Annotated in this window: 112 protein-coding genes, 2 tRNA genes and 1 riboswitch (2 of these 115 running past the window's edge); of the genes, 58 read left to right on the plus strand and 56 right to left on the minus strand. The window is 36.1% G+C overall.

The window, feature by feature from the left end:
* Positions 1-1,045, minus strand: the 5' portion of a protein-coding gene (locus ACM46_RS17660; protein ID WP_048508015.1) for an esterase-like activity of phytase family protein. It extends 218 nt beyond the left edge of the window; only the first 1,045 of its 1,263 coding nucleotides appear in the window; the start codon lies at positions 1,043-1,045; its stop codon lies off the left edge, out of view.
* A 247-nt stretch (positions 1,046-1,292) separates the two neighbouring features.
* Positions 1,293-1,484, plus strand: a riboswitch (cobalamin riboswitch).
* A gap of 81 nt (positions 1,485-1,565) precedes the next feature.
* Here ACM46_RS17660 and ACM46_RS17665 point away from each other — a divergent pair.
* Positions 1,566-2,690 (plus strand): T9SS type A sorting domain-containing protein, encoded by a 1,125-nt coding sequence (locus ACM46_RS17665; protein ID WP_048508016.1) that lies wholly within the window; start codon positions 1,566-1,568, stop codon positions 2,688-2,690.
* A 98-nt stretch (positions 2,691-2,788) separates the two neighbouring features.
* On the opposite strand, the gene clpP is transcribed toward ACM46_RS17665, so the two are convergent.
* Complete coding sequence (gene clpP / locus ACM46_RS17670) at positions 2,789-3,475, minus strand: ATP-dependent Clp endopeptidase proteolytic subunit ClpP (protein WP_048508017.1); 687 nt, start codon at positions 3,473-3,475, stop codon at positions 2,789-2,791.
* Between the two features lie 104 nt (positions 3,476-3,579).
* Entirely contained in the window at positions 3,580-5,562 is a 1,983-nt protein-coding gene (gene dnaG / locus ACM46_RS17675; protein WP_048508018.1) for a DNA primase, read from the minus strand.
* A gap of 208 nt (positions 5,563-5,770) precedes the next feature.
* Between dnaG and tsaE the strand changes: the two genes are divergently transcribed.
* From tsaE to ACM46_RS17705, 6 genes are all read left to right on the plus strand, one after another.
* Positions 5,771-6,172, plus strand: coding sequence for a tRNA (adenosine(37)-N6)-threonylcarbamoyltransferase complex ATPase subunit type 1 TsaE (gene tsaE, locus ACM46_RS17680; protein WP_048508019.1), 402 nt, complete (start codon positions 5,771-5,773; stop codon positions 6,170-6,172).
* 69 nt (positions 6,173-6,241) lie between these two features.
* Positions 6,242-7,435 carry an alanine dehydrogenase gene (locus ACM46_RS17685; protein WP_048508020.1) on the plus strand — a complete coding sequence of 398 codons (1,194 nt, stop codon included), beginning with the start codon at positions 6,242-6,244 and terminating at the stop codon, positions 7,433-7,435.
* Complete coding sequence (locus ACM46_RS17690) at positions 7,435-7,806, plus strand: DUF4258 domain-containing protein (protein WP_048508021.1); 372 nt, start codon at positions 7,435-7,437, stop codon at positions 7,804-7,806. The genes ACM46_RS17685 and ACM46_RS17690 overlap by 1 nt, the downstream gene beginning before the upstream one ends.
* Before the next feature lie 235 nt (positions 7,807-8,041).
* Positions 8,042-8,812 carry a sensor histidine kinase gene (locus tag ACM46_RS17695; RefSeq protein ID WP_083997449.1) on the plus strand — a complete coding sequence of 257 codons (771 nt, stop codon included), beginning with the start codon at positions 8,042-8,044 and terminating at the stop codon, positions 8,810-8,812.
* Positions 8,790-9,500 (plus strand): LytR/AlgR family response regulator transcription factor, encoded by a 711-nt coding sequence (locus ACM46_RS17700; RefSeq protein WP_048508022.1) that lies wholly within the window; start codon positions 8,790-8,792, stop codon positions 9,498-9,500. The genes ACM46_RS17695 and ACM46_RS17700 overlap by 23 nt, the downstream gene beginning before the upstream one ends.
* Positions 9,501-9,803: 303 nt before the next feature.
* Positions 9,804-12,086, plus strand: coding sequence for a cation:proton antiporter (locus tag ACM46_RS17705; protein ID WP_048508023.1), 2,283 nt, complete (start codon positions 9,804-9,806; stop codon positions 12,084-12,086).
* Positions 12,087-12,371: 285 nt separating this feature from the next.
* Here the strand turns inward: ACM46_RS17705 and ACM46_RS17710 are convergent, their stop codons facing one another.
* Positions 12,372-13,043 carry a hypothetical protein gene (locus ACM46_RS17710; protein ID WP_083997462.1) on the minus strand — a complete coding sequence of 224 codons (672 nt, stop codon included), beginning with the start codon at positions 13,041-13,043 and terminating at the stop codon, positions 12,372-12,374.
* 192 nt (positions 13,044-13,235) lie between these two features.
* Between ACM46_RS17710 and ACM46_RS17715 the strand changes: the two genes are divergently transcribed.
* From ACM46_RS17715 to ACM46_RS17765, 11 genes are all read left to right on the plus strand, one after another.
* Complete coding sequence (locus ACM46_RS17715; RefSeq protein ID WP_048508025.1) at positions 13,236-14,258, plus strand: LysM peptidoglycan-binding domain-containing protein; 1,023 nt, start codon at positions 13,236-13,238, stop codon at positions 14,256-14,258.
* Between the two features lie 4 nt (positions 14,259-14,262).
* A complete protein-coding gene (locus ACM46_RS23020) occupies positions 14,263-15,078 on the plus strand; it encodes a DUF4280 and LysM peptidoglycan-binding domain-containing protein (protein ID WP_083997450.1) in 816 nt (271 codons plus the stop codon).
* 3 nt (positions 15,079-15,081) lie between these two features.
* Positions 15,082-17,787: a hypothetical protein gene (locus ACM46_RS23560; RefSeq protein ID WP_048508026.1), complete on the plus strand. Its 2,706-nt coding sequence runs from the start codon at positions 15,082-15,084 to the stop codon at positions 17,785-17,787.
* Positions 17,784-18,734: a hypothetical protein gene (locus tag ACM46_RS17730; RefSeq protein WP_048508027.1), complete on the plus strand. Its 951-nt coding sequence runs from the start codon at positions 17,784-17,786 to the stop codon at positions 18,732-18,734. The genes ACM46_RS23560 and ACM46_RS17730 overlap by 4 nt, the downstream gene beginning before the upstream one ends.
* A gap of 116 nt (positions 18,735-18,850) precedes the next feature.
* On the plus strand, positions 18,851-19,294 hold the full coding sequence (locus ACM46_RS17735) for a hypothetical protein (protein ID WP_048508028.1): 444 nt from the start codon (positions 18,851-18,853) through the stop codon (positions 19,292-19,294).
* A 37-nt stretch (positions 19,295-19,331) separates the two neighbouring features.
* Complete coding sequence (locus tag ACM46_RS17740) at positions 19,332-19,847, plus strand: hypothetical protein (protein WP_048508029.1); 516 nt, start codon at positions 19,332-19,334, stop codon at positions 19,845-19,847.
* A 95-nt stretch (positions 19,848-19,942) separates the two neighbouring features.
* Complete coding sequence (locus ACM46_RS17745; RefSeq protein ID WP_048508030.1) at positions 19,943-20,425, plus strand: hypothetical protein; 483 nt, start codon at positions 19,943-19,945, stop codon at positions 20,423-20,425.
* Between the two features lie 176 nt (positions 20,426-20,601).
* A complete protein-coding gene (locus ACM46_RS17750; protein ID WP_048508031.1) occupies positions 20,602-21,444 on the plus strand; it encodes a prephenate dehydrogenase in 843 nt (280 codons plus the stop codon).
* 349 nt (positions 21,445-21,793) lie between these two features.
* Positions 21,794-22,066: a DUF2089 family protein gene (locus ACM46_RS17755; protein ID WP_048508032.1), complete on the plus strand. Its 273-nt coding sequence runs from the start codon at positions 21,794-21,796 to the stop codon at positions 22,064-22,066.
* Positions 22,067-22,073: 7 nt separating this feature from the next.
* Complete coding sequence (locus ACM46_RS17760) at positions 22,074-22,658, plus strand: YIP1 family protein (protein ID WP_048508033.1); 585 nt, start codon at positions 22,074-22,076, stop codon at positions 22,656-22,658.
* A 5-nt stretch (positions 22,659-22,663) separates the two neighbouring features.
* On the plus strand, positions 22,664-24,298 hold the full coding sequence (locus ACM46_RS17765; RefSeq protein ID WP_048508034.1) for a serine hydrolase domain-containing protein: 1,635 nt from the start codon (positions 22,664-22,666) through the stop codon (positions 24,296-24,298).
* Between the two features lie 158 nt (positions 24,299-24,456).
* Here the strand turns inward: ACM46_RS17765 and ACM46_RS17770 are convergent, their stop codons facing one another.
* Complete coding sequence (locus tag ACM46_RS17770; RefSeq protein ID WP_048508035.1) at positions 24,457-25,875, minus strand: L-serine ammonia-lyase; 1,419 nt, start codon at positions 25,873-25,875, stop codon at positions 24,457-24,459.
* Between the two features lie 195 nt (positions 25,876-26,070).
* Between ACM46_RS17770 and ACM46_RS17775 the strand changes: the two genes are divergently transcribed.
* A complete protein-coding gene (locus ACM46_RS17775; protein WP_048508036.1) occupies positions 26,071-26,649 on the plus strand; it encodes a Crp/Fnr family transcriptional regulator in 579 nt (192 codons plus the stop codon).
* A 60-nt stretch (positions 26,650-26,709) separates the two neighbouring features.
* Positions 26,710-27,333: an FMN-dependent NADH-azoreductase gene (locus ACM46_RS17780; RefSeq protein ID WP_206541013.1), complete on the plus strand. Its 624-nt coding sequence runs from the start codon at positions 26,710-26,712 to the stop codon at positions 27,331-27,333.
* An 87-nt stretch (positions 27,334-27,420) separates the two neighbouring features.
* On the opposite strand, the gene ACM46_RS17785 is transcribed toward ACM46_RS17780, so the two are convergent.
* The 6 genes from ACM46_RS17785 to ACM46_RS17810 form a co-directional block, all read right to left on the minus strand.
* Entirely contained in the window at positions 27,421-28,764 is a 1,344-nt protein-coding gene (locus tag ACM46_RS17785) for an ammonium transporter (protein WP_048508038.1), read from the minus strand.
* Positions 28,765-28,874: 110 nt separating this feature from the next.
* On the minus strand, positions 28,875-29,516 hold the full coding sequence (locus ACM46_RS17790) for a hypothetical protein (RefSeq protein ID WP_048508039.1): 642 nt from the start codon (positions 29,514-29,516) through the stop codon (positions 28,875-28,877).
* A 326-nt stretch (positions 29,517-29,842) separates the two neighbouring features.
* Positions 29,843-30,472: a YceI family protein gene (locus ACM46_RS17795; RefSeq protein ID WP_048508040.1), complete on the minus strand. Its 630-nt coding sequence runs from the start codon at positions 30,470-30,472 to the stop codon at positions 29,843-29,845.
* Positions 30,473-30,550: 78 nt separating this feature from the next.
* Entirely contained in the window at positions 30,551-31,117 is a 567-nt protein-coding gene (locus ACM46_RS17800) for a YceI family protein (protein ID WP_048508041.1), read from the minus strand.
* 145 nt (positions 31,118-31,262) lie between these two features.
* Positions 31,263-32,312, minus strand: a complete 1,050-nt coding sequence (locus ACM46_RS17805) for a glucokinase (RefSeq protein WP_048508042.1) — start codon at positions 32,310-32,312, stop codon at positions 31,263-31,265.
* A gap of 114 nt (positions 32,313-32,426) precedes the next feature.
* The gene (locus tag ACM46_RS17810) at positions 32,427-32,990 is read right to left on the minus strand and encodes a membrane protein (protein WP_048508043.1); all 564 of its coding nucleotides are present in this window, start codon (positions 32,988-32,990) and stop codon (positions 32,427-32,429) included.
* 243 nt (positions 32,991-33,233) lie between these two features.
* Here ACM46_RS17810 and ACM46_RS17815 point away from each other — a divergent pair, with 243 nt between their 5' ends.
* Positions 33,234-34,613, plus strand: a complete 1,380-nt coding sequence (locus tag ACM46_RS17815) for a DUF1800 domain-containing protein (RefSeq protein ID WP_048508044.1) — start codon at positions 33,234-33,236, stop codon at positions 34,611-34,613.
* 190 nt (positions 34,614-34,803) lie between these two features.
* Positions 34,804-35,988: a DUF1501 domain-containing protein gene (locus ACM46_RS17820; RefSeq protein ID WP_048508045.1), complete on the plus strand. Its 1,185-nt coding sequence runs from the start codon at positions 34,804-34,806 to the stop codon at positions 35,986-35,988.
* A 364-nt stretch (positions 35,989-36,352) separates the two neighbouring features.
* Here the strand turns inward: ACM46_RS17820 and ACM46_RS17825 are convergent, their stop codons facing one another.
* The gene (locus ACM46_RS17825) at positions 36,353-37,735 is read right to left on the minus strand and encodes an RtcB family protein (protein ID WP_048508046.1); all 1,383 of its coding nucleotides are present in this window, start codon (positions 37,733-37,735) and stop codon (positions 36,353-36,355) included.
* A 168-nt stretch (positions 37,736-37,903) separates the two neighbouring features.
* On the opposite strand from ACM46_RS17825, the gene ACM46_RS17830 reads away from it, so the two are divergent.
* From ACM46_RS17830 to ACM46_RS23525, 3 genes are all read left to right on the plus strand, one after another.
* Positions 37,904-38,236 (plus strand): HopJ type III effector protein, encoded by a 333-nt coding sequence (locus ACM46_RS17830; protein ID WP_048508047.1) that lies wholly within the window; start codon positions 37,904-37,906, stop codon positions 38,234-38,236.
* A 145-nt stretch (positions 38,237-38,381) separates the two neighbouring features.
* Positions 38,382-39,401, plus strand: coding sequence for a helix-turn-helix transcriptional regulator (locus ACM46_RS17835; RefSeq protein ID WP_048508048.1), 1,020 nt, complete (start codon positions 38,382-38,384; stop codon positions 39,399-39,401).
* A 163-nt stretch (positions 39,402-39,564) separates the two neighbouring features.
* Positions 39,565-39,702, plus strand: a complete 138-nt coding sequence (locus tag ACM46_RS23525; RefSeq protein WP_173426497.1) for a hypothetical protein — start codon at positions 39,565-39,567, stop codon at positions 39,700-39,702.
* Positions 39,703-39,821: 119 nt separating this feature from the next.
* Here ACM46_RS23525 and cobC read toward each other — a convergent pair whose 3' ends face one another.
* The 4 genes from cobC to cobT all read right to left on the minus strand — a co-directional run bounded on the left by cobC (position 39,822) and on the right by cobT (position 43,721).
* Positions 39,822-40,376: an alpha-ribazole phosphatase gene (gene cobC, locus ACM46_RS17840; RefSeq protein ID WP_048508049.1), complete on the minus strand. Its 555-nt coding sequence runs from the start codon at positions 40,374-40,376 to the stop codon at positions 39,822-39,824.
* Positions 40,361-41,143, minus strand: coding sequence for an adenosylcobinamide-GDP ribazoletransferase (locus ACM46_RS17845; protein WP_048508050.1), 783 nt, complete (start codon positions 41,141-41,143; stop codon positions 40,361-40,363). The genes cobC and ACM46_RS17845 overlap by 16 nt, the downstream gene beginning before the upstream one ends.
* Before the next feature lie 112 nt (positions 41,144-41,255).
* The gene (locus tag ACM46_RS17850) at positions 41,256-42,191 is read right to left on the minus strand and encodes an NADP-dependent oxidoreductase (RefSeq protein ID WP_048508051.1); all 936 of its coding nucleotides are present in this window, start codon (positions 42,189-42,191) and stop codon (positions 41,256-41,258) included.
* Positions 42,192-42,713: 522 nt separating this feature from the next.
* Positions 42,714-43,721, minus strand: coding sequence for a nicotinate-nucleotide--dimethylbenzimidazole phosphoribosyltransferase (gene cobT, locus ACM46_RS17855; protein WP_048508052.1), 1,008 nt, complete (start codon positions 43,719-43,721; stop codon positions 42,714-42,716).
* A gap of 331 nt (positions 43,722-44,052) precedes the next feature.
* Between cobT and ACM46_RS17860 the strand changes: the two genes are divergently transcribed.
* The 6 genes from ACM46_RS17860 to ACM46_RS17880 all read left to right on the plus strand — a co-directional run bounded on the left by ACM46_RS17860 (position 44,053) and on the right by ACM46_RS17880 (position 49,290).
* On the plus strand, positions 44,053-44,802 hold the full coding sequence (locus ACM46_RS17860; protein ID WP_048508053.1) for a nucleotidyltransferase domain-containing protein: 750 nt from the start codon (positions 44,053-44,055) through the stop codon (positions 44,800-44,802).
* 4 nt (positions 44,803-44,806) lie between these two features.
* Positions 44,807-45,439: a hypothetical protein gene (locus ACM46_RS17865; RefSeq protein WP_048508054.1), complete on the plus strand. Its 633-nt coding sequence runs from the start codon at positions 44,807-44,809 to the stop codon at positions 45,437-45,439.
* Positions 45,440-45,497: 58 nt separating this feature from the next.
* Positions 45,498-46,148 carry a hypothetical protein gene (locus ACM46_RS17870; protein WP_048508055.1) on the plus strand — a complete coding sequence of 217 codons (651 nt, stop codon included), beginning with the start codon at positions 45,498-45,500 and terminating at the stop codon, positions 46,146-46,148.
* Between the two features lie 222 nt (positions 46,149-46,370).
* Positions 46,371-46,499: transfer RNA gene (locus ACM46_RS23410), tRNA-OTHER, on the plus strand.
* 98 nt (positions 46,500-46,597) lie between these two features.
* The gene (locus tag ACM46_RS17875) at positions 46,598-47,974 is read left to right on the plus strand and encodes a TROVE domain-containing protein (RefSeq protein ID WP_048508056.1); all 1,377 of its coding nucleotides are present in this window, start codon (positions 46,598-46,600) and stop codon (positions 47,972-47,974) included.
* A gap of 257 nt (positions 47,975-48,231) precedes the next feature.
* Entirely contained in the window at positions 48,232-49,290 is a 1,059-nt protein-coding gene (locus ACM46_RS17880; RefSeq protein WP_048508057.1) for a nucleotidyltransferase domain-containing protein, read from the plus strand.
* 63 nt (positions 49,291-49,353) lie between these two features.
* Here ACM46_RS17880 and ACM46_RS17885 read toward each other — a convergent pair whose 3' ends face one another.
* Positions 49,354-49,704 carry a TfoX/Sxy family protein gene (locus ACM46_RS17885; protein ID WP_048508267.1) on the minus strand — a complete coding sequence of 117 codons (351 nt, stop codon included), beginning with the start codon at positions 49,702-49,704 and terminating at the stop codon, positions 49,354-49,356.
* A gap of 165 nt (positions 49,705-49,869) precedes the next feature.
* On the opposite strand from ACM46_RS17885, the gene ACM46_RS17890 reads away from it, so the two are divergent.
* The 6 genes from ACM46_RS17890 to ACM46_RS17915 all read left to right on the plus strand — a co-directional run bounded on the left by ACM46_RS17890 (position 49,870) and on the right by ACM46_RS17915 (position 58,246).
* Positions 49,870-50,385: a DUF2975 domain-containing protein gene (locus tag ACM46_RS17890; RefSeq protein WP_048508058.1), complete on the plus strand. Its 516-nt coding sequence runs from the start codon at positions 49,870-49,872 to the stop codon at positions 50,383-50,385.
* 1 nt (position 50,386) lies between these two features.
* Positions 50,387-50,590, plus strand: coding sequence for a helix-turn-helix domain-containing protein (locus tag ACM46_RS17895; RefSeq protein WP_034726695.1), 204 nt, complete (start codon positions 50,387-50,389; stop codon positions 50,588-50,590).
* A gap of 213 nt (positions 50,591-50,803) precedes the next feature.
* Complete coding sequence (locus tag ACM46_RS17900; RefSeq protein WP_048508268.1) at positions 50,804-51,676, plus strand: ABC transporter ATP-binding protein; 873 nt, start codon at positions 50,804-50,806, stop codon at positions 51,674-51,676.
* Between the two features lie 2 nt (positions 51,677-51,678).
* Positions 51,679-54,846, plus strand: a complete 3,168-nt coding sequence (locus ACM46_RS17905; RefSeq protein ID WP_048508059.1) for a M1 family aminopeptidase — start codon at positions 51,679-51,681, stop codon at positions 54,844-54,846.
* Between the two features lie 539 nt (positions 54,847-55,385).
* Positions 55,386-55,826, plus strand: coding sequence for a MarR family winged helix-turn-helix transcriptional regulator (locus ACM46_RS17910; protein WP_048508060.1), 441 nt, complete (start codon positions 55,386-55,388; stop codon positions 55,824-55,826).
* 5 nt (positions 55,827-55,831) lie between these two features.
* Positions 55,832-58,246: a TonB-dependent receptor gene (locus ACM46_RS17915; RefSeq protein WP_048508061.1), complete on the plus strand. Its 2,415-nt coding sequence runs from the start codon at positions 55,832-55,834 to the stop codon at positions 58,244-58,246.
* A 167-nt stretch (positions 58,247-58,413) separates the two neighbouring features.
* On the opposite strand, the gene ACM46_RS17920 is transcribed toward ACM46_RS17915, so the two are convergent.
* Together ACM46_RS17920 and ACM46_RS17925 are read right to left on the minus strand one after the other, a co-directional pair.
* Complete coding sequence (locus ACM46_RS17920; RefSeq protein WP_048508062.1) at positions 58,414-59,061, minus strand: hypothetical protein; 648 nt, start codon at positions 59,059-59,061, stop codon at positions 58,414-58,416.
* Positions 59,062-59,547: 486 nt separating this feature from the next.
* Positions 59,548-61,791, minus strand: coding sequence for a polyribonucleotide nucleotidyltransferase (locus ACM46_RS17925; RefSeq protein ID WP_048508063.1), 2,244 nt, complete (start codon positions 61,789-61,791; stop codon positions 59,548-59,550).
* A gap of 446 nt (positions 61,792-62,237) precedes the next feature.
* Between ACM46_RS17925 and ACM46_RS17930 the strand changes: the two genes are divergently transcribed.
* Together ACM46_RS17930 and ACM46_RS17935 are read left to right on the plus strand one after the other, a co-directional pair.
* Complete coding sequence (locus ACM46_RS17930) at positions 62,238-63,659, plus strand: sugar MFS transporter (protein ID WP_048508269.1); 1,422 nt, start codon at positions 62,238-62,240, stop codon at positions 63,657-63,659.
* Positions 63,660-63,909: 250 nt separating this feature from the next.
* Positions 63,910-64,269, plus strand: a complete 360-nt coding sequence (locus ACM46_RS17935; RefSeq protein WP_048508064.1) for a DUF4260 domain-containing protein — start codon at positions 63,910-63,912, stop codon at positions 64,267-64,269.
* A 316-nt stretch (positions 64,270-64,585) separates the two neighbouring features.
* On the opposite strand, the gene rpsO is transcribed toward ACM46_RS17935, so the two are convergent.
* Positions 64,586-64,855, minus strand: a complete 270-nt coding sequence (gene rpsO, locus ACM46_RS17945; protein WP_034726714.1) for a 30S ribosomal protein S15 — start codon at positions 64,853-64,855, stop codon at positions 64,586-64,588.
* A gap of 173 nt (positions 64,856-65,028) precedes the next feature.
* On the opposite strand from rpsO, the gene ACM46_RS17950 reads away from it, so the two are divergent.
* The 6 genes from ACM46_RS17950 (at position 65,029) to ACM46_RS17960 (ending at position 69,116) form a co-directional block, all read left to right on the plus strand.
* Positions 65,029-65,580 carry a hypothetical protein gene (locus ACM46_RS17950; protein WP_048508066.1) on the plus strand — a complete coding sequence of 184 codons (552 nt, stop codon included), beginning with the start codon at positions 65,029-65,031 and terminating at the stop codon, positions 65,578-65,580.
* Positions 65,581-66,341: 761 nt separating this feature from the next.
* Positions 66,342-66,491, plus strand: a complete 150-nt coding sequence (locus tag ACM46_RS23895) for a bacteriocin-like protein (RefSeq protein WP_420911841.1) — start codon at positions 66,342-66,344, stop codon at positions 66,489-66,491.
* A gap of 33 nt (positions 66,492-66,524) precedes the next feature.
* Complete coding sequence (locus ACM46_RS23415) at positions 66,525-66,665, plus strand: bacteriocin-like protein (protein ID WP_157859462.1); 141 nt, start codon at positions 66,525-66,527, stop codon at positions 66,663-66,665.
* A gap of 33 nt (positions 66,666-66,698) precedes the next feature.
* Entirely contained in the window at positions 66,699-66,863 is a 165-nt protein-coding gene (locus ACM46_RS23420) for a hypothetical protein (protein ID WP_157859463.1), read from the plus strand.
* Positions 66,864-67,033: 170 nt separating this feature from the next.
* Positions 67,034-68,356, plus strand: a complete 1,323-nt coding sequence (gene mgtE, locus ACM46_RS17955; protein ID WP_048508067.1) for a magnesium transporter — start codon at positions 67,034-67,036, stop codon at positions 68,354-68,356.
* Between the two features lie 22 nt (positions 68,357-68,378).
* Positions 68,379-69,116, plus strand: a complete 738-nt coding sequence (locus ACM46_RS17960) for an ABC transporter substrate-binding protein (RefSeq protein ID WP_048508068.1) — start codon at positions 68,379-68,381, stop codon at positions 69,114-69,116.
* A gap of 319 nt (positions 69,117-69,435) precedes the next feature.
* On the opposite strand, the gene ACM46_RS17965 is transcribed toward ACM46_RS17960, so the two are convergent.
* The gene (locus ACM46_RS17965; RefSeq protein WP_048508069.1) at positions 69,436-69,885 is read right to left on the minus strand and encodes a GAF domain-containing protein; all 450 of its coding nucleotides are present in this window, start codon (positions 69,883-69,885) and stop codon (positions 69,436-69,438) included.
* 13 nt (positions 69,886-69,898) lie between these two features.
* Positions 69,899-71,326, minus strand: coding sequence for a nicotinate-nucleotide adenylyltransferase (locus ACM46_RS17970; RefSeq protein WP_048508070.1), 1,428 nt, complete (start codon positions 71,324-71,326; stop codon positions 69,899-69,901).
* Between the two features lie 54 nt (positions 71,327-71,380).
* On the opposite strand from ACM46_RS17970, the gene ACM46_RS17975 reads away from it, so the two are divergent.
* The 7 genes from ACM46_RS17975 to traM all read left to right on the plus strand — a co-directional run bounded on the left by ACM46_RS17975 (position 71,381) and on the right by traM (position 76,513).
* Positions 71,381-72,148 (plus strand): MBL fold metallo-hydrolase, encoded by a 768-nt coding sequence (locus tag ACM46_RS17975; RefSeq protein WP_048508071.1) that lies wholly within the window; start codon positions 71,381-71,383, stop codon positions 72,146-72,148.
* A 67-nt stretch (positions 72,149-72,215) separates the two neighbouring features.
* Positions 72,216-72,295, plus strand: a tRNA-Leu gene (locus ACM46_RS17980).
* Positions 72,296-72,417: 122 nt separating this feature from the next.
* A complete protein-coding gene (locus tag ACM46_RS17985) occupies positions 72,418-73,605 on the plus strand; it encodes a hypothetical protein (protein ID WP_048508072.1) in 1,188 nt (395 codons plus the stop codon).
* Position 73,606: 1 nt separating this feature from the next.
* Positions 73,607-74,413 carry a hypothetical protein gene (locus ACM46_RS17990; protein WP_048508073.1) on the plus strand — a complete coding sequence of 269 codons (807 nt, stop codon included), beginning with the start codon at positions 73,607-73,609 and terminating at the stop codon, positions 74,411-74,413.
* Positions 74,410-75,702 carry a DNA cytosine methyltransferase gene (locus ACM46_RS17995; RefSeq protein ID WP_048508074.1) on the plus strand — a complete coding sequence of 431 codons (1,293 nt, stop codon included), beginning with the start codon at positions 74,410-74,412 and terminating at the stop codon, positions 75,700-75,702. The genes ACM46_RS17990 and ACM46_RS17995 overlap by 4 nt, the downstream gene beginning before the upstream one ends.
* 100 nt (positions 75,703-75,802) lie before the next feature.
* Complete coding sequence (locus tag ACM46_RS18000; RefSeq protein WP_048508075.1) at positions 75,803-75,982, plus strand: hypothetical protein; 180 nt, start codon at positions 75,803-75,805, stop codon at positions 75,980-75,982.
* Positions 75,983-76,075: 93 nt separating this feature from the next.
* Positions 76,076-76,513, plus strand: coding sequence for a conjugative transposon protein TraM (traM, locus tag ACM46_RS18005; RefSeq protein ID WP_048508076.1), 438 nt, complete (start codon positions 76,076-76,078; stop codon positions 76,511-76,513).
* A 127-nt stretch (positions 76,514-76,640) separates the two neighbouring features.
* Here traM and ACM46_RS18010 read toward each other — a convergent pair whose 3' ends face one another.
* The 13 genes from ACM46_RS18010 to ACM46_RS18075 all read right to left on the minus strand — a co-directional run bounded on the left by ACM46_RS18010 (position 76,641) and on the right by ACM46_RS18075 (position 89,993).
* Positions 76,641-78,017: a GIY-YIG nuclease family protein gene (locus ACM46_RS18010; protein ID WP_048508077.1), complete on the minus strand. Its 1,377-nt coding sequence runs from the start codon at positions 78,015-78,017 to the stop codon at positions 76,641-76,643.
* Between the two features lie 234 nt (positions 78,018-78,251).
* Entirely contained in the window at positions 78,252-80,069 is a 1,818-nt protein-coding gene (locus ACM46_RS18020; RefSeq protein WP_048508079.1) for a type IV secretion system DNA-binding domain-containing protein, read from the minus strand.
* Between the two features lie 4 nt (positions 80,070-80,073).
* The gene (locus tag ACM46_RS18025; protein WP_048508080.1) at positions 80,074-80,916 is read right to left on the minus strand and encodes a relaxase/mobilization nuclease domain-containing protein; all 843 of its coding nucleotides are present in this window, start codon (positions 80,914-80,916) and stop codon (positions 80,074-80,076) included.
* Positions 80,913-81,215 carry a plasmid mobilization protein gene (locus ACM46_RS18030; RefSeq protein ID WP_048508081.1) on the minus strand — a complete coding sequence of 101 codons (303 nt, stop codon included), beginning with the start codon at positions 81,213-81,215 and terminating at the stop codon, positions 80,913-80,915. The genes ACM46_RS18025 and ACM46_RS18030 overlap by 4 nt, the downstream gene beginning before the upstream one ends.
* Positions 81,216-81,339: 124 nt before the next feature.
* Positions 81,340-82,170, minus strand: a complete 831-nt coding sequence (locus ACM46_RS18035) for a toprim domain-containing protein (protein ID WP_048508082.1) — start codon at positions 82,168-82,170, stop codon at positions 81,340-81,342.
* A gap of 214 nt (positions 82,171-82,384) precedes the next feature.
* Positions 82,385-83,614, minus strand: a complete 1,230-nt coding sequence (locus ACM46_RS18040; protein ID WP_173426498.1) for a primase-helicase family protein — start codon at positions 83,612-83,614, stop codon at positions 82,385-82,387.
* Positions 83,615-83,702: 88 nt separating this feature from the next.
* A complete protein-coding gene (locus ACM46_RS18045; RefSeq protein ID WP_048508083.1) occupies positions 83,703-83,990 on the minus strand; it encodes a helix-turn-helix domain-containing protein in 288 nt (95 codons plus the stop codon).
* 117 nt (positions 83,991-84,107) lie between these two features.
* Positions 84,108-85,331 carry a hypothetical protein gene (locus tag ACM46_RS18050; protein WP_048508084.1) on the minus strand — a complete coding sequence of 408 codons (1,224 nt, stop codon included), beginning with the start codon at positions 85,329-85,331 and terminating at the stop codon, positions 84,108-84,110.
* Entirely contained in the window at positions 85,322-86,542 is a 1,221-nt protein-coding gene (locus tag ACM46_RS18055) for a site-specific integrase (RefSeq protein ID WP_048508085.1), read from the minus strand. Before ACM46_RS18055 ends, ACM46_RS18050 begins: the two co-directional genes overlap by 10 nt.
* 284 nt (positions 86,543-86,826) lie before the next feature.
* A complete protein-coding gene (locus tag ACM46_RS18060; protein ID WP_083997451.1) occupies positions 86,827-87,486 on the minus strand; it encodes a DNA-3-methyladenine glycosylase family protein in 660 nt (219 codons plus the stop codon).
* A gap of 18 nt (positions 87,487-87,504) precedes the next feature.
* Positions 87,505-88,017, minus strand: coding sequence for a methylated-DNA--[protein]-cysteine S-methyltransferase (locus tag ACM46_RS18065; RefSeq protein ID WP_048508086.1), 513 nt, complete (start codon positions 88,015-88,017; stop codon positions 87,505-87,507).
* Entirely contained in the window at positions 87,989-89,428 is a 1,440-nt protein-coding gene (locus ACM46_RS18070) for an MFS transporter (protein WP_048508087.1), read from the minus strand. Before ACM46_RS18070 ends, ACM46_RS18065 begins: the two co-directional genes overlap by 29 nt.
* Position 89,429: 1 nt before the next feature.
* A complete protein-coding gene (locus ACM46_RS18075) occupies positions 89,430-89,993 on the minus strand; it encodes a TetR/AcrR family transcriptional regulator (protein WP_048508088.1) in 564 nt (187 codons plus the stop codon).
* Positions 89,994-90,296: 303 nt separating this feature from the next.
* Between ACM46_RS18075 and ACM46_RS18080 the strand changes: the two genes are divergently transcribed.
* Positions 90,297-91,658, plus strand: a complete 1,362-nt coding sequence (locus tag ACM46_RS18080) for a hypothetical protein (RefSeq protein WP_048508089.1) — start codon at positions 90,297-90,299, stop codon at positions 91,656-91,658.
* An 11-nt stretch (positions 91,659-91,669) separates the two neighbouring features.
* Positions 91,670-91,864, plus strand: coding sequence for a hypothetical protein (locus tag ACM46_RS18085; protein ID WP_048508090.1), 195 nt, complete (start codon positions 91,670-91,672; stop codon positions 91,862-91,864).
* A 142-nt stretch (positions 91,865-92,006) separates the two neighbouring features.
* Here ACM46_RS18085 and ACM46_RS18090 read toward each other — a convergent pair whose 3' ends face one another.
* The 13 genes from ACM46_RS18090 to ACM46_RS18155 form a co-directional block, all read right to left on the minus strand.
* On the minus strand, positions 92,007-92,477 hold the full coding sequence (locus ACM46_RS18090) for a hypothetical protein (RefSeq protein ID WP_048508091.1): 471 nt from the start codon (positions 92,475-92,477) through the stop codon (positions 92,007-92,009).
* 53 nt (positions 92,478-92,530) lie between these two features.
* Positions 92,531-92,851, minus strand: coding sequence for a hypothetical protein (locus ACM46_RS18095; RefSeq protein WP_048508092.1), 321 nt, complete (start codon positions 92,849-92,851; stop codon positions 92,531-92,533).
* An 81-nt stretch (positions 92,852-92,932) separates the two neighbouring features.
* Positions 92,933-93,367, minus strand: coding sequence for a transposase (locus ACM46_RS18100; protein WP_048508093.1), 435 nt, complete (start codon positions 93,365-93,367; stop codon positions 92,933-92,935).
* A gap of 39 nt (positions 93,368-93,406) precedes the next feature.
* The gene (locus ACM46_RS18105) at positions 93,407-94,036 is read right to left on the minus strand and encodes a hypothetical protein (RefSeq protein WP_048508094.1); all 630 of its coding nucleotides are present in this window, start codon (positions 94,034-94,036) and stop codon (positions 93,407-93,409) included.
* 527 nt (positions 94,037-94,563) lie between these two features.
* A complete protein-coding gene (locus ACM46_RS18110; protein WP_048508095.1) occupies positions 94,564-95,352 on the minus strand; it encodes a helix-turn-helix transcriptional regulator in 789 nt (262 codons plus the stop codon).
* 858 nt (positions 95,353-96,210) lie between these two features.
* The gene (locus ACM46_RS18115) at positions 96,211-97,134 is read right to left on the minus strand and encodes a hypothetical protein (protein WP_131707620.1); all 924 of its coding nucleotides are present in this window, start codon (positions 97,132-97,134) and stop codon (positions 96,211-96,213) included.
* 11 nt (positions 97,135-97,145) lie between these two features.
* Positions 97,146-98,006: a hypothetical protein gene (locus ACM46_RS18120; protein WP_048508097.1), complete on the minus strand. Its 861-nt coding sequence runs from the start codon at positions 98,004-98,006 to the stop codon at positions 97,146-97,148.
* 96 nt (positions 98,007-98,102) lie between these two features.
* Positions 98,103-98,960 (minus strand): hypothetical protein, encoded by an 858-nt coding sequence (locus tag ACM46_RS18125; protein ID WP_048508098.1) that lies wholly within the window; start codon positions 98,958-98,960, stop codon positions 98,103-98,105.
* 198 nt (positions 98,961-99,158) lie between these two features.
* Positions 99,159-100,238: a hypothetical protein gene (locus ACM46_RS18130; protein WP_048508099.1), complete on the minus strand. Its 1,080-nt coding sequence runs from the start codon at positions 100,236-100,238 to the stop codon at positions 99,159-99,161.
* Between the two features lie 724 nt (positions 100,239-100,962).
* A complete protein-coding gene (locus ACM46_RS18140; protein ID WP_048508101.1) occupies positions 100,963-101,886 on the minus strand; it encodes a carbohydrate kinase family protein in 924 nt (307 codons plus the stop codon).
* 91 nt (positions 101,887-101,977) lie between these two features.
* Positions 101,978-102,712, minus strand: coding sequence for a hypothetical protein (locus ACM46_RS18145; protein ID WP_048508102.1), 735 nt, complete (start codon positions 102,710-102,712; stop codon positions 101,978-101,980).
* A 25-nt stretch (positions 102,713-102,737) separates the two neighbouring features.
* Positions 102,738-104,084: an MFS transporter gene (locus ACM46_RS18150; RefSeq protein WP_048508103.1), complete on the minus strand. Its 1,347-nt coding sequence runs from the start codon at positions 104,082-104,084 to the stop codon at positions 102,738-102,740.
* Positions 104,085-104,090: 6 nt separating this feature from the next.
* Complete coding sequence (locus tag ACM46_RS18155; protein ID WP_048508104.1) at positions 104,091-105,527, minus strand: mannitol dehydrogenase family protein; 1,437 nt, start codon at positions 105,525-105,527, stop codon at positions 104,091-104,093.
* Between the two features lie 163 nt (positions 105,528-105,690).
* Here ACM46_RS18155 and ACM46_RS18160 point away from each other — a divergent pair, with 163 nt between their 5' ends.
* A complete protein-coding gene (locus ACM46_RS18160) occupies positions 105,691-106,698 on the plus strand; it encodes a LacI family DNA-binding transcriptional regulator (protein WP_048508105.1) in 1,008 nt (335 codons plus the stop codon).
* Between the two features lie 175 nt (positions 106,699-106,873).
* Here the strand turns inward: ACM46_RS18160 and ACM46_RS18165 are convergent, their stop codons facing one another.
* From ACM46_RS18165 to msrB, 4 genes are all read right to left on the minus strand, one after another.
* Entirely contained in the window at positions 106,874-107,689 is an 816-nt protein-coding gene (locus ACM46_RS18165; protein WP_048508106.1) for a ferritin-like domain-containing protein, read from the minus strand.
* A 25-nt stretch (positions 107,690-107,714) separates the two neighbouring features.
* Positions 107,715-108,428: a ferritin-like domain-containing protein gene (locus ACM46_RS18170; RefSeq protein ID WP_048508107.1), complete on the minus strand. Its 714-nt coding sequence runs from the start codon at positions 108,426-108,428 to the stop codon at positions 107,715-107,717.
* An 85-nt stretch (positions 108,429-108,513) separates the two neighbouring features.
* Positions 108,514-109,083, minus strand: a complete 570-nt coding sequence (locus ACM46_RS18175; RefSeq protein WP_048508108.1) for a fasciclin domain-containing protein — start codon at positions 109,081-109,083, stop codon at positions 108,514-108,516.
* A gap of 115 nt (positions 109,084-109,198) precedes the next feature.
* The gene (gene msrB / locus ACM46_RS18180; RefSeq protein ID WP_048508109.1) at positions 109,199-109,720 is read right to left on the minus strand and encodes a peptide-methionine (R)-S-oxide reductase MsrB; all 522 of its coding nucleotides are present in this window, start codon (positions 109,718-109,720) and stop codon (positions 109,199-109,201) included.
* A 140-nt stretch (positions 109,721-109,860) separates the two neighbouring features.
* Here msrB and ACM46_RS18185 point away from each other — a divergent pair, with 140 nt between their 5' ends.
* The 3 genes from ACM46_RS18185 to lgt all read left to right on the plus strand — a co-directional run bounded on the left by ACM46_RS18185 (position 109,861) and on the right by lgt (position 112,286).
* Complete coding sequence (locus ACM46_RS18185; RefSeq protein ID WP_048508110.1) at positions 109,861-110,379, plus strand: RNA polymerase sigma factor; 519 nt, start codon at positions 109,861-109,863, stop codon at positions 110,377-110,379.
* Position 110,380: 1 nt separating this feature from the next.
* Positions 110,381-111,190: an anti-sigma factor gene (locus tag ACM46_RS18190; protein ID WP_048508111.1), complete on the plus strand. Its 810-nt coding sequence runs from the start codon at positions 110,381-110,383 to the stop codon at positions 111,188-111,190.
* A 259-nt stretch (positions 111,191-111,449) separates the two neighbouring features.
* Positions 111,450-112,286: a prolipoprotein diacylglyceryl transferase gene (lgt, locus tag ACM46_RS18195; protein ID WP_048508112.1), complete on the plus strand. Its 837-nt coding sequence runs from the start codon at positions 111,450-111,452 to the stop codon at positions 112,284-112,286.
* A gap of 297 nt (positions 112,287-112,583) precedes the next feature.
* On the opposite strand, the gene ACM46_RS18200 is transcribed toward lgt, so the two are convergent.
* From ACM46_RS18200 to ACM46_RS18215, 4 genes are all read right to left on the minus strand, one after another.
* Positions 112,584-113,285, minus strand: a complete 702-nt coding sequence (locus ACM46_RS18200; protein WP_048508113.1) for a LytR/AlgR family response regulator transcription factor — start codon at positions 113,283-113,285, stop codon at positions 112,584-112,586.
* The gene (locus ACM46_RS18205) at positions 113,266-114,339 is read right to left on the minus strand and encodes a sensor histidine kinase (protein ID WP_048508114.1); all 1,074 of its coding nucleotides are present in this window, start codon (positions 114,337-114,339) and stop codon (positions 113,266-113,268) included. The genes ACM46_RS18200 and ACM46_RS18205 overlap by 20 nt, the downstream gene beginning before the upstream one ends.
* Before the next feature lie 82 nt (positions 114,340-114,421).
* Positions 114,422-114,814, minus strand: coding sequence for a DoxX family protein (locus ACM46_RS18210; RefSeq protein WP_048508115.1), 393 nt, complete (start codon positions 114,812-114,814; stop codon positions 114,422-114,424).
* Between the two features lie 176 nt (positions 114,815-114,990).
* Positions 114,991-115,343 carry the final stretch of an SDR family oxidoreductase gene (locus ACM46_RS18215; protein WP_048508116.1) on the minus strand. 403 nt of this gene lie beyond the right edge of the window, so only the last 353 of its 756 coding nucleotides appear in the window; its start codon lies off the right edge, out of view — the gene reads right to left on this strand; the stop codon is at positions 114,991-114,993.

Genomic DNA, 115,343 nt, shown 5'->3' on the forward strand with positions numbered 1-115,343 from the left:
GCTGTATTCCGGCATTGGTAATTTCATCCCATGTAGACTGTTCTAAAGCTTTATTATTGATCTTCATTCCGTCCACCGCCGTAAGATCGGTTCCGTTTACGTCTGAAGCACCAGCTATACTGATTCTGTATACTTTTTTGGTTCCGCCCTGCGATCCGAAGTTGCCGTCTCTTTCAATCACCAGAAATTCTGTATTGCTGATCGCTGTAATATCACATACCGAGTCTGAAGCCCCTCCATTCTGCCTGTACAGAAACTGCTTGGTTTGCCCTGTTGCAATATCAAAAGTGACAATTCTGGTTAAAGTAGTGTTGGTTGCCAGAGCTTTTGTAGGGACATACATGGTAGACTGTATGGTTCCTACCAATGTTTTTCCATCGGGGGTGATGCACAGACCTTCCATTCCTCTGTTGGCTCTTCTTTTAGCCAGAACAGCAGGTAGTTTTCTAGATCCGGTATTAACGCCTACAGGACTTATTCTTTCCAGTTCTACTCCTTCTGCATTGTAGTGAACAATATGCGGTCCGTATTCGTCAGAAACCCAGAATGTTCCATCCGGAGCAGCCACAATACTTTCACTGTCCAGACCGTAATTATCCGTTCCCAGAACATTTCCTGACGAGTCATAAGCTGTTTCTCCGGTGCTTCCCATTCCTGCAGGGTTTGGAAGTCCGGTGATAGGCTGGCCTGAAGGATTTTTAAGTTTAATATATTTAATCACCTCGATGTTTCCTTCCGCATTAATCTTAAAATGCATGATCGTAGGAGTGAAATTCGGAGCAGGGAATTTTTTTCCGTTAAGGTAATCCGTATTCGGGCCACGGTCGGTAATCACATAAAATTCTCCTTTTCTGGTAGGATGTGCTGCGGCACCGGAACCGAAGCCACCGTTGATGACATCTACCCCATTTACCGTCACTAGTTTTGAGAAAGGGAATTCCTGAGGAAGTTTACTGTAATTAATATCCTGGTTATTTATCTTGTCATCATCTTTACACGATGTGAGAGCTGTGAATACTATAGCCGATAACAGCAGTTTTTTCATATATACCTTTTATGCCGCGAAAGTATAGATTGATTGTAAACTGATTTTAAATTTAATAATAAATATACTTTAACAATAAGACTTTTACATGAATTAATTTTAAACATGGAAATTAATCCGAATATGATGATGCTTCTTTTCAATCTTTAGCAAATCAAAAAATCAGGCTCCTGAAATTGATCCGGTATTTAAACAAAAGAAGAAGATGAGATCATAATTCACAAAACGACATCAAAAATTTATGTAATATATTTGCAGCTGCTAAGGCTGAACATCTGTTCAATAATAGGGAATCAAGTGAGAAGAAATTCAATGCTTGGGCTGTACCCGCAACTGTAAGCTTTATTAAACTCTCTGTACTTTATGCCACTGGACCTACATCCGGGAAGGCGTACTTTGAGAAGCAAGCCAGGAGACCTGCCTTATCTGTATTCGCATCAGGAAGAGAGACATCTGAAAAGGATTTCATCATTTGTCCTGTGAGAAAGTTTCGGGAATAAAACTTTAATTTAATTATATTATGAAAAAGATCTATCTTTTTTTTCTGCTGCTCACTCTGCAGCTATTCTCCGCCCAGTTTACAGAGAATGACATCAAATTCTGGGTAGGAACAGGCTCCAAAAAAGCTTTTTTCATTGCTGATTTTAACGACAGCGATAATCCTACCTCGTATGCCTGGGGTTTTCGTTACGATGCGAATAATCTCACGATGGAAGACCTCATCAATGCCATTGATGCAGCGGAACCAAAAATGGAAGCAGAAGTCCCTTCAGGATTTCTTTACAGCCTGAATTACAATCATCATATTCCCAGTCTGGATGATTACTGGTCTACATGGTCGGGAACTGCAGCTGAAAATATGGCTTTGAATAATGGGGTGAACAATGACCCATTGGTGGACGGAAAATGGTACGGAATTTCTTTCGGTTATGGATTCGGGCCCAATACACCTCCTCTTTCTCATCCTTCTGCTCCTGTAGCTGCTTACAACTCTGCCTGGTACAGTCCTTCGCAAATCACTCAATGGATAGGATCCGGAAGCAATACAAGCCTTGTTGTCATTGATTTTGGAACCAACAATTCAAATGGTGAGGCTCATTCTTTTGTTTTCGGGATTAAATATAATGGAAATCTCACTGCAGAACAGGCTCTTCAGCTGATTCATGCTCAGGCTCCTTATTTTAATTTTACATCACTGAACAATCAAATCAGTACGCTGTCTTTAAATAATTTTACAGGAAATGCTTCCGGGGCCGGTACATGGAAACTTTTTAAAGGAAAAGATCTTTCAAGCTGGAGAGGACAATCCGATCTTTCTCAGGTTCAATTGAGCAATAACGACTGGCTGGGGCTTAGTTTCGGACAAAGAATGCCTTTCACGCCAAGAGAAGCATCCAGCTCAACTTTGGCTGTTTCGGATATCGGTAAAAAACATTTCGGTATTTATCCAAATCCGGCAAGTGATTTTATCCGGATAGATACTGGGGAAGATATTAAAGAAGTGAATATTTATATGGTTTCAGGGCAGAAAGTACTGACCGGAAATACAGCAAAGATTGATATTCACACATTGAAAGCAGGCGTTTATTTCGTGGAAATTAAAACCTCTCAGAATACGGTGGTTCATAAGATGATTAAGAAGTAATAAAGTAGGTAAAACCCGTTATTATTTTTTGGTTAAAAAATCTAAAGCAATAAAAAACGCACCGAAGCCGGTGCGTTTTCTATATTCCATAAAAGGAATTATTTTTTCTCTGTATTTCTCTGCAGAACTTCGTCTACCATTCCGTAGCCTTTTGCTTCTTCAGAAGTCATCCAGTAGTCTCTGTCTGAAGACTTTTCAACCCATTCGTAAGTTTGTCCTGAGTGATGACCGATAATTTCATACAGCTCCTGCTTTAATTTCAGCATTTCTCTAAGGTTGATCTCCATATCTGAAGCTACACCCTGAGCACCTCCTGACGGCTGGTGAATCATTACTCTTGAATGTTTCAGTGCTGAACGTTTTCCTTTTTCTCCTGCTACAAGCAATACGGCACCCATTGAAGCTGCCATACCAGTACAGATGGTTGCTACGTCCGGCTTGATGATCTGCATCGTGTCATAGATTCCTAAACCTGCATATACACTTCCTCCAGGGGAATTGATGTAGATCTGGATATCTTTTGACGGATCTGCACTTTCTAAGAATAAAAGCTGTGCCGTTACGATATTGGCTACCTGATCGTCAATTCCGGTTCCTAAGAAGATGATTCTGTCCATCATCAGACGTGAAAATACGTCCATTTGTGCAACGTTTAATCTTCTTTCTTCCATGATATACGGCGTAAGATTTGTCGGGCCGTACATTCCCATATACTGATCGGTAACCAGACCGTTATTTCCTAAATGTTTTACAGAGAAATCTCTGAAGTCTTTTTTAATGTCCATATTTCTATTATGTATTATTAACTATTTCGAAGTTTAAATTACAACTTTTATTCCTAAAATTTTATAGGACTTTTTGTCACAGATTATCCGCCTGCTCTTTATCCTTACCTTTTTCTGTCTACATAGATTCCTTTGATGGGAGAATATTCTATAATTTCGCTCAGCCTCATGGAAGCCTGCTTCAACAGGGTGATTTTTTTTATCAGCTCGTAGTATTTTACTTCATCTGTTCCGTTGTACTGATCCAGCTGCTTGGCTGTTTCTTTGATCAGATAATCAATATACCTGTATTTATGCAGCAGGACATCGCCCTGTACCTGTTCTGCAATTTTGTCTCCATAATTGGGCGGATAAATATTTCTGGAGCCCCAGTTTTCCAATTCATCCAAAGGCATGAGTGCATCTACTACTTTGGAAGTAATTTCTTCATCCATGAGAGATACAAAAAAGGTTCCGCTTCTCAGCTCATCATTCTGAATTCCTTCTTTTACCTGATTGATGATAATTTCATTCCCTTTTACTAAGAAAATGTACTGCTCTTCTTCAAAATGCAGCAGAATTTCTTCAATCACCGTAATCTGATATTCCTCGTTTTTTTCATTGGTCCTTTTCAGAACAATATCCCCAAACATCAGCATATGGTCTACAAGTTTGCTTTCCATAAACAAAACATCGTACAGATAAGGATCTTCCTTTTCCTCGTCCAGCGGCACCACTTCCAGTTTCGGCAGCGCTTTTTCCTTTTGCTGCTGATTATGCTGATGCTGGTTTTGAGTGATTTGTTTCTGAACATCAAGCTCATTAAAAAGACTCTGTTCCGAAAGTCCGAATTTATTGGAAACCTGCTTCAGATACACTTCACGTTTTAAAGCATTCTGAACAAAACCTACCGATTTTACGATATCTCTGATGGCTTCAGCCTTTTTAATCGGATCGTTTCCGACTTCCTTTAGAAGAATTTCAGCTTTAAAATCAATGAAATCCATCGCTTCATTTTCGATGAATTTTTCGACATACTCCTGCGAATGTTTTCTTGAAAAAGAATCCGGGTCATCACCATCCGGGAAAAGCAGGACACGGATGTTCATGCCTTCGGTCAGAAGCATGTCTATACTTCTGAAACTGGCTTTAATTCCGGCATTGTCCCCGTCAAAGAGAATGGTTACATTTTCCGTAAGCCTTTTGATCAGCTTGATTTGTTCCGTTGTCAGGGAAGTTCCCGAGCTTGCCACTACATTTTCTATTCCGGACATATGAAGGGCAATCACGTCCATATACCCTTCTACAAGAAGACAGATGTTTTTTCTGGAAATCGCCTGCTTGCTTTGATTTAAACCGTAAAGAACATTGGATTTGTGATAAATTTCCGTCTCCGGCGAGTTGAGATATTTAGCGGTCTTGACATTATTTTTAAGAATTCTGGCTCCAAAACCGAGAACCCTACCCGAAAAACTGTGAATCGGGAAAATAACCCTTTCACGGAAACGGTCGATTCCCGAGGGTGTATTTTCAGGAAATATAGAAAGTCCGGATTTCTCAAGAATTTCTTTTGTATATCCTTTTTCTTCGGCATACACCGTAAAGGCATTTTTTTTCTCCGGTGAATACCCCAGCTGGAATTTTCTGATGATATCATCTTTCAGCTCACGTTCTCTGAAATAGGCCAAACCAATGCTTTTTCCTTCTTCCGAATCCCAAAGAATATCCTGATAATAAGAATTGGCAACCTCATGAATTTTATACAGCTGATCTTTTTCCGTCTGGGCATTTTTGGCTTCTTCAGAAAATTCACGCTGATCTTCTTCAATTTCAATTCCGTATTTCTTGGCCGCATGACGAAGGGCTTCAGGATAGGTAAAATTCTCGATCTCCATCAGGAAAGAAATGGCTGTTCCTCCTTTTCCTGTTGAGAAATCTTTCCAGATCTGCTTACTTGGCGAAACCACAAAACTCGGAGACTTTTCTTCATGGAAAGGACTGAGCCCCTTGAAGTTAGACCCCGCTCTTTTCAACTGAACGTACTCTCCTACTATTTCTTCTACCCGTATCGTTGAGAAAATTTTATCTATGGTCTGTTTGGAAATCATAGTGTAAAATTAAATATTTAGTTTGAAGAAAAAAATTTACTCCCAAAATTACCCATCAACTCCTGAAACGTTCCGGAATCTATCCTCATCTGCCAGTAGTCTTTGTATTATTGAACGATGAACCGTCTGGAAGTATCTCTCAGCCGGTTTTTGACTGAACTGATCAACTATTGATAATATATACATAATTTAGAATTAAATTTGCAGTATGAAAATACAGTCCTTACAAGAATGGCAGGAAATTGTCGACAAGATCATTCCTGACTTAAAGCATAATATCCTTCTTTTAAAAGGAAATCTGGGTGCAGGAAAAACCACATTCACTCAATTTCTTCTCAAAAATCTGGGAAGTGAGGATGAAGTAAATTCTCCTACCTACTCCATTGTCAACGAATACAATTCTCCAAAAGGCAAGATCTATCATTTCGATCTTTACCGTTTAAAAAATATTGAGGAAGTATACGACATCGGCATTGAAGAATACCTTGACAATGCCTTTCTGTGCATCATAGAATGGCCGGAAGTATACGAAGAAGAACTCTACGGACTCAAGTACCACACAATGAGCATTGTGAATACAGGGGATGAAAGAGAAATCTCATTCGAGTAAATATTATGTATCTTTGCTTATAAATTCAGTTATAAAACAACAACCTGTAAGACATAATTTATTTAAAGAATGAGTACTACAAATATTTTTACTCCTTTTACTGAAGAAGAATTGATGCCGAAAGAAGAAAAGTTGGAGGTTATTAAGAAAGGAAAACAATTCAGCATTGGGATTCCTAAAGAAACCTGTCTTAATGAGAGGAGAACCTGCATTACTCCGGACGCAGTACAGGTATTGGTAGAGCACGGCCACGAGCTTATTATTGAAGCGGGTGCCGGAGAAGGTTCTTTTTTTACAGATTTACAGTATTCCGAATCCGGAGCAAAGATCACCAATGATCCTAAAGAAGCTTTCGGACAGGATCTCATTTTAAAGGTCAACCCTCCTACGGAAGAAGAGATTGAGTACATGAAACCGAATACCTATCTGGTTTCCGCACTTCAGATCAACCTGAGAGATAAAAATTACTTCCTGAAACTGGCAGAAAGAAAGATCAATGCCATTGCTTTTGAATTTATCGTTGACGAATACAAGCAGCTTGCTTTGGTAAGACTGGTCGGCGAAATAGCAGGAACCGTTTCTATTTTATATGCTTCCGAGCTTCTGGCACTTTCGAACGGTTTAATGTTGGGCGGTATCACAGGAGTAAGACCTGCCGAAGTGGTTATTTTAGGAGCAGGAATTGTGGGTGAATTTGCAACCAAAGCAGCCATTGGACTTGGAGCCAGCGTAAGGGTTTTTGACAACTCTCTTTCAAAGCTGAGAAGACTTCATACTCTGGTAGACAGCAGAGTTCCGACTTCCATCATTGATCCGAAAGAATTAAGCAAAGCATTGAGACGTGCAGATGTAGTGATCGGCGCACTTCCAAGATTAAATATGACACCTATCGTTACCGAGGAAATGGTTGCGAAAATGAAAAAAGGCAGTGTAATCATTGATATCACCATAGACAACGGTAAGGTAATTGAAACTTCTGAGCTGACCACTATGGAAAATCCATATATCATCAAACACGGCGTGATTCACTGCGGACTTCCGAACCTTACGTCGAGAATGCCGAGAACCACTACCAAAGCGATTTCCAATTTCTTCCTTTCCTATATTCTGAATTATGATGAAGAAGGCGGTTTCGAAAACATGCTGATCCGCAAAAACGAAATGAAGCAGAGCCTCTATATGTATAAAGGAAGACATACCAAAAAAGTGATCTGCGACCGTTTCGGACTTACTTACCACGATATCAATCTTTTAATTTTCTAATGAAAAAAATTAAATTCTTTTTAATAGGCCTTATTCCAGGGCTGATTCTCGTATTTTTTATTTTAAACAAAAAAGGAGCCAGCTGCAGCGGGTACCTTCCGAACAGCCGTGTGATTGCAGAAACCCTGTCTAAAGAATTCAAGTATTCTGAAGAGGCTAAAAATGCAATGACTACTTATAAAATTGACGAAAAGTTTATAAAAGACAGTATCATTACGAAAGGAAAAGTAGATTTCGACAAAAGCCATGCTCAGAAAAAACCTTGTCCGGACTATGTTATTACCTATCCGGAAAAGAATCCTTCCTATGAAATCACCTTTGAAAAGTGTGAAGAAACGGTAACGGTGAATTCTTTGAAGAAACTGAAATAATTAGAATTTTATTGTAAAGATTTATTTAAACATTAAGGAGTTTAGAAATTTATACTAAAAAGAAAAATTAAGAATTTGACTGCGTCAAATAATAAGCAGCACGCTTATAAAATATCTTTGATGTTTTCTTAATGGATCTTAACAGCTTAAATATCCTTAATGGTTTAATTTAAAGCTTCCACTTAGCGTAACGTCGCTTGTATTCAGTATTTAAAAAGTAACAAATCCTCATTTTATGGACGGCAATTACTACATGATTCACGATTATCTGATATTCACTGGAGTATTTGCCATATTCTTCCTGCTTACCGTCAGTATTTATCTCTTCAGCCAGAACAGCAGGATCCGGCAGAGAAATACCCGGCTCACGGAAGCAAATAAGATCATTGAACAAAAGCTGAATGAAGTTCAGCTTGAACATATCGGGACGAAACTGAACCCGCATCTTTTCAAGAATATTCTCAATTCTGTACAGTCACACGCCTACCAGACATATATGTCTCTGGATAAGCTGGCCAACGTTCTGGATTATATTTTATACGAAAGCAACAATAAATTTGTAAGTCCGAAAGAGGAACTGAATTTCGCTTTAAGCCTTATTGAGATTAATAAAATAAAGATTAATCCTCTTTTTGATTTCAGAATTAAATCAAGAATCAATAAATCTGATGCCATATACGAAGAAAAAGTTTTCGCTCCGCTTATTTCTGTAGATCTTATTGAAAATGCTTTTAAACACACCGATTTTCTCGCTCAGGATTCTTTTATTTCCATCCATCTGGAACTTGAAAACGGAATGTTTACCATGAAAGTAAGCAATAAAGCTTCACTAAAAAATGTTCTCGAAAAAGAAAACAGCGGCTTCGGAAGTCAGTCTCTGGATCAAAGGCTGAAAATGATCTACAATAACCATTATCAGCTTGAAAAAAGTTCAAAAAATGGTATTTTCACAGCAGAATTAAAAATCAATTTAGGAGAATTCTATGATAAAATGCGTTATTCTTGACGATGAACTTCTGGCGATCAGCTATTTAAAACTTCTATGTGAGCAGATCGAAAACGTAGAAGTGGTAAAAGCATTTAACGACCCTAAAGTTTTCCTGAACGAAATTGAAAACATTGACTGTAATCTCTGCATTCTCGATATTGAAATGCCGGGAATGACCGGGCTTCAGGTAGCAGAGCTAATTTCAGGCTCCAAAAAAATTATTTTCACTACCGCTTACAAAGAATATGCTGCCGAAGCTTTTGATCTGAATGTGGTAGATTATGTAAGAAAACCCATCAAAAAAGAAAGACTTATCCAGGCCTTCGAAAAAGCAAAAGCACTGGTAGATGCTCCTCACAAAAAGGATCTGATTGAATGGAATACCAATATCGGAAAAACCGTTATTTTTACAGAACAGATTGCTTACATCAAAACTTCTGAGATCGACAGCCGTGACAAAGATATTCTCCTGAACGACGGAACTACCATTGTTCTTAAAAACCTCAGCTTTAAGACCCTTCTCGAAATGCTTCCTGCCAAAGATTTTGCCCAGGTAAACAAAAAGGAAATTATAGCCCTCGCTTCCATCAAAGTATTTTCTACCAACGAAATTATCAGTACCATTCAGTTGGAAGGAGATAATTTTCTTAAACTTCAGATTGGAGAAGCTTATAAACATTCGTTAATGGATCTGTTTGGAAAGTAAATCTTTCAGAACTTTAGGTTTTCCCTGCAGATCATTATCTTCTCTAAAATAAGGAAGAGGGAGGCCTGAAGATGGAAGTTATTGAGTCCAAAATTTAACTTGAATCTCATTTCATCAATTTTTCAGGACTGCTAAAATTGCTAAATAGGTATTAAAGTAGATCCCGAACAGTAACTTCCGACTTCCTTCTTCCAGCTCTCAAGCTTTTTATTACATTTTTTAGAACATTTATTACATTTAAAAAAGAAGGGTGTTTAACATTCATATATTCTCATCAACTTTGCATTAAAATATTTAGGAATCATGAACTGGGGGAAATATAGAAATTTAATTTTTTACATATCAACCATCGCTTTTTTTTCATGTCTGATGTACTTCTTCATCATTGAAGGACAGACCCTGGAAATCAAGGAGAATATCGTAACAAAGACCAATACAGGATCTACCTGGGACAATTTCCAGGAATCTTTTAAAGCAAATCTTCACCATCCGCTGGCACTTCTTCTGGCACAGATTGTCACCATTATTCTTGTCGCAAGACTCTTCGGATGGATCTGCATGAAAATAAAGCAGCCCAGCGTAATCGGGGAAATGATTGCGGGAATTGTGTTAGGGCCTTCACTGCTCGGCATGTATTTTCCGGAGTTTTCAGCCTTTCTTTTTCCTAAAGAGTCATTAGGTAACTTACAGTTTCTGAGTCAGATAGGGCTTATCCTTTTTATGTACATCGTAGGAATGGAACTCGATCTCAGTGTATTAAGAAAAAAAGCACATGATGCAGTCGTGATCAGTCATGCGAGCATTATCATTCCGTTTGCATTAGGTATTGGTTTATCTTATTTTGTCTATCAGGAATTTGCACCTGAAGGTATCCAGTTTACATCATTTGCCCTGTTTATCGCTATCTCAATGAGTATAACGGCATTTCCTGTACTGGCAAGGATTGTTCAGGAAAGAAATCTCCAGAAAACCAAGCTGGGAACCATCGTTATTACCTGTGCCGCAGCAGACGATATTACGGCATGGTGTATTCTTGCAGCGGTGATAGCTATTGTAAAAGCAGGTTCTTTCACCAGTTCCATCTATGTGATTATCATGGCTATTGCATATGTATTTTTAATGATTAAGATTGTAAGGCCGTTTCTGAAGAGAATCGGGGATCTGCAGGCTGGCAAAAACACCATCAGTAAGCCGATGGTAGCCATTTTCTTCCTTACGCTGATTCTTTCCGCCTATGCCACTGAGGTGATTGGTATTCATGCTTTATTCGGAGCTTTTATGGCAGGTGCCATTATGCCTGAAAATGCAAAATTCCGTACACTTTTCATTGATAAAGTTGAAGATGTGGCTTTAGTCCTTCTTCTCCCGCTTTTCTTTGTGTTTACCGGACTTCGTACCCAAATCGGTCTCCTGAATGACGGACACCTTTGGATGACAGCCGGATTTATCATTCTGACAGCCGTAGCAGGAAAATTCGCAGGAAGTGCCCTTACCGCAAGATTTGTAGGCATCAACTGGAAGGAAAGCTTAACAATAGGCGCCCTGATGAATACACGAGGACTTATGGAACTTATCGTATTGAATATCGGATATGATCTGGGTGTTTTAAGTCCGGAGATCTTTGCGATGCTGGTTATTATGGCTCTATTCACAACATTTATGACAGGCCCTGCCCTTGACTTTATCAATTTTATTTTTAAATCTAAAAAAAGCAGCCAGGAAGATCTTCATGATGCTAATGGTTCCAAATACCGGGTGCTTCTTTCCTTCGATAAACCAGAATCCGGGAGTACGCTGTTAAAACTGGCTCATGATTTCACCAATAAAATGAACGGTAATAAAAGCATTACTGCCGTGAATATTGCTCCTGTGGACGAAATGCATGCGTATGACATCAATGAATATGAAGAAGCTCAGTTCAAAAATGTGATTGAAACTTCACACGATCTGAAACTGGAAGTAACTACTCTTTTCAAAGCTTCTACAGATATTGAAAACGATCTTACCGGAATTTCAAACAAAGGAAATTATGATCTCCTTCTGATTATGCTGGGCAAATCCATGTATGAAGGAAGTTTGCTGGGCCGTCTTTTGGGATTTACCACCAAAATTATTAACCCCGAAAAGCTTCTGAACACGGTAAAGGGTAAAGGAAATATATTCAACAACTCTCCTTTTGACGATTTTACACTTCAGATTCTTGATAAAACCAATATTCCCGTAGGAATCATGGTTGAGAAAGATTTTAAATCGGCCGATAAAGTATTTGTCCCGATCTTCAACCTCAGCGATTTTTATCTGCTGGAATATGCCAAAAGACTGATCAATAATAACAATTCCCAGATTATTATTCTGGATGCAGCCGGACAGATCCGCAACAATATTGAAGTCAGGGAACTCATCAGAAGTATCGAGCAGGTTGCCCCGAATCACATCACTTTATATAATGATAAAAAAATTGAGAAAGAATTTCTGAATGCCCAGGACCTGATGCTGGTAAGCAGTAAAAGCTGGAAAAACCTCATCGACAGTAAGAGTCTCTGGCTTTCTGATATTCCTTCGACATTGATTATCTCCAATCCGTAAAAATCAGTCCACACAGTCCATATTTCGTTTTTGGCATTGTTAGAAAATAGATGGATAGTCTATTTCGTAAATTTAATGAATGCTGAAACGGAACTGTAGATCCGGCGGTTGAACCTTCCTGCAGAGGGGAATACTGCCGGGGAATCTGCAGACGTGTTGATGTGATGATTTTTTGATGTGATAATGTGATGATGAATTAATGTAACAATGTATCAATGTAACAGTTTACCAATGATTAAATCAATTCATCATCACATTATCACATCAAAAAATCATCACATCATATTACTTCTCATTCCTTAATTTCAGCAGTCTTTGGAACGATTCGGAAAATCTTTTCTGCTCCTCATCAATATAATCGCTGCTGAAAGGAGCTCCGCAATCTAAACTGTTGATGGTATGAATGAGTTTTCCTTTTTCAAAATAATTTCTGTTTTCTTCTATTTCGGATTTCTCAAAATCAAAAGCTTCAGTATCATTATTTTCTTTCATGGCCTTCTCGTTGTAAAATAAAGGGCGGTTATAGGTATATATTTTTTCAAAAACAAAAGACAACTTTCCGTTAAGCAGATAATATTCTGTAAGTACCTGTCCCATCTCTCCATACAATCTTGCTGTCATCTTTTCGAGATGTCCCTTGTTCTCGTAAAATGTAGCCTCTCCTCCTTCTGCAGATTCCCCCTCAATGTCTTTCTTTTTTACAGAGCTCCATTTTGTAATGGAATTGATTCTTTTGAAATTAGCACGGATGGGTTTCAGCCGGTCTGTTAAGAATTCATTCACCGCAATATCTTCTGTATTGAATGATTCTTTGATTTTTATGGTATCTGCCGGCAAAAAATGTAGAGAAATAGTCAATACAGATGGTTCTATTGTAGGAAAAGCATTGTTTTTTGCCTGCGTAAAATGACCGGAAAACAGGATTATCATTAAAAAACGAAAAAAAATATTTTTCATGATCATTGGCTTTTAAGTGTTTTACAAATCTAGTAAATCTTTAAACACGGAAAGTTTTTATAAGCCTCATAAGAATAGGTAATTATTTTATTTGCTTTCTTCTCATAATCAGCATTATAATTTTAAAAATTCAGTACTGAAATGGATTTTGAATACTGTTTTTTTATAGATTTATCAGATAAATCACAATGTATGGAAATGGATTTTTTCGAATATAAAATCCGAAACGGAGATACGCTGCAGTCTATTTCCTCAAGACTGGGAATGACCAGTGAGGAACTTAAACTGTTCCATAATACCCGGTGCAATAAAATGGACACCTTGTGGTTTGAAAACCTGAATGGCGCTCAGTATATTCTTGTACCCGGGAATTTTAAAACTGAGCAACAAAAGGAATCTGAAAATAAAAATATCCTGCCTCCTTCCTGTGTGCATGAATCTTTCTTCCTACCTGCTTACCATATCCGGGAAACCTTCGAAAATCTGCTGAAAGACACTTTTGTGATAGATTATTCCGTAGAAATAGATATTCACAGAGAAAAAAATGATAACCATTATGTTCTGAAATTAAGAAAAAAGGATTTCAAAACAAACGGCCAGACACCGGATGATAAGGCAGGAAGTCTCTCGCTGGCCTGTATGGAGAGCATTATGCCAATCGAGCTTATTCTTTCTGATAACGGAAATATTGCCAGATTTGCCCATCATGCAACCATGATTAAAAAATTCAAAGAAACCCGCAAAGATCTTGAGGAATTCTTTATGGGCAAGATTTCGGAAATGTATTTTAATGCCTTTCAGGATTATATTTCTGATAAGGAATATTTTTTCTATCAGCTCAGGTCTACCCTACTTTTTCAGACCCTATTTCCCAAAATGGACTGGTTCCGCAAAACTTCGGTTTGGTCTGAAGATTTTTACTTTATTCAAAATTCATTTCCTGTACAATGTTCTATGGAAACCGGGTATAGAGATGAAGATCAGGATTTTATCATCACCATTTTAAAGGGAAAAATCACAGATTCCTGCAGTCTTCAAGAACTGAAACGAGGGGTAAAGTTGGGTGTAACAGCTGAAGAACCGGTTTCAGGCGAAATCAGTTTTCAATACACCACCCATAAGCGAAGTAAACACCTGTCCCGGGCAGAATCATCGCTGAGTTTATGGCATGAAAACGTTCAGATTCAAAAACACACTGTCACCATAACACAATGATCATATGAGAAAATATATTATTCAAAAAGGCGATACTTTCGGTTCCCTTGCAGAAAAATTCGGTTTGACAAATGATGGGATTTTAAAAAATTACCACAATCTCCACTGTCCTGAGGAAGATATTATGCATGAAGAACCTGTTCCCGGAAAATCAATGCTGATCATTGAAGATCCACAGTTTGTGACAAAGGAATCTTTATCTCAGGAAAACGTCGAAGGTACGGAACCTATGTCCAATGAAAGCAGTTCTTCACCTCTAAGTAATGAACAGTCATCTGAAAACGGGAAAAAAGAACAAAAAGCCAATGAAGACGAAGAAAAAAACAGCAGCAGTTCTCCTCATGAAGGAAAATATTTCGTTATACAGAAAGGAACTGTGCAATGCAGTCAGGGCTTTCAATTTCCAAAATTAAAAGTCACCAGCCACAAAAAACACTACTGGAATGATGCTGAAGGGCAAGCTGATTATCTTGCCGTAACAGAAGACGATCTGCAATTAGATCCTGCAACAAAACCTTTCGGACAATGCAGGCTAAAACCTTCATCCGGCGGATATCTTCCATGCACTTATGCTCCGGCAGGAAAATGGCAAAAGACCTACGAAAAAGTAAAAATAATGGGTAAAAGCTGTCTCACTGAAATTTCTGAACTGATGTGCACTACCGGCGGAAAAATCACCATCCTAAAACATGGCCAGCAAAGCGAAATCAGCAGATCCCAGATTTCCAATGCCCATACACAGGAGCAGCAGGTTTATAATCCGGTGGTGGATTATGATGAGTTCAAAGAGGATATTAATGATCAACAATATTATGTTTAAGCTATGACAGGAATAATAACAGGTACCCGGAATCCATTTGCTGGAACCAAAAATTATTATGAAATTAATGCTTTTCATATTCTTGGAAGCTTTAACAGCAGTTATGAATGGCATCTTTTCAAAAAGCGGAAAAACAACACCTGGAAAGATATTACAGAAACTCCCAAAAAAGGGAAAAAGGTTTCATACCAATTCGGTGAAATCGCAATCGGTATTGAGTTTGAAATAAAAGTATATGAAATTCAGCAAGGTCTTCTTACCGAAACTCCTACATCCAAAAAACTTATTGGAACTCTTGTACTGATTCCAGCACCAGGAAAAGTATCCAAGATTGATAAAGTTGTGCTTTTCAACAGAAATGCAAAAAATATCAATAAGGCAAGTTACCGGGATACATTAACTGCCCAAGCTCACTGTATTGCTATGTTTGGCAAAGAAATAGAGTTTCAGCTTTGGGAAGATGATGCGGAAGGAAAAGGTCATGATCCTATCATCAACAAAAATAATCATCACAATAAAATTTATAAAGCCAGAGTTAATGAAAAAGGGATTGCAGAAGTAAAAATCCCCTTGATGTCCGATGAAAAGATTTTCAGAAAGATGGCCAATAGATTTCTTATGAAAGGTGATCAGAATGAGGGAGCGAATCACGAATATTATATCACTGCGAGTTATTCAGGAAAAATACAGGAAGCCAGCCAGGTGAACGTAGATGTTTTAAACCCTGATTATAAAAAAGAAAAAACTCAAACAAAGCCTCGTCAAAAACCGCAAGACGATACTCCAAAATTTCCTGCAGGATCAGGAGGAATGATAAAACAACCCGATTCAAAAGGTACTATTTTAGATGCTGTTTTCATCGATGATTCCGGGAAGGAATTGTCAAAAGTTGCTGTAGGAGACAAAGTACGGGTAAGAATTCATTCCAAGAACATGGTTGGAAAACATATCCAATATATCATTTGGGAATACGATACAGGTTTTCACGATGAAATCTACCGAAGCGGAAATATCAAGATTCCGGCAGACGTATGCGACACAACCTCAGGATTTATCATTACTAAGGGGGTTTTTGACAAAGGAACAGATCTTTCCATTGGAGATCGGGATTCTGAACAACAGAATTATTTTATTGAAATTATCTCAATAGATCTTTTAGCAGAATCCAAAAAATTCGGTGTAGATTCGGAAGGATTGATGGAAGTGGAGAATGTGAAGAGTCCGGCGATGGTGAAAGGGGAAGTGGAACTGGAGAAAAAGGCAACTAAATGTATATGTGAGGAACAGTATAAAGATTTGGTTTGGGGAGGAAAAGTAAGTTGCGAATTTAGAAAGAAAGTAGTGCAAATGGCAAAGAACTTAGAGTTGCCTCAAACAAATTATGAAGGAGCAAATTGGTTAATGACGATTATGGCTTTAGAATCTGCATATTCATTCAGTCCCAAATGTGGAACTTTTGGAAAAAAACCAGATGAAAGTAGTAAATATAAATATATCGGACTAATCCAATTTGGAAAAGCTGCAGCAGAGGAAATTGGAACAACAAGAACTCATTTAATGTCATTAAGTGCAGAGCAACAATTAGATTACGTTGAAAAACATTTTAAAAAGAAACAATATAAAAACCTATTAAAAAATAGAACAGCACTTTACTTGGCCGTAAACTATCCAAACTCAACAGCTCATGCTTCTGAAAAAAATTATGTTGTTTATGATAGCACAAAAGATGCATATGATGACAACTCAATGTTTAAAAGAGAGACACACGAGTTTTGGATTGATAAAACTGGTAAAAAAAAATATTATGAAGGCAAAGAAGGAAAGTCTTATGTTTGGGAATTTGAAGAAGCATTGAAAGAAGTAGAAGAATTAGGGAAGTCTAATAAAACAAAGACTTTCACATGTGGAAACGATAGTATAAAAAATGACGATACCAATTCAAAAGATATTGTTACTTATCATATATATCACGACAACAAAATTGAGAAACATGTTCCAAAAAAAATAAAAAAAGGAAATGAGACTAAATACAAATATGTTTATCATGATTCAAAAGGGAATGAGCATGAAATAGCTATTGCTGATTGGCATACAACTAAAGAAAAGGGAGTTGGACAAGTTTATAAAACTAAACCAACTCATGCAACGATTATTTCTGATCAAAATGTTTCAGAAGGCAATACATCTAGGCGTATAAAATATGAAAACGGAGACATTGCAGAATATGGAATCCACCCTAAAAAAGGAATTATTTGGTTGTTATATAAAGCAGGAAAAAATAATATTGAATTAATTAAAATGCCAGATGGCTTAAATTATAAAAAAAATGAAGTTTGTATTGCTTATAGCTTTTCAAAAACTCAAAGAAGGTATACAGGAGCAGATTCTTTTGCTGGATTTATTGGATATTTAGCCAAATCTGGGTACAAACTAACCACAACGGGTAGTTGTTTTTCTGAAGGATCAAGCTTTCCAAGTCAGGAACATTGCAATGGAAGAAGTGTAGATACACTTTATTTAGGTGCTATTGAACAGGATCAAAAAGTAATAGACAATGCAATATTTTTCCATTTTACAGAAGTTTTAAAAGGCGTAAATACTTATTGTCAAAAGTTAAAAAGGGCAGGTAATGGAGGCGCTCTTCATAATAGTCATTTACATTCTGGAAATTTTAATAGTCGTATTATAAAAATAATTAAAGAAAAATGAAAAACCTAGTTATTTTATTATCATTCATAAGCATATTTTCTTGCAAAAAAGCACAAGAGAACGTTTCAAAACCACCTTTTCCCCAAGAAACTTCCATTGATAAAAATTGGAGCGGTGATGTATTAATTTCAGATTTGAATTTTGTAAGCTCTATCAACTCAACTTGTAAATTAAATACTACTTTTTTTAATAGATCAGAAAAGCAAGTTGAACATGATGATGCAAAATGTGTTTTATCTAAAATTAAATTTGATTACGATAAATTAAATTCTATAAATAAAAAAAATATCATTGGAAAATTGAATTCTAATACAGAATTATTCATTAAAAATTCAGTTGATAAAAACAATAATGCAGATTTAAGCTACCAAACAACATTGTATATAGAAAAAAATAAAACTATAACTGATTCAATTGTCATTTATCAATCTTTTAATTATTCAGAAGCATTAATCGTAAAAACAAAGTATTATTATCTTGATAAAAATGAAATTTATTTACTAGATGTCACAGAAGATGAATCCGGAGCAAATGTTGAAAAATGGGAGCATTATAAAATAAATTTTTCTGGCAGCGTATCTTTAATAAAACAAAATTTTTTTTTGAAAGATAATAATGTTACGAAAACCAATATTGATCTTTGGAAAGGAGTATATCATTTTGAAGCATCAAACAGAGACGAGGCAAAAACCATTTTTGATATAATGATAAATTCATTGGAGGATATTTCCTTAGCAGTCACTGAAGAAGGAAAAAAAAATAATTATTCTAAATTACACGCCGAAGAAGTTAATAATGGAAAAATTAAAATAAATTACGATAGTTCTTCTGGAGATATGGGGACTATTTATATTGAAAGATCTGACAACAATTACTTTATTTCGGGAAACCCAATATACTTTATCAATCCTGGGACTGATGAAATGCCTCTGCACAAATTGAAATAATATTTAAAAATTCTTCTTTATTGATAATGATGTAAAAAGAGCCTCTTTTATTTCAAGCTTTTACTGTAAAAAATTGAATAGTCACTGAAATTAATATATCAAACATTTTATTCTAAATGAAAGCAATAGTTCTCATACTATTAACAATAACCATACAAAGCTGTAATGGTCAGGAAAATAAAAAAACTGAACATACCAATAAAACAAAAACACAAGAAAAAAAGATATTAAAAACAAGCTCAGATAATACTTCATCAATTAACTTTTTTGATGATAAATATAAAAACAATGGTTATTATATTCCCGATAATTTAAATGGAGAAATATACCCTATGTATTCTTACATGGATGAGGATATCGGAGCATTTTCCGTTAATTATATAGGTAAAACACAAGAAGAACAAGATTTTTGGAGTGTTTATAATCATAATGGATTTTTTAAAGACAAAAAAATTGAAAATATTTCTTCTAATTTAATACAGGGAAGTTTAAAGTCTAGAGTTAAGAATTATTACATCATTGCAGATTATTTAGAAAAAAAAATACATTCAGAATTTTGATAAAATATCTGGAGAATTTGACATTCATGATAACGCATTGGAATCTCTCTATATATATGACAATGGCAAATGGGTATTATTAGAAACAATTAAGAAAATTAATATCCCAAATAAAACACAATCTTTTTTTTATGACCTAGCATCACAATATTTTAATAAAACTGAAAAAGAGCATTCGATATCAGCCTCTGGAATATGGGCGTTTAATTGCAATTCGAACGCAAGGATTGTTTTTTTACCAAATCTTAATAGCACCCAATTTACCATTCCAGGCAGATTTTCAATGAATGCTGAACTAAAAAAAATTGGACTCAACAAGTATGAGCTCTATTTCACTGACTTTCCACCCATCATTCCCCTTCCGGATGAAATGCAAAATTGGGAAAACATTGATAATAAAAAGCCTGTAGGTATTCTTGAAATTATTAATGAATCAAAAATAAATTTAACCTGGTTTGGATTCTACTACAAGAAAACAAAGAAATATATACAGACCGAAAACCCTTTCAATAAAAATAGTTCTAAAGCAACTATTATCAATTGCCCAGAGTAATTCTTAGTAAACCCTTTTAAACTCTCGATTAAATCAATTTCAAAAAAAATATTCATTATTTTAAACCTATTTTTAAGATTTAAAATCCCCCTTCCATGAAAAAAACAAGCCTCATCTGCCTCAGTCTTCTGGCTTTTATCAGCTGTAAAAATGAATCAAAAAAAGCAGTAAACGAAATGGTAACAGTTAAAAAAGACAGTGCAATTCTTAAAAATCATGCGGTAGAAAGCTCTCTTGTCACTGTAACTAAAGAAATTCCATCATCTAAAAAGTGTACCGAAAAACAGATAGAATATGAAACCGAACAGGAATGCATCTTTACCAATACCTCTATTCATGAAGTCTATAGAAGAACAATAAAAGATAAAGAAGTAGAAAAAGCTGAACTTCTACCGGCCGATCTACCAAAAGAGAGCACCACAAAAGAAATCAACAAAGATGGCCTGATTTCCATAACCTATACCGTAACTCCTAAAAAGACCGATATTGAATTTTTCTTTGAAGGAGGCGCCACTACTTTAAGCCTGGAACAACATGAAAAAAATATCAAAAGAACTATTATACACAGCGCAGATTAATTTAAACCAAAAATAGACAGAGTTTAAAAAAAAAATTTATACCTTCGCTTTGTGAATTTCAATAAAGGAACATATTATTATAGAATTTTAAACTCAGATTTGGGCTAGGATTCTTATGAACATAACTTAAAACCTCGTCCCAGGACGGGGTTTTTTATTTTTTAAAATTAAGAAAGATGAAAATAAGTATTATTGGTGCAGGTTTAATCGGAGGTTCAATGGCTTTAAAATTAAGGGAAAAGGGCCTTGCAGATTTCATCTACGGAATAGACAACAATCAGGAGCATATTAAAAAAGCACTGGAACTTCATATTATAGATGCAGGTACAGACCTTGAATATGGAATAAAAAATGCCGACTTTATTATTTTAGCCATACCTGTAGATGCTGCCAGAAAGCTGCTTCCAACCGTTTTGGATCTGATCTCTGATCATCAGACCGTAATGGATGCCGGATCTACAAAAGCCGGAATTGTAAAAGCTGTGAAAGACCATCCGAAACGCTCCCGCTTCGTTGCTTTTCACCCGATGTGGGGTACAGAAAACAGCGGACCTGCTTCTGCCATTTCAGACAGTTTTTCAGGAAAAGCCGGCGTCATCTGCAATAAGGAAGAATCTGCTCCCGACGCCCTTCAGTTAGTGGAAAAAGTAGCAGAAAGCCTTGATATGCATCTTATTTATATGGATGCAGAAGATCATGATATCCATACTGCTTATATATCCCATATTTCCCACATTACCTCTTACGCACTGGCCAATACTGTTTTGGAAAAAGAACGCGAGGAAGAGACGATTTTTCAGCTTGCCAGCTCAGGTTTTTCAAGCACGGTGCGTCTTGCCAAATCACATCCTGAAATGTGGGTTCCGATATTTAAACAAAATAAAGAAAACGTTCTGGACGTACTTAATGAGCATATCACGCAGCTTCGAAAATTCAAGGCTGCCCTGGAAAAAGAAAATTACGAATACCTTGAGGAGCTAATCAGCAATGCCAACAGGATAAGAGGTATTTTAAGATAAAAGAAGTTGAGAGGCGAAAGGGCAAAGAAAGCAAAGATGCAAAGAAAGCAAATGATCCGATTAACAAATTTGCTTTTTAGCCATTTTCCTTCTTTGCTTCCTTTGCCCTTTTACTTTTTACTTTTTAGCTTCCTTCGCCTTCTCAGCTTTCTTTGCCTTCTTAGCATTTTTGCCATTTTACTCCTAAATAAATCAAAAGCTGTACCTTCAAACTGCGACCACCCATCCCTACAACCTGCCACCTACCATCTGCTACCTAAAGCGCTCCCATTTTTCGCCAACTATTTAACTTTATTAAAAAACATTTTAACTTTATTAAAATAAATTGTATTTTCGTAAAAAATAATTCATGAAACTTCCGACGGTCTGTCCAAGTTGCGACAATACTTTAAACGTAAGCCAGATGAAATGCCCCAACTGCAAAACAGAGATAAGCGGCGACTACGAACTTCCCGTTCTGCTCAAACTGAACCGGGAAGAGCAGGAATTTGTTCTCAATTTTTTTCTTTCCAGCGGCAGCATTAAAGAAATGGCCAAGCAGGCAGGACTATCCTATCCTACCATGAGAAATAAAATGGATGATCTTATTACCAAAGTAGAACAGTTAAAAACCAATCTTTAAACTCATTATGATGAACTGGAAAACTATTTTTAATCCTTTCGGAAGATTTGATGATAGGCTGCTTCTCACGGTCGGACTTATTTCCACAGCTTTGGCAATTGTAATGGGCTACTGGACCGGAAGCTACTTCAGCAGTATTTATAAAATTAATAATTTAGATCGGGTAACCCTTCAGGCGGTGGCTGTTCCCACCTTAATAAGCTTTGCTTCTGCCATCATTATTCTTTTCATATTGGGAAAGATTTTAAACAACAAAACAAGGCTTATTGATATCGTCAATACCGTACTCATTTCACAGCTTGTACTAATCATTCTGCAGGCTACGGATAAAATACCTTTTATAAAAAATGCCCAGGACAGAATGATCGGTCTTCAGGGTAAACCATCAGAAGCTTTACCCATTGGAGATCTTATGATCGTGGTAGGTATGGCTTCATTCGCACTTATCATTTTAATTTACAGCATCACCATCTATTACAACGGCTTTAAAACAGCCACCAATATCAAAAAATGGCAGCATATTGTTCTTTTTACAGCTGTATCATTAATTATGACTTTGATATGCCAGATTGTAACATCTAAATACTTTTAAATATCATGAAAATTAAATTCTTATGGGTGCTGGTCTTTCTGGCACACCTTTGTCACGCCCAGATTGAAGGAGTCTGGAACGGGGAAGTAGACATCCAGACGATGAAACTTCCTGTAATATTAAAGATTAAAAAAGGTTCTGAAGGGTATTCTTCTCTGCTCAACAGTCCTCAACAAAGCAAGGATGACATTCCTGTAGATAAAACCGTCTTCATTAATAACGAGCTTAGTTTTGACATCAAAAAACTCAATGCCAGCTATAAAGGTGTTTTCAGGGAAGACCATTTCGAAGGAAACCTGAATCAAAATGGAAGAACTTTTCCTCTTAATTTATTCAGAGAAATCCCAGCTAAAGCTCCTGAAGTTTCCTATCTGAACGGAAAAGCCATTAACAGGGAAAAAATAGATGATTTTCTGGATTATATTGCTCGGAATAATCAGGGAATCGGAAGTGTATCTATTTCCAGGAATGGTGTTCAGGAATATCATAAAGATTTTGGCCAGCAGCAGTTAAAAGGGATCACTTATGACAAAGACACCCAATACCAGATAGGGTCCATCAGCAAGATGATTACAGCCGTTATGCTGATGCAGCTTGTGGAAAACGGAAAGCTTAAACTGGAAGAAAAACTATCGAAATATTATCCGGAAATTCCTAATGCACAAAAAATTACTCTGCATCAGATGCTGAATCATACCAGCGGACTTGGTGATTATGTAGGGGAAGAGGAAGACAACTGGCTTTTCGGGAAAGCTGCGGTAGGTGACAAAGCTATTATTGCAGAGATCAAAAAGCAAGGCGTCAGTTTTGAACCCGGAAAGAAAACCAAATATTCCAATTCCGCTTATTTCCTTTTAAGCCGGATTTTAGAAAGACTTAATAACAAACCATACAATATTTTATTAAAAGAAAATATTACCGATAAAGCAGGAATGAAACATACTTTCTCTGTATTGGATCAACCTAAAAATGTGTTTAAATCCTATAAATTCAATGGAAAAAACTGGGAGGAAGTCCGTGATTTCAATTTCCGAAACTGTATTGGATTGGGAGATATTGTTTCTACTACGGAGGATATGAATACCTTTATGAATGCCTTATTCAGTGGGAGTTTCATCAAAAAAGAAACCCTTGATATGATGATTTCCAATAAGGAGGAAAAGGTTTTCGGAACAGGAATTATGAAAGTTCCTTTTTACAATATTACAGCTTACGGACATGGCGGTGATACGGCAGGCTCTCACTCCATTTTATCTTACGAACCTGTGGACAAGCTTTCTTTTGCGATCACTATTAATGGTGAAAATATGCGCCACAACGATCTGTATGTGGGTGTTTTAAATTTACTGTATGGAAGAGATTATCAATACCCATCATTTGATACAGAAAAACCGGAGACCGATCTCAAAAAATACGAAGGGGAATATGAAACAAAGGAAATTCCTATTCCTTTAACAGTATTTTCAAAAGACGGATCTTTATTTGCTCAGGGAAAAGGACAACCTGAATTCCCACTGAAAAAAATGGAGAAAAATAAATATCAGTTTGAGCAAGCAGGTATCATTATTTTGTTCTTACCCGAAAGTAAGCAGATGGAGCTCACTCAGAACGGGAAGACGTTTTTGCTTACTAAAAAATAGTCTGTCTTTTAAACCATTAAGATCTTTTAAGTTTTTAAGAATAATAAGCTGAGCTATGCTTTAAGCGCTGTGACAAAAAGCAAATTTACATTGAATCATAAAAAAATCCTTAGACTCATCATCTAAGGATTTTATATGTAGAACCGTTTGGTTTTCTTTTAACATTCAGGGACGTTTACTGCAATAGCCAGTCCACCTTCTGAGGTTTCTTTAAAACGATCACTCATAGATAAAGCGGTTTCCCACATCGTCTGAATTACTTCGTCCAGGGTTACTTTTGCTTTTGTAGGATCACTTTCCAGTGCGATATTCGCTGCTGTAATGGCTTTCATGGCTCCCATTGTATTTCTTTCGATACATGGAATCTGTACCAGTCCTTTAATCGGGTCGCAGGTAAGCCCCAAGTGATGTTCCATCGCAATTTCTGCTGCCATCAGAACCTGTCCTATACTTCCTCCTAAAATTTCAGTAAGTCCTGCCGCTGCCATCGCTGAGGAAACTCCGATTTCCGCCTGACATCCACCCATTGCTGCTGAAATGGTAGCATTTTTCTTAAACAGGGTTCCAATTTCTCCGGCTACAAGAAGAAATCTTACGATATCATCTTCACTGATAAATTCGGTAAATGCCTGCGAATACATCAATACTGCCGGAATTACTCCACTCGCTCCATTGGTAGGCGCAGTAATAATTCTTCCGAAACTTGCATTTTCTTCGTTAACTGCCAGTGCAAAACAGGCAATCCATTTATTGATATTGGTGAAATTTTCTTCCGCATCTACTACCAGCTTGAACCATTCGTCGATATTTTTATAGACTTTGTCGCCCAAAAGTTTTCTGTTGATTCCCGCAGCTCTTCTGGTTACATTCAGGCCTCCCGGAAGTACACCTTCTTTATTAACCCCTTTGTAGATGCATTCTTTAATATTTCTCCAGATATTCAGGGCTTCTTTTCTGGTTTCCTCCTGAGATCTCCAGCTTTCTTCGTTAATCAGAATCAGGTCTGAAAATCTTTTAAATCCAAGTTTCTCACAATATTTTACAATATCCGAACCGTGATGACATGGATACAATGTTCGGACACATTGTTTTTGTATTGAATTTTTTTCCTGACTTGCAATAAATCCACCTCCTACAGAATAAAAATCCTGAACAAGCTCTGTTCCGTCTTCGAAAACAGCTTTAAAAATCATTCCGTTAGGATGGAAATCAAGGGATTTCTGCATATTCAAAACCAAATGATATCCGTAGACAAAGGGAATTTCTTTTTCCCCGCCTAAATGAATAACCTGGTCTTTTTTTATTTTTTCTATCTTTTCATCAATTTTTGATGTATTGATGGTTGTAAAATCTTCGCCATTCAATCCAAGCATCCCGGCAATATCTGTCCCGTGCCCGATTCCCGTTTTAGCTAAAGAGCCAAAAAATTCAAGGAAAACCTCTTTCACCTCTGCGATTGATCTTTCCCTTTTTATAATTCTGATAAATGCAGAAGCTGCATTCCAGGGCCCCATCGTGTGCGAACTGGATGGCCCTATTCCTACTTTAATAATCTCAAAAACCGATATTGATTCCATAAATGACTGATCATTTTTCCTCGTCAAACAAAGATACGCGATAAATCCCAATAAAAGTATCCACGGATCTCAGAATTAATAACACTTTACAAATCATGAGATCCCTTTTAAAAACCTATTTTTGTAAATTAGCTGATACTATGTTGTCTTCACAACCCGTCATAGGCTTCTCTCCTTTTAATTTAATTATTTTGAATGGAAACATTAATTAAAAACATTTTGCAGCATGTCAGCTTAAGTACGGAAGAAGTTTCTATTTTTAAAAGCTTCTGGACAGAAAAAACATTGGAAAAAGGTGAATTTCTTTTGAGAAACGGAGAAATTTGCCGTTATGACAGTTATATTGTTTCAGGTGTTTTAAAAGCCTTTTGCATCAATTCCGAAAATGGAAATGAAGAGATTCTTTTTTTAGCTATTGATCATTGGTGGGCAACTGATATCGCCAGTTTTTCCAAACAAAAGCCTTCCATTTATAATATCCAGGCTGTAGAAAAAACAAACCTTTTACAGATCAGCCATCAGTCTTTCCAAAAAATGCTGCAGGAAATTGCTTCCCTGGAAAGATACTTCAGAATTATTTTAGAAAGTTATCTGGGGACTCTTGAGAAGAGGGTTGTATTTAACAACATGTACAAAGCCGAGCAGAAATATTATGATTTCCTGGATACTTATCCTGATATTGTCTCCAGAGTTCCCCAATATTTAATTGCGTCCTATTTAGGTGTATCAGCTGAATTTATAAGCCGAATCAGGAAAAAAAACAAATCCTCTTGAACTAGATCAATTTTTAAGGAATGAATAATCAGGAATTTTGTTGTTATAAAATTTATAATAATGAAAGTATTAATTATTAACGCCAGTGTAAGAAATCAAAGGTCTTACAGCCGAAAACTCACCGAACTTTTTGTTGAAAACTGGAAAACTAAATATCCACTCGATGTATTTACTTACAGAGAAGCAGGGATTGACAGTATCCCTAATATTAATGAACCCTGGATTGCAGGAGCGTTTAAAAAGCTGGAAGAAAGAACAGAAGAAAACCAAAAGGCATTACAATTAAGCAATGAGCTGGTAAAAGAACTCAAAGAACACGATATCTACGTCATTGGAACACCTATGTACAACTGGTCTATTCCAAGTGGATTAAAAGCTTATATAGATCAGGTCATGAGAATCAATGAAACCTGGAAGTTCAGGTCAGGTGTTCCGGATGGTGACTATGTGGGTTTGCTCGAAAACAAAAAAGCATTTATATTATCCGCACGTGGCGATACAGGATATGGAGAAAATGAAAAGAATGGGCACATCAATTTTCAAACCACTTATCTGAGACATATTTTCGAAATTATGGGTGTTCAAGACCTTACTGTTTTTTCATTAGACAATGAAGAATTTGGAGGTGAAGTGTTTGAAAAGTCAAAAAATAATATATTCAGAGCCATCCAATCTATTGAATAAGACCGGAAAAACATTCCTTTAATCTGAATATTTTCAATCAGGGCACTCAGACTATACGGACATGCCCTGATTTTCATGTAGAAATAATCACTTGAAATACTCCTGATGCTGAGAAAGGTCGAGTCCTTTATTTTCAGACTCTTCAGAAACCCGCAATGTAATGATGGAGTCTGTAATTTTATATAAAAGCAGCGACCCAAAGAATGTAAAAACCGACACCAGAACAAGGGCTGCCATATGATGGGCAAAAACTTCAACACCACCGTGAAGAAGACTTGCATTTTCTCCATGGGCAAAAACAGCGGTCAGAATCATTCCCATAATTCCTCCTACTCCATGACAGGCAAAAACATCAAGAGTATCGTCTATTTTCTTCAGAGCTTTCCAATTGACCATCAGATTAGAAACAATAGCCGCTGCAAATCCTATAAAAAGGCTTTCAGGAATCGTTACAAAACCACAGCCGGGAGTAATAGCCACAAGACCTACCACAGCTCCGATGCAGGCTCCGAGCGCGGAAACACTCCTTCCATTGATTCTATCGAAAAAAATCCAGGTCATCATCGCGGAAGCAGAAGCAATAGTAGTAGTTCCGAAAGCCATTGCCGCAGAAGCATTCGCACTCAAAGCAGATCCTGCATTGAATCCGAACCATCCGAACCACAGCATTCCGGTTCCTAAAAGTACGTATGAGATATTGGAAGGTTCATGATGCGGATTTTTCCTGCTTCCAACCACCATGGCTCCTGCCAGAGCTGCAAAACCTGCACTCATGTGGACTACGGTTCCTCCCGCAAAGTCTTTTATGCCGAAATATTTGTTTAAAAGTCCCTCAGGATGCCATACCATATGACAGAGAGGCGTATAGATAAAGATACTGAAAAGTACCATGAACAGGAGATATGAAATAAAACGGACCCTTTCAGCAAAAGAACCGGTAATAAGCGCCGGAGTAATAACGGCAAATTTCATCTGAAAAAGGGCAAAAAGCACAAAAGGAATGGTAGAAGCCATCATTTTATGGGGTAAGACTCCTACGCGGCTGAAAAACGGATAACTTAACGGATTTCCTATCAGTCCATAATGTACTCCATTGATCTCAAAGCCTAAAGAATCACCAAATGACAGAGAAAATCCCACAACCACCCATAAAATAGAAATAACTCCAAGTGCAATAAAGCTTTGCAGCATAGTAGAAATTACATTTTTCCTGCCTACCATTCCTCCGTAAAAGAACGACAGTCCGGGAGTCATCAGAAGTACAAGGCCTGCCGCAGCAAGAATCCATGCCACATCTGCTCCTACGATTTTATCTTCACTCAGAAATTCTCCGGTATTGGGAAAATCAACTATCGGACTCCAAAATAATCCGCCGAATGCCACAAGGGTAATAATTGAAAAGGAAACAATCCACTTTAAGCCAATTTTCATACATTTTATATTTAACCCTATCAAAATTAAATATAAATTTTATAAAAACACATATTTTAAGCAATTAACCCTATAAAAAAAATATGTTGGAAATAATTTTTCTTATTTTTTCAAGCAAATACCTCTTTCAGTATTTTGGAAACTTCTTTGTATTTTGTTGCGGGAAAAAGGTGAGTACCGCCTTTAATAATATAATCCGGCTTTGAATATTTAATAGGAAATACAATATCCTTATCTCCCAATATCTGGATCACTCCTGGCGTTTCTTCAAATTTCCACTCGGAAACCTTTTCTACAGACCATTTCAGATAATAAGGATCTCTGACTCTGAAATATTGAAGGATCTTGGGATTTTTCGGATCAAACAGCTTTCTGATTACGGAATATACATTGGCAGCTTTGTCATTGAACATCCCGGTAGGAAGTATTCTTGGAATTTTTGTGACCTCACCGGTTTTTATAAATTTAGATTTTTCTTTATCCGATCTTATACTTCCCATGATCACCACTTTTTGTGCAGGTTTCAACTTATTAATTTCCTGTACCATGATTCCGCCAAAAGAATATCCCAGCAGGCAGAATGGCTCTGAAACATCTACTTTTTCAGCCATGCGTTCAACATAGGAATGAAAGGGCTCATTTTTTTCAGGGATGAGCCAGTCTATAAAAATCAATTCGCTTTCCTCGGGAAATTCAAGTCTTTCCAACACTTTAAAATCTGCTCCAAGACCGCTTATTACATAAATTTTCATAGGACTAATTTAGGAAAAACGATGGAGATTAAATTGAAATTGTATATTATTTTTAAGCTGTTAAGAAGGCTTTTTCTTTAACGCAAAGGTAGAAAGATAATGCGCTTGAGTTTTAAGGCGTGACTGCGTCACAGACTAAGCATGCGCTTTATTCACATGCTTCATCGAATCAATTTTAATTGATTTCTTCTTTATTTCTTTAAAGTACAACATAATAATATTCAAACTTTGCATAAAAAAATAATCATCCTACATGAATGTAAGAGCACAAAAAAATGGACAGTTTATAAAAACCGCCCATTGTAATATTTGATAGTCTATTTTACTTATTTCTTTTTCTTAACAGGAACTCTGTTGTCGTTGTCCAGTTTTTCTGTAGACACTCTGAACTGGAAATCCATTTCATTCTTGATGAAGTAATCTTTCAGAGAAGACTGGTAGAACACTTTAAAATCTCTTCTATTCAATGAGAACTTCGCAGATTCTATAACTACTGTAAACTGGGTTACATACGCATTTGCAGGGAAAGAAATTGTCTTTCTTACTCCTTTAATAGTAATATCCCCATAAATGGTTGAATTATACTCACTGTTTGCTAGAGGAATAATCTTGGTTAAGTGGAATTTCGCAATCGGAAATTTCTTAACTTCAAAGAAGTTGGTACTTTTCAGTTCGTTGGTAAGCTTGATCTGATCTTCCTCTGAAACATCTCCCGCCATCATACTTCTCATATCTATAATAAACTCTCCGTCTACCAGAACCGTTTTATCAAAATTGAATTTTCCGCTTTTCAGCTTTACGGTACCTGAGTGCGAAGAAGCTTCAGTTTTTACAACTTTATATCCCCACCACCTGATCTCTGATGAAGTCACTTTTGAAACTTTATCAAATTTCTTTTGAGCAGAAACAAATGACATGCTCGCGCACACCATAGCAAACAATAGTAATCTTTTCATTCTTTTTTATTTACAATTCAACAAAAATAAAAAAAAGTGTAGAACTTCTACACTTTTAATAACCTTTTTTTGATTAAATTATTTAGCAGTTACTTTTACAAGCATTTCGATATCATCTTTCACAAAAACATCCTGCATTGTAGACTTGTAAGCAACGTCAAATTTTTGTCTGTCGAAAGAGAATTTTTCAGAAACCAAACTTACTACTCCTTTGCTGTATGCAATCTTTGCAGGGAAAGTAATAGGGCTTGTTTTCCCTTTAACGGTAAGGTTTCCTGTTACTAAAGAATTGTAGATCTTATCGCTGTTTTTCTTTACAGAAGTAATTACGAAAGTAGCGGTAGGGAATTTTTCAACTTCAAAGAAGTCACCGTTTTTAAGGTGTCCGTTCAGTTTTTGCTGATATTCTCCGGAAAGGTCTGTTGCGTTGATAGAAGTCATATCCAATACAAAACTTCCTCCTACAAGATTATTTCCTTTCATGACCATATCTCCTGATTTTACTTTTACAGTTCCATCGTGAGAGCTTGCCTCAGATTTTGCTACTTTGTATCCCCACCAGTGAACATCAGACGCTACTACTTTCTTGGACTGTCCGAATGCAAGGCCGCTGGCCAAAACTGCTAATAAGAATATTTTTTTCATTTGAATAAAATTGTTTACTTGTTTAACGGTGCAAATGTAACCAACTTATCTGATAGATTTCGTTGATGTATATCAATAAAATTAATTATTTTTATGAATAATATCATCCCATAAAAAAACTCCGAAAGCTTCGGAGTTTTGTATTTTAATTTTGATAGTAAGCGGTGTACAGTGCAGCTCCTTTTAAGGCTGTATGATTCTGTTTGATCAGATAAATCGGGGTATGTCTAAGCATTTCCTCCATCTTATCGCTGATCTTAAATTTCTCATAGAATTTTCCTTTATCTATGTACTCACGGATCGTCTGCGGAATATCACCTGAAATTAAAAGACCTCCTGTCGCTTTAAGTTTCAGAGTCAGGTTATTGGCTTCTCTTGCCAGGAATTCCAGGAAGGTATCCAAAGCAATTTTACAGATCATCACATCTTCTTCTACAGCGGCTTTGTAAAGTTCTTCTACAAAATTACCTCCTGAAAGGCGTTCTGCCAGCCATTCAGGCTCCGGATGTCTTTTTACATCTCTTAAAAACCGGTAGATATTGAAAAGTCCCGTTTTAGAAAGTACATTTTCCCAGCTTACAATACCGTAGATATTGTTCAGGAACTGATAGAATTCTACTTCTACATTTGTTCTTGGTGAGAATTCCGAATGTCCGCCTTCCGTTGCAAAAGGTCTCAGATATTTTCCGTCGAAGAAATATCCGGCTTCTCCCAATCCGTTTCCGGGAGCCAGGATAGCTACATTTCCTTTTTCAAGGTGTCCGCTGGTGTAGATAGGATCTAAGTCGTCATCTTCCAAAAGCGCCATTCCATAAGCAGAAGCTTCCAGGTCGTTCAGCATATCTCCTTTTTGGAAACCGAAATCTCTGGTGTAATCCTCAATATTCAGATTCCAACCTAATCTTACGGGGCTACTTTTCCCTTCAATTACAGGTCCCGGTACAGCCATTGCGAGACGTTGTATATTCTCAAGCTGATTGTCCTTCATGAATTTTTCCAGTATTTCAGAAAATGAATTATAGCTTTTAGTCTTATATTCATTCTGAATTTTTATCTCAAGACCTCCGTTACCGGAAACAAAATAGCCTAGGATAGTTATATCTTCACGGAGGCTGGCTCCAATGATAGTAACGTGATCATTATTACTGTTCTCTACTCCTGGTAAATAAAGCGGAAATTTTGGATTCAAAATCATAACCTCAAATTTTATCAAATATAATAATAGTTTTCGTAAATACTACAGGGAAGCAAAAAACCTTTCTATTTTCATAAAAAGGTTTGGCTAATAATTGTTTATATAAAAATCTAACTACTTTCCTAATGGAATATTGTACCCGAATCCTACTCCGATGTTCCCCACATTATAGTCCTGTCCGGCAATATCGCCTTTATCTCCTACAAAAACCTTCTGGTATTGTACGAAGAAATTCCAGTCTCTGTTGTGATATCCGATTTCAGGCTTGATGTAGAAACCTCCGTCCGGTCTGTTCGCAGAACTGTTGGAAGCTACTTTTTCATCTCCTACAAGGAAACCGTATCCTAAGTCTGTTCCAAAATAGAAACCGGTTTGTTTAGGGTAAATTCTGATTAAAGCTCCTACAGGAATTACACCTACATCATTGTTATCATAACCGTTGTTACTTTTTCCGAAATAATGAGTATATCCTGTTGCAATACCTAATCCAAAACCTGGAGTGATCAAATTCTGATAAGATACATCTACACCTGCAGCTGCAGAAAGGTTATCAGCAGGAACTGCCAAACCAACATTTGCACCTACTTTGATCATATTATTCATTTTTGAGCTCTGTGCGCTTGCGATACCTGCTGTAAAGATTCCAGCTAATAATATGGCCTGTTTTAACATTTTCATAACTCTAATTTTAAATTTTACTAATGCAATAGGCTGTAAAAATCGTGCCAAGGGAAGCATTCTGACAGATTTTAACGTTCATACATATCATAAATACATGATTATCAATATGTTAATTTATCTTAAAATTAAATGATTGTTTAAGTTAAATCTTTAAAAAAAGAGACGATATTAAGAATTTTTAACCCTTTCTCATTTTAACCTTTTCGATTATGCAGGATCAAAAAACTAAATTCACCTAGCATGGCCGATTCACTATTAAATAATAAGCATCTTCTATGGCGTGCCGGTTTCGGAACCGGGATCAACCAGATTGAGGATCTGAAAAACAAAGAGATAAAAACGCTGGTCAATGAGTTATTCAGAGAAGGAACCTTTACTGAAATCAATTATGATACTCCGGACGTTCCTGTTTCAGATAATATGATGGACAGCAGAACACCTGCTGAAAAGAAGAAAGAAATGCAGCGGATCATCAGAGAACAAAACAACGAACTGAACCTTAACTTCCTCAATCAGATGGTGAACAGTAAGGAACAGATGAGGGAAAAGATGGCATTTTTCTGGCACGGTCATTTTGCTTCGAGGGTGAATAATTCAAAATTCAGTAAACAGCTTCTCAATACCATCAGAAAGCACGCTCTGGGAAATTTTAAGGACCTTCTCTTTGAGGTAAGCCAGTCCCCCGCCATGTTGAATTTCCTGAATAATCAACAAAATAAGAAAGATCATCCCAACGAAAACTTTGCCCGTGAAGTCATGGAATTATTTACTATGGGAAGAGGAAACTATACCGAAAAAGACATCAGGGAAAGTGCAAGAGCTTTTACAGGATGGGGCTATGACAAAGAAGGCAATTTCCGGGAAAGAAAAAACCTGCATGACACCGGAACGAAAACATTTCTGGGGAAAACAGGAAACTTCACAGGAACCGATATTTTAGATATTATTCTTGAACAGAAAGCCACCGCTACATTCATAACCACTAAAATATACAGATTCTTCGTCAATGAAAATGTGGATCAAGCTATTGTAGAACAGTTAAGTACCGGGTTTCACCGTTCCGGATATGATATCAGGAAACTCATGACCGATATATTCTCAAGCTCGTGGTTCTATGATAAAAAAAATATGGGCAACAGAATAAAATCCCCGATAGAACTGATGACCGGAATTATGCGGATGCTTCCCATGAACATTCAGAATCCGGAAAATCTCATTGTCTATCAGAAACTGCTGGGACAGATGCTTCTTTATCCCCCGAATGTAGCAGGATGGCCCAATGGAAAATCATGGATAGACAGTTCTACCTTGATGCTCAGATTGCAGATTCCACAGATCTGGTCCGGATTGCGGCCTTTGGAATATAATCCGCGGGAAGATGATGATATCGATATGGGTATGAAATCCCGTGAAACAGCTTTAAACAAATCATTTAAGAACCCCAATATTACAATCGACTGGAACAGGCTTGAAAAGGTCTTTGCCGATAAAAACTGTGAAGATTATCTGATTCAAAATACAAAAACATTAGATATGAACTCTGTTAAAGGGTTTTCGGATAAGAGTATAAAGATGAATATTATTAATCTGATGTCTACGCCGGAATACCAGTTGTGTTAGGTGATAGATGATAGGTAGCAGGTGATAGGTGGCAGGTAATTTTGATCGGCGCTTAGCTTTGCAGTCTTTTGATCTCTTATTTTTTTGTTTTAAAACATTAATCCAAAATACCAACCATCATTCAATCAATATCCAACCCCGCGCACCCCGCATCACGTAACCCGAAACCCACAACCAAACACCTAAAATTATGCTAATCAAAAGAAGAGAATTCCTCAAAATAAGTTCGCTGGCCACCGCATCCCTGATGATGCCTAATTTTCTGAAAGCCATGACACTGGATGAAGCTCTGGCTCCCAATCAGAAAATTCTGGTTGTCCTTCAGTTTACAGGAGGAAATGACGGACTGAATACCATTATCCCAACGAAAAACGATATTTATTTCAAAGAAAGAAACCGCATTGCGATCAAAGATTCTTTGCCTCTTAATGATGAAACAGGAATCAATCCCGCTCTTTCTTATTTCAAAGAACTGTTTGATAACGGTGAACTTTCGGTCATGAATAATGTAGGTTACCCCGAGCCTAATAAATCCCATTTCAGAAGTATGGATATATGGCATTCCGCAAGCCGCAGTGACGAGTTTCTGGAAACAGGATGGATCGGGCGTTTTCTGGATGAAGAATGCTACAAGTGCGAACATCCCACCCAGGCACTGGAAGTGGATGATATGCTGAGTCTCGCGCTGAAAGGGGAAAATAACAAAGCATTTGCCTTCAAAGATCCGAAAAGACTTTATCAGACGAGTCAGGAGAAGTATTTCAAATCTCTGTACGATCACCATCATGATGATGAAACGGTTTCTTATCTGTATCAAACTCTTGGCTCAACCATCAATAATGCCGATTATATTTTTGAAAAAAGCAAGTCAAAAAAAACAGACCAGATCTATCCGAATTCACAGCTTGGAAAGGACTTTAAAACAGTGGCATCCCTGATTAAATCTGATATCAATACCCAGGTTTACTATCTCTCAGTGGGAAGTTTTGATACCCACGTTAACCAGAATGAAAGACAAAAAAAACTTTTCAGCGACATTAATGAGGCTGTAAAATCTTTTGTAGCCGATCTGAAAAGCAACGGAATTTTCAATGATGTCTTATTGATGACTTTCTCTGAATTCGGACGCAGGGTCGCTCAAAATGCCAGCAACGGAACCGATCACGGAACGGCCAACCAGATGTTTTTTATCAGCGGAGGTCTTAAAAAGAAAGGCCTGCTGAATGCACTTCCCGATCTACAAAAACTGAACGAAGGTGATCTGATCTACACGGAAGATTTCAGAAAAGTCTATGCAACGATTCTTAAAAACTGGCTTAAAGCAGATTCTTCCAAAGTACTGGGCTGGAAAAACGGGATTTATGATTTTATATAATTTAACATGAGTTCGGGTTAAGAAAATTAAGATTGAGATATTGAAAGTTGCGAGATCCGGGATCCGGGATTCGTGATGCGGGTTTGAGAGTCAGAGGGTTTGAGAGTTTCCGGAAGTGATAAGTGATAAATTATGAGTGATGAGTTATTTGAGGCGTATCTTGGGGTTGGAGGACTTTCACATTTCACTTGCGTAGCAAAATTGACTATTCTAAACCTCAGCCTTAACCTGGAAATCTGAAATCTTTCTATTCCGAATCAGGTTAATTAAAAACAATCAATAACAAGAATGACTGCAACAAAAAAACCTTATAGATTTTTGAAATCCATAAGGTTTAGATATGATTTATACTCTGATTAGAAAGCTATGCTTTTCTATACTTCTTTTTTTTCTTCCATGGAGCATTTTTACCCACATCGCCTGCCATGATACATCCGTAAGGCATCACCTCATCCAGCACCTCACAAAGCCCGTATTCTTCAATCTGTGCTCTCACATTTTTAGCACTTTTATAAGCACTTGGCAGCTCGGAAATATCAATTTCGTTGGAGAAGAAACGGATATCCAGTCCTTTGGTTTCTTCTTCGAAAATCTCTTCCACGGTTTTATGAGCCAGCGACTTTTTATGCTGGGTTCTGCTGAAATTTCTTCCGGCTCCGTGAGGGGCAAAACCTAAATTTCTATCATTCGTTGTTCCCTGAACAATCAAAACGGGTTCTGACATATTCAGCGGAATCAGTCTTGGCCCGGTGATATCCGGCATGAATTTATCATCCAGCGGAGTGGCTCCTTTTGCATGATAAAACAGATCACCATCTTTGAAGACGAAGTTATGTTCGTTCCAGAATCTGTTCTTCTTTTCAGTTCCCAGTTTATTTAGCACTGCATCATGAATATTCGTATGATTTTCCTTAGTCCATGTTCTGATCAGCTGCAAAGCTTCCCAATAGGCTGCACCTTCTTCTGTATCGAAAGGAATCCAAGCATTTTCTCTCAATGTTTCAGGGGAAATATCCTGTCTGAAACGGTTGGCCACCTTCATTCCTTTATCATAAAGGGCTGCACCCGGAGCTCTTGAACCGTGATGGGTAACCAACATTGTATTTCCTGTATTTTTAGATTTTCCTACGAACAAAAAATGGTTTCCGTCTCCCTGAGTTCCCATATGAGAACGGGCAATACTGATGAGTTTTTCGTCATTTAAGAAGTCGTTTTTTCTGAACGCATCCATCAGTTCCTGAGACATCGGCATCTGCTCCCCTCTCGGTCTTCCTCCGTATCCGAAATGAGTGAGTGAATGGGCTGCATCCAGTACCTCTTTAGGATCTGCATCTCCAAAATCCGTCAACATTACTGAACAACAGATATCCGCGCTATGGAATCCCGGATGAATGGCGTTTTTAGCCACCACCACTCCACCTACCGGAATCAATCCTTCAGGCCCTGTAGGACAGGCATCCGGCATCAGTGCACCGGCTGTCAGCGTCGGAGTTTTCATCAGAACTTTCATGGTATTGATTACTTTTTCTACATTATCATCTTCACTTTCGTGTTCTGCTCTGATATTGATGACAAAATCCTTCGCTGTTTCATGAAGCGGAATGATATCCGGCTGTTTGAACTGCTCCAGATATTCTTTGATCTGAATTTCATCCAGATTATTTTCATTGATATGTACAATGGCATCTTTAAACCATTTGGCTGGTCTATATCCTAATTCAATTAAATGATTTCCGTTAAATTCCATTTGTCTTTTCATTTTGATAATGCAAAGTAACAACACAAGTACGCAATAATTCTGCGCAGATCAAATTATTTTAATTATTTTTGTGGAAATATAATAAAGGAAACTGATTTTAGAATTTGCTAATTGCCTTTCTCAGCTTTCTTTGCCCTATCATTAAAACAAAAAAACATGTTATTAGAACAATTAAAAAACAGTCCGGAAAGTATTCAGTTTAAAGAAGTGATTGCCTATATTGACGAGAAATATGATTTCACTCCTACCGAATTTAAAAACGGAAATACAGTGAATGAAGCAGGCCAGAATAACGGTTCATGCAAGGTTTTCAGCTTTGCACAACTTCAGGGTCTGTCAAAAGAACAGGTTCTTCCTCTTTTTGGTGAATTCTACAGAGAAGATGTCCTAAAAAATCCTGAAGCAACAGATCACCAGAATATCAGAAACTTTATGGAATTCGGATGGGATGGAATTTCTTTTGAAGGGGAAGCGCTAAAAGAGAAGTAATTTTTAAAGTCAATGGTGAATTTTGCTTCGCAAGTGAATGATCAATTTTGAAAATGATTAAGAAGATGACTTACCAAACAAAATTCACTATTGACCATTGACATTTCATCATTCATCATTCATCATTCACCAAAACCACAAAACCATGTCCTCCAATAAAAACGCCCTGATCCGCTACAAAACATTAGACAAATGTTTAAAGAACAAATACCGGAAGTATACGCTGGAAGATCTTATTGATGCCTGTTCCGATGCTTTGTTTGAATTTGAAGGAAAAGAATCTTACGTAAGCAGACGAACCGTTCAGCTCGATCTTCAGAATATGCGAAGTGAAAAATTCGGGTATGAAGCCCCGATTGAAGTATATGAAAGAAAATACTACCGCTACAGCGATTCTGAATACAGCATCCATAATATTTCCGTTAACGAAAGCGATCTGAAAGCCATGAACAACGCCGTTCAGATCCTGAAACAGTTCAAAGATTTCTCTATGTTTAAAGAAATGAACGGTGTTATTCAGAAACTGGAAGATTCCATTCATTCTACGGGACAAAAATCAATTATCCATCTGGATAAAAATGAACAGCTGAAAGGACTTGAGCATATTGATATCCTCTACGAAAGCATCTCAAATAAACGAGTTCTGAATATCCTCTACCGCAGCTTCACCGCCAGAGAATCCAGTAATTATGTGGTACATCCTCAATTATTAAAGGAATTTAACAACCGCTGGTTCCTGATCTGCCAACACAAAGGCAAGATGTACAATCTGGCTCTGGACCGTATGGAAAGCATCAGCCCGGAAGAAAGTATTCAATATATTGATAAAGATCTGGATGGTGATGAATATTTTAAAGATATCGTAGGCGTTACCGTTTCAGAAACTATGGCTTCAAGAAACGTTGTTTTCTTCGTAGATTCTCATAATGCTCCCTACGTAAAAACAAAGCCACTCCATAAAAGCCAGGAAATCCTAAGTGATACAGAGGAAGGAACTCTGTTTAAGATCTGTGTACAGATTAATTTCGAGCTGGAAAGACTGCTGCTTGGATTTGGAGACTCTCTGGTCGTTCATCAACCAAGAAAGTTAAGGCTAAGGCTGCAGGAAAAGTTCAAGACAGGGTTGAAAAACTACGACAACCTGAATATTCCTGATGATCATTAATATTTCTCTACCCTGGAGCGGCGGCAAAAATTCAAAGAATTTTTGCCAGGGTGGTAAAAAACATTTATCATTAAAATCTTCTACACTTTAAAGTACCACGCAAACCCACATTTCCAAAATGGCTTGGAAATTGTATTAGTCAGCACATCAAAAAAATTTTACTATGAAATCAAGAATATTTAAAGCATTGATTGCCATTATAGCTCCAATCGTAATAGAATATATTGTAAAAAAAGTATCTGAGAAATTAGATAAAAAAGGAGAAGACAAAGGGGAAAAACCTAAGCAGATTACTGCATAAACGTAAAAGTAGTTAGAATTTAATTTTATTGAAAAGAGACTGTTACTATTGGATACAGTCTCTTTTTTTATTGAATTTTTATGACTGATTGTCCTTTTGAAAAGTCCTATTTCTTTTCATCACCCATTCAGCATCTTCACAGAGTAATAGCCTTCATTCATGTGAATTATCACTTTCTTTCCGTGATCAATTTGTATTTTAAACAGATTCTCCAGAGGAAATTCTAAAATAATCTGCAAAACCAGACGTATGACTCCTCCATGCGTAATGATCAAAATTTTATCCAGCGCTTCTTCAGAGGTAAGCTCATTCCAAAAGCTCAGAATACGGTTTCGCATTTCCAGAAGATTTTCTCCGCCAACAGCCTTTGTATTGACAAAATCAGCGTACCACGGATTGATTTCTTCTTCCGAAATATCACTCCATTTCATCATTTCCCAGCTTCCGAAATTCATTTCCCTAAGTCTTTCATCTGTTTGATAATTCAAATGAAAATGCTCTGCCAAAAGAATACACCTTTCGGAGGGACTTGAAATAACCCGGTCAAAGTTTTCACCAAGATTTAAAGCTTTAAAATCTTCAATATAATTACTCCGTAAAGGGATATCCGAAAAGCCATAACATAAATTCTCCGGATTTTCTACCGCCGTATGACGAATTAAATAAATTTCCATACGATCATTGTTCCTAAATAAAACAAAACTTCAGAGACCTGTTGCACAGCCCCAAGACAGTCACCAGTATATCCGCCGATATGTTTCTTAAAATACCAACCCATGCAGATCTTTCCCAAATAAGCCAGTATAAAAGCAGGAATCAGCCGCCAGTCCGGAATCAGAAGGAAGGAAACCAAAACACTGATACCACTTACGATCAGTGCTGTTCCGTCCAGAGGTTTATTAGCTAAAGGTTTCGATTTGCTCACATCAATATCCGTCACATAACGATGGGTATAAATCATAGTCCCCGATATAAAACGGCTCGATGTATGGGCAATGATGACAATTCCTAATGTTTTAACAAAATCTATATTTCCCAATGCCTGAATACTGAAGAACTTCAAAGCAAACAGCAGTATAATCCCGACCGCTCCGTAAGCTCCTACCCGGCTGTCTTTCATAATGGTAAGAATCTTTTCTTTTCCATATCCGCCTCCGAAACTGTCACATACATCCGTAAAACCGTCCTCGTGAAAGGCACCTGTCAGAAGAACACTGGAAATCATCATCAGAACAATTGCGATATCCAGGTTAAAAAGATGATAAGAAAGATAAAGCACAACAGCATTCACAAAACCTACCAAAAGACCTACCCACGCAAAATATTTCTGCGACCTGTTCATGATTTCACCGGAATAAGGAATGGTAAAAGGAACCGGAATTCTCGTGAAAAACATAAGTGCAGTGGCGAAATAGATCAGTTCGTTCTTTATTACTTTCATTTATTTTTTATTTTACAGGAGTCCAACATCTATAATGGATTAGCTTCATTTGTTTTACTGATGATGGTACTTTCTTTATCTATAAATTAATATGGTCGTTTTCCAGACGTTCCTACATAACAAGCACTATTTTTCCGGCAGTACGGCGGGTTTCTACTTGTTGATGGGCTTCCGCCATAGAGGTAAAGGGATATTTTTGGGCTATATAAGGCTTTATGGCTCCTTTAGATAATACATCAGCGAAAGCTCTAAGGTCTTCCCCGTTAAACTGCAATGCCCTTAAAGACAAATTCACATTCTTTTCCTGTGCTTTAGACATCAGACTCTCATTGGTAAGTGCCACAATGGAAATAATAGTCCCGCCGGGTTTAACTGCATCAATAGAATGTTCTAAAGTTTCTCCTCCAATAGTATCAAAAACAAAATCTGCATCCTTAATCACTTCCCAAAAGTTTTCGGTTTGGTAATCTATATGCTGATCTGCGCCCAGAGACATTACGAAATCATGATTTTTCCCGGAAGATGTAGCAATCACTTCTGCACCCAGATATTTAGCTATTTGCACGGCATAGTGACCAACACCACCTGCAGCTCCATGAATAAGAATTTTGTCTCCTTTTTTAATATTCATTCCATGAATCAGTGGCTGCCATGCTGTCAAACCAGCCATCGGTACCGCTGCAGCCTCTTCGAAGGTAATATTCTCCGGTTTACGGGCCAACAACTCTACATTCACAGCTACGAATTCAGCATAACCTCCGGCATTTTGTAAAAGGGCAAAAACTGCATCTCCTATTTCAAAGCCATCCGTCTGCTCAGCTTTTTCAATAATTTCACCAGATATATCCCAGCCCATGATTACCGGTCTTTCTGAACCGAATATATGGGTAATAAATGCAGATGAATTACGATAAATTGCATCAGCCGGATTGATACCGATGGCTTTTACCTTTATTAAAACTTCCCCACTTTTTAAAGCAGGTTTCTGTGTCTCACCAAGAACCAGTTGATCAGTTCCTCCGGCTTCGTATAATAAATATGCTTTCATCGTTTAAAAATAGAAATTAATAAGAATATTATTTAACCTGATCGGACTAATATTTAAAAGTTGTTTAAACTTTTTTATTAAACCACAAATCTGCTGAGTCTGTGAAATCTGCGAGATAATTTTTAAACATTAAGATCAATGAAGATAATAAGTGAAGTTAAGATAAAATCCAATGGATTTTTTAAGCTACGCAGTAATACTTAAAGCGAAGCTTACCTTAATTATTCTTCAATGCTTAAAAATCTTAATGGTTTATTATTTAACCATACGAGTCACAAAAGTTTTATTTTAAACACTTTGGAGTGATTTTTAAGTTTAAATACTTTGCGCATAGAAGTTCAAATAAGTCTTTAAAAATCTTTGATTTTTATTCTTTTGAGAACTTTTATCATATCTAACAGCTGTGCAAATAGCTTTTGTCTCTTTTGTGGTTAAGCTTAAAATGTTTTTAAATAGACTTATTTTATACTTTTAATGTCCGGCTAAAAAGTTTAAACAAGTTTTTAATTAATACATTAAAACCTAAGATGATTTATTGGTAATATGGGCACTTTCAAAACTTGACATTTCATTCAGAAAATTGACAGCGCTTTGAATAAGCGGATAAACCAGCGCGCAACCCGTTCCTTCTCCCAGACGCAGATTGAGATTCAGCAAAGCTTTCTGTCCTAAAATTTCCAGCAGTTTCTGATGAGCATTTTCATCACTGACATGACAGAAAATATAATTGTCTAGAATCTGAGGATTCTTTTTCCAGACGGCAGCGGCGGCCACACTTGCGATAAATCCGTCAACCATAATTAACATATTTTGACGGTAGGCCTCTTCCATAGCGCCCATAATCTGTACCATTTCAAGACCGCCAAAAGTCTGCGCAATTTCGTCTGTGGTTTTTACATCAGGATATTTTTCAATCGCTTCCGATAAAATCTGAATTTTATGCTGCAACTGAGTATCATTCAGGCCTGTTCCACGTCCCACGCAACTAATCAGCGGCAGATCGAATAACCTGCTCATCATCAGTGAAGAAGCAGAAGTGTTTCCTATTCCCATTTCTCCGAAACCAATAATATTACAACCTGTTTTGGCTATTTCCGAAACCACGGATCTTCCGTTTTCTAAAGATTTTTGATATTCTTCTGCGGTCATTGCAGGTTCTTCCAGAATATTACGGCTTGATTTTCTGACTTTTTTATCAATCAGTTCAGAACCTTCTGAGAAATCGAAATTGACTCCTGCATCCACAATCTTAATCTCAATAGCATTTTGTCTGCAGAAAACATTGATGGCAGCACCTCCACCCAGAAAATTCATAACCATCTGATAGGTAACTTCCTGTGGGTAGGCACTCACTCCCGAAGCAGCAATCCCATGATCGGCCGCAAAAACGACCATATGAGGATGGGAAAGCTTCGGCGAAACGGTTTTCTGAACCATTCCTATTTTGTGAGCCAAATGCTCCAAATGTCCTAATGCCCCCAAAGGTTTTGTTTTAAAATCTATTGTATGCTGTAATTCTTCTGATAACATGGATGTGTATGTAGTTTTGATTGAGTAGTAAAGTTGCAATATTAGTGAAATTAGGGCTAGAGTCAAGAAACAAGAGCCAAGAATCAAGATTTTAGATACAGACTTCATCCATTTGTCAATTGTGAATCGTGAATTTTTGAATTTTGAATTAATTGGCTTGCACAGAAAAATTGACCATTGACATTTGATTGTGAATTGTCAATTGTCAATTGTGAATTAAAAAAAATAGAACTATTCGAATCACGGAACCCGCAACTCGCACCCCGAATCCAAAAAAACAACGCAAAAACACCGCGCACTACCGCTTTTACTTTGTAAAAAATTAATCAAAATGACACCAAAAATAATAGAAAAAATAAAGGAAATAGAGAAGGAACGCCATGTAGAAGTGCTTCTGGCAGTAGAATCAGGAAGCAGAGCATGGGGTTTTGCATCTCCGGACAGCGATTACGATATCCGGTTTATTTACCGCCATGAAAAAGACTGGTATCTTTCTCCGTGGGATAAAGATGAGACGATAGAGTTCATGACGGAAGATGATCTGGACGGTTCCGGTTGGGATCTCAGAAAGACATTTCATCTGTTGCTCAAATCGAATGCGGCTTTACTGAGCTGGTTCTACTCTCCTATTGTTTATAAGGAGAACAAAAAGTTTATGGAGCTGTTCAGGCCTTTGGCAGATACCTGCTTCTCACCGATAGCGGTTTCCTACCATTATTTGAGCATGAGCAAAAAATATCTGGAAGCCTGCAGAAATGATGAAGTAAAACTGAAAAGTTATTTTTATTGTTTAAGAACGGCATTGACCGGAAAGTGGATCATAGAAAAAGGAACTGTTCCTCCTGTTTTATTCAGTGAATTATTGGTTTTAACGGATGATTTTACCCGAAAAAAGATAGAAGATTTGATCGCTTTAAAAGCCACCAAAGGAGAATCCTATTATCATCCGAACGACTGGGAGCTTTTTGGATTTTTGGAGAAAACTGTTTTGGAAAACGAAGAGAAATCTAAAGGCCTTAGCAGCGGTAAGCCAGATAAAAAGGAAATGGAGAGGGTTTTCCGGGAACTCTTAATAGTATAGAATTATGACTTTTTTTAACTTTAAGAAAAAGAACAGCATCAATCCGGGACAGACCATTTCAGTGTCGGAAACATCCGGACAGCATCCATTGATCAAAAGATGTCAATATCTTAATGAAGAATATGGACTGCTGGTTCCTGATGTGTATCAGGATCTCTTCATGAAGTCTGGTATTTCTGAAAAAAATCCTTACTATAAAGCATTTTGGAAAGAAAGACATGATTATCTTTATCTGGAAATTTTCTACACCCAAGACTTTGTTGCTTATGTGATCAGAAGGTTTAGCGAAATATTTGGTGAACAGGCAGATTATAAAGCACTTCAGGCCTTACTGGAAAATGGAGAGTATGGATTTCTACATAAGGAAAACAGGTTTTGGACTGAGCATACTGACCTTTCATTTCTTGATGCGTGCTATGAAGAACGGGGAAGAAATCAGGATGATCTCATCATTGTTCTGGATGTCTGTTCGGATTGCGGGCGAACAGAATACATGATCCTTACCAGTGATAAAAAAGGATATCCTGCGGTATGGGAGCATGGAACGAAGGAAGAAATTCAGTATAATGGACACATCATAACCTATCATGCTTTGAATTATCATCGGATGTCGCGTTACAGATTCTTAAAAAAGTAAGATCCATTCAATAAAAATAGGGGAAAGTTGATGCATATAATTAGTCATAAATTATAATATGGGAATATTTGATTTTTTTAAACGGAAAAACAATCCTCCGGTGAATCACAGGAAAGCAAAAGCCCCTGTAGCGGTCATTCATCCTTTTACAGAACAGTGCCTTTATTTACAGGAGGAGTTCGGTTTGATTATTCCGCAGTCTTCGATCGATTGCCTGATCCGTTTCAATTTTCCGAAAGACCACTATTATTACAGTTTGTTTTGGCATTTCAGCAATGATTTTCTTGAAGTTTTTTACAATGGAAAATTTATTCAGTTAGTTGTGGACCGCTATCAGGAAACATACGGTAAAAATACAGATTTAAAAAAGTTACAGGAATTGTTAGATGATGCCCGATTTGAATTCGGTCTCAAAAACGATTGTTTTTACAGCGATACTATTGATTTTGACTTTCTCAATCAATGTTATGCTGAATACAAAGCTTCCGGTGAAGAACTTATGATCACACTTGACTTCGATTATGAGAATCTCATCCTTACCACCGAACTGAAAGGGTATGTAGGACAGAATTATCCCAGTTTTAATGCACTGTATAAAACAACAGCAGGCATAAGATACAAAATACTGGAAGACTTTGAGTTACTTGAAGATATTATTCAGAAACTTCTGGATCAAAGTGAAAAAGATAAGACCTTCCCGTTGAAATAACATCTGATCATCAGAAATAAAGAAAGTTCTTTTTTTTAAGGAGCTTTTTCTTTTTTATAGAATCCCTATGTTTTACTCTTATTAGCACAATAAATTTACAACACTGATAATCAAACCATTAAATGATTTAATTTATTATTTCAAAAATATTTTACATTAAAAAATGCTCTACGCAAAAACACTGCGTACTCGTATTCTTACTTTGCATCATCAAACAACAAGGAGGCTGTAGCTCAGAAGGTAGAGCAACGTAAAAACACTTTATACATTTTTAACCTGTCCGCAGGTGTGATCCATAAAGTTACTTCGCATTAACGCCGTGTGTCGCCGGTTCGAGTCCGGTCAGTCTCCCTAATTGAAGTGGTGTGAGATTTAGGTTACTTCGGTTTGAAAAAAAAAGCCTTAATCAGTTTTAAATCACTTCTTTTTAATTAATAAAAACTAAGAATATGTCAAAATTTAACACAAGAAAAACTGGGTTTGATTCCGGCATCATCGCTGGAAAATTGACAGATAAAGCAGGAAAATATACAGATTATGAACTGCTGAGAAGAGTAACACTGGCCAATATGCTGTTCGAATCCGACTATTACCAGTCTGCGGATGAGATCATGAAGCAGATGGAAGACCTTTGCTATAAAGTAGAGGGTGAAAAGATCATTGAGCTGGCCATGGAATGCCGTTTTGAACAGAAATTGAGACATACACCGCTTTGGCTGCTAATTCTTGCCAACGAAATTCATGAGGTTTCCGTGAAGGAAGCTTTGGCTAAAATTGCCAACAGACCGGATATGACTATTGATGTACTTCAGATGCTGAAGGTAAGAAACGGATCGTATAAAATGTCCAAATCTATCAAGAAAGGTCTTGCAAAAGCGTTCGATAACTACGATGAATACCAGATTGCTAAATATAGAAAAAGCAATATGGAGGTTTCTCTGGTAGACGTTGTGAATCTGGTTCATCCAAAACCAACGGCTAAAAATGAGCTGGCTCTGAAAGGTCTTGTTGAAGATACATTAAAACCCGCAAATACCTGGGAAACTGCTCTATCACAGGGTGCTGATAAAAAAGAAACCTTTGAAAGAATGATCAGTGAAAAAAGTCTGGGATCTCTGGCCATCCTGAGAAACCTTAGAAATATGACGGAAGCCGGACTTTCAAGGAATAATATCAGAACTGCGATCTCACAGGTTAACAGTTACTGGCTTACTCCGCTGAACTTCCTGTCTGCACAGAGAAATGCTCCGGATTATACCGCTGCCATTGATGAAGCTATGGAGAACTGCTTCGCTCAGGAGAAAATTAAAGGAACGACCATTCTGGCTATTGATGTTTCCGGAAGTATGGGAAGAGTGACTTCTTCCAATTCAAAGTTCTCAAGAATGGATCTTGCTTTTGCCATGGCTGCTGCAGGTTCTTATATTTTTGAAGATCTTATCCTTGTCTTTACAGCCGGAAGCGATGCTGAAAGAAAAGGTAAGCATATCATCTGGAACGGATCCAAAGGATTGGGACTGTTTACTAATTATGGTAAAATTGCCCTGGAAATGGGAGGTGGTGGTATTTTCACCTATCAGCTGTGTGAATGGCTGAAGGATAACGGCTATGCAAAAGACGCCGAAAGACTGGTCGTAATTTCCGATAGCCAGGATATTGATGCCCATTACGGTCTCGTAAGAAAACCGGATACTTCACCATATACAAGTTCTTATATCATCGATATCTCAACCCATACCCACGGTATAAAAACCGGGAACTGGACAGCAGAAATCAATGGATGGAGCGATAAAGTATTTCATTATATTAAGGCTCTGGAAAACTGATGTTTTCCGGAGTTTTTTATTTACTCTTATGTTAATCAGCATAATATCAACTTTATAAAGTTTTAAAAACATAAGATAAATTTATCGTACGATAATTTTGTCGTACGATAAATTATTCCCGAACTTATCATTCTGGAATTATATGCACAAACTTACCTCGAAGTTGTTCTTAATAAAAATGAAACGGCTCTTTATGAGCTTCCAAAAGAACAGAGAATATTTTTTGAGCAGAAAATCCTAAAAAGAGAACAGAAATAATGACCATAGACTTTCTTCAACAGAATCACCTCATCCTCTTCGAAGCCATCTCCGGAAGCCGCGCTTTCGGGCTGGCCACAGAAAATTCGGATACGGATATCCGTGGGGTTTATTATCTCCCGAAAGAAGATTTTTTCGGACTTAATTATATCCCGCAAATCTCCAATGAAACCAACGACATCACTTACTATGAAATTGGAAGATTTGTAGAACTTTTACAGAAAAACAATCCCAATATTCTGGAAATGCTTGCCAGCCCGGAAGACTGCATTTTACACAAAGACCCGCTGATGGACTTGCTCCGTCCGGAAGATTTTTTATCCAAATTATGCAAAGATACCTTCGCCGGATATGCCGTGTCCCAAATAAAAAAAGCAAAAGGTCTGAACAAAAAAATCCTTAATCCCGTAGAAAAAGAAAGAAAATCAGTTCTTGATTTCTGCTTTGTACTTGAAGACCAGGGATCTGTTCCTCTGAAAAAATGGTTATCCAAAAACGGAAAAGTTCAGGAAAAGTGCGGACTGGTGAATATCGGAAACGCGAAGGGAATCTACGCTCTGTTCTATGATGAATCAGGATCTTTAGGATACAAGGGTATTATCCAACAGGAGGAAGCCAATCAGGTTTCTTTATCATCCGTTCCTAAAAATGAAAAACCATCTGCCTATCTTTTCTGTAATCTCGACGCCTATTCCACCTATTGCAAAGATTACAGAGAATATTGGAAATGGGTTTCCGAACGCAATGAAGACCGCTACAACGTCAATCAACAGCACGGCCAGAACTACGACAGCAAAAACATGATGCACACGATTCGTCTTTTGCAGTCGTGTGAGCATATTTTTAAAGCGAACACTTTACAGGTCCGTGTAGACAACAGGGAGGAATTACTCGACATCAAAGCCGGAAACTGGTCTTATGAAAATGTAATTCAAAAGGCTGAAGATCTGATTGAATCTATAGAAAATTACCACTCAACTTCTTCCCTTCCCGATGAGCCGGATATAAAAAAGACGGAAAAAATATTAATCGGGATACGTGAAAAACTATACTGCTAATGATCAGTCTTAATATTCTTAATAACTCAACTTAAACCTAATGGTTAAAAAAAATTAGGAATATTAAGACTCTTTTTTCTTTGAAGCTTTCGCAATTGGATTGTAATCCAGGCATATTTTTATCCAATACTCAAAATCAGCCTGTTTTTGAAAACCTGCCGGCTCTACATAACAATATCCTTTGAGCTGCTTTCCTTTCATGATCATTGGAAGAAAACCTGTTCTTTCTGAAACTTCCTCTTCCAGATCGGGATCATAACGGCACATCAGATTATCGTGGCTCACATTAATACACATCTTATCATTCACCAAAAATGATAATCCGCTGAACATTTTCTTCTCCCTGATCTCCAAATCAGGAATTACCGAAAGCCGTTCACGAATTCTGTCTGCAAGTTCAGTACTGTATGCCATGGAAAATAATTTTACCATTTAAATGTAAGCAAAAAACACATTAGACAACACGGTTTTTTCTACCTCTGATGTTTATATCACATTTATTAAATATTTTTTTATTTAAAATAATTATTGTTTTACGATAATTAATTATATATTTGCAACAGTAAAATAATTATTGCCATGAACCAGACCAAAATTATTGCAAGGATTCTCTACTATATATGCTCCGTATTGTCCGTGGGCTACCTTATCATGGTAGTCTATTCAATGTTCTGTCTGGCTACAGGTTATGGGATAACGCCTTATAAGGATGGTAAATACCTTCACATTAATTATCCTTTTACCCAGCAGCCTTTTCTGAATATTGAAAACAACAGCCCGTATATTATCTTTTCTTTTTTTGCAGTTTTAATTTCTTACGGGGTATTTTTCTGGCTTTCATCGCTGGTTTTCAGGGTATTTTTCCAGGAAAAACTCTTTACGGCAGACAATATACGTTTGCTAACGATATTTTACAGATATAATATTTTCATTCCCTTACCATTGGTGATTATCGCCAATTTTTTTGTGGAAGTGGAAAGTATTGTCTGGGGATTGGTTTTTATCCATTTCATGCTTGGAATTTTCTGTCTGTTTCTTGCAAATATCTTTAAGCAAGGACTACATTTGCAAAACGAACAAGACCTATTTATATAAAATGCCAATTATAGTCAACTTAGATGTGATGCTGGCCAAGCGAAAAATGCAGAGTAAAGAATTGGCAGAAAAATTAGGAATCACACCTGTTAATCTTTCTATTCTTAAAACCGGCAAAGCCAAAGGAGTACGTTTCGATACTCTGGAAGCCATATGCAAAATTCTGGAGTGCCAGCCCGGAGATATCCTTGAGTTCCGGGAGTAATTTCGGATTTTGAGATTCGGGTTACGGGTTTGCGAATTCCAGGCTATGAATCTGTAAATAGTATAACAACGACACATACTGATAACTGACAAATATCCGGTGGCTGAGGCTCCCGAAGTCACCACTAATATCCCTCACTTCTAACTTCTAACTTCTAATATTCAAGCAGCCCAAATGGCCTGCCCTATCCTTCTATTAACCAAACCTTATCATATGAATACTCTATCCATCAACAATCTCAGCCTTATTTACAAAAATGGCTTTCAGGCGGTAAAAGATATATCGCTCGACATCGGAAACGGAATGTTCGGCCTACTGGGCCCGAATGGTGCCGGAAAATCATCATTAATGAAAACCATTGTTGGGCTTCAGAAACCCACATCCGGTCAGATTATTTTCAACGGAAAAGATGTTTCCAATAATCCTGATGATATCAAACAGAATCTTGGTTTTCTGCCCCAGGATTTCGGGGTCTATCCAAAAGTATCGGCCTATGATCTTCTTGAACATATTGCCGTATTAAAAGGAATCAACAACAGTAAAGAACGTAAAGAACAGATTCTGAGTCTGCTGGAGAAAGTAAATCTTTCCGATTTCAGAAAAAAAGAAGTGCATACTTTCTCCGGAGGGATGAAACAGCGTTTTGGAGTCGCTCAGGCGCTGCTTGGAAATCCTAAAATCATTATTGTAGACGAACCTACCGCAGGCCTCGATCCTGAAGAACGAAACCGTTTCAATTCCTTACTGAATGACATCAGCCAGGATGTTATTGTTATTCTTTCCACTCATTTGGTAGAAGATGTCAGAAATTTATGCTCGGAAATGGCCGTGATGAACAATGGGCAGATCCTGAGACAAGGGAAACCCGCAGACTTGATTTCCGAACTGGAAAACAGAATCTGGTCTAAACCGGTTGATACAACCGAACTGGAAAATTACCTTTCCAGTCATGAAATTATCAGCCGGCAGCTGATTGAAAGACAGCTTCACATCACTGTATTTTCAGAACAGCAGCCTGAAAAATTTGAGGCTGTAAATCCTTTACTGGAGCACGTTTACTTCCGTACACTCACCCAAAAACCATAATCATGAATGCCTTATTTTTATTTGAAGCCAGACGTACCACCAAGCACTGGCCAGCCTATCTTATAGCCTTGATTTTAGCAGGAATAGGAATCTTCTGCGGCAGTAGTTTCAATCTCGCAGCCGGAGACGGAATCTACCTGAATTCACCATACACCATAGGTTTTATGACCGGAATGTTGAGTCTTTCTATCCTGTTTATTGCAGTTATTTATGCAGTACAGATTCTTTTTAAAGATCAGGATTCAAAATTTGATCAGGTTCTGTTTTCCTATCCCTTTTCAAAATGGACCTATCTGAGCGGGAGATTCAGTATCTATTTTCTTCAGACTTTTCTAAGTTTTTCCTTTTTAATGCTTGGCTTTTTAATCGGACAGGTAACGCGTACGGGAAGTGAAATGCAGGATGGATTCAATCTGATCAACTATCTGTATCCGATGCTCATCTTTGGTTTCGTCAACAGCTTTTTTGTATGTGGTTTTCTATTTTTCATTTCACTGATTTCCAGAAAAAAACTGCTTGTTGTCGTTGCCGGATTGCTGCTTTACGTTCTATATATGGTCGTTATGGTTTTTTCCAATTCTCCGTTTATGGCCGGAAGTTTACCACAGTCACTGGAAACACAACAGATTTCTGCCCTGCTGGATCCGTTTGGCTTGTCATCTTATTTCCTGGATGCCAGAACATTTTCCGTTCATCAGAAAAATACAATGCTAATCCCTTTTGCAGGTTATTTATTAATCAACAGAATCGGGTTTCTGGTGATTACCGCTTTATTTTTATTGATCACTTTCCGGATGTTTTCATTTTCTTCTGTATCAAGGCAAAAAGTAAAGAAAATAGTTTCCGGTTCTGAAAATCAAAATGCTCCATCATCCGCCTACACTATATCCCAAATCAGTTTCGGAAGGAAAAATACATTCCAATCCATTATTTCTTATGCAAAAATTGATTTGATTTACCTGTTCAAAAGCATCACCATTCCTGCCGTTTCTATTCTGCTTCTCTTTTTTGTCGGAATGGAAATGTATGCCGAGATTGAAAAAGGGATCCGTCTTCCTCAGAAATATGCGGGTTCCGGGCTTATGGCGACAACTATTTCAGAGAATTTCCCTCTGTTCGGACTTCTTCTTGTAGCGTATTTCATCAATGATCTGTATTGGAGAAGCCGTTCTTCAGGGTTCTTTCTGATTGAAGACAGCACTTTCTTTTCAAAAAGCAAGATATCGGGACATTTTGTTTCCATCAGTATTTTGTTGTTCTTTTTTACCGGAATTTTAATTATTCAAGGCATTATTTTTCAGGTGGTGTATCAGTATACTTATTTCGATTGGAATGCCTATCTCGGAGTTTTTCTTTTCAATACGTTTCCATTAATCCTTTTTTCAGGGTTTATTTTATTCATCAATTCTATTATAAAGAATAAATTTATTGCTTTAGGAATTTCAGTTCTTGCTGTATTTCTGCTCGCCGGACCGGCTTCAGGGAAGATTCTTCCTTATCCTTTATTGAGAATATTTTCAGATTTTAAAGGCAGCTACAGTGATTTTAATGGTTATGGCATTTACGCATCTGCTTTTGCCGCCAGACTTTTATTCGGAGCCGGACTGATTTCTTTTCTATGGATGATGAACAGTATCGTCAGAACTAAGAAATTTCAACCGTTTTCTTCCGTTCCCTGCCTGATTTTACTTTTTTCAGGTATTGGTGCCGGAGTGTTTTTTATGAAAGGCTATATTCCAAAAGATGAAGAAAAAGAAGTAGCTATATCTGTCGACTATGAAAAGCATTTTAAGAAATATGAACATCTTCCCCAGCCGAAAATAACGGATGTTAAAACTGAAATTCAATTATATCCTTCAGAAAATGCTTACCGGATCATTGGAAAATACATTCTTACCAATTATACCCAACAATCCATTCCCAAAATTCTGGTTAATTTCAATCCTGATTTGAAAATAGAATCTGCAAAGCTACAATCAGGTTCTGAAATAGCACAGGTTCATCAAACGGTATCGGAAATCCAATTAAAACAGCCCATGAAACCCGGTGAAACAGCTGTTCTGAATTTTGAATTAACTTACAAATGGTATGCAGTGAACGGGCATCAGTCTTTTAATGCCATTATAGAAAATGGTTCTTTTATGCGGATCAGCAGATATTATCCTACCATTGGATATCAGAAGTCCGAAGAAATTCAGGATGAGCAAATTCGAAAGGAAAATCATCTCGGAAAGCTGGCAGAGCTTAAAAGACCGGAAGCTCCGGAGGTTTACCGCAAAGATTATATTAATTTAGAGATGACTGTTTCCACAGAAAGAAATCAGACTGCCATAGGCACAGGAGATCTGGTTAAAAAGTGGACGAATTCAGGACGGAATTATTTTCAATATAAAGCTGAGAACATTCCTTTCCGGTTTGCTGTTTCTTCCGCAGATTATCAAATAAAAAGCCTTATTCATAAAGGGATTGCGGTCAATCTTTTCTATCATTCCAATCATTCTGAAAACGCAGATCATCTTCTTGATAATGCGAAAAAAACACTGGATTACTGCCTACAGAATTTCGGGAGTTATCCTTTTAAAACTGTCAATTTTGCAGAAATTTCATCGTTCACCAGAGGTTTTGCCGCAACAGCCTATCCTTCCGCCGTCTTTATGCCTGAAGATATGGTTTTCCATGCCAATATTCACGGGGATAAGGAGCAGGATGTCATTAATGAGCTTGCGGGTCATGAGCTTTCGCATTTATGGTGGGGAAACAGCCAGATCAATCCGGATGACAGAGAAGGCGCTTCCATGCTTACTGAAACACTGGCCATGTACACGGAAATGATGCTTTACAAAAAGATGCACGGCAACGAAAAAATGAAGGAGAGATTAAAGGTTCATCAGCAGATTTACGACAATGAAAAAGGTTTGTATGAGAACCGCCCGATTTACAGGGTAAGAGGAGATATGGCACACATTGCCTATTCCAGAGGTGCGGTAGCTATGGTAGCATTAAGCGAGCTCATTGGAGAGGAAAAAGTGAATGAAGCACTAAGAAGTTTTCTCATCAACAACCGTTATCCTAAAAAACCGTCTTCAATAGACCTTCTTAATGAATTTTATAAAGTATGTCCTGATTCGGCTACAAGAAAAAAGGTTGATGTATTGTTTAAAACAGACTGAGTTCGGGATTTGTGATGCGGGATACGGGTTTGAGAATCGGAGGGTTTGAGAGTTTTAGCATTTGAGGGTTTCGGGATACGGGATACGGGGTGTGAGTTGCGGGATTAAATTAGTTTCAATGGTTCTTTTTTTAATTCCCAATTCAGCGTTAAATAGTCAATTGTCAATTTTGCTTCGCAAGTCAATAGGCAATTGGTGATAGCTAATCAATTCATGATTCATAATTCACAATTGACATTCCTTAGTCTTAGCCTTTGCCTCAGCCTAAAAATCTGAAATATTTCTATCCCGAATCTCAGGTTAAAACAATATAAAATCGTCTTTGGGCGATTGATACAAAAGTGATTTCTCTCTGACTGAAAATTATATTGATTTTCTTTTCTACTCATAAATTATTATCACTGAGGCTGCAAATTGTTGCAGCCTTTTTTATGTTTTTTAAAGAAATCTCGAAACCCTTGTAACAATATAAAAACATTGACTACAAATTAATTGATATATCAATAATTGATAAATCATTATTATTTAAAATAGAAAGCATGGAAAAATTAAATTCAATTATATTTTACAATATAGATAAAGCGATAAGGTCATACAGAAACTTTGCACAGCGACAGCTCAAAGCCCACGGTTTTACCATCACCATCGATCAGTGGCTGATTATTAAAGCAATCCTGGAAAATCCCGGGATTACCCAGAATGAAATCGGGGATTTGGTTTTTAAGGACAACGCATCGGTGACAAGAATTATTGATCTGATGGTAAAATCAGAATATGTGATCCGGAAGGTTCATTCTGAGGACCGCAGAAAAACGAATCTTGAAGTAACCGAATCCGGTAAAAAAATCATAAAAGATGTTCAAAAAATAGTAGAAGGAAACCGAAAAACGGCTTTGAAAAACATCACAAAAGAAGAGCTGGAGATTATGAATTCTGCCCTGCTCAAAATATCAGAAAACTGTATAAACACTAAAAAATAAACACAATGACCAGATTATTTTTACTCCTGCTGACATGGGTACTGACTTTATTCAGCTGCCTGTTTTCAGCACAGACGGTGAACAACTTTTCACTATCCGGAACCGTTAATTCCGGGAAAACTGAACAGCTGGAAATCAATCTGTTTGACTCCGGAAATGCGTTAGTAAAAACAGAAATTGCTGAACAGAACGGAAAATTCAGTTTCAGTGATCTTAAAACGGGGAGTTATCGTTTGAAGATCAGCAAAAACGGGAAGGAAGTTTATCAATCAAACGATATTCAGGTTGCAGAAAACAAAACCCTCGCTCCTATTGATCTCAATATACAATCTATCGAAGGGATAACCATTACCAAAACCAAACCTTATATTGAAAGACAGGACGGAAAGATGATTCTTAATGTTGAAAACAGCATTGCCAGCACCGGAAATTCGGCTTTTGAAGTGCTGGAAAAAGCGCCGGGAGTGAATGTGGACAGTAATGACAACATCAGCCTCCGGGGAAAAGGAAATCTTCTGGTACAGATTGACGGAAAAAATACGCCTATGACCGGAACTGATCTGGCGGCTTATCTGCGGGGCATTCCATCTTCAACGGTTGAGAAAATAGAATTCATTACCAATCCGTCTTCAAAGTACGATGCAGCCGGAACTTCCATCATCAATATCAAGTTAAAAAAAGACCAGCGAAAAGGAACGAACGGAAGTATTTCCACTTCTTTGGGAACGGGAAAATTCATCAAGAACAATAATAGTTTCAGCATCAATCACCGCAACAAGAAAGTGAATGTTTTCGCCAATTACAGCTTTGCTTACCGGGAATTTTATAATCATCTGGTTCTGGACAGGAATTTTTACACAGACGGTACTTTTGACAAAGCCTACCTGCAGGATAATTTTCTGAAATTCAACTTCAGAAATCATATTGCAAAAACAGGGATGGATTATTATTTGAACGACAAGAATGTACTTGGCTTTTCCGTAGGTTTTGTGAGCAATAAATTTGATCCGAAGGGTGATAATTCAAGTCTGATATTGGGAAGCGACCGCCTTCCGGACGGCAGTTTTACGACTAAGAACCGTTCTCATGATCACTGGAAAAACATATCTTTCAACCTGAATCATAAATATACGATAGACTCATTAGGCTCGGAGGTTACTACGGATTTTGACTTTATTAATTATTCCAACACATCTCTGCAAAATTTTGAGACAAGAACGTATGAAACCAACGGCAATCTGAATAATCTTGATATTTTACAGGGCGATATCGGTGGAAATCTGAATATCTATTCTTTAAAATCTGATCTGACAAAGAATCTCAAAAAAAGCTGGAAACTGGAGGCTGGAATCAAAACCAGCTTTGTGAAAGCTGATAATGACCTGAAGTTCTTTAATGCAAGTTCAGGCGTTCCGGAAATAGATCTGAATAAAACCAATCATTTTATTTATGAAGAGAACATCAATGCAGTTTATGGAAACGTTTCCAAAAAGTGGGAAAAATTCAGTGCCACGTTCGGTTTAAGGGCTGAAAATACCAATGTAACGGGAACTCAGATCACCACAAATCAGGTGAATAAAAAGAACTACACCCAATTGTTTCCAAGTGCTGTTTTTTCATACGATGTAACGGATAAAAGTAATCTGGAAATCAATTTCAGCCGCAGAATCACAAGACCAAGCTATAACCAGCTGAACCCTTTCAAATTTTATCTGGACCCTACGACTTACAAAGCAGGAAATCCGGAGCTTAACCCTCAAACCACGATGAATTATGAATTTACCTACAGCTTAAACAGTAAGTATTTTGCGACTTTGAGCTACAGCAGAACGGCCAACAATATTACAGACGTCATTAAACCGGTTGTGGAAAACGGAGAAAACATTACGGTTCAGACCAATGAAAATCTGAATTCTGCATCATATTTCGGCCTCTATCTGATTGCTCCCGTGAAGCTGACAAAATGGTGGGAGATGAATAACAGCGCGAATTTCTATTACGGATCCTATACCGGAAATGTATCCGGAACGCAGATCAACAATCAGGGGAATTTCACCTTTAACATTAACAGTATCAATTCTTTCAAGCTGGGCAATGGTTTTACGGCTGAACTTACCGGAAACTACAGAGCAAGGGAAGTTTACGCCTATATGGATGTACAGCCGAACTGGTTTTTGAACATAGGAGCTCAGAAAAAGTTTAAAAACAATAGTGTTTTGAAGTTTTCATTCAATGATATTTTCTTTACGAGCAATCCGAAAGCGCAGACCACTTTTAACAACTATGTAGAAAACTTTGTGGTAAAAAGAGATTCGCGTGTAGCAACGATCTCCTACACTTACAATTTCGGTTCTTCCAAAAACGGGCAGCCAAGAAAAACAGGAGGTGCAGATGATCTGAAACAGAGAATCGGAGCTTGATAAAATGGCAGAAATATATCCTTAATTAATACAATATGAAGGGAAGCCGGAAGAAGGAAGTTACCCTCTTTGATAATAAAAAACCACTGAAAATTTCAGTGGTTTTCTTTTGTTTTATTAATACATAATCTAAAAATTTCCCTCTTGGAGGTTTGAACATAAAGCCATTAAAAGTCATTATACATCGCAAATGCTTGAAATAATGTCCCGTTATAGTTTCCTCCCTGAATACACTGAGTCGCAGTGAGGTCGAAGCAGGTTCCTAAAATTTCTATGGAATGGGTTCCTGCTCCCAGTAAGGTTATATAACTTCCGGTATTATAAAAGATTCCGCTTAAATTATTTCCCGTATTAGTTCCATTCGTGTAAGTATTTGAAGCTCTTACAACATTGGTTCCGTTAACACTTAAATGGGTTCTCAGCAACTTCAATCTCACATCAGAAAATGTTGTTGATAATGTAATCGGGACTGAAAAATTAATAATTACAAATGCCGGCTTTATTAAGGTGATGGACTGATTGCTGATACTTACAGGAGCAGTTCCGTCTCCTCCTGTATTGACCAAAGCCAAAGTATTGAGACTGAATAACTGCACCATCTGCTGGTTAAGTACATTTTTTTTAATGTAATCAACATTACCGTTAGCGTCTGCAATCTGTACATTATCATACACTGCATTTGCAGACTGATTGGTTTGGGTTCTGACTCTTAAATTTCCGTTAACATCTAGGGTTCTCGTGGGTGTCGTGGTATTTATACCGACCTGAGCACTTAAGGATGCACAGGACAAGAATAAAAAAATAATTTTTTTCATGATTTCTGATTTAAATGATTAGGGTGAGAATAATCTTATGTGTTTTATGTGTTTTTTTGTGTCTTATATGTTTTGCTAAGATTCATATAAAACTTACACTTCTACATGGATAGTAGTGACTGGCTCTGTAAACAATGATATTTTTCCTGAAAGAAATTTATTATAGCTATAATGAAAATGGTGTTAAAAAAAATCATTAATTATTGACAAATATATAACTATAATTCACATGAAAATGAAAAATTTTTTTATGTTAAATTACTGATAATCTGTGTTTTAATGTCTACTTGTGCGTTTATACAGAACTAAAATATATTCTCAATTTTAATAAAAGCAATAGGATAAAAAATCAAGTTTTAAAGTTTTTTTTCAGAAGAAAGCTATCTGTAATTTGAATACCAGGAAATCGTGAAGAAGCCACATAGGTTAAAATAAAAAATCCCTCAAATTAATTTGAGGGATTCTATTATGTATTAAGACTTACTATTAAGCTTCAGCTGAAGGGTTCTGATCTCCGGCCGGTTTTTCACCTTCCGGTTGAGCATTTCCTTCATTTCTTGCCGGTCTTTCAGGTCTTCCCTGTCCTTCCGGTCTTGGTTTTCCTTCCGGTCTTGGAGGTCTTGGTAAAAGAACTTTTCTTGAAAGCTTCATTTTCTTACGGTCGTCATAACCCATGAATTTCACTTCTACTTCATCACCTTCTGCATAAGGAACTTTGTCAAGACGGGCCCATTCAATTTCAGAAATATGAAGAAGTCCTTCAGTACCTTTTGCAATAGCTACAAAAGCTCCGAAATCCATTACTTTTACTACTTTACCTTTATACACCTCTCCTACTACAGGAACGAAAGTAATTTCATTGATCTTAGCAACGGCAGCATTGATTTTCTCTCTGTCTGTTCCTGCAATCTCGATACGTCCGATCTCTCCGATTTCTTCAATCGCGATCACTGTATCCGTATCCTTCTGCATCTGCTGAATGATTTTTCCACCAGGCCCGATTACTGCACCAATGAAGTCTTTAGAGATCTCCATTACTACCATTTTCGGTGCGTGAGGCTTCACATCTGCTCTTGGCTCAGCAATAGTTTCTGTGATTTTATTTAAGATGTGTAATCTTCCGTCTCTCGCCTGCATCAAGGCTTTTTCCATGATATCCATAGAAAGTCCCTGAATTTTGATATCCATCTGACAAGCAGTGATACCGTCTGCAGTACCAGTTACTTTAAAGTCCATATCACCCAGGTGATCTTCATCTCCTAAGATATCGGAAAGTACGGTAAATTTACCTGATTTTGTATCTGTAATCAGACCCATTGCAATACCGGAAACTGGTTTCGTAATTTGTACACCCGCGTCCATTAATGCTAATGTTCCTGCACAAACCGTTGCCATTGAAGAAGAACCGTTTGATTCCAGGATATCAGAAACAATTCTGATGGTATATGGATTTTCTTCAGGAATTACAGCCTGTAATGCTCTCTGAGCTAAGTTTCCGTGTCCTACTTCTCTTCTTGAAGTACCTCTTAAAGGTCTTGCTTCACCAGTAGAGAACGGAGGGAAGTTATAATGTAGGAAGAATTTTTCGTCGTGTTGAGAAATTACGCTGTCTACCATGTTGGCATCTTTTACAGAACCTAATGTCACAGCAGTCAGAGACTGAGTTTCACCTCTTGTAAATACTGCAGAACCGTGAGCTCCCGGAAGATAGTCAATTTCTGACCAGATCGGACGAATCGTCTGAGGATCACGCCCATCAAGACGGATATTGTCTTCAAGGATCATCTGACGCATTGCCTCTTTTTCTACATCATGATAATATACTTTTACAAAAGGAGTTACTCTTTCAAGCTCTTCTACATCCTCTACATATTGTGCAAGGAATTCTTCAAGAACAGCCTTGAATTTCTCACCTCTTTCTTCTTTTCCTGAAGGCTGCTTAGCCACCTCGTATACTTTATCGTAAGTTTCTTTCCAAACTTTCTCACGAATCGCTTCGTCGTGATTTTCGTGACTGTATTCTCTTTTAGGGAATGCTTTTCCTACTTTCTCAGCTAATCTTTCCTGAGCTTCAATCTGTTTTTTGATTTCAGCATGACCGAAGATGATGGCTTCCAGCATTTCCTGCTCAGAAATCTCCTTCATTTCTCCTTCTACCATTACGATGGAGTCTTTTGTAGCTCCCACCATAATATCAAGTTCAGAATCTTTCAATGCTTCATAGCTAGGATTAATAGCCAGCTCTCCATTGAATCTTACAACTCTTACTTCAGACATAGGCCCGTTGAAAGGAATATCTGTAATAGCAATTGCCGCAGAAGCTGCTAAACCTGCTAAATCATCAGGAATTGTTTTTCCGTCATAAGAAATTAATGAAATCATTACCTGAACTTCAGCATGGAAATCTTCAGGGAAAAGCGGACGAAGAACTCTGTCTACTAAACGCATCGTTAAAATTTCCTGATCTGAAGGTCTTGCTTCTCTACGGAAGAAGTTTCCAGGAATTCTGCCACCTGCATAGAATTTTTCTCTATAATCTACTGTTAATGGTAAAAAATCTACACCAGGATTAGCTTCTTTATTGGCTACAACCGTTGCTAAAAGCATGGTTCCGCCCATTTTTACTACCACAGATCCATCAGCCTGCTTGGCCAGTTTCCCTGTTTCAATTGTGATTTCTCTGCCGTCTGCAAGAGTAATCGTTTCTGTAAACGCTTGAGGTACACTCATAAATTTGTCGTCTTTATACTCCGTATTGAGTATGAATTAATATTTAAACTCTTTAAATTTTCGTCTGCAAAGGTACTATATAATAATGAAATATTAAATATTCATCCGTATAAATGCAGTTCGATATCGTTGGATATTTCCTTTGTATTTTGCCAAAGATGCAAAAATTTTCGCCCAATGCTGTCTCTCTCCTTTTGATTTCTTCATTAAAAACATTTTTTTCAAAGAAAACTGATGATAAAATTCGCTTGTTTTCGTATTATTGTCTCAAATTATGTAAATAATATTTCAGCATCGTTAAATACGACTTATCTACATAAAAAAACACCAGAAAAGTTGGAGAAAACAGGCCTCTGCCTTATATTTGCCCTACTTCTCAAAATATATATGCAGCCGACGAAATAACTGAAAGAATTTAATCATTCTTGTCCAATAAATAAATGTTTATGATCAATAAAGAAGTGAAAACACAGAGCAGAAACTATACGATCCCGCTAATCACGATCACCCTGCTCTTTTTTATGTGGGGATTCATTACCTGTATGAATGATATCCTGATTCCTTATCTGAAACAGCTTTTCAAACTTACCTTTTTTGAATCCATGCTCGTGCAGTTCTGCTTTTTCGGAGCATATTTCATTGGTTCCCTGATCTATTTTCTAATCTCTATTTCAAAAGGAGACCCTATTAATAAGGCAGGTTATAAAAAAGGAATTATGTTCGGTATTTTTCTGGCGGCCTTTGGCTGTATATTATTTTATCCGGCTGCTACATTTTCCTATTACCCTTTATTTCTAGGAGCTTTGTTTATTCTGGGGCTGGGTTTTACAGTGCTTCAGATCACAGCCAACGCTTACGTTTCATTACTGGGCAGTGAAGAATCTGCTTCCAGCCGTTTAAATATGACCCAGGCTTTCAATGCTTTCGGGACCACCATTGCTCCGGTACTTGGAGGACACCTTATTTTTGAATTCTTTTCTGCTCCGGATGGCTCGTTCAGTGCGGTAGCCACCAGAATTCCTTATCTGATCTTTGCCGGAATCCTTTTATTGGTAGCATTATTGATTTCAAGAGTAAAATTGCCTTCTTTCCAGACCCAGGAAGAAGAGATTGTAAAAGGCTGGGGCGCTCTTGAATTCAGTCATCTGAAATTCGGAGTTTTTGCCATGTTTTGTTATGTAGGCGGAGAAGTAGCCGTAGGAAGCTTTATTATCAGCTTTCTGGAGCAGCCTCAGATTATGGGTTTCAATGAGATCATCAGCAAAAATTATCTTTCTCTGTATTGGGGAGGTGCCATGATCGGGCGTTTTCTCGGGGCAATTTCTTTGAACCAGTCTATAAGTCAGGGCAAAAAAGCCATTTATATGCTGGGTGCGGCAGCGGCTGTTTTTATGGTTATTTTCAGTATTGTTAATCTTAGTTTTGCCCAAATCAGCTTTTTCATTGTATTTATTGTCCTTAATTTCATTGCTTTCTTTATTGGTAAAGCAGCTCCGGCAAGAACGCTGTCTATTTTTGCAGCCATCAATGTCCTGCTTCTCATCTCAGCTATGGTCAATCATGGTGAGTTGGCTATGTACAGTATTTTAGGCATCGGGATTTTTAACTCAATTATGTTCTCCAACATCTACACGCTGGCTATTTCAGGTTTAGGGAAATATACCAGTCAGGGATCTTCTCTGGTGGTTATGGCTATTTTGGGAGGTGCTATTGTTCCTATTTTCCAGGGATATCTTGCAGATCAGTTTGGTGTACAGCATTCTTTTATTATTCCTGTTTTCTGCTATTTGGTGATTCTGATATTCGGAGTCTATTGTACTAAGTATCTGGGACATGTGGGAAATTCTGAAGCTCAATCCGGGCATTAAAATATTTCCCTTGTTTTGTAAAAAGTAACGCAAGGCTAGACAAAGAATTATAAACCATATTTTGTTTTTAAGATATACAAAGCCGCTAACGCTTATTTTGGTAAGACAAGGCTTTTTTGTCAATAAACCTTTTTAATAGTAAGAAGTGAGATGTTTTTTCAATATCTCACTTTTTATTTTTAAGTTTTATTTTAATAGTAACTTTTAAGATTATTCATACACCTATCAGATAATCAATACCTTTATTCTTATGAAAATTCAATTACAGCTTGAGTATTTTGCTTTTTTGATATTAGGAATCTTTGCATTCGGCCGTACGGAGCTTTCCTGGTGGTGGTTTGCAGGCTTGTTCTTTGCTCCTGATATTTCAATGTTGGGATATATCATAAATAATAAAGTGGGCGCATTTTTCTACAACCTTTTTCATCATCTGGGGCTTGCGATTGCTGTCTATCTTGTAGGAACTGTATTAGCTCTTCCTTATTTGCAGATGGCAGGTGCTATCTTGTTTTCGCACTCTGCATTTGACAGAATTCTGGGTTATGGACTGAAATATCCGGACAGTTTTCAGAATACCCATTTGGGAAAGATTGGAAAGGACAAAAAGTAGTGGACTACGTAAAAGGAAGCTACTTGCAAAACCTATGGAGCAGATAAGGTTTATTTTACCATATAAAGGTATTTTTAGAAATTAACCACAGATTACACGGATTTACACAGATGATCTTGTTGTTTATGATAAAGGAAATGGACAAACCATGATTAAAAAAATCGTGCTGATTATAGAGATCATTCAGGTTTTTAATGTATTTATCTGCTCTATCTGTATTATCTGTGAGAAATCTGAAAGATTGGAAAGGACAAAAAGTAAAAGCATAAAAAAAGCAGCTTCTTTCGAAACTGCTTTATTTGAAAATCTTTGTAGATTATTTTCTTAAACCTAGTTCAGCAATAATTGCTCTATATCTTGCGATATCTTTGTTTTTAAGGTAATCTAGTAAACTTTTTCTCTTACCTACCAATTTCACTAGAGATCTCTCTGTGTTGAAATCGTGACGATTAGCCTTTAAGTGTTGAGATAAGTGATTGATTCTGAAAGTGAAAAGAGCGATTTGTCCTTCAGCACTTCCTGTGTCTGTTGCAGATTTTCCATGTTTTGAGAAAATTTCCTGCTTTTTTTCTGTTGTTAAGTACATTCCAATATTGTTTAATGATTATTATGTAACGGGTGCAAAATTACGACTATTTTTTGATTCTGCAAACATTATTGATTTCATATATCAAAATTGATAGAAAAAAATGTTAAAAATTTCTTAATAAATTGTATGTCATCCAACGAAAAGGCAGTAATTTTGCATACGAATTACAAATGAGAAAAATTATATTTTTTACAGCAGTCAGCACTTTTTTACTGGTAGGCGCCATTTCAGTAAAAGCACAAAAGAATGCCGACAATAAAACAAAAAAAATCCTTTACTTCAACCCTGAGGTAGAGCCAGATATCGACGAAATCAAGGAACCCACCAACCATGCTTTTTTCAGCGCCGTTTCTGATAATTTCAGCGGAAGAAGAGATAAAATGCTCAGAGCTGAAGTTCAGATTCCTTTTGACAGCATAGAAAAACAGACCATCACCGATTACTGCGTCAATAATGATGCTGATTTTGCCATTGTTCCCAAAGTAAGGTATTTCAAAGTAGGCATCGGAAAGTATGTATTTTCTAATCAGGTAGTAGTCAGCATGAAACTTTTTGATGCGGAAGGAAACCTGGTTACTGAATCGGACTATGACACGTACCGAAAAAATATGCGTCTTTTAGGTTCTACGGAAAACTCCATTAAAATAGGTACAGACGGTGCCATAAAAGGGATTTTAAAAAAACTCAGAAAATTGAAGCCTTCAGCGGGAACGGAGCTTTAGTAGTTGTTTTGTTTCGAGTTTCGAGTTGCGGGTTACTGGTTATCGGTTGCGAGTTCAGTGATTCGAATAGTTCTATTTTTTTAATTCACAATTCAGCATTAAATAGTTAATCGTCAATTTTGCTTCGCAAGTTAATGGTCAATTGGTGATGGCTGATCAATTCAAAATTCATAATTCAGCATTAAATAGTCAATGCTCAATTTTGCTTCGCAAGTGAATAGTCAGTTGGTGTTGGTCGATCAATCCAAAATTCAAAATTCACAATCAAATATCAAGACTCAATTTTGCTGTGCAAGTCAATAGTCAATTGGTGACAACCAATCAATTCACAATTCACAATTCAAAATCAAATATCAAGACTCAATTTTGCTGTGCAAGTCAATAGTAAATTGTTGGCAGCCAATCAATTCAAAATTCACAATTCAAAATTCAACATCAAATATCAAGGCTCAATTTTGCTGTGCAAGTCAATAGTCAATTGGTGACAGCCAATCAATTCAAAATTCAAAATTTAAAATTCACAATCAAATATCAAGACTCAATTTTGCTGTGCAAGTCAATAGTCAATTGGTAACAGCCAATCAATTCAAAATTCACAATTCACAATTTACAATTCTCCCCCATTCTATCTTCAAATATTTCCCTCAACATAATTGAAAAAAGCTTCAAACATATTGATTATTAGTTAAATATTTTCATCAAGTAGTGAATAATATAATATTTTTTACTATTTTAGTTCAACAAATCAAAACTTATACAATATGAAAAATTTAAAGAAACTCAACCGAGAGCAACAAAGTCAGATCAATGGTGGAGCCATCAACAGATGCAGCATAACACGACCTTGCAGCGTTGGATGGTGCTGTAGTGGAATATGCTCACCGCATGCATGTATTGATCCGGAACTTTAAGAATTATGTCTTTTAATAATTAAATCAATGGATATGAAAAATTTAAAGAGACTCAGCAAAGAACAGCAAAAGAAAATCAATGGCGGAGCTTTTGAAAGATGCAGTCTAACAAGACCTTGCTTCATAGGCTTTTGCTGCCAGGGTGTTTGTATGGAATACGACTGTATTGAATAACTGCCGTTTTTAATTAATGATTAAACTATTGATATGAAAAAACTCAAAAAGCTCACCAGAAAAGAACAGCAGGGAATCAGCGGCAGCGGACTGAATAAAAAATGTCAGATCCATAGCCAATGTGGATTCGGAGAATGCTGCGAAGGAGGAATGTGCATGCCTTCCCCTTATCCTCTATGCGGACCTATTCTCGAATAATATAGGTATTTATGAACTAAATTTAATTTTTGAACATCTGCTTCGGCGGATGTTTTTTTTCAAATGTATATAATCAAGTGCTTTACACTTTAATTAATCCTTAATTTTACAGCTTTCCTTCATAGTCTTAATTTTTTGAATTATTTTTGCATATCCTAAAATTTTACGTTTTGAATTCCAGAGACGAACTTATCCTTAATCCTGCCGATATTGCCGAAACTCTTAGCAGTCTTCCTGCTGATGAGAGGCTTCTGGCACTTTTAAAAGTTCCGAAAGAATATAAAGCGGAAGTTTTTTCCCATCTTGATCCTGATTTCCAGGAAGACACCATCAGAAGTATCGGAAGCGAAGAAGTTTCCGAAATCCTGAACGGAATGACGCCGGATGACAGAACCGCTCTTTTTGAGGATTTTCCCGATGAACTGATTAAATATTCCATCAATCATCTTAATCCACAGGAAAGAAGAATTGCCCTGAAACTTCTCGGCTACAATTCAGATTCCATCGCCCGTCTGATGACTCCATACTACATCCAGATCCGTAAAGAATGGACGGTAAAACGATGTCTCCAGCAAATCAAAAAGGTCGGAAAAAGAGTGGAAACCATGAACCACCTTTATGTAGTGGATGAAAGAAACCGCCTGATTGACGACATTGCTCTCGGAAGCCTTCTTTTGGCTGAGGAAGATACGCTGATCTCGGACATCACCGACAATCATTTCGTAGCAATAACGACCACTACAACGAAAGAAGATGCAGTAACCTACTTTGAAAAATATGACAGAACCGCCCTTCCCATCATCACGGAAGCCGGTGTTCTTGTAGGTATTGTAACGATTGATGACATTTTAGATCAGATTGAACAGCAAAATACGGAAGATATCCAGAAATTTGGGGGTCTTGAAGCATTAGATGATCCCTACACTCAGACTTCTCTTATGGAGATGGTCAAAAAAAGAGGAACATGGCTGATTATCCTTTTCTTCTCGGAAATGCTGACCGCCTCTGCAATGGGCTATTTTGAAGATGAAATTCAAAAAGCGGTTGTATTGGCACTGTTTGTCCCTCTTATTATTTCCAGTGGAGGAAACTCCGGATCTCAGGCTGCAACGCTTATCATCAGGGCAATGGCTCTTCAGGAAATAGGACTGAAAGACTGGTGGTATGTGATGAAAAAAGAGATTTTCACCGGATTGGCTCTCGGCAGTATTCTTGGTGTTATAGGCTTTTTAAGGATTATGCTGTGGCATGAAGCCGGATTCTTCAACTATGGAATATACTGGCCTTATGTAGGGTTAAGCGTAGGTGTTTCACTCGTTATGATTGTTCTTTGGGGAACACTTTCAGGTTCTATGGTGCCTTTTATTCTTAAAAAGTTAAATCTCGACCCCGCTACTTCTTCTGCTCCATTTGTAGCCACTCTGGTAGATGTTACCGGACTTATTATCTATTTTTCCGTAGCCGGACTTTTCCTGACAGGAAAACTTTTGTAATTTAGGCAGACAAAGTCTGAATATGAAAGTTGTTTCTCTTGTACCCTCTATTACAGAGGCATTATTTGATCTAGGTCTTACCGGAAATGAAGTGATCGGCAGGACAAAATTCTGCATCCATCCCTCAGAAAAAATAAAAGACGTTGCCATTATCGGTGGCACCAAGAATATTAATATTGATAAAATTAAAGCATTACAACCCGATCTTATTCTGGCCAATAAAGAGGAGAATATCAAAGAACAGGTTGAAGCTCTAATGGATGATTTTAAAGTTCTTGTAACCAATGTAGAAACCATTGAAGACAATTACTACCTCCTTAAAACGCTCGGAAACATCTTTAATAAAGAGGAAAGAGCCCAGCAGTTCAATCTTAAAATCTATGATGTCTTGGAACAGGCTAAGCTGGATTCCCCAGTAAAAGCAGCCTATCTGATCTGGAAAAATCCTTATATGACTATTGGCTCCGATACATTTATCCATAAAATTTTATCAGAAATAGGTTTTGAAAATATCTTTAAAGGCAGAACCCGATACCCGGAAATTCAAATGGAAGATCTTGCCGATGCAGAGGTCATTATGCTCTCCTCCGAACCCTTCCCTTTTAAAGAAAAACATGTAGAAGAAATGAAAGCGTTTTATCCCGATAAAAAGATTATGATTGTAGACGGAGAAGCATTTTCATGGTACGGAACCCATATCGCGAAATGTGGAAATTATTTTACAGGACTACTTTCTGAAATTCATGCTATGCAGCGATAATGCCCTAACCACAAAATGGGCAAAAGTCTTTTAATGCTTCAGTTATTATAAGTTGAATGATTCATGCATTAAAAGTTCAGATAAGTTCTTAAAAAATTCATTTTTTTTCTTAATATGCATAAACATCTGTAGAAATTAGTGTAATCTGTGGTTAAAAAAACATCAACTGCAAAACAACTCGTGGCACTCTAAGCCACCATTACATAATTGGCTTCGAGTGGTGCCTAAGCCAACGACAGGCATTATCATCATCAACAAAAAAAGCCCCGATTTAAAATCGGGGCTCCTATCTTATATTCTGTTTCGTACAGAAGTTCAGTTACAATATTTTGGAAACTTCGTTACAAAGCCATTCCAATAACTCTCTGTCTTCAGCTGTAAAAGGATCTACCGTATGGGAATCAATATCTATCTGACCTACATTCTGTCCGTTTTTAAAAATCGGAACCACAATCTCAGCTTTGGTATCAATAGAACAGCTTAAATAGTTACTTTCCTGATACACATCCGGCACTACGAACGTTTCATTGGAAACCGCCACCTGACCGCAAATTCCTTTTCCATAAGGTATAATGGTATGATCTGTAGGTGCCCCTACATAAGGGCCTAAGATCAACTCTTCCTTGTCTCCGTTTTTAAAATAAAATCCGGTCCAGTTGAAATAAGAAATTTCCTGATCCAACAGATGGCAAACTTTCTCTAGCTTTTCTTCTGTATTATGTTTTGGACTTTCAAGAATGGAAGAAAGTCTTTTCTTTAATTCTGACATTGTATATTATTTTTTAGGAGAATTGTTCAAAGGAAAGTTCTTCTTTATAACCGAACATTCCACGTTCTTTTATCATTTCGGCAACGCCTTCCGGAACCTGGTTTTCCCAGCCCGAAACGCAGCATGCAATTTTTCTTAAAATCTCTCTTGAATAAATTTCCAGGAACTCCGGATTATGGTTCGTAATATCTACGATACGGTTGTTGTGTTTGAAATATTTATAAAGCTCTTTTAGATTTTCTTCAACTTTAAGGTTGGCAGAATCCAGCAATTCGTGGGTTTCAGGATCTTTGTAAGGATAAAGATAAACCCTCATACCGTTTCTGAAGAATTTCCCGAATGCTTCAAGAATCCCTCCCGAAAGGTCTTTATAATACTTTTCATCAAATACCATCAGAAGGTTATTCACTCCCATAGCAACACCAATATCTCCGCTGGTATAGGACGCAAAATAATCAATCAGTCGGTAATATTCCGAGAAGTTTGAAATAATAACGGTGTAGCCCAGTTTCCCAAGAATATCTACCCTGTCCATAAAATCTCTTTCATCAATATCACCATCTGCTCTGAGGTTTGAAATGGTAATTTCAATCAGAACTTCTGTTTCTTCATGGGTACAGGTGGCATCTTTCTGAAACATCTCCAGCCCGTTTTTAAGCATATCGATGTTTACTTTCGTTACAGGTCTGAAGCTTCCTCTTACCGCAAAAATATTCTTCTTGTACAGAACATCTGCCGGAAGCATATTGCTACCCTGAGAATTGAAGATCACAGCATCGGTCATTCCGTGCTTAACAAGTTGCAGAGACATCAATCGGTTATCAACATAGTCAAAAGCAGGGCCGCTGAAATCAATCATATCAATTTCAAGACTGTCTTTTGCAATGTCGTCGTATAAAGATTCAATTAAGTTTCTGGGATTGTCGTAGTAGTGGAAGGCTCCGAAGATCAGGTTTACTCCAAGGTTTCCTAAAGTTTCCTGTTGAAGGGTGGCATCATTTTCTTTGAATTTTACATGGATCACAATCTCATTGTAATTTTCATTTTCTTTTGTCTGGAAACGGATTCCGACCCAGCCGTGGCCTTTGAGCGTTTTATCGAAATTAATCGTAGTTACCGTATTGGCATAAGAGAAAAACTTTCTGTTCGGATTGTTTTCCCTTGAAATCCTCTCCTCAATCAATGCTACTTCATAACGAAGCATTTTACGGAGACGGTTCTGGGTGACATACCTGTTTTTCGCTTCTTTCCCGTAAATGGCATCACTAAAATCTTTGTCGTAAGCAGACATCGCCTTAGCAATTGTACCGGAAGCCCCTCCTGCTCTAAAAAAGTGACGAACAGTCTCCTGCCCTGCTCCAATTTCCGCGAAAGTACCATAAATAGTAGGATCTAGATTAATTGTTAATGCTTTTTGTTTAGGAGTTAGTTTCTGATACATTAGGACGTAAAATTTTTCGTAAATTTACCAAAATTAAACCAACCTCAAAAGAAAATGAAGTTGAAATTTTTAGGAACCGGTACTTCCCAGGGTGTGCCCGTTATAGGCTGTACATGCGAAGTATGTACTTCCGAAAATCCCAAAGACAAACGTTTCCGCTCCTCAGTAATGATTACTACAGAGGAAAGCAGAAAAATACTGATTGATTGCGGACCGGATTTCAGAGAGCAAATGCTTCTCAACCACGAAAATAATGTAGACATAGCCCTTCTTACCCACGAACACAACGACCATGTGATCGGGCTGGATGATATGCGCCCACTTATTTTTAAGAGTGGAAAAGATATGCCCATTTACTGCTACGAAAGAGTGGGACATGAAATCAAAAAACGTTTTCCTTATGCTTTTACGGATGTAAGATATCCTGGCGCTCCCGCTTTTGATCTTCATGAAATTGAAAACAAGCCTTTCCATGTTTTGGATACGGAGATCACGCCTATTGAAGTGATTCACTATAAAATTACAGTGTTCGGCTATAAATTTAAAAATGTAGCGTATATCACGGATGCTAATTTCATTTCAGACACAGAAAAGGAAAAACTGCAGAATCTGGATGTGCTGGTTTTAAACTGCATCAGAAAATTTGATCCGCATCCTGCCCATTTTATCCTTCCTGACGTTATTGCCCTGTTTAAGGAGCTGCGACCTAAAAAATTATTTTTAACTCACATCAGTCACCATCTCGGGCTGCATGATATTGAAGATAAGGATCTTCCGGAAGGAATGCATCTTGCCTACGATGGGCTGGAAATAGAATTTTAAAATTTTCTCCCAAAAAGCTTTTGAACATTAAAAAAAGTTCCTATATTTGCACACCAATTTAACACAAGCCCAGGTGGCGGAATTGGTAGACGCGCTGGTCTCAAACACCAGTTCTTAGGAGTACCGGTTCGATCCCGGTCCTGGGTACAAAAAACCTCTGAAATCATTTGATTTTCAGAGGTTTTTGCTTTTTAGGGGATCAAAAAGGGGACTAAAATAAATAAGCTAGTTCAATTTGAATTTACTATTTTTGTATAAATAACATTATTATGGATTTTGCGGGCAAAGGAAAACGAAAACCTCAATTAGATATTGATGTATCTATTATTAACTTGGATAATTTGAATCCACGCCTAGTTCCCTATCTTACAGATAAGGAGACAGCAACTCAATTAGACTTAATAAAAACTCTCTATGATTATTTTGATACTGAGGAGATTGCAATGTCTTTAACTGAAAATGGTTATTTTGATGAGGAACCAATAATTATTGTTCCTAATAAAAAACCTGAAGATTTTAAATATTTAGAAGACTCTGATCAAAATGCAGCATATATCCAAAGTCTAATTAGTGAGGGAAAAATTGATTTTACAGTTGTAGAAGGCAATAGAAGGATTTCAACAATTAAATTATTAACTGATAACAGTATCAGAAAATCATTAAATATTGAAAAAAGCTATCCAACTACCACAAATGAAAATGTAATTAATGATATAAAGCAAATCCCTTGCATTATATACGAAAATAGAGAAGATGTTTCTACTTACTTAGGAGTAAGACATATTTTAGGAGCTCTTAAATGGGAGGCTTTTGCAAAAGCGTCATATATTGCTGAATTTATTACAACAGAAACCAATAAAGGGATAAATGTAAATGAAGCAGTAAAAAAGGTACAAGAAGTAATTGGAGATAGAAGTGATATAATAAAGAAGCAATATGTAACATATAAATTATTTTTGCAAGCAAAAGAAGACTTAAATGATTTCGATCTAAAACCAATTATTAATCGTTTTTCACTTTTAACTGTTGCTTATAATTCGCCTACAATTAGAAACTATATTGGTGTAAAAAGATATTCTGAAGTTGATTTTAATGAAGATTTAGTACCTGTCGAGAAGTTATCAAATCTAGAAAATATTTTAACTTGGATTTATGGTAATGATAAAAAAAATCGTAAAAAGGTACTAACTGATTCTCGTCAAATCACTAATAAATTAAGTCATATTGTTCAATATGAAGATGCAGTAAAATACTTACTTAAAGAAGATGATTTAGATGGTGCATTTGAAAGAACAAATGGAGAGAGGGAATTCTTATTGAAAAAATTATTAGAAGCTAATAAAACACTGAGTAGTTGCTTACAGTTTGCATATAAGTATAAAAGTGATGACCAAATTCTTTCGCAAGTTGACGATCTAAAAGAATTAATCGAAGTTCTCAAATCAAATCTAACTTAGTATGTCTCAGTATATAGATTTTAAACCAGGAAAAGAAATTGAATGGCTTGAATTAAACTCGTTATTAACAAACCAACCATTATCAAAGTCTTTGATATATAGATTATCAGGAAATGAAAATGAATCTGAGGTGGATGCTTGGTTAAGTGAAATAGGAAATAGAGTAACAATATATAATGAATCTCCATATATTATTGATAATAATAGAATAATACCTCAAAAATCTTGGGATGAGATCCCAGAGTATTTTCTCTGTTTATATTATTCATTTTGCGGTGCAAATGATTATTCTGGTGGCACAAAGTTATTTGAAAAAATATCTGGCGAAGCATTAAAAAATTTTCTTAATGGAAGTATATATACATTAGGTTTCCCTGCTGATAAAGGTTTTAATGAATATTTAAATGACATATCTACTATTTGTCATGAAAATCGTCTAATGCCTGCCGATAGTAGCTATAAAGATGATGGAGTTGACGTTGTTGGCTATAAATTATTCGAAGATAATAGACCAGGGAATCTATATATACTTTTACAATGTGCAGCAGGTAAACATTGGAAACAAAAAAAACCTATAGCTTTAAATAGATGGACAAATTATATACTTTGGTATCCAGAAAATATTATTCAATCTATTTCTACAGTTGATTTTGTAGATGAAAAGAATTGGCACAAGAATTCTTCAACTTTTGGCATGTTAATAGATAGAATAAGAATTTTTAATTATTTATATAAAAAAGAGGTGGATGCAGACTTAAGGACTGAAGTGTTAGAATGGTGTAGAACAAAAATTAGTAGTGGAATATGAGATTTATAGATCTTTTCTCAGGGCTTGGCTGTTTTCATGTTGCGTTAGAAAGTTTAGGGCATGAATGCGTTTATGCTTGTGAAATAAATACAGAACTTAATGCTCTATACAATAATAATTATTTCATTAGACCAGATTCTGATATTACTAAGGTAGATCTTAACAGTATTCCTGATCATGATATTTTGTGTGCTGGATTTCCATGTCAAGCATTTTCAAAAGCTGGAAGGCAATTAGGCGTTTTTGATGATAGAGGAAAATTAATTAATAAAGTAATAGAAATTTTATCTATAAAAAAGCCCGGATACTTTATATTAGAAAATGTAAGAAACCTAGAAAAACATGATGATGGGAAAACATGGGCATTTATTTATAGTGAACTAATAAAATTAGGATATCATGTAGACAAAAAAATTCTTTCACCCCATAATTTTGGAATTCCGCAACATAGAGAAAGAATTTTTATTGTAGGGAGTAAAGAGGGGCTGGAACATTTTAAATGGCCTGAAAACAACAATGCAACACCAGATATCAACAATATAAACTTTACTGAAACATTTGTTCCTATTGAAAGGGAAAAAGAAAATGTTTTAAATATCTGGCAAGATTTTTTAGATATCCTCCCGGAAGGAGTAAAGCCAATAACCCCACTTTGGAGTATGGAGTTTGGCGCAAATTATCCTCTCGATATTGATATCAATAAAATGACTCTAAAAGATTTAAAAAAGTATAAAGGGGTTTTTGGTATAGACATTAATGGTAAAACCAAAGAAGAGGTATATAAGTGTTTACCAAATTATATAAAAAAACAAAAAGGTGTAATGCCTTCTTGGAAGAAAAATTATATCCTTAGAAATAGACAATTTTATAATGACTATAAAGAGCAAATAGATGCAGTACTACCAAGAATTAGGGCTCTTAATAATGAAAGTTGGCAAAAATTTGAATGGAATTGTGGTGAAGAAGAGAAAAATATTTGGAATTATTATATCCAATTCAGAGGATCAGGAATAAGAATTAAAAAAACTGATTTTTTCCCATCATTAGTAACCGTAACAACTCAAATACCTATTGTTGGTAGAGAAAGAAGATACATCGCTGTTGAAGAGGCAAAATTTTTGCAGTCAATTCCAAATAATATTTTATTGCCTGAAACTAAAGCATCATGCTTTAAAGCTTTAGGAAATGCTGTAAATGTAGATATAATTAGATTTATAGCATCAAATCTTATTCCTGGTGAAGAAGAGAAGGTTAATATACCTGCTCAAGAACTTGAAGCCAACTCTTAAATATAGTCATCGTTTAACCTGAGAAAAACTGAAAACTCATAAAAATATAACCTCAGATCTATTCTGAGGTTATTTTATTTGAAAAAAAGATTATCATAAATTGTGGAGTAAAGATGAGAAAGGAATAAGAGGTAGCTATGGACGAATGGCATATCTTGAAGATTTAGAAACTGCAATAAAGATTGTTGCTGACTGGACTAGTAGAAAAAGTTCACCTACTGAATTATTTATGGCATTTTGGGATAAAAATGAGGAATTAGGCTACGGTCATAAAGATTAGATATTTAATAGATAAATGAACTTTATTTGTAGTCAAAAATTCATACTCTTTTCGAATAATATTCTATTTTTACAAAATTAAAATCACTTTAATATGAAAAAAATAATAATGGCTATATCTCTAATTATAGCATTTTCAGTATCAGCTCAAACATCTTTAAAACCGGAAAGTAAAGCCGAAATTTCATCAAACAACTTGCCAGATAAGCAAATAAAAGCACAACTATTAACCAGCGGAAAAATTCAAAGTGGAAGTACTTTAACATTCATACTCTCCGAACCCACTTCAATTGCTGGTGTATCCACAAAAAAAGGTCAAATCCTATCTGGAATAGCCAGAGAACAAGACGGACGACTTTATGTTGATGTTAGTACTGTCAAAATTGATGGTAAAGTTTATCCTGCTAAAATAAAAGTATATTCAGAAAATGGAATAGAAGGATTTGGTCTTAATGGAAGAATGCCTAATTCTAAGAAGCCAATTGAAATTCAAAATAGTGGTACTAACGCTATTCTAATGATATATAATTAATATAAGCCCGGTATTATAATATACCGGGCTTTTGATTATAAAAGTAAATTTTGAACAAAGGAGCAACGAATGACAAGCGTTTTGAAAAAACGAGTAGTCTGAGGAATTGACGACTGAAAAATTGTCATCAAAATAGATTATTCAAAAAATTATTAAGTTGATTTTTTGAATTTATTTGAATAAAGCCACCATTTTTTATTTGTTTTTCAGATTCTATAATATCTGCAATATAACTTGATTCATCATTGAATGGTTCAGCTTCTACTTTAACTTTTGTATTTTTATCTAACTTGATCTTTAGCTCTTTACAAACAACTTCGATATCATCAAATAAACAGTAATATGTTTGCTTATCTTTTTCAAACTCAATATAGCAAAAGGATACGTCTTTTACTTCAAGTGAACTGATAAATTCTTTTTCACTGGAGTTTAATAAATGATATTTATATTGGAAAATGTAACTTTTAGAATATTTATCTGTGTCATTGAAAAATAGTCTTACTCCATTTTCATCCAGTCTTGTTATTGATAGGAAATTTAAAACTCGTAAATAATTTTCGACTTCAAAAAAACAGAAGCAAAACCTTTCCTTATAATCAAAATCGATATTCCCAAAAATAGAAACCCGCAAATTGTGGTTTTTTGCATTTTTTAAAAACGATAATTCATCCTTGTTAAGATTTTCAAAATATCTAGATAAAGAATAAACATTAAGTTCTTTGTCTAACTCCATTTCAATATTGGAATAAGAAATATCAGTTTCTATAAATAATTCATTAGTAGAATTATGACTATCAAAGAAAAAAGATCTTATAAGTTCTGTGATTTTTACAATATAAAGATCTCTTTCAGCAAAAACTGAATCTATATAATCTTGAAGCAGATCTTTGATTTTATTGTTGGCTGTTGTATTTCTAATAATCCTTAAGCATTCAATAATCTGATTATTTTTTATATTCTCGATACTGAAATTAGGTTTTCGTTCAAAGTATTTAAAGTCATCATCAGCATAGTATACCATATTTCGATAATTTGCCCTTTTTGTTCTCATAAATTTTGCCAAATCAATACTATCCGGATAGCCAATTCCTCTTCGTTCTGATTTTATTTGCTCTAAAAGATTGATTGCATTTTCTTTTAAGATCGCATAGTTTTCATAAGGAAAGTCTCCAGTCTTAAAAACATTAGAATATTTTACACTATTATTTTTTATTTTTTTGAGCAAATCAATGCTAGGAACATGTCCCTCTTTTAAGCTTTCAATAAAATCCAAAACAATTTCTTTTTTATAAAACCATTCACCTGCAATATTTTGTTTCGAGAATAATCGTTTGATGCGTGATTCTAAAGAGCTTAAATCAGTATAATGATACACATTAATAATTTCATTGTCTTTTATACCTGAACCTGTTTTAATATTATTAAATCTACTTTTAAAATCCTGTGTAATTCCTACTTTAATCTTCTGTTTAAGTTCAATTACATAAAAATCTTTGTTTTCCATAATTTGATATTTTGTTATTTGGTTTTCTTTATAAAAATGATGTTGTTTTCAATTCGTTCCACTGTTGTAGTGATATGTCTACCATTCAGGTTAAAAGTATAATAGTCTCCAATCTTAGGTCTAAAATCATAATCATATCGCTGGGTTTCCCTTTCTACCAAAATTATTTTGTCTGGTAATTCGAAAATTTGCTTTATAGTATAATTGATATGTCTATTATTCATTGTGTAATGTTTAAATTAAGTTTTTGCTTTCTTCAATAATTCTGAAATAATTTTCACTCATTTCTTTATCACTGACAACTTCTTTAGAAGTGGGTCTGTCAGATGCAAAGTCTTCTAAAAATTGGGTTTTTAGAAACTCCTTTGGTTCCCCTTCAGCTATGATACCATAGAATTCTCCTGGATTAAGATTAATTAAGTCACTAACTTTTACTCGGTCTCGTTCTTGAATATTTTCACTTTTACTTTGACTATCATTACTTTGGACATGTATTACAGTTCCGCTTGTTCCTGTTCCTGTATTTTTATTAATAAAGGTTCTATCTTCTTTAGAAAATAGGGTTTTAACCATTTCTGCCGTTTTCCCATTTGTAACTCTGCCAAAAAATTGATTTCCTAAATTCGAAATAATGATTTGCGCCTTATCTTGTCCATAATTGTCTACTAGTTGGCTAAAATCCTGCACTCCGAATATTGTTGCAATTTTATTACTTCGAGCTGTGGCAGGAATTTGTTCTATGTTAGGGATGTAAATCGTTGGAGCTTCATCTAACAAGACAACACTTTTCTGCTGTTGTGGTTTGTTCATTTGTCGCATACCCACACTTATAATTAGAGAAATTACAGGGGCATAAACCTGCGGAAGTGTACTATCATTTCCTAAACATAAAAATGTTGGATTCTTAGGGTTGTTTAAATTCAAATCAACATCGTTTTTTGACAAAATCCAGAATACATCTTTTGTATTTAGCTGAGCAACCGCTGTCTGAATGGTAGATAATATACCCGCAACTTGATTCTGTGCTTCATTTTCTAATGATTGTCGCAAGGAAGAAACCATTCCTCCGGCTTCATAATTTTGGGAAATTTTTAATAATAGTAATTTAATATCAGTATGTAATAGTAAACTAATTACATGAGGTAAAGTACAATATTCAGGATGTTCCTCTTTAAGCCACCATATTACTCCTGCAATAATCATTTTAGTATTATTTGACCAAAAATCAGCTTTCTTAATACTTTCAGGGATAAGGTTGTTGACCAATGCTTGTGAATATTCAATAGCAATAACGCTTTTTGTTAAATAGTGGGGTGCAATCGGATTGATCCTATCGCTTTGTTGAGGGTTTTTAAAATCTACATTTTTAAGACAAACATTGCCATTGTAATAACTTGACCTAACCTTATTTGTTAATTCAGGACTTTTAAAATCATAGAGAATACCTGTATATTCTTGCTGTGAAATTTGTTTGATAATAGGCTCAAAAATACTTGCACTCTTTCCAGAACCTGCACCACCTTGTATGTAAATTCCTCTGAATGGATTAGCTAGTTTTATGATTCCTGATTTTGTTTTAAAGTTTAAACTTTCATCATCAACCTCTTTTGCGAATTTTTGTATAGGAGAATATTTTAGCTTGGGCTTACTTAGATCCCGGATAAGATAAAAAGCGGATATTAAAATTGGAGTAAAAATCAGAATTACTCCCAAATTTCCTAAAGATGATTTTGTTTTTTCTCCAATAAGCCCCGTTAAAAAGATAGAAAGTACTGTGAAAATTCCAACATATACGAGACCGGTTGGAATGCTCTTAAACTTCCCCAACTTATATACAATATGCCAGAACGACAATCCTAAAAGTGAAAAGCATATATTTAACCAAATTGGGGCTTTAACAAATAACCCTAAAGGCGAATGTGAATATTTTTCTGGTAAAAAATATTTAGTGACTGGTGCAGTAATAAACATAAAGTTTACTGCTATAAAAGCTATACAAGTAACAACTGCTAAAGCTTTTAATATCTGAGGTAAAGAACCTAGTTGATTCATAATTCTAATTTTTACTTATTCCTAAACTTTGTGATTTTTCTTTATTTTTCGAAGTTTCTAATTGTTTTTTCCGACTATTATCCAAAACTGAATTAAACTTATAATCCAAATCATACTTTAATTCTTTAGCCAGATTATTAGCGGACATTTCTCTTTTAATTTCGGACATCTTAAATTCCTGTCCTGATTTCTTATCATTTACAGTGAAACCTTGTATTTCCCCTTTCCTATTAATGGTTGGCTTCATTTCATGTCCTAAAGCTTTCATGTATTCCATATACTTGGAAAAAGTTTGGGGTTTGATCTTCATTACTTGGCTATGAGATTCAAAGATTTGTTTCTTTATCTCTTTGGACTGCATAATTTTATTTTCCTGATTTTTATACATTATATCCCTTGCGGAGATTAACCCTCTTTCTTTTGCTATTTTGTGAACAGTATTTTGAGCTTTAAGAACAATGAAATTGTCTTTAATTGCCTTGTTTTTTTCGTCTATACGATTGATCAATAAATGAACATGTTTGTGATTTTTTTCCGTATGTACAATTGCCAAATAAGCTTGCTTTTCAGGATTTACGCCAATTCCTTTCATAAAGTCATGGCTGATTTCCTTTAGCTCTTTATCTGTTAACTTCTGTCCGTCTTTAGGATCTGGGCTAATGTATGCCGTGAAAAATTTTTTATCACATGTGTAGTTTTCAGATTGCTGGATTCTGAAACTATTCATTATTTCAGTGGATGTTTCACCATAAATGAGATTTCTATCTAATTCATATCCTTTATGCTCTGCAATTAAATAATCTACACCCTGCCGGCTTCCTCTTATTGATTTTGCACTTGCTGTCATCTTAGGAATTTTTGAATTTCAACTTTAATTTGTTCATTAATGTTTTTTAACTCAGAAATCAGTTCCTCTCGATTTTCCTTACTTAAAATATTAGTTAGATTTCGGAGTGCAGTACTGATAAAAGTCAAATTTTTCCAGGCTTCAATTTCTTCCTTCGAAAAGCGAAAATTTAGACTCTTATCCAAAGAAGATTTTCTTATATATTCAGAAGTTTTAAGACCTGTTCTTTCTGCTTTATCAGAAATCATTTTCTTTTCATTTTCTGAAACTCTGATTTCGATTTTCTTATTTCTTTTCATTGTAAAATTTTTGCGACCAACGGGAGCAAAACGAGAAGCCTTTAGGACTGAAAAACGAAATGTAGCGTAGCGGAATTTGGTTTTGTCAGGACAAAGGCACTTCTCGACCTATGAACCGTAATAACTAAAGTGTTTTTTGCTTGTCAATAAAAAAGTCATTAAAATCTTTGTAGCCTTCGTATAGTTTTGAGCAATCTTCAGCTCTAGAAAAACAAGATAAAATTTCGTTTTTGGACCTTTCTCCTGCCTTATCATTATCTAGAAAAAGCTTTATTGAACTAAAATTTCGCAACTGTGTTTTTGCTTTTTCAAGCATAGAAACCGAGTTTAAAATCAATAAACTTTCAGCATTTGAAGTAGTAAATTCAAGGTATGAAAGAGCGTCAATAAATCCTTCAAAAACCGAAATTGAAGCATCTGATTCTTGAATAAAAGAAATATCTTTTGAGGTACATCCTTTATAAAAACTATTGCGTAATTCATAACCTCCGGAAAGGTTTCTAAAACCTATTGCATATAACTTCCTATTACTGATTGTAAATTTCACCTCATTAAGTAGATGATAAGATTTACTACTGATCCCTCTACTTTTAAGATATTTTTTGAGATAATAATTAGACAGTGGTTTGACTTCAGTAATATTAATATTAGCTTTTGATAAATCGTTTTGCTTTTGAAAAGAAAAATTAAAGTTTTTTTCTTCTGCCCATGATAAAGCCTCGGAAACAGAACAGTTGAAGTATTTCACAATAAAGTCTGCTGTTTTTCCTCCTTTGCCTTCAGAAAATAGATACCATACGTTCTTATGTCTATCTATCTTAAAAGATGCTTCTGTTTCTAGTCCAAAAGGATTAAGAAACCAAGCTTCTTTTTCATTACATTTTACAGGTAGGTGTCCAAGCGAAGCCAGAACTTCTTCCAGTCTTATATTATTATTTAGAGTTTGGCAATTCATAAAATTCGGGTTTATATTAATTGGGAATTTGATGAATTGATGAAGAATGAAAGTAAATGACTTATTTTCAATTATTTATTATTTCATCAAATACTCATCAATTCATCAAACAATTGTTTAATTGTCTCATCGTTATCTCATCAAAAAGTGTTAATTTTTATTTTGATGAGCTTTTGATGAATTATAATTTGTTATTAATTAGATGTTTATATATCTATCTCATCATTTCATCATAAATTTCTGTAATGAAATTTCTGTTTACTGTAAAATATCTTCCAATCTTATTTAGCTGATAAAAGCTTCCATTATATTCAATATCATATTTTACATAGGCTAAAGAATTATTTTTCGGTTCTATTTTCCAGTTGTTCTTCAATAGTTTTCTAACATCAGACACCGACCAGTATGCTTTAAACATAGTTTTTAACATTGATACTATATCCGTTGGAGTAAACTGTATTTCGTTTTCATCAAAATTTTCAAAAATCTCATTGAAAAGTTCTATCATTTGTCTCTCAAGTTTATTGTTGTTTCTCCAAACCAGTTTTCGTAGTGCATCGGTTTTAATTTCATTAGGAGAAAACCACATTCTTGATTTTTTTTCTGTTGTAAATGGATGCGTTAACAGAAAAGAGAGGAAATAGGGAATTTCAGTGACCAACTGAAATAAGAACTCAGTATTTTCTTCTTTGATAGGTTTTACTTTGATAATCCAAAATCGGATTTCATTTTCGTCTATCTGGATAAAATTGTCCTCGTTATTTGAACAAAGTATAAACTTTGCGAAAAAGTCAATTTCTTCTCTGTCGTGTCCCTTTCTTTCAATTTTATCTTTATCCGTTGTGGAAAGATATTTTAAACGCTCTGTGATTTCTTTTCTGTCAAAAAATACTTCATCAATAGCTACAATAAGTTTAGCTGTCCAATCTGCATTGAATTGAGAACTAAAGGAATCACCTTTAATATAGGTCATATTAAGTCCGAAAATAGCTTTAAGCCACTTTATCATTGTCGTTTTTCCGGTCGCTCTCTCTTTACTTACTAAGCAAAGTATTGGTAGATATTGAGTAGGGAGTTCTAAAAGGATTTTTAGATAATCTATTCCCAGGAGAAATTGATTTCCAAAAATATGATTGAGAAATAAAATTGATTTTTCAATTTTCGGAGAATCAATATCAACTTTTTCCTCAACTGGTTTAAATGGAAGTTCATTATAAGTATTGTAAAAATTACCAATTATCCTCTCATAATTTAGATTGTCGGGAATACAAATAAAATCATCTAGTTTAGGTATATTACTGATAAAATCTTTACCGTGATCAGTAATTATTGTTTCTCTATTCCATTTTGACATCAGAGAAATTGTATCACCTGATATTGTTGGTTTTCGAATGATCTTATAGTATGATGTTCCCACACGTATATATGGATTTTCCTCATTCATAAGTAATTGGATTATAAATCCGTATATTAGTGCTACGGATTGATTAAACAAAAGATATAAGCGTAACTACTGCAATAGTTGCGCTTTGTTATTTAACACGGGAATTTCTATTTCTACCGTATTCTAAAAGTTCACTTCTTGAATAATAGTACCTACCACTAAAATTATAATAGGGCAGATTTTTATTTTTTCTCCAATCTATAATTGTAGGAATTGAAATGTGAAGAAATTTTGATGCTTCTTTTTGAGAAATAAGATCTTCAGGTTGTTCCTCAGTTTGCTTTTGAGGGATAATAAGATTATTAGCTTTACTAAGAATAATCTCTACGGCTTTTTCTAAATCTCCTTTAGAATGTGAATAAAGTAATGTTGACATTTTATTGAACTTTAATTGGTTTTACTGAAGACAAAGTTCGTTTTACTCATATCAACAAAAAAAAATTACTCAATTATGAGTAATTTTACCTTTTAAAACAATTTGAATAACAACACTTTACAAACTATTGTTATTCTTAACAAGTAATTTTTCTTTAAGTGTTTTTATTTCATTTTTATCGAGTGTAATCTTGTGTGCTTGAGTTAAAGTACTTTCATTTAATGGAAGTCCTGTAGAATTTAACATAATTTTCGCAAGGTCAATTACTTTATATTCCATAATTTTTGTATCCTTCATAAAACGAAATAATCTCATCACATTTTGTAACTCTTTTGAATCAATATTTAATTGGGGAATCTCTTTTATTATATTCGCATTATAAAAAATACTAGCAAATGTTTTGAACTCATTTTTCAAATTTAATCTTCTAGTCTTTTCATTAAAATGCATTTCTAGAAAACTGTCAAAATAATTAGTAAACTCATTTATTTCTATATTTATTCTAAAATTCTTTAAATTCCAAACATCATTATTTTCCTCAATCAAATTTTTCACTGTTTGATTCAAAGCTGTAAATTCTTTTTTAAAGGATGTATCTTCAATTGTTTTTGTAATGTTTTCTAATGCTAATTTTTTATTGTAATGAAGACCTTTTTCTCCATCAAAATCTAAAATTGTAAAATTTGATAAAACATTTTCTACCAAGAAATTTGAATTATTGATTTTTTTTAAATTATCAATAGTATCAAATAAGCTTAATCTGTATTTCCAATAAAATAATTGTCCAGTTGTTTTATTAGATTCGTTGTTTTCAATTATATAATTGAAGTTATCAAAAGTTAGAATTTCACTAAAAGCTAATAAGAAGCCTTTTGTTTCATATTTATTATCAATGTTAATTCTAGCAATTTTATCTATAATTGAGTTATAGGCTTTCTGACGATATTCAGAATTTATACTTTTCCCTTTTATGAATTTAATACTTGTAGAATATTTCTGAAATTCAAATTCTTCTCTGAGATTTAAATAACCCTTTTTCTTTGAGTCAAGAATTCTAAAAATCAAATAGAAAAATAAAACAGAATAAATAATTCCAATCCAAAAATTCAGATAAAAACTATAAATCAAATAAATAAAGAGTGTAGCTAGAATTAAATAAATAAAGACTAAAAAAGACCTATAAGAGTGAAAAATTGTATTTTGAATAAACCAACTCATTTTGTTCTCAAAATACTTTTCACCTACCTTTTTAACAAATAAAAAAGTACCAATCAAGAAAACCACAACTGTAATATAAATCAAAGCAGGGTTTTTTAAGAGAAAATTTAATATTACTTCCATGCTTTATCCATTTGATCATCAGTAAATGCCTCAGTCACTTTCATGTATTTATCCAGAACAGCATCTTTCTTGATGTTTGCTATTTTCTTGATTGCTTTTGGCTCCATACCTAGAAGAAGTGAATTTGTTATAAATGTTTTCCTAGCTGTATGACTACTTATAAGTTCAAATTTGGGAACTGTTTTGGAAACCTTTTTTGATCCTATAAACCAATTTATGGTTGTCATAGTATTAATTTCAGCCTTTTCACAACACTCTTTTATATAGTCATTGAATTTCTGCTGAGAAATAGATGGTAAAGGTTCATAAATTGTTCCCTTGTATTTATCAAGAATGGCTTTAGCATACTTATTTATTTTTATAGCATGATTTTGTGTTTTTGTTTTCTGTATTGATAATACAATATGATCCTCTGAAATATTAGCTAAATGTAGCTTTGCCAAATCAGAAAATCTTAACCCAGTAAAACAACCCATACAATAAAAATCACGAACATGGCATAATCTATCATTATCGAAATCATGATTATTTAACTTTAAGAGTTCATCAAATGTTAGATATATAATATCAATATCATGCTCCGTAGCCTTAAAATCTTCAAAGTCTCTTTTATTTTGATATCCTTTTTTAATACAGAATCGGAGCATTGTTTTCAATACAGCAATGATCTTAGCGAAATAATTATTTTTTATTTCTCTTTCAATAAAACAATACCTGGATAATTCTTCAAAAAAACGATCGTTTATTGATTCAAACTCAACTTTATAATTAGTATCATTTTCAAATTCTTTTAAAAAATTTTTGACAGTAGTCTGTGCTTTCGTTGTATTATAAGCTTTGGATAATTTACCTATCTCAATAAATTCATCAAAACAAGTAAAAAAATCAAAACTAGAAACTACTACATCTTTGGATTCAAACTTTTCAATAAAAGTCTCTTTATTAAATGAAATTTTATTGGCTTTAAAAAAAAGAAAAACATCATTAATTCTATTCTCAAGAGATTGTAATGTTTCATTAATTTCTAAATGATTATTGTATTTTTCTTTTTTAGAGTTTGGTGAAACTCTAAATCCATTCCAGTATCTAAGCTCACAACTTTCACCAGTATTACGTTTGATAATTGTCTTCTCATGTTTTATTAAAACACGAATAGGCATTAAGCTATCTTGAGTTACTTTATCCTTTCTTAATTCGAAATAGTACTTCATTTTAAATTTAAAATAGATGAAACAAAATAAAGGGGGAATAAAAAGGGGATCATTTTAAAAATTAAAATCAAAAAAACTGACTAAACCCCAAATAATCAAATTTTATCTAACTCAAATATAACAATATACCAACAATTAAAACTAATTAAAATTCACTAAAAAAATATGGTAGTTCGGTCCTGGGTACAAAAAGCCTCTGAAATCATTTGATTTTCAGAGGTTTTTATTTTAAAGATGGCTTTTATTTTTTTCTCTTACCATTTTTCAAATAAGCCATGTAATTTTTATTTAGTTTTTGGATGAGAAAGATAATAATGCCAAAGCATCATCGAAGCTACAGAACGAAAAGGTTTCCAATTTTCGCTGATGTCTAGAATTTCCTCCTTAGCTGTACTTTTTGAAAGCTGTTTTAACCGCTTTACAGCATTCACAGCAGCCAGATCTCCGATTGGAAAGACATCTGTTCTCTGAAGGGTAAACATCAAATATACATCTACTGTCCAATTGCCGATTCCTTTTAAACTGACCAAAGTCTTCCGAGCTTCATCATTTGACATTTTTGAAAGCTCGTCAAGATTAATTTCTCCGTTAACAATAGCACTTGCTAATCCTTTGATGTAGATATTTTTCTGACGGCTCACATAGCATTCCCTCATTTCTTCATCAGTGAGTTTAAGAATATTTTCAGGAACAATTTCTGTTAGTTTTTCTTTCAGTTTATTTAATGTGGCCAAAGCTGACGCTAAGGAAACCTGCTGCTCCAGAATAATATGGACAAGGGTTTCAAAAGTATTGGCACGCGTCCACATGGGAGGATACCCGTAATTGTCCAAAATTAATTTTAAATCCGGATCCTGATCCGCCAGGTGATCACACAATTCCTGAAAATTTTCAAGGTTGAAAGTTTCTATTTTTTCAGGAATATTGATGTTTTTATTGTTCATCGTCGTTTAGATTATCATTCAGAATAATTTCGGCATCGTGAAACCCTGTTCCAGATCAAGAAGAATTGATTTGTTTTCCAATCCTCCGGCAAAACCAACTAATTTCCCAGAGGCTCCCACCACTCTGTGACAAGGCACAATGATGGAAACAGGATTTTTGTTTAAAGCTCCACCCACGGCACGAACCGCTTTGATGTCGCCAAGAAGTTTGGCCAACTCACCATAGGTTTTCGTAATACCGTAAGGGATTTTCAATAAAGCTTCCCAAACTTTAACCTGAAATTCCGTTCCTCTAAAATCAAGCGGAATATCGAAAGTTGTTCTTTTATTTTCAAAATATTCCTTTAGCTGCGTCTCAGTCTGTAAAAGTAAAGGATGTTCATCATCTCTTACAGGCTCGGAAAGCTTTGTTCTTTTGTAATCTTCTCCTTCCCAGATAATGGCTACAAGCCCTATATCGGAGGATATAGCCCTTATCATTCCCACCGGAGAAGGAATATCTTTATAGATCAACTGTTTCTGGTCTTCCATCCTGTTCTGATATTTTTTTTAAGGTTTCCGCCGTTGATTTTGTGCCCGGAAGTAATTGAAGCATTATCCCGACCATTACAACACAAATGATTAAACAAATAATTCCAAAGTGATAAGCCGTTTGCCAGCCGTCTTTCGAAAAATAGAAAAATACTCCTCCAATAATGCTCACACCCAATGCAGAAGCAGTCTGCTGAAAAGTTGAGTAAATTCCTGCTGCCGCACCTGCATACTGAGAAGGTACGTTTTTTAATGCAATATTTAATAGCGAAGGAAGAACGAGTCCGTTTCCGAATCCCCAGACTCCCATTAATCCTATAATTACCCAGGTACTGATACCCGGTTTCCAGAGGGTCATTTGAAGATAAAATGCGATTACTAAAATTACTACTCCTACCTGCAATACTTTTCTTCCAAATCTTACGATGAGTCGGGAAGCCATTACAGAAGATATAATGAATAAAATTCCGGGAATAATAAAATAAAGCCCTGAATCCAATGCCGAAACTCCCAATCCGTTTTGAAGATAGACTGAGCTCAATAAAAGATAAGCGGTATGCAGCATAAAATGAAATAACACGGCAACCAGTCCAATATTAAAATCTTTTATCTTAAATAGCCTCACGTCAATCAACGGATTTCCATTTTGGGAAAGTTTGATTTTTTGATTATAAATGAAAAAGGCGAAAAGTAAAACAGACAAAATAATCAATCCGAAGCTCCACAAAGGCCAGCCTGCTTCACGCCCCTGAATCAAAGGATAAATAAGAGAAAATAAAGCTAAAGTTAAGATTAAGATTCCTGTGTAATCAAATTTTGTATTTTGATGTTTTACAGTTTCTGTCACATATTTATTCGTAGCCCAAAGTGTTATGATTCCTATAGGTAAATTAATAAAGAAAACCAGCCTCCATCCTTCGATAAACCAATGGGTATCTGATAAATAACCTCCCAACACCTGTCCGATTACGGCCGCAGTTCCAAGTGTAATTCCATACCAGCCAAATGCTTTTGCCCGTTCTTTTGTATCCGTAAACAAAACCTGAATAAATGCAATGGTTTGCGGAACCATAAATGATGCGCTCAATCCTTGAAAAAGTCTCGTTACGTTAAGCTGCAAAGCCGTTTCTGATAAACCGCAAAGACAGGAAGCCACGGTAAAAGCAAACATTCCCCAAAAGAAAACTTTCTTTCTTCCGAAATGGTCTCCTGCCCTTCCTCCTGTGATCAGGAATGCAGCATAGCCCAGAAGATATCCTGCAATTACAAGCTGCATTTCGCCATCTGTAGCATGAACTCCTTTTTTGATGGTCGGAATGGCAACATTGATGATAAATACATCAATTACTGAAAGCAGCGGTGCTGACAAAACGATAATCAGCTCCAGCCATTTATTTTTTACTTCTTTCATTTCAGATGAGTTTTTCAATGATTTTCTTTGCCGATTGTATTTCGTCGGGCCTCTTGAAAACGGAAGCTGTTACAATTGAGCCTTCCAGCATCACATAAATTGTTTCGGCCAATTCTTCATCCGATAATAATTTTTTATGTCCTGAATTTTCAACCAACATTTTGATGAATTTTTTGCTGTGAATTTTCGCCGCCTGTATTTCTGCCAAAAAACGAGGGTCGTCTATCCCTGCCTCGTCATTAGCTTTAATAAAAGGACAACCTCCGAACTGCCTGATTTCCTGCCGTTTCGTATGATGATCGAAAACAGCCAGTAATTTTTCTTTAGGATCCTCCACTTCGTTCACAGTAGCTTCTAATCTGGTAAACCAAAGCTCGTGTGTCCGCTGAACGTACGCAATCAACAGATCTGTCTTGGTTTCAAAGTGTTTGTATAAAGATGCCTTGGCAATATCTGCCTCTTCAATGATTTGATTGATGCCTGTATTGCTAAAGCCCTGTTTATAAAACAGGTGATCTGCAGTATCTAATATTTTGTCGATAACAACCTGACCTCTTTGTTTCATGCTACGAAGGTATAAAAACAAATAGACAACTCTGTCTATTTGTTTTTTTTATTTTTTCTATTTAGTTCAAGGGTAGGTATTATAGAGTTGAAATTTCACTTGTCGTTCTTTAAAGTTACCCTCCATATTTCAAGAAAATTATATTATTCAATGAAATATTAAAATTCATAAATTATTTAAAAAGAGCTTATTAACCATTTCTAAGAATCACACAAAAGTGGTATTGAAACCTCTTCACCTTTTCAATATTTTTGATAATCAGTCTATAATATTGAAAGATTAATAACCATAAAACTCAAAAAAATGAAAAGATTACTTATTTCACTCTTGCTTATACTCTATTCTCAAATTGTCTTTTGCCAAAACAATTCTAGACAAGACAAGACAAAAGAATTAAAAGTACCGGAAATTTTAAAAAAACTGTCTGAGGACGAATATCAAAAAATTCTTAATAGAGAATTTAATTCCGTGATCAACAGCAGTGGGAAAACCACTATCGGAAATTATGCTTCTGCTGATATAAAGGATGGACAATTAGCATTCAACGCAACAAAAAATTTTAAAAACGGAGATATGCTCTCCATCAATGCTAGTGGAAGTGTTACAGATGGCGTTTTTGCAATTTTTACTCAATCTAAAATAAACAGCAATGTGGGCGTTAATTTTAAATATAATATAAGATTTAACTCATCATACCTTTCTTACTATGACGATGAACTGGATAAATTAAGTAAGAAAAAATCCGTTGCAGATATTGAATACAATTGCAGTAAATTAATTTATGAAAAATACCCAAAACTATTATCTGCAAAATTAGACCTTCTAAATATGGAGGTCATAGCTATTAAAAAACAATTAGAAAACCTCAAATTAGAGGATGTAACAAAAGCAAAATATGAGTATCAATTGGCATTAAAAAACCTACAAATTGATTCAATTTTACTCAAGCAGCAAACAAATCCCTCGATTGATGAATTCATGAAATTAAGTGAGGCTAAAAAAATAAAAAACCAGGAAACCGCCATCGAAGAGTTTAGTTACACCGGAATATATTTTCATTGGATAAGCTTCGGTGCAGGATTTCAAAACAATAATTTCAATCATTTTGATTCATCTTTAGTCTATGAAAAGCAAATTTCTAAAAAAAATTATGTAGGATTAAAAGCTTCCATAGAATATAATGTGTATGAATGGAATCACCGCAGCCAACCAACACAATATTTATTACTTGGCATATCCGGAGGGTTGGATGACAATTTTGCAGAACTTAATAAAATGGAAATCAATGAATCTACCAGTTATACCTCTTCTTCTGAACAAAGAACCATAGCCAAGAAATTCAACGCTTATCAGGGAGATTACAAAACTAACTTGTCTTACAGTAAAATTTATGCAGATTATTACAGATTCTTCTCTAAAAACACGATGGCGGTTCATATATATCCGCAAGCCAGATTTAAAGAAGAAACCAAACCCATGTTCGATACAGGAATCGGACTTTTATATTCTTTTAAAGATTCCAAGAAAGAAAAATCCAAATTACACGCAGAGCTTTATTTTACGTTGAGTGACTTGACAAATTCTCTGGATTCAGAATTAGCACTTTTGAAACGAAATGAGTTTGGATTAAGACTATCAATACCCGTATCATTCCTTAAATTTTAAAATATCAGATTATGGCAAAAAAAACCAAAAAAACCAGAGACCATTCCACCCTTTACCGGGCAGACTGTATAGACTGTGACAGATATGTTGGCGGAAAAACTACAAAAGAACAGGCCGATATCGACAAAGCAAATCACAAAAGTCTTCCCGGCTTTGCTGATCACGAAGTAAAAATTGAAATCACACAAAGATCATATATTAAATAAATGGTCGTTGCCTATTAAAAAAACCTCTGAAATCTTTTGATTCTCAGAGGCTTTTGTTTTCAAATTCTATCCAGAAAAAGGTAACTGACATTTAAGTTTTATTCCTGTTCTTTATGAAATTCTATACCGGTTTTTTTCAAATTTATCCAGCAAAAAGAACTTGTTGATAAAGCTGGTAAGTGATGCGTGCTTTTATGTATTTTTCTAATTGGAAAAACTGAAGGGCGGTCTGTGGTGAAATATCTTTCTCCACTTTCTGATAATATTTCTTCAAAAGTTTATCCGACTTGCTATCAGAAGCTGTTATATCTACTACTAATTTTTTATAGCCATTTTCGTTGTTGGTATTCAATAATGTCAAGTATTGATTAATAAGCCTAAAATTTGCAGATCCAATTTTCTGTCTTTCGGTTTCATACTGGTTGTAGATATTCCAAAATTCACTATTCTTTTCGTTTGGAATGCTCATGTAATATTGAACAAATTCCTTTTTCTCTTTTCCAATCATGCTTCTTATAAGATCAGCTTCCTGCTTAAATTGCTGGGCATAAATAGTTTTGGAGCCTAACGTGAAGAAAATGGCTAAAATTACTTTACTGATTGTTTTCATCATTTATGTTTTATTGTTAATTACAAGAATCTTTTTGTTTAGATTAAATGCATAACTTATGGGATAAACTTCTTTTTCCACTTTGTTATCGAATTTCTGCTCACTTTAAAATGTAAAGCGGTTTCTATATTTTTAAGGTTATTTTTTTTTTGATATTGAAGAATTTCAATAATGCTTGCTTTATCATAACAATAATATCTTCTATTAAACTTGATAGCCTGCTTGTCTTTTTTAGGGAATATAAGATCATTGATATGGATGACCTCATTGGCAGATAGATTCTTTTTTTTAAGCAAGCCACTACATGCTTCTTTGGCTTCAGGATGTTTTGATAATATATCCGAGTATATTTTGATGTAGTTAGGTGTTGATGGCATCAATTTTATTTTTTTATTTTAAAATGAGTAATATTCCTGCTTTTTCTAAACTTTTACGTTATTGCTGCTATTTCAATACATTTAAAGATCTCTGTTTTTGTATTTACTGATCCATTTGTAAAGGGTTGTTTTAGGAATATTATACTCTTCCGTAATCTGGGTTTTAGTTTTCTCGTTGGTAAAAATCAACTCCAGCATAAAATCAATAATTTCCTGGGTATAAATATTCTTTCTGAAAACCGGCAGCTTAGTTTCTTCAGCTTCTTGTGAATGTTTAGTCTGTCTTGTTTGTGGAGCATATAAAATAAGATGCTGGGAATATATCCTGAAAAAATCATATTCCAGAAGTTTGCTCATACGCAAAAGAATTTCCGTATCCAGATGCTCTTCTTCATACATCTGCCTCACTCTCTCCTCACTTAAATTCAAATATTTCTTTATCCGGGCTAATTCTATATCGGCCTCTGCAACCCGTGCTTCAATAAGCTTTCCTATATGTATTTTATTAAAATTCATGGTGTACTTGTTAATTAGTTATTAAATATCAGTCCTACTCTATTGCAGTCGCTCAATAGAAATACGTATGTTGTGATAGTCTTTGCACAGAGGAACAGAAGGAGTTTCTGATATACAGAAGAAGTCTACCTTATACCATCTCTGATCATTAATGATAAGATGTATTTTGTAAACTTGTGCCACTTCAGGCTGCCATTTGACTGCAGAACCAACTGCTAACCCTGAAATATCCTTCACCTGATTTAACGCAAGAATCCCCGTTCCGGATGTTGGTGCTACTCTTCCTAAATCCGTGTGCCATTGAACATGAACGGAATTAACTGACGTATTGACGAGCATCAGATGATAGTGAAATTCACCCGGCATTTTTTGCAAATCCAATCTAATTCCTTCTATCGATGGTAAATCCGATAAAAACGTACTTATATACTGCCCGCTAAAGATATCGTGCTGTAAAATTCTCCCATGATACCCCAATACCTGTCCTACATTCAACAAACAACCTTCAGCAGCAGTATTCTCATGATTTGTGCTGAACGTTTCATTGATAACAGCGCGGTTAGTTTCTTCATCTACAGAATGTGATTCCTGAATATCTGAATGGATTTCGGATTGAAAATTAGGTTTTGAAAACAAAATAGCCATTGCTGTAGGAATCTTTTTATTCATATATTGTTTATTTGTATTTATTTTCTTCGTTCCAATTCAAACATACCATACATGCCTGTAAGCATAATAGAAGTGGTTTCTGCAAATGTTTTTTTGCGGGTCAGCCTTATATTATCAAGTTAAAAAGTTTGGGTTATAGTTTTGTCCATTTATTGCCGGCAGCATCAAAATAATAATATCCGGCAGAGCTTAATCTACAAAGGGAGTTAATCCCTGTTGTCACACAAGAATATAATCAAATTTTGGAAAATTTGCAGCTATACCTAAACATCCAAAGCTGTTGCAGAAGTAATGGTATTAATATCTACTTGGGAAAATATGGTTTCTGAACAAAAGAATACTGCTCCAAATAAACTTTTTCATTCCTAATTATTTATGGCAATATTAGATCATCTTGTGCGATTAAAAAATAACCCAAATGAGTTAATTTTTCTTCAATGGAAATTGATGTCCCAATTCCGGAAACTGTTGTCGGTAAAAAATAGATCAATCCTCCTCATTCAAACAATCTTAAACAGTTCTCCTTATTAAATCCATAACAGATTATATTTCAATACAAAAGAGATAAGCTCTCCGGATGTCTTGGTATTCGTTTTGGCACGAAGGTTTTTCTTATGGTTTTGCACGGTATGATAGGAAATAAATAATTTATCCGAGATTTGAGGGGTATTATATCCTTCAGCCATCAATTTTAAAATTTCCCTTTCACGATTTGTTATATGGGGAGGCTGAATATTTACCTCCAGCATCTTCTGATCAACGTGCTTGAAATATTGAATTTTATTGTTAAAGTTAATGATAGAAAGCAGAGGCATATTGACAATATTAAGATGGGAAAGATCATAATGAACATAAAGTATGCTTTCAATTTCATTATACTGATTGGTATAGAACCATGACTGGATCAATACCCATTTGAATTCACGCTTCCTGTTCATAGCTCTGACATACACATTGAATTTCAGACTGTCTCTTTCCGGGCTTTGGGAATGAAAATAGATTTCTTTGGTAAAAGCCAGCGCTGCCAAAAAATATTCAAGGTCATCAGGATGGAAAATAGGAGATAAAGATAAAAAATCTTTGGTAGCAAAATCGTCTTTTGAAAAAGGAGTCATTTCCTCAATATTATTACTTACTGCTTTAACTTTATAATCAGAATAACTGGCAATTATATAATAAAAAGGGCCTATTGCAAAATTCTCTACACTCTTGATCGTTTCACTAAATATGCTCACATAATCGTCTCCTGAAAGTGTTTGATGAACTTTAAATGTTTCAATATAATGCTCAATTTTTATAGGGGTGATCTTTTTCATAGGAGTACTTTATTAACAATAATTATTAAAAGTTATTACATGTTTAAGTTGAGGGAATATATTATCCGGCAACCACTGTCTTTGTTGATAATAAACTATTCTACAGCCATTTTCCAAAGTTAGCTATAAAATAGACATAGAATTTTAAAAAAATGCCTCATATAGGCTATTTCAAAGGCTTTATAAAATGAATATTTTTGATCTCAGGTTTTTCTCTCAAAATTTAAAAAAAACAATTAGAATGATAAAAAACACCTTTTACTATTAATCCACCGGTATCTGTATATATGCCATTTTAATCGATAAAACACACAATAAAAATAATTTTTTCATCTTAGTGGTGTTGGTTACCCTGACAGACAGAGTATTGCTTTAAAAATGAATAATGATTTCAATTTATCAGGCAAGCTCCGTCTGTTTTTCAATGGTATCTACAACCTCCTGAAAATATATGCTCGGGTTTTATATTTTCGATCTGCTATTTTTATTAAATAGATATAAGAATAGCAAATAGCGTGAACCGAAAATTAAGAAAAGAGTCCTGTTTTGATCCCAGCTATCCAAGACTCGAAGTGGGCACCTTTATACATGAAAAGATCACAACAAGGGTATTTTATTTTGAAAAAAGATTCGAAAAAGAATCTGAAGAAAAAAGGATTTCTTCAGATTCACCAGTGTATATCTTAAATCTACTTATATAAATTGGTTATTGTAAGGATATATGCTTCCTCTCTTGATGTGATTTATCATCAAAATGAGCATGCCGGGCCTGTTTCAAATGAAAAGGTAGTTTTGCCTACTTCTATTATTTTATATTTTAAAAGAACAGCCCAATTAGTTTAATCTAAAGAATTCAGACTAGTTCAGAATAGTAAACTCAATATACGGCGGAATCCCATTATTTACCGGAAGCTGAACAGGTGGTCTGGTGTCCGACCCTCCTATTCTGTTACATTTTACATAAATCTGAACAGGAAATGAAGTTGTGGTGATATAATTCACCATTACATTGTTATCACTCCAATACATTGCATCCGGCCTTGTAGAGTTGGGAGGTAGAATATCTACCTTAGAAACGACCTGTGAATTAGAGTTCTCAATTTTCATAAGACTGCAACTGGCATAGAAATCACTATCAGGAACAGACACTTGTCCCATTCTTCCCATATTGGCTATAATCCTGTAGGTCTTTCCTTGTGCCAGGTTAATGATATCGTTATTCGTTTTTGTAATATATCCGTTGGGGATATTATTAAATGTGACTAACTGGTAAGTAATATTCACACCAGCTGTTGAAATATCCTGTAAAATGGTTCTATCTTTAGTGTATCTTACCGTTGTATTGAATGTGTCCGGCGGGCTTTCTAAAGTAGACCAAAAAGGCACTGCATCCGTACCGGAATTATACTGAAGCCTATCTAAAGTGGTATTGTAAATCATCGTAGATGCAGGTCTGAATCCCGGAGAAATATTATTATCTCTTTCTGAAGTAGTCAGTCTTGGGAAAACAAATCCTGATTGAGTCGTATTAAGATCTAATTTCCCTTTAGGGCTGGCAGTTCCTATTCCCACAGATCCTGTAGGCAGAACAATAAAGTCATCTGTCGACTGAACATCTGTAGGTGCTCCCGTAAGACTATTATTCTTTCCTCCATCTATATGAAGGGTACCTCTGGGATTGGTCGTATTAATTCCTACTTGTCCTTTTACCTTTACCAGGGCTGGAAGAGCAACTAATAATATTGCTGTATATATTGCTGTATATATTGTATTACGTTTCATATAGAAGATAATTAATTCATTATAGTGATAGACCATATAGGACTAATCCCCTTGTTTACAATAGAATACCCGGAAGTTGTTTTATAACAGCCCACATATACCTCTTGATCTGTGGTAGTCGTATCCAAATATGTAGACAAAATATTTGAATTATTCCAGTTAAGAGTAAAAGTCTGGGGTTGTATAGAAACATTAACGAGCTGTCCCACTCCTGATGCATTAATATTGCACCAGCTATGCCAGGTATCTGAAGATTCCATTCTTCCAATATTTACTTCCAGGCGATACGTTTTACCTTTAGCCAGCATGACTCTCCCATTGGACTGCATCGTAACATATCCGGGAGGAATATTGTTGAAAATTGGAGCCGGATCAAATACTATCTGTGTGGTAGTAATACCATCATATGGAACTACCTGTTCCCCATCCGTTTTTTTAAATACTACAGATTTATTAACGGTCTCATTAACCAACTTCAGGGTAATCCAATTCGGAATTGCATCTGTACCTATATTTACTTGAATGGAAGCCGCATCAGTATTGTATATCATCGTTCCTTTTGGCCTTCTGCCAAGAGCAATGGCATCCCGCTGCGCTGTATTTATTCTGGGTGGGAGAAAAGGTGATGATGTACTTTTTAAGTCTAGTTTCCCTTGTGGGGAAGTAGTTCCTATACCAATTCTTCCATCAGAAGTTACGATAAAATCATTCTGCTGCTGTAATAAAGAGGGAGAACCTGTTGTAGGATTATCTTTGGCTCCGTCCACATGGAATGCACCTTGTGGAGCTGATGTATTGATTCCGACCTGAGCATTGGAGCGAATCAGAAAACCAATAGTTATATAAAAAACTAAAAAATATATTCTTTTCATAGCTTTAAAATTTTTAAAAGTTATTTAGATAATTGCTAAACCCGGGAACACCATCTACTTTTAGAGCATAGCATTGAGAATATCTATTTTGAATTATTAATTCATGATTGTAACACAGAATTTAGCAGGAATATCTAATGTAAAACTGGCAGAATTCCCTGTCACCTTTGTACATTTTATGCTTACTTTTTTTACAACTGATAAATTATTATTAATATAAGCTGTAATAATGGGACTGTTGTTCCAATTGTTAAGCGAATAGTTGGAAGGCAATAGAGATGCAGTACCAATAACAGTATTGTCTTCCATCAGATTGCACGACATTTCATTAGCATCAGAGAATTCAACTTTTCCCATATCAACATCTATTTTATATGTTTTTCCGGGAGCAAGGCCCAGAGTCGTACTATTGATTTTAGTAATATATCCGTTGGGTATATTATTAAAAAGAGGAGCATCAAGATTAAAAGTGAGGTCTGTTGGTGAGGTCCCCACATTTTGTACTGTTCCTTTTTGATAGAGAACTGTTCTGTTAATTGTCAAGCTGGTGATATCAAGATTTTTCCAAACAGGAACAGCATCTGTCCCTGCATTAATCTGGAAATAGTTGGTATCGGTATTATATACCAAACTCCCGGGAGGTCTATTTCCTGTGGGAATCCCATTTCTTTGTATTGTTGTCATTCTAGGGGGAATAAACCCCAAGCTGTTACTTTTCAAATCAACAACTCCTTGAGGAGATATGGTTCCTGCACCAAGCCATCCTTCATTGGTAATCACTACATCATTGCTCTGCATGGCACTTGAAGGCAATCCGGAAGAGGGATTATCTTTACCTCCATCAACATGCAGAACAGAAGAAGGAGCTGGTGATTGTGTATCAATTCCAATCTGAGAAAACACACTGATACTCAATGTGAGTAGTAACGGACTGATTAAAAATTTCTTTTTCATTTTTCTGTTAGTTTTAATAGGGTAATAAATAATGGCGAGATGTTAGGAGAATGGAGGTATATTCCATTTTGATATAAAACATACCTCCGGATTCATTTCAGGAAAGCTAAAGCTTCTATTTAAAATTAATTACAAGAAAACATTACTTAGGATTGAGATGAATATTCTGAATATTTAAAATTTGTGTTTTTATCCTGTTTATTGTACTCTTTGAATGGTCATTCTTATGTGGTGATAATTGTTGGAGGATGAAGGGACATTGTAATCTGACACTACAAAATAACTAATCCTATACCAACGTCTGTCATTTATTATAAGATTAATCTCTATAAGATCCGGATCAGTATTATGCATATGGCCAAACATTGATGAAAGTTCTACAACCTGCCCTGTCCCTATATTCATTTCTTTATAGGAAGGACTACCAGAAAATCCCTTCACCTGAACCTTAACATCTATAGGTAATCCTGTTATATTTTTTACCTTTATAATGTATGTATAATCCATAGATCCATTTTTCATGAGATTCATTTGTAAACCTTCTATTACAGGTAGATCTGCAAGAAATTCACTAGCCAATTGATAGGACGCCATATCATTCATTCTGATCTTACCATAATAAGACTGAGTTTGCCCAAGCTGTAAAACATCTCCTGAAATCGCAGCCTGACAGCTTTTTCCTAAAAAGTTCAGATTAAAAAAAGCAGTGGAAGGAGAAGACTGTGCCGGGGTTCCGCTAAGATCATATACAAGCTCTCCTTTCCCATTCGTTAATACTCCCGGACGAAGCGTTGCAGTCAACCCTGTATTTCCCGTGGATGCCACCGGAGCTCCGGAAGGATAACTTCCTCCGTTTCCTCCTGTATAAGGAACTACCATTGTTCCGCTGTAGGGCATTCCTGCCGTAAAAAAAGGTGGACTAAAGTAAGCATTTGCACAATCAAATCCGGCAATGGAAGGGGAAATAGTGGAAGATGAAGTGAAGGCTCTCCATTCCGTACCATTCCAATAATGATAGCCTTCAGTTTTCAGATTACCCGTTCCTAAATTGTACACCAGTAATCCCACTGCCGGTAAAGGAATGGTAACCTGGTCTATCGATGACTGCAGGGACACTTTAGGGGCCAGAAAACCTTTTTTCCCTTCCGTTGGTAAAGAAGAAACATCCAGGTGCAGAATAGAAGATGGATCTGGCTGTTTTGTACCGATTCCAACCTGGGAAAGTACATGAGTATTGCATGTAAATAATACAATCCCCACTGAAAATATTCTTTTCATTTTGTGTTTTTAGATAATTATGTTTTGTGTTTTAAAAATAATTTCAGCCTGTATAAACTATAAAATGCTACTCGCAGAAGCTATCACAAATAATACACCTGCCCGTTGACATAAGTATATAGGACAATCGTCATCAAAGAAAATGTATTCATTTTCATAGTATTAAATTTACACGGTTGACTTTTGTATTATGATAAAATAAATACAGAGAGAAATAGCTCCAAAAAAATAAAACCATGGATAAGGGTAAGGATAAAGGTAAGGATAAGGGTAAGTATAAAATATATCATAATCAATATTTTTGATTGTCTTTATGAATGATTAGTCCATCTTAATCGCCCAAGTTCTCCTTGATTTTTTTACTCTTTGTGATTTATTACTATTGGGTGTAAGAATTTTGAGTAAGTACATAAAAGTACTTATCATCAGTAAATGGGTGTGTTTTTTTCATCTGTTTTTTTTAAAGTTATCGCAATATTAATTGTATAAGAGAACAGCTTTTAAATCAAAAAAAAATTCCTTTATAAAATATATTGCAAACCTATACAAATTAATTTTCGAAGAAAATGACTCATATGGGTCATTTTTAGAAATGAATAGAAAAAACACCATGGATCAGGTATTTCTGAGCTCCGTAAGTTACAACAACCGGAAGAAGAGAACACAAAAAAACCTCTGATATTTCTAGTTCTCAGAGGTTTTACTTGTTATATCTTCCTTGAATTTAAAAACTCAAAGCCGACAACGGATGACTTTCTTTAAACTGAAGAAATTCTTTCAGCGTATACTCCGGGCACGCGCCTTCCTGTGAGGTGATGAACGCTCCCAGAGAAACCGCCTGAGCCATAATTTCATGAGCTGAAGCTTCTTTCTGTAATCTTTTTGATAAAAATCCGGCTAAAAATGAATCACCGCTTCCAACCGTATCTTTGACCTCAACGGGAATGGTAGGATACAGATAGAAGTTGTCTTCATAGGCATACAAAGCCCCTTTACTTCCTTTGGAGACAATGATTTCTTTAATCCCAAATTTATCCTGCAGGTATCTGATGCTGTCTTTTTCATCCTTATATTCTTTATTTAAAAAATCCAGCATCATACGGAGTTCAGCCTTATTGAATTTAGCCAGCTGTGTTTTATGTAAAAGTTCATTAATCATCCTGATCTCATAATAAGGTTCTCTTAAATTGATGTCAAAAACATTGTAAGAACTTATTTCCAGCATTTCAAACAAAGTATTTCTCGATTTTTCGTTCCGGGCAGCCAGTGTTCCGAAAACTAAAGCATCAGCTGTATCCAGTACTTTTTTGTTTTCCTGAGTGGTTTCAATAAAATCCCAGGCCACATTTTCTACAATATCATAATGAGCATCGTTGTTTTCATCCACCATTGCAATGACGGTACTTGTGGGATGTTCCTTCGTGATCTGGATTTGATCCGTAGAAATCTGCCAGTCTTTAATTTTCTGCAAGATACCATGACCCAGTTCGTCATCTCCTACACTGCTGATCATTTCTACATTCAGTCCCATTTTAAAAAGGTGATAAGCTACATTAAAGGGAGCTCCGCCAATTCTCCTCTGTTCCCCCGGAAATATATCCCAAAGAACTTCTCCAAAGCAAACTGCTTTATATTTTTTGTCTTCCATGATCAGTTAAATTATAGGTTCAAATAGATAAGTTTTGTTTTATGATATCAGTAAATTACTAAAAATTGTATTGTTTTATGCTTTTTTATCTTTAAAATGAATAGGCCTGAACAGAAAACTGAAGAAACGCATTATTGTTTACCGGATTCCACATCGCCCATATTCCCACAGGAATTTTGTATCCTTCAATGGTAAAACTTTTAGAAACAATAAGGCTTATTTCATTGAATCCCGCATCTTTTGCAAAGAAATTATTCTTTTCCCCGTTGGTGTTATTCAGGGCAAAGCTGTAGCCTACCCTTCCACGAACTTCCAGGCTTTCTTTTTTGTACATAGGATATTCTCCCGAAACAAAAGTGGAATATTTATTTTCTGTATTGATGCTGTTCCGGTCTCTCCCGAAAACCACCGTATTCCAGCTGAGAACCAAAGGAAATTGCTCACTCATCGTGTAATAGGATCTGAAATCCCAAAAACGTCCGGTTTCGCGGGCAGAATAATTAAAATATTCCTTATTGTTATACGTAGCACCGGGAGAAAAGTTATAAATATCCCATAACTCCAAAACCAGTTTCTTGTTTTTATATCCTATGTAATGATTAAATTCCTTGTAAGAACCATCAAAATTACCACCTCCCCAAAATCCTCCGTAGAAATTTTTAAAATCCAGATGTACATCTCCGGTATAAATGAATCCGGCCGATACTTCAAGCCCTCTCCAGAGATGACTGTTTCTGAGCTGTAAGGCAGAATGCAGCTCCTGTGCGCTCAACGATATATTTCCTATGACTGCCGAGAAAAAGAATAACAGATTATATTTAAGCATATTGTGTTTTTTTAATGAAATAATATCAGATAAGAAGGTCTTTCTCGCGGATACGGGATCCAAACAGCGCGTAAGCCAGCATCAATAATTCACAGATCACTGTAAGAAACCAGGTCCATCTCCATGATCCGAAAGCATCTGCTAAACCACCTTGAATTAATGTAAAGACAGCACCGCCAAATACCGCAGAAATAAAGATTCCCGAAGCTTTTGATGTATATTTATTCAATCCTTTTATAGACAGCGAATAAATACAGCTCCACATCGAAGAATGCAGAAGCCCTATAGCTACCAGAAACCATAAATTCTGTGTAATCATAGACACTACAGCAAGTATCGCAGCCAAAACAGTGGTGACCGCCAGCTGTGTTCTTGCAGAAATCTTACTAAAAAAACTTGATACAGCCCTCCCTATAAGAAATCCGCCCCAATATAAAGTGGAAAGTAAAGCATGAATTCCCAGGTCCATTCCTCCGATAATAATATCTGTTTTCCCGAAAAATGTAATCGGGTGACCGGAATCCATCAGTTCAAATGCATACAGGTTGATGTTGGCTCCAATGGCCACTTCGGTTCCTACATAAAAGAAAATAGCAAGAACGCCCAGTACAAAATGTCTGAAGGACCAGATGCTTCTTTCCAGCTTTTCTCCTGCAACGGCTCTGGTATGGGCAATATCGGGAAGATGAAGCCTTTTGGTGATCACCATAATCACCAATATGCACAGTATCAGTATAGAAAGAGGCAGAAGCAGCTGTCTGATCTCTATATTTTCGATGGAAATCCCGCTAAACATGACAACGGTAACGAAAAACGGTGCGGAAGTTGTTCCAATGGAATTAATAGCCGTTAAAATATTCAGTCGCTGTACAGGCTGAGTTCCTTTCAGTTCGTATGAAGCCGCATAAGGGTTTACGACCACCTGAATAATAGCCGCAGAAGTCCCCATTAAATACGACCCAATCACAAAAATCACGAAACCGAAAGGAATCACAGCATCTTTAATGGTAAAGTTGAGATCCGGGTATTGGTAACCAAACCATGATGAACACAGATACATCATCAGTCCCGAGATCATAAAGAAAAGTCCACGGAGAATGGTATTTTTATATCCGAAAGCATTCACCCACTTACTTCCCAAAGTTCCGTTCAGTAAATAACCCAGAAAAAAGAAAAAGGAAATTAAGGTCGTGAACGTATTTTTAAGTCCTCCGGCATGGCTGAGAAAAGTAAATTTCAAAGGGGCCTGCAGTTGCTCATTCACTGTGGTCAGAAAGCCCACAATGAAGTAAATGAATGTTATAATAACAAATGGCAGGATCGGGTTATTGGCCTTGGATCCTGAAGGCTGGATGTCTGGATTGATAATCATAGTGTTTTATTTAATGATTGATTTTAAAACAGGACCGGTTCCCTGGTCTTTAATTTGGCTGGCAAACTGAGTGTAGAGTTCTACAAACTTCGCTGAGTTCTTCAGATCTGCTCCTTTGAAAGCTGACAAGCTCAGGAAAGCTGTAGAATCTTCATCATCAATCAGTTTCTGATCTTCCTCATTCAGCCACGGCTCTCCAATTTCAAAAAAGTGTCCGTTATCATCTGTTCTGTATTTGAGATAATGTCTGTACGATGCTGTAAGAAATGCTGTTCTGGTGAGATCCATACCGGCTTTGATCATGATGGCAAGATTAGGAATAATGTACACCGGGAATTTTGAAATTCCGTCGAAGCACAATCTGCTTACCTGATCGCTGACACTGTGATTGGCAAATCTTTCAATAAGCGTTTTTTTGTATTCTTCCAGATTTGTATTTCCGGGAGCAGGAACTAAGGGAGTAATATCTGTATCCATGAAACTGCGTACGAATTTTACGATCTGTAGATCTTCCATAGCCTGATCCACTTTGCGGTATCCCATCAGAAAAGAAGGATATGACAGCAGGGTATGTGAGGCATTAAGCAAACTCAACTTCATATTTTCAAAAGCGGTCACATCTGCTGTAAATTCTACACCTACCTTCTCCCATGTAGGTCTTCCTGCTATAAAGTTGTCCTCAATAACCCATTGTGCAAAATCTTCACAGTAAACAGGAGCCAGATCCATTATTCCGCTTTTACGGTTCAGCCTTTCGATATCTTCCGGTGAAACCGCAGGAGTGATACGGTCTACCATGCTGTTGGGAAACGTAACGTTATATCTGACCCATTCCGCCAGTTCTTTATCCTGAGCTTCTATAAATGTGGTAAAGGCTCTTTTGGCGGTATTTCCATTGTGCTGAAGATTGTCACAGGAAAGGATGGTAACTCCGCCGCTGTTTTTCATTTTTCTTCTGCGAAGCCCTTCTGCCACGAATCCGAATACGGTTGAAGGATTCCCGGTATTTTTTAAATCATGCTGAATCTTTTCATCGTTCAATATAAAATCTCCCGTTTCCTTATCCAGATTGTAGCCGCCTTCTGTAATGGTCAGGGTAATAATTTTCACGGAAGGATCGGCAATTTTATCGGCCACTGCTTCCGGATCTTCAACTCCCCAGATGAGTTCACACAGCGAGCCGATTCTGTACACCTCATCAATCCCATTTCTTCCGCATACCGTAAGAGAATAATCAAGATTCTGAGCTCTTAAACTATGAACTGTTTTTTCATCCGAAGGCAACAGGCAGACTCCACAAATTCCCCACTGCATCTGATCTTCGTGCTCCAATACGGCGTTGGTATAAAACTGCTGATGGGCCCGGTGGAAATTTCCAACCCCGATATGTACAATTCCGGCAGTTATTTTTTGAGCATCATAATGATAAGAAATGGTATTCATAAACAAAGATTTATTAATATGTTAGTCAATCCGTTAAAACTATATTAACAATCAGTTCATCATTTGTTTTTTTTGAAATATTTACATTGGGAACGTTCCCAAAACTCAGGGAACGTTCCCAATTGCCTATTTTTTTATTATTTTTATCAAAAAACATAAGCTTATGAGACGTGTTACCATTAAAGATCTCTCAAAATTTTTGTCATTATCTACCTCTACCATCTCCAGAGCACTGCTGGATGACAAAAATGTAAGCTATGAAACCAGAAAAAGGGTACTTGATGCTGCCGATCAATTGGGATATAAACCTAACCTTACGGCTTTGAATCTAAAATCGGGGCAATCGAAGACCATTGGTATTGTTGTTCCGGAAATGATCACTCCTTTTTCCGCGAAGGTGCTGGAAGGAATTCAGAATATCCTCTACCCTCTCGGCTACAGGCTGGTTATCACCCAATCTGATGAAAATCCTCTTATTGAAAGAAAAAACCTGCAGCTTCTGGAAGGCTATAATGTAGACGGCATCATTATGAATCTGTGCCACGAAACCTATAATAATGATCTGTATCAACAGATTATCAATCAGGGAACCCCTTTGGTTTTTTTCGACAGGATTCCCGATAAATCCCTTGATGTTTCCAAAGTAATTGTAAACGATTACATCAGCTCATCTTTAATGGTAGAATACCTGATTAAATCCGGAAGAAAAAGAATAGCCCACATAATGGGGCCACAGACCATCCGGAATGCGGTAGAAAGAGCTAACGGCAATAAACGCATTATGACCAAATACAATATTTCTGATAAAGACCTGATAATCAATACAGAAGGAATGACTTTTGAGTATGGAAAAAATGCAGTGGAACAGCTTCTCCAAAGAAAAGTGGAGTTTGACAGTATTTTTGCATTCAGTGATACTTTAGCGATAGGCGCTATGAATTATCTTCTTGAACAAAACATTAAAATACCCGGAGATGTTGCCGTGGCCAGCTTTTCCGGAACAGAATTATCTACGATTGTTTATCCTCAGCTAACCAGTGTACAGCAGCCTTTGGTAAAAATGGGTGAAACTGCCGCAGAGCTGATCCTTGAAAAAATCAAAGATCATTTGACACCAAGCAGAACAGTACTGATGGATGCGGTGTTGGTATGCCGGGCTTCTACTTTGTAAAATGGAGGTTGGCTATTGTCAATTTAAAACTCTTTTATTCTTTGAAAAGATGATTAAGTTATGGGTCCATGAAATCTCTCTCACCAGTGGTGAGAGTTTTGGAACAAACAAAAAAAATCCTATCCCAAGACATTTCTCAAGGATAGGATTCACACCTAAATAATAAAAAATTATGTCAGACTATAAACAAAGCTGCTATAGCCTGAGCTTCACTACCGGTTAAGATTTCGTCATAAGCCGCAGAACCTGCCGCTGCACCAAAAGCAGTACTGGTATTGAATCCTGCCTGATTAACGTTATCTTCTCCGGCATATACAGGATTCGTGGCTGCAGGCATATTGCCTCCGTTCGCCAGTTCTATCCAGCCTTTATTGGCTCTCATTCTTCTCACCTGTGAAGCGTGTCTGGCTTCCACGGAATGAATCTGAAGAGCAGCCTGTAAAACGGTTTTATTAGACATTACATTTCCTGCCTGTCCTTTGTAAGCACGAACTCCCGTATCTTCAAAAGCCTGGGCAAGAACAAGAAACTGGTTGTAGTCTGTAAAAGGCATAAAGTTTCCTCCTGCCGTAAAATCAAATGTGGGTTTTGCTCCCGGAGTTTCCCCTAAAGAAGTTAATGTACTTTTAAGAAATCCAACGTGAGCCGATTCATGTTTAGAAATCTGCATAAAAACAGGTCGGTCCGCATTAGGAATAAGCGCCGGTGCCGCAAGCCCGAGTGCATAGTATTCATTTTCCAGATATTCCAGAACCAATGCCAGTTGCAGCGCATCCGTTAAGGCGCTTTTAAAAAAGCTGGCGGAAGTATTTTTATCTAAAGTTTCCGCTTGAGCGGGTGTTGCCATTAATGCTCCCAATCCCAGAGGTACAGAGGCTACTGCCGCTTTTTTACCCCATGTAGACATATTGGTGATGGTTTCTAATCTTGTAGCTTCTGTGGTAAAAAATTTATCATTAGAAAGCTTATCGAGTAATTTAAGAATGTTCATAACTGTAGATTTTGAAAATGAATAATTAGATGATTCCTCTTTCTTTCCATGTGAACGGAGTTTTTATAAATCCGCCTGCTGCCATCACAATATCTTTCGGTTCTTTGGCAAGATCAAGCCCGTTTGCATCTATCACATCATCACCGGAAAAATCTGTAGATCCGGGATTAATAATGTTCCTGATGGCAGAGGCGTGTCTTGCTTCCACGGAAACAATTTTTCCTGCAAGTACCAGATAAGCCGGGTTGGTAATATACTTTCCAGCTCCGTTGTATGCCGCTACTCCTGTATCTTCCAATGCCTTAGCCGTTGCCAGAACAGAGCTTCTGTCATTAAAATTTACATTAGCATACTGAAATTGAAGAGTGGGCAATATATTGGTTGTTGCACCAGTAATGGCCGCTTTAAAAAAGTCACGGTGAATCACTTCATGATGATAAAGGTCTGTAAAAAGGTCTTTTTCAACACTTGAAATTCCGGAGTAGAAATTATTAACCACTTTAGTATAAAAATCAGCTTCCAGCTGTTCTAAAGCATATGCATAATTCAGAACTCCCACGTCTCCTGTACCAAGGTCGAAAACCTTACCGTTATCCATCATTCCGAAATCATTATCGTCATCACAACCAATCAGTGTAAGTCCTGCCATTGCAAGCCCTATACCGCCCAGTTTCAAAAAATTTCTTCTGCTTGTATCCAGAGTGGCTCCCTGGCTAGAAACATTAATCGTTTTTTTCATAATATTATAGATTTGAATGTTATTTGATTCTCAAAAGGGTAAAAAAAGCAGCATAGTCAATTATGCTGCTTAAAAAACTAAAACATTACGGCATCAGCACCGTATCTATTACATGAATCACCCCGTTGGACTGATTCACGTCAGCTATTGTCACTTTGGCACTATTTCCTTTGGCATCCTGTACATAAAGATCTTTTCCTTTGGTCCAGAAAGTAAGTCCTTCTCCTTCTACTGTTTTCATCATGCTTTTTCCGTTTCCGGCTTTTACAGCGGCCCAAATATCTTTAGCACTGTATTTTCCTGCCAGTACATGATAGGTAAGAATTTTGGTAAGCATTTCTTTATTTTCAGGTTTTACGAGAGTTTCCACGGTTCCTTTCGGAAGTTTTGCAAAGGCTGCATCTGTAGGAGCCAATACTGTAAAAGGTCCTGCTCCCTGCAGTGTCTCTACCAAGCCTGCTGCTTTCACGGCTGCTACTAAGGTTTTATGGTCCTTCGAGTTTACAGCGTTTTCAATAATATTTTTGGATGGATACATAGGCGCTCCGCCTACCATTACTGTTTTTTCTTTCATCGTTTGTGCAGTTACCTTCCCACTGAAAACGAATGATAAAGCTACCATTCCGAAGACTGCGATTTTTGATCTTGTGTTCATTTTGTTGATTTTTTAAGTTAATATCTATTTGATTTGTGTTCTTAGAATCATTTACGAGGATCGTTTTGATTTAGATTTAAAAAAATTGATTTTTTATTAAAAATTTTAAAATCTGTTATTTCTTGCCGGAGTTCGGGACAAAATCGAGACATACTGAATTCATACAAAACCTTTTGCCTGTGGGATTTGGACCATCATCAAAAATATGTCCCAGATGGGAATCACATCTTCCGCACAGAACTTCGGTTCTTTCCATATGATGAGAGTTGTCTTTTCTGTATATCACACTATTCTTACGAAGTGGCTCATAAAAAGAGGGCCATCCGCAGGTGGTTGCAAATTTTGACGTAGAAAGAAACAGTGGATTTCCGCAAACCGCACAGAAATAGGTTCCTTTTTCATCAAATTCATAGTATTTCCCTGTAAAAGCTGTTTCCGTTGCTGCTTCTCTGGCCACTTGGTAAAGCTCAGGCTTCAGAATTTTTTTCCATTCTGCATTGGTTACCTTCAATGGAGTGGTTACGGTATGGGAATAGTAGGGGTTCTTAGTCTTAAAATTACCTGACTGGGCGAAAATATCTTGTGATATAAAAGTCAAAAGGCAGGCAACTCCTGTTTTTATGATTAAATTTTTCATAATTGATAATAATAAACGATTACTTAAAATCATTTACGATGTAAAAGATTTTCCGGATGTTGATTGTTGTATCATTTATTTTATTACATTTGGACTGAAAATCACACATTATTAAAACAACCTATTCGGAAGAAGAGCTTATCGTTTTACTAAAAGAAAAAAACGAATCCGGCTTTCACTATTTATACGATCATTATGCAGGGGCACTGTATGGCGTGATTCTCCGAATCGTTCAGTCAAAAGAGTATACCGAAGAAATTATTCAGGATGTTTTTGTTAAAATCTGGAATGCCATCCATCAGTATGATTCCTCAAAAGGCAGGTTTTATACCTGGATGATCAATATCGCAAGAAATACAGCCATTGATTATTTAAAATCAAAAGGTTTTCAAAACGAGCTTAAAAACCAACCGCTTCCGGATTTCGTATATAATTCTAAAGAACTTTCAACGACTAATCATTCATCCGATTTTATCGGGTTCAACAATGTGCTGGAAGGTCTGGAAGTTGACAAGCAGGAACTGATTAACCTGGCTTATTACCAGGGATATACTCAGAACGAAATATCTGAAAAGCTGAAGATACCCCTTGGAACGGTGAAAACCAAAATGCGAAACGCACTGATGAAATTAAAGGATTTGTTAAAAGATTATCAATAAATTGAACACTAAAGAATACATATCATCCGGAATTATAGAATCTTATATTCTAGGTCTTGCTTCTCCTGAGGAAGCAGGGATTTTGGAGTGTGTGATGAAAAACAATGCTGAAGTAAAAGCGGCTTTTGAAGAAGCACAGAAAACTTTGGAGGATTTGGCAACAAGCCAGGCCGTGGCACCACCAGCCGATTTAAAGTCTAAGATCTGGGATAAAATCCAGCAGGAGCAGGTTACTGAAGAAGTACAGCCTGCTGTTATTAAAGAGATTCCAGCTGTACAGCCTCAACAGGACATTATATCCGAAAAGAGAAGCAACTGGAAACCTTATGCCATTGCGGCTTCTGTATTATTCCTGGTTAGTGCTGCCGGAAATCTTTTCTGGATGAACAGCCAGTCTAAAAACCAACAGGAAATTGCAAAAATGCAGACCGAGAAAAAATCTCAGGATCTTGCTCTGCAGAAAATGAATCAGAAAATGGATATGTTTACCAATCCGGATATGCAGATGGTTATGCTAAAAGGAGTAGAAAAACATACGGATTCCAAAGCCATGGTTTTCTGGGACAAAAAAACGAAAGAAGTTTATCTCAATGCTGAAAATCTGCCGAAAGCTCCGGAAGGAATGCAGTACCAGCTATGGGCTATTGCAGACGGAAAACCCGTAAGCGCAGGCATGTATACAGAAGAAAAAGACAGTAAAATAGCCCTCGCCAATATTCCGAGAGCGCAGGCATTCGCTATAACCCTCGAAAAAAAGGGAGGCAGCGCAGTTCCTACTATGGAGAATATGTATGTAATGGGGGCAATCTAAGTCTTTATTTACCCGCTATAGACATCAAAAAAATACTAATTTTAAAATGCTATCCCACAGTGATAGCATTTTTTGATATGCCTTATAAAAGTATATTAGCTGAAGTGTCTGTTATTTTTATATTTACAACAGGACCGTACAAAAACTTCAAAACATGATATATTCCCCCAAAATATCCTAAAGTTTCTATTCTGTTCCGTAAAAACAGCTATATCCTGCTATATTTGTTCCCTGAAAAATAATTCTACAATTATCATCAATGAATTTATTATATGTTAACTGGGATGTAAGTCCCGAAATTTTCAATATTTCAGGGTTTCCGCTGAAGTACTATGGCTTGTTATTTCTTACAGGACTTGTTTTATGCTACACGATCTTAAAAACCATCTATAAAAAAGAAAATCTAAGTTTAAAGGCTCACGACGCTCTGTTCTCCTATGCTTTTATAGGAATATTGGCAGGAGCAAGATTAGGGCACTGTCTTTTTTATGATTTCGATTATTATTCCCAGCATCCGATCGAGATATTTCTCCCGATCCAGAAAGGGGCAGACGGAGCCTATCATTTTTCAGGATATGCAGGACTGGCCAGTCATGGCGGCGGAATAGGACTCATCATCATGCTTTTGATATATTCCAGAAAATTCTCCATTAAATTCATGACCGTTCTGGATGTTGTTGCCATTGCAACCCCTTTGGCAGGAGCTTTTATCAGGCTCGGCAATCTGATGAATTCTGAAATCATAGGAACACCTTCTGATGCTCCGTGGGCATTTGTATTCACTCATGTAGATGCTATTCCGAGGCACCCGGCACAGCTTTATGAGGCAATTTCCTATCTCGCGATCTTTCTAGTGGTGTATTTTATTTACACCAAAAATATATTTAAAGTGGGAAAAGGGTTTTACTTCGGGATCACGACCCTGCTGATTTTCATTGTTCGCTTTTTCGTAGAGTTTATCAAGGTAGATCAGGTTGATTTTGAAAAAGGAATGAGTTTGAATATGGGGCAGCTTCTAAGTATTCCGTTCCTGTTTTTAGGACTTTTCTTTATTGTAAAAAGCATCCGGGAAAAGAGAGAAATGGAAGTTTCGTAAATCCCTGATGGATAGTATAAAATGGAAACGCCTTCGGAGTCTGTAGATTCCGAAGGCGTTTTTTTTGACCTGCAATTACAAAAATTGGCCTAAAAGTATTAAGCCAATTCGTACTCTACTTTTGAGAATACTTACATCCACATATATTCTAATTATTGCACTTGGTCATTTTTCCATCTTCAAACCATTATTCAAGCTTTGTTCCATTTAGCTGACTCAAAATTGCATAAAAAAGAATCATTATAAAAGAAACAGCTATCAAATAAGCCTCCCGGTCTATGAAGTGATTTTTTAAGCTTATAATTCTATAGAAGGCTTGTAGGTCCTGCCTATAGGAAGTTTTTTTCCGTTCACCTGAATCATACTTGCCGAGCGGACTTCAATTTTCGGTTTGGAAATAATGTAAGATTTGTGGATCCTGGCAAACATCTTAGGGTCCAGGCTTTCTTCTATCCTGCTGATCGGCATTTTTACAGTCACTGTCCCCATTTTGGTATGAATGTGAATGTATTCCCGTAAACTTTCAATGAAGAAAATATCATGAAGAACAATTTTAATTTGTTTTTTACCGCTGCTGATAAAAATATGTTCGCGGTCTGCCGCTTCCAGAAGGGCTTCTTCAGCATTCATGAGGTATTTGAATTTTTCTACCGCTTTTGTGAATCTGTCATACGGAATAGGTTTCATCAGATAATCCACAATATCAAGCTCATACCCTTCCACAGCGTACTGATGATAAGCCGTTGTTACAATCACAAGAGGTGGTTTTTTCAGCTTTTTCAGAAAATCAAAACCTTTTACCACCGGAAGATGAAGATCCAGAAACATCAGATCAATATCATGTCTGTTCAAAAGGCTTCCTGCGTACACCGCATCTGAACATTTGGCTACAAGGTGAAGGGTTTCATCTCTCGAAACGAAATTTTCAAGGATCTCAGCGGCTATGGGCTCATCTTCTACGATGATGCAGTTGTATTTTTTAGAAAGTGGATGGGTCATTAAAATCAATAATTAAGGTTACCATATACCGGTCATTGGTGCTTTCCACTGTGAGTATATGTTTCGGATAAAGAAGTTCAAGCTGTCTGCGGATATTTTTCAGACCTATTTTGGTGGAATGTCCGTGGGGATTCTCTTCTTTCGAGTTTTCGATATGATAATGAAGGACTTTGTTTTTCAGCTGAATATCAATATGAATAAAACCTCTTCCTAAAGCTTCGGAAACACCATGTTTAAAAGCATTTTCCACAAACTGAATCAGGATAAGCGGGGAAATCTCCTGGGAAGGATCGTCCGTATCTTCATGAAAACGAATCACAAGATCATGGTGCCGGATCTTCTGGATCTGAAGGAAATCTTTAATATTTTCCAAGTCCTTATCAATAGAAATATACCGTTCTGCCGCTTCATAAATATTATACCGCATCACTTTGGAAAGCTGTAAAATAGCATCCGGAGTTTCATCTGCTTTTTTAAGAGCCATTCCGTAGATATTATTGAGGGTATTAAACAGGAAATGGGGATTGATCTGGGCTTTCAGCATGGTAAGCTCCTGATCCAGCTTTTCTGATTTCAACCGTGAGATCTGTTCTTTCAGGATATTTTTCTGTCTTGTAATTTCCACACCAAAAATCAAACCTACCATAAAAATAAGGTCCATAAAAGAATTGAAGGCTACCAGTCCATTGATAAAACCTGAGGGTTGTTTACCATCCAGCGTTTCCACAACACCGTAGATGTGCGGATAAATAATATAATGGGTAAAAAATCTGTGTGCCAGAACAGCAGCACAAATAATAAGGCCGTAGAAAACATAAGTAAGAATTTTATGAATCCCGGTTTTCTCGTACACATACAAAAGTGAATAGGCCAGCGGCATTTTAATCAACAAATATCCGAGTTCCAGAATAATGGTATTCTGAAGCCTTATCTGCCAGTCTACATCCGGGAACTGATATCTCGACCAATAAAAATCAAGATAAACCTCCAGAATATAATACAGTATCCAAAAGAGCAGATGAACATATAATTTTGATGATATGCCTGATTTCAATCGTGATAGGATTTACTATGCAAAATACCATCTTTCGGCGGAAAATAAAAATGCGGGCAGTCTAACCCGACCCAACGGTCTATCAACTGCGTTTTTCCTGTTGTAAAGAAGGATAATCCGTAAAGATCAGCTGCAAAAAACAGCATATTAACAGTACATTGAATTCTATTCCATTGGTTCCTCCACCTACTACATACCAGCCATTCTGCCAATGAACCCAGTAAATTCCTAGAATGAGGATCACCATATTGCAGACAGAAACAGGCTTCACCCACCGGTCCGACCAAATAAGAAATACAGAAAAAAGATGAGTCAGCTTCACCGCCCAGGCCAGATAGAGCCCGAAAGGACTGAAACCTATGGTATCCAGATAAAGACGTCCAAAATTATTAACATCTCCACTGAAAATAGACACCACACTGTGCATCAGTAGGATAACAAAAATCGCTGAACGGAGATAGAAATTCTTTTTCATGAATTGAAATTAGAAAAATCACGAAAAAAAATCACAATTGCTGTGCATCAACAGCTTAAAAGTGTATATAAAGGGTAGGAAGCCGGAAGAAGGAGGATGGAAGTTATAACAGACCGCCTATTTATAATACTCGGTTTTCATAACTTCCCTCTTCCCTCTCCTATCTTCCAAATCAATTATCTCGTTGTGTAGCCACCGTTGGCAAAAATAGTCTGCCCTGTGATCCACCAGCCTTCCGTCACCAGAAATTCAACCAGCGGAGCGATATCCTTAATATCCGTAAGTCCTCCCAATGCAGATGCAGATTTATGATAAGCCACCGCATCGTCTGCTTCCTGTCCGTAGAAGAAAGGCGTATCCATTGGGCCCGGCGCAACTGCCGTTACTGAAATTCCTCTGCTTCCAAACTCTTTCGAAGCGGCTCTGGTAAAATGTTCTACAGGAGCTTTCGCACCGGCATATGTTGAATACAAACCTGTATAAGCAGCCAGTAAAGAGGTTACTATGGTACAGATTTTACCATGATCAT

This window comes from Chryseobacterium angstadtii, assembly GCF_001045465.1.
GTDB classification, from domain to species: domain Bacteria; phylum Bacteroidota; class Bacteroidia; order Flavobacteriales; family Weeksellaceae; genus Chryseobacterium; species Chryseobacterium angstadtii.

Bases quoted from the DNA above. Each gene is read 5' to 3' on its own strand.
- ACM46_RS17665 (WP_048508016.1), top strand. From the start codon at position 1,566: ATGAAAAAGATCTATCTTTTTTTTCTGCTGCTCACTCTGCAGCTATTC.
- clpP (WP_048508017.1), bottom strand. From the start codon at position 3,475: ATGGACATTAAAAAAGACTTCAGAGATTTCTCTGTAAAACATTTAGGA.
- dnaG (WP_048508018.1), bottom strand. From the start codon at position 5,562: ATGATTTCCAAACAGACCATAGATAAAATTTTCTCAACGATACGGGTA.
- tsaE (WP_048508019.1), top strand. From the start codon at position 5,771: ATGAAAATACAGTCCTTACAAGAATGGCAGGAAATTGTCGACAAGATC.
- ACM46_RS17685 (WP_048508020.1), top strand. From the start codon at position 6,242: ATGAGTACTACAAATATTTTTACTCCTTTTACTGAAGAAGAATTGATG.
- ACM46_RS17690 (WP_048508021.1), top strand. From the start codon at position 7,435: ATGAAAAAAATTAAATTCTTTTTAATAGGCCTTATTCCAGGGCTGATT.
- ACM46_RS17695 (WP_083997449.1), top strand. From the start codon at position 8,042: ATGGACGGCAATTACTACATGATTCACGATTATCTGATATTCACTGGA.
- ACM46_RS17700 (WP_048508022.1), top strand. From the start codon at position 8,790: ATGATAAAATGCGTTATTCTTGACGATGAACTTCTGGCGATCAGCTAT.
- ACM46_RS17705 (WP_048508023.1), top strand. From the start codon at position 9,804: ATGAACTGGGGGAAATATAGAAATTTAATTTTTTACATATCAACCATC.
- ACM46_RS17710 (WP_083997462.1), bottom strand. From the start codon at position 13,043: ATGAAAAATATTTTTTTTCGTTTTTTAATGATAATCCTGTTTTCCGGT.
- ACM46_RS17715 (WP_048508025.1), top strand. From the start codon at position 13,236: ATGGAAATGGATTTTTTCGAATATAAAATCCGAAACGGAGATACGCTG.
- ACM46_RS23020 (WP_083997450.1), top strand. From the start codon at position 14,263: ATGAGAAAATATATTATTCAAAAAGGCGATACTTTCGGTTCCCTTGCA.
- ACM46_RS23560 (WP_048508026.1), top strand. From the start codon at position 15,082: ATGACAGGAATAATAACAGGTACCCGGAATCCATTTGCTGGAACCAAA.
- ACM46_RS17730 (WP_048508027.1), top strand. From the start codon at position 17,784: ATGAAAAACCTAGTTATTTTATTATCATTCATAAGCATATTTTCTTGC.
- ACM46_RS17735 (WP_048508028.1), top strand. From the start codon at position 18,851: ATGAAAGCAATAGTTCTCATACTATTAACAATAACCATACAAAGCTGT.
- ACM46_RS17745 (WP_048508030.1), top strand. From the start codon at position 19,943: ATGAAAAAAACAAGCCTCATCTGCCTCAGTCTTCTGGCTTTTATCAGC.
- ACM46_RS17750 (WP_048508031.1), top strand. From the start codon at position 20,602: ATGAAAATAAGTATTATTGGTGCAGGTTTAATCGGAGGTTCAATGGCT.
- ACM46_RS17755 (WP_048508032.1), top strand. From the start codon at position 21,794: ATGAAACTTCCGACGGTCTGTCCAAGTTGCGACAATACTTTAAACGTA.
- ACM46_RS17760 (WP_048508033.1), top strand. From the start codon at position 22,074: ATGATGAACTGGAAAACTATTTTTAATCCTTTCGGAAGATTTGATGAT.
- ACM46_RS17765 (WP_048508034.1), top strand. From the start codon at position 22,664: ATGAAAATTAAATTCTTATGGGTGCTGGTCTTTCTGGCACACCTTTGT.
- ACM46_RS17770 (WP_048508035.1), bottom strand. From the start codon at position 25,875: ATGGAATCAATATCGGTTTTTGAGATTATTAAAGTAGGAATAGGGCCA.
- ACM46_RS17775 (WP_048508036.1), top strand. From the start codon at position 26,071: ATGGAAACATTAATTAAAAACATTTTGCAGCATGTCAGCTTAAGTACG.
- ACM46_RS17780 (WP_206541013.1), top strand. From the start codon at position 26,710: ATGAAAGTATTAATTATTAACGCCAGTGTAAGAAATCAAAGGTCTTAC.
- ACM46_RS17785 (WP_048508038.1), bottom strand. From the start codon at position 28,764: ATGAAAATTGGCTTAAAGTGGATTGTTTCCTTTTCAATTATTACCCTT.
- ACM46_RS17790 (WP_048508039.1), bottom strand. From the start codon at position 29,516: ATGAAAATTTATGTAATAAGCGGTCTTGGAGCAGATTTTAAAGTGTTG.
- ACM46_RS17795 (WP_048508040.1), bottom strand. From the start codon at position 30,472: ATGAAAAGATTACTATTGTTTGCTATGGTGTGCGCGAGCATGTCATTT.
- ACM46_RS17800 (WP_048508041.1), bottom strand. From the start codon at position 31,117: ATGAAAAAAATATTCTTATTAGCAGTTTTGGCCAGCGGCCTTGCATTC.
- ACM46_RS17805 (WP_048508042.1), bottom strand. From the start codon at position 32,312: ATGATTTTGAATCCAAAATTTCCGCTTTATTTACCAGGAGTAGAGAAC.
- ACM46_RS17810 (WP_048508043.1), bottom strand. From the start codon at position 32,990: ATGAAAATGTTAAAACAGGCCATATTATTAGCTGGAATCTTTACAGCA.
- ACM46_RS17815 (WP_048508044.1), top strand. From the start codon at position 33,234: ATGGCCGATTCACTATTAAATAATAAGCATCTTCTATGGCGTGCCGGT.
- ACM46_RS17820 (WP_048508045.1), top strand. From the start codon at position 34,804: ATGCTAATCAAAAGAAGAGAATTCCTCAAAATAAGTTCGCTGGCCACC.
- ACM46_RS17825 (WP_048508046.1), bottom strand. From the start codon at position 37,735: ATGGAATTTAACGGAAATCATTTAATTGAATTAGGATATAGACCAGCC.
- ACM46_RS17830 (WP_048508047.1), top strand. From the start codon at position 37,904: ATGTTATTAGAACAATTAAAAAACAGTCCGGAAAGTATTCAGTTTAAA.
- ACM46_RS17835 (WP_048508048.1), top strand. From the start codon at position 38,382: ATGTCCTCCAATAAAAACGCCCTGATCCGCTACAAAACATTAGACAAA.
- ACM46_RS23525 (WP_173426497.1), top strand. From the start codon at position 39,565: ATGAAATCAAGAATATTTAAAGCATTGATTGCCATTATAGCTCCAATC.
- cobC (WP_048508049.1), bottom strand. From the start codon at position 40,376: ATGGAAATTTATTTAATTCGTCATACGGCGGTAGAAAATCCGGAGAAT.
- ACM46_RS17845 (WP_048508050.1), bottom strand. From the start codon at position 41,143: ATGAAAGTAATAAAGAACGAACTGATCTATTTCGCCACTGCACTTATG.
- ACM46_RS17850 (WP_048508051.1), bottom strand. From the start codon at position 42,191: ATGAAAGCATATTTATTATACGAAGCCGGAGGAACTGATCAACTGGTT.
- cobT (WP_048508052.1), bottom strand. From the start codon at position 43,721: ATGTTATCAGAAGAATTACAGCATACAATAGATTTTAAAACAAAACCT.
- ACM46_RS17860 (WP_048508053.1), top strand. From the start codon at position 44,053: ATGACACCAAAAATAATAGAAAAAATAAAGGAAATAGAGAAGGAACGC.
- ACM46_RS17865 (WP_048508054.1), top strand. From the start codon at position 44,807: ATGACTTTTTTTAACTTTAAGAAAAAGAACAGCATCAATCCGGGACAG.
- ACM46_RS17870 (WP_048508055.1), top strand. From the start codon at position 45,498: ATGGGAATATTTGATTTTTTTAAACGGAAAAACAATCCTCCGGTGAAT.
- ACM46_RS17875 (WP_048508056.1), top strand. From the start codon at position 46,598: ATGTCAAAATTTAACACAAGAAAAACTGGGTTTGATTCCGGCATCATC.
- ACM46_RS17880 (WP_048508057.1), top strand. From the start codon at position 48,232: ATGACCATAGACTTTCTTCAACAGAATCACCTCATCCTCTTCGAAGCC.
- ACM46_RS17885 (WP_048508267.1), bottom strand. From the start codon at position 49,704: ATGGCATACAGTACTGAACTTGCAGACAGAATTCGTGAACGGCTTTCG.
- ACM46_RS17890 (WP_048508058.1), top strand. From the start codon at position 49,870: ATGAACCAGACCAAAATTATTGCAAGGATTCTCTACTATATATGCTCC.
- ACM46_RS17895 (WP_034726695.1), top strand. From the start codon at position 50,387: ATGCCAATTATAGTCAACTTAGATGTGATGCTGGCCAAGCGAAAAATG.
- ACM46_RS17900 (WP_048508268.1), top strand. From the start codon at position 50,804: ATGAATACTCTATCCATCAACAATCTCAGCCTTATTTACAAAAATGGC.
- ACM46_RS17905 (WP_048508059.1), top strand. From the start codon at position 51,679: ATGAATGCCTTATTTTTATTTGAAGCCAGACGTACCACCAAGCACTGG.
- ACM46_RS17910 (WP_048508060.1), top strand. From the start codon at position 55,386: ATGGAAAAATTAAATTCAATTATATTTTACAATATAGATAAAGCGATA.
- ACM46_RS17915 (WP_048508061.1), top strand. From the start codon at position 55,832: ATGACCAGATTATTTTTACTCCTGCTGACATGGGTACTGACTTTATTC.
- ACM46_RS17920 (WP_048508062.1), bottom strand. From the start codon at position 59,061: ATGAAAAAAATTATTTTTTTATTCTTGTCCTGTGCATCCTTAAGTGCT.
- ACM46_RS17925 (WP_048508063.1), bottom strand. From the start codon at position 61,791: ATGAGTGTACCTCAAGCGTTTACAGAAACGATTACTCTTGCAGACGGC.
- ACM46_RS17930 (WP_048508269.1), top strand. From the start codon at position 62,238: ATGATCAATAAAGAAGTGAAAACACAGAGCAGAAACTATACGATCCCG.
- ACM46_RS17935 (WP_048508064.1), top strand. From the start codon at position 63,910: ATGAAAATTCAATTACAGCTTGAGTATTTTGCTTTTTTGATATTAGGA.
- rpsO (WP_034726714.1), bottom strand. From the start codon at position 64,855: ATGTACTTAACAACAGAAAAAAAGCAGGAAATTTTCTCAAAACATGGA.
- ACM46_RS17950 (WP_048508066.1), top strand. From the start codon at position 65,029: ATGAGAAAAATTATATTTTTTACAGCAGTCAGCACTTTTTTACTGGTA.
- ACM46_RS23895 (WP_420911841.1), top strand. From the start codon at position 66,342: ATGAAAAATTTAAAGAAACTCAACCGAGAGCAACAAAGTCAGATCAAT.
- ACM46_RS23415 (WP_157859462.1), top strand. From the start codon at position 66,525: ATGAAAAATTTAAAGAGACTCAGCAAAGAACAGCAAAAGAAAATCAAT.
- ACM46_RS23420 (WP_157859463.1), top strand. From the start codon at position 66,699: ATGAAAAAACTCAAAAAGCTCACCAGAAAAGAACAGCAGGGAATCAGC.
- ACM46_RS17960 (WP_048508068.1), top strand. From the start codon at position 68,379: ATGAAAGTTGTTTCTCTTGTACCCTCTATTACAGAGGCATTATTTGAT.
- ACM46_RS17965 (WP_048508069.1), bottom strand. From the start codon at position 69,885: ATGTCAGAATTAAAGAAAAGACTTTCTTCCATTCTTGAAAGTCCAAAA.
- ACM46_RS17970 (WP_048508070.1), bottom strand. From the start codon at position 71,326: ATGTATCAGAAACTAACTCCTAAACAAAAAGCATTAACAATTAATCTA.
- ACM46_RS17975 (WP_048508071.1), top strand. From the start codon at position 71,381: ATGAAGTTGAAATTTTTAGGAACCGGTACTTCCCAGGGTGTGCCCGTT.
- ACM46_RS17985 (WP_048508072.1), top strand. From the start codon at position 72,418: ATGGATTTTGCGGGCAAAGGAAAACGAAAACCTCAATTAGATATTGAT.
- ACM46_RS17990 (WP_048508073.1), top strand. From the start codon at position 73,607: ATGTCTCAGTATATAGATTTTAAACCAGGAAAAGAAATTGAATGGCTT.
- ACM46_RS17995 (WP_048508074.1), top strand. From the start codon at position 74,410: ATGAGATTTATAGATCTTTTCTCAGGGCTTGGCTGTTTTCATGTTGCG.
- traM (WP_048508076.1), top strand. From the start codon at position 76,076: ATGAAAAAAATAATAATGGCTATATCTCTAATTATAGCATTTTCAGTA.
- ACM46_RS18010 (WP_048508077.1), bottom strand. From the start codon at position 78,017: ATGGAAAACAAAGATTTTTATGTAATTGAACTTAAACAGAAGATTAAA.
- ACM46_RS18020 (WP_048508079.1), bottom strand. From the start codon at position 80,069: ATGAATCAACTAGGTTCTTTACCTCAGATATTAAAAGCTTTAGCAGTT.
- ACM46_RS18025 (WP_048508080.1), bottom strand. From the start codon at position 80,916: ATGACAGCAAGTGCAAAATCAATAAGAGGAAGCCGGCAGGGTGTAGAT.
- ACM46_RS18030 (WP_048508081.1), bottom strand. From the start codon at position 81,215: ATGAAAAGAAATAAGAAAATCGAAATCAGAGTTTCAGAAAATGAAAAG.
- ACM46_RS18035 (WP_048508082.1), bottom strand. From the start codon at position 82,170: ATGAATTGCCAAACTCTAAATAATAATATAAGACTGGAAGAAGTTCTG.
- ACM46_RS18040 (WP_173426498.1), bottom strand. From the start codon at position 83,614: ATGAATGAGGAAAATCCATATATACGTGTGGGAACATCATACTATAAG.
- ACM46_RS18045 (WP_048508083.1), bottom strand. From the start codon at position 83,990: ATGTCAACATTACTTTATTCACATTCTAAAGGAGATTTAGAAAAAGCC.
- ACM46_RS18050 (WP_048508084.1), bottom strand. From the start codon at position 85,331: ATGGAAGTAATATTAAATTTTCTCTTAAAAAACCCTGCTTTGATTTAT.
- ACM46_RS18055 (WP_048508085.1), bottom strand. From the start codon at position 86,542: ATGAAGTACTATTTCGAATTAAGAAAGGATAAAGTAACTCAAGATAGC.
- ACM46_RS18060 (WP_083997451.1), bottom strand. From the start codon at position 87,486: ATGAACAATAAAAACATCAATATTCCTGAAAAAATAGAAACTTTCAAC.
- ACM46_RS18065 (WP_048508086.1), bottom strand. From the start codon at position 88,017: ATGGAAGACCAGAAACAGTTGATCTATAAAGATATTCCTTCTCCGGTG.
- ACM46_RS18070 (WP_048508087.1), bottom strand. From the start codon at position 89,428: ATGAAAGAAGTAAAAAATAAATGGCTGGAGCTGATTATCGTTTTGTCA.
- ACM46_RS18075 (WP_048508088.1), bottom strand. From the start codon at position 89,993: ATGAAACAAAGAGGTCAGGTTGTTATCGACAAAATATTAGATACTGCA.
- ACM46_RS18080 (WP_048508089.1), top strand. From the start codon at position 90,297: ATGAAAAGATTACTTATTTCACTCTTGCTTATACTCTATTCTCAAATT.
- ACM46_RS18085 (WP_048508090.1), top strand. From the start codon at position 91,670: ATGGCAAAAAAAACCAAAAAAACCAGAGACCATTCCACCCTTTACCGG.
- ACM46_RS18090 (WP_048508091.1), bottom strand. From the start codon at position 92,477: ATGATGAAAACAATCAGTAAAGTAATTTTAGCCATTTTCTTCACGTTA.
- ACM46_RS18095 (WP_048508092.1), bottom strand. From the start codon at position 92,851: ATGCCATCAACACCTAACTACATCAAAATATACTCGGATATATTATCA.
- ACM46_RS18100 (WP_048508093.1), bottom strand. From the start codon at position 93,367: ATGAATTTTAATAAAATACATATAGGAAAGCTTATTGAAGCACGGGTT.
- ACM46_RS18105 (WP_048508094.1), bottom strand. From the start codon at position 94,036: ATGAATAAAAAGATTCCTACAGCAATGGCTATTTTGTTTTCAAAACCT.
- ACM46_RS18110 (WP_048508095.1), bottom strand. From the start codon at position 95,352: ATGAAAAAGATCACCCCTATAAAAATTGAGCATTATATTGAAACATTT.
- ACM46_RS18115 (WP_131707620.1), bottom strand. From the start codon at position 97,134: ATGAAACGTAATACAATATATACAGCAATATATACAGCAATATTATTA.
- ACM46_RS18120 (WP_048508097.1), bottom strand. From the start codon at position 98,006: ATGAAAAGAATATATTTTTTAGTTTTTTATATAACTATTGGTTTTCTG.
- ACM46_RS18125 (WP_048508098.1), bottom strand. From the start codon at position 98,960: ATGAAAAAGAAATTTTTAATCAGTCCGTTACTACTCACATTGAGTATC.
- ACM46_RS18130 (WP_048508099.1), bottom strand. From the start codon at position 100,238: ATGAAAAGAATATTTTCAGTGGGGATTGTATTATTTACATGCAATACT.
- ACM46_RS18140 (WP_048508101.1), bottom strand. From the start codon at position 101,886: ATGGAAGACAAAAAATATAAAGCAGTTTGCTTTGGAGAAGTTCTTTGG.
- ACM46_RS18145 (WP_048508102.1), bottom strand. From the start codon at position 102,712: ATGCTTAAATATAATCTGTTATTCTTTTTCTCGGCAGTCATAGGAAAT.
- ACM46_RS18150 (WP_048508103.1), bottom strand. From the start codon at position 104,084: ATGATTATCAATCCAGACATCCAGCCTTCAGGATCCAAGGCCAATAAC.
- ACM46_RS18155 (WP_048508104.1), bottom strand. From the start codon at position 105,527: ATGAATACCATTTCTTATCATTATGATGCTCAAAAAATAACTGCCGGA.
- ACM46_RS18160 (WP_048508105.1), top strand. From the start codon at position 105,691: ATGAGACGTGTTACCATTAAAGATCTCTCAAAATTTTTGTCATTATCT.
- ACM46_RS18165 (WP_048508106.1), bottom strand. From the start codon at position 107,689: ATGAACATTCTTAAATTACTCGATAAGCTTTCTAATGATAAATTTTTT.
- ACM46_RS18170 (WP_048508107.1), bottom strand. From the start codon at position 108,428: ATGAAAAAAACGATTAATGTTTCTAGCCAGGGAGCCACTCTGGATACA.
- ACM46_RS18175 (WP_048508108.1), bottom strand. From the start codon at position 109,083: ATGAACACAAGATCAAAAATCGCAGTCTTCGGAATGGTAGCTTTATCA.
- msrB (WP_048508109.1), bottom strand. From the start codon at position 109,720: ATGAAAAATTTAATCATAAAAACAGGAGTTGCCTGCCTTTTGACTTTT.
- lgt (WP_048508112.1), top strand. From the start codon at position 111,450: ATGAATTTATTATATGTTAACTGGGATGTAAGTCCCGAAATTTTCAAT.
- ACM46_RS18200 (WP_048508113.1), bottom strand. From the start codon at position 113,285: ATGACCCATCCACTTTCTAAAAAATACAACTGCATCATCGTAGAAGAT.
- ACM46_RS18210 (WP_048508115.1), bottom strand. From the start codon at position 114,814: ATGAAAAAGAATTTCTATCTCCGTTCAGCGATTTTTGTTATCCTACTG.